The organism is Mycobacterium sp. IDUB_21, assembly GCF_055419425.1.
In genome coordinates this window covers 10,615-112,739 of record NZ_JBVAXQ010000016.1, presented here as the reverse complement: position 1 = coordinate 112,739, position 102,125 = coordinate 10,615, and the positions used below count along the sequence as shown (strand labels likewise).

At 68.7% G+C, this 102,125-nt stretch carries 94 protein-coding genes, 4 tRNA genes and 1 other RNA gene; 56 read left to right on the top strand and 43 right to left on the bottom strand.

What is annotated here, in order from left to right; genetic code table 11:
- Positions 1–68: 68 nt before the first annotated feature.
- The 3 genes from ACZYY4_RS20550 to cynR form a co-directional block, all read right to left on the bottom strand.
- The gene (locus ACZYY4_RS20550; protein ID WP_463811892.1) at positions 69–542 is read right to left on the bottom strand and encodes a hypothetical protein; all 474 of its coding nucleotides are present in this window, start codon (positions 540–542) and stop codon (positions 69–71) included.
- Positions 539–796, bottom strand: a complete 258-nt coding sequence (locus ACZYY4_RS20545) for a hypothetical protein (RefSeq protein ID WP_463811891.1) — start codon at positions 794–796, stop codon at positions 539–541. The genes ACZYY4_RS20550 and ACZYY4_RS20545 overlap by 4 nt, the downstream gene beginning before the upstream one ends.
- Positions 797–890: 94 nt before the next feature.
- Positions 891–1,808: a transcriptional regulator CynR gene (cynR, locus tag ACZYY4_RS20540; RefSeq protein WP_463811890.1), complete on the bottom strand. Its 918-nt coding sequence runs from the start codon at positions 1,806–1,808 to the stop codon at positions 891–893.
- Positions 1,809–1,891: 83 nt separating this feature from the next.
- Here cynR and ACZYY4_RS20535 point away from each other — a divergent pair, with 83 nt between their 5' ends.
- From ACZYY4_RS20535 to ACZYY4_RS20510, 6 genes are all read left to right on the top strand, one after another.
- Positions 1,892–2,563, top strand: a complete 672-nt coding sequence (locus ACZYY4_RS20535; protein WP_463811889.1) for a hypothetical protein — start codon at positions 1,892–1,894, stop codon at positions 2,561–2,563.
- 284 nt (positions 2,564–2,847) lie between these two features.
- Positions 2,848–3,387 carry a MarR family winged helix-turn-helix transcriptional regulator gene (locus ACZYY4_RS20530; protein WP_463811888.1) on the top strand — a complete coding sequence of 180 codons (540 nt, stop codon included), beginning with the start codon at positions 2,848–2,850 and terminating at the stop codon, positions 3,385–3,387.
- Positions 3,388–3,973: 586 nt separating this feature from the next.
- A complete protein-coding gene (locus ACZYY4_RS20525) occupies positions 3,974–4,477 on the top strand; it encodes a MarR family winged helix-turn-helix transcriptional regulator (protein ID WP_463811900.1) in 504 nt (167 codons plus the stop codon).
- Positions 4,478–4,533: 56 nt separating this feature from the next.
- Entirely contained in the window at positions 4,534–5,061 is a 528-nt protein-coding gene (locus ACZYY4_RS20520; RefSeq protein WP_463811887.1) for a MarR family winged helix-turn-helix transcriptional regulator, read from the top strand.
- A gap of 530 nt (positions 5,062–5,591) precedes the next feature.
- Positions 5,592–6,734 carry an outer membrane porin GjpA gene (gene gjpA, locus ACZYY4_RS20515; protein ID WP_463811886.1) on the top strand — a complete coding sequence of 381 codons (1,143 nt, stop codon included), beginning with the start codon at positions 5,592–5,594 and terminating at the stop codon, positions 6,732–6,734.
- A 58-nt stretch (positions 6,735–6,792) separates the two neighbouring features.
- Positions 6,793–9,921: a PGRS repeat-containing protein gene (locus tag ACZYY4_RS20510; RefSeq protein ID WP_463811885.1), complete on the top strand. Its 3,129-nt coding sequence runs from the start codon at positions 6,793–6,795 to the stop codon at positions 9,919–9,921.
- Between the two features lie 109 nt (positions 9,922–10,030).
- Here the strand turns inward: ACZYY4_RS20510 and lipE are convergent, their stop codons facing one another.
- Genes lipE through ACZYY4_RS20490 form a run of 4 tightly spaced genes read right to left on the bottom strand, consistent with a single transcriptional unit; the run spans position 10,031 to position 13,342 of the window.
- On the bottom strand, positions 10,031–11,275 hold the full coding sequence (gene lipE, locus ACZYY4_RS20505; protein WP_463811899.1) for a lipase LipE: 1,245 nt from the start codon (positions 11,273–11,275) through the stop codon (positions 10,031–10,033).
- A 44-nt stretch (positions 11,276–11,319) separates the two neighbouring features.
- The gene (locus ACZYY4_RS20500; protein ID WP_463811884.1) at positions 11,320–12,198 is read right to left on the bottom strand and encodes an acyl-CoA thioesterase; all 879 of its coding nucleotides are present in this window, start codon (positions 12,196–12,198) and stop codon (positions 11,320–11,322) included.
- Positions 12,195–12,518 carry a DMT family transporter gene (locus tag ACZYY4_RS20495; RefSeq protein WP_463811882.1) on the bottom strand — a complete coding sequence of 108 codons (324 nt, stop codon included), beginning with the start codon at positions 12,516–12,518 and terminating at the stop codon, positions 12,195–12,197. Before ACZYY4_RS20495 ends, ACZYY4_RS20500 begins: the two co-directional genes overlap by 4 nt.
- Positions 12,518–13,342, bottom strand: coding sequence for a crotonase/enoyl-CoA hydratase family protein (locus ACZYY4_RS20490; protein WP_463811880.1), 825 nt, complete (start codon positions 13,340–13,342; stop codon positions 12,518–12,520). The genes ACZYY4_RS20495 and ACZYY4_RS20490 overlap by 1 nt, the downstream gene beginning before the upstream one ends.
- Before the next feature lie 127 nt (positions 13,343–13,469).
- Between ACZYY4_RS20490 and ACZYY4_RS20485 the strand changes: the two genes are divergently transcribed.
- Positions 13,470–14,675, top strand: coding sequence for a TerC family protein (locus ACZYY4_RS20485; protein ID WP_463811879.1), 1,206 nt, complete (start codon positions 13,470–13,472; stop codon positions 14,673–14,675).
- Here ACZYY4_RS20485 and ACZYY4_RS20480 read toward each other — a convergent pair.
- From ACZYY4_RS20480 to hisC, 3 genes are read right to left on the bottom strand one after another with little or no spacing between them, the layout of a single operon-like run.
- On the bottom strand, positions 14,657–15,124 hold the full coding sequence (locus tag ACZYY4_RS20480; protein ID WP_463811878.1) for a DUF4334 domain-containing protein: 468 nt from the start codon (positions 15,122–15,124) through the stop codon (positions 14,657–14,659). The genes ACZYY4_RS20485 and ACZYY4_RS20480 overlap by 19 nt on opposite strands.
- Before the next feature lie 12 nt (positions 15,125–15,136).
- The gene (locus ACZYY4_RS20475) at positions 15,137–15,550 is read right to left on the bottom strand and encodes an SRPBCC family protein (protein ID WP_463811877.1); all 414 of its coding nucleotides are present in this window, start codon (positions 15,548–15,550) and stop codon (positions 15,137–15,139) included.
- Positions 15,551–15,561: 11 nt separating this feature from the next.
- Entirely contained in the window at positions 15,562–16,608 is a 1,047-nt protein-coding gene (hisC, locus tag ACZYY4_RS20470) for a histidinol-phosphate transaminase (protein WP_463811876.1), read from the bottom strand.
- A 143-nt stretch (positions 16,609–16,751) separates the two neighbouring features.
- On the opposite strand from hisC, the gene ACZYY4_RS20465 reads away from it, so the two are divergent.
- Positions 16,752–16,840 (top strand) — tRNA-Ser (locus tag ACZYY4_RS20465).
- A gap of 37 nt (positions 16,841–16,877) precedes the next feature.
- Positions 16,878–16,950 (top strand) — tRNA-Arg (locus ACZYY4_RS20460).
- 87 nt (positions 16,951–17,037) lie between these two features.
- Here the strand turns inward: ACZYY4_RS20460 and ACZYY4_RS20455 are convergent.
- The 7 genes from ACZYY4_RS20455 to ACZYY4_RS20425 form a co-directional block, all read right to left on the bottom strand.
- Positions 17,038–17,763, bottom strand: coding sequence for a hypothetical protein (locus ACZYY4_RS20455; protein ID WP_463811875.1), 726 nt, complete (start codon positions 17,761–17,763; stop codon positions 17,038–17,040).
- A complete protein-coding gene (locus tag ACZYY4_RS20450; RefSeq protein ID WP_463811874.1) occupies positions 17,760–18,497 on the bottom strand; it encodes a hypothetical protein in 738 nt (245 codons plus the stop codon). Before ACZYY4_RS20450 ends, ACZYY4_RS20455 begins: the two co-directional genes overlap by 4 nt.
- A 7-nt stretch (positions 18,498–18,504) precedes the next feature.
- A complete protein-coding gene (locus tag ACZYY4_RS20445) occupies positions 18,505–19,260 on the bottom strand; it encodes a hypothetical protein (protein WP_463811873.1) in 756 nt (251 codons plus the stop codon).
- A gap of 28 nt (positions 19,261–19,288) precedes the next feature.
- On the bottom strand, positions 19,289–19,597 hold the full coding sequence (locus tag ACZYY4_RS20440; protein WP_463811872.1) for a hypothetical protein: 309 nt from the start codon (positions 19,595–19,597) through the stop codon (positions 19,289–19,291).
- Positions 19,598–19,675: 78 nt separating this feature from the next.
- Positions 19,676–20,914, bottom strand: coding sequence for an amidohydrolase (locus ACZYY4_RS20435; protein WP_463811871.1), 1,239 nt, complete (start codon positions 20,912–20,914; stop codon positions 19,676–19,678).
- Positions 20,911–21,936 carry a phosphotransferase family protein gene (locus ACZYY4_RS20430; protein ID WP_463811870.1) on the bottom strand — a complete coding sequence of 342 codons (1,026 nt, stop codon included), beginning with the start codon at positions 21,934–21,936 and terminating at the stop codon, positions 20,911–20,913. Before ACZYY4_RS20430 ends, ACZYY4_RS20435 begins: the two co-directional genes overlap by 4 nt.
- A 7-nt stretch (positions 21,937–21,943) precedes the next feature.
- Positions 21,944–22,288, bottom strand: a complete 345-nt coding sequence (locus ACZYY4_RS20425) for a nuclear transport factor 2 family protein (RefSeq protein WP_463811869.1) — start codon at positions 22,286–22,288, stop codon at positions 21,944–21,946.
- Positions 22,289–22,404: 116 nt separating this feature from the next.
- Between ACZYY4_RS20425 and ACZYY4_RS20420 the strand changes: the two genes are divergently transcribed.
- From ACZYY4_RS20420 to ACZYY4_RS20395, 6 genes are all read left to right on the top strand, one after another.
- Complete coding sequence (locus tag ACZYY4_RS20420; protein ID WP_463811898.1) at positions 22,405–23,109, top strand: response regulator transcription factor; 705 nt, start codon at positions 22,405–22,407, stop codon at positions 23,107–23,109.
- Positions 23,087–24,601, top strand: coding sequence for a sensor histidine kinase (locus ACZYY4_RS20415; RefSeq protein WP_463811868.1), 1,515 nt, complete (start codon positions 23,087–23,089; stop codon positions 24,599–24,601). Before ACZYY4_RS20420 ends, ACZYY4_RS20415 begins: the two co-directional genes overlap by 23 nt.
- A gap of 102 nt (positions 24,602–24,703) precedes the next feature.
- Complete coding sequence (locus tag ACZYY4_RS20410) at positions 24,704–24,877, top strand: hypothetical protein (RefSeq protein WP_463811867.1); 174 nt, start codon at positions 24,704–24,706, stop codon at positions 24,875–24,877.
- A 6-nt stretch (positions 24,878–24,883) separates the two neighbouring features.
- The gene (locus tag ACZYY4_RS20405; protein WP_463811866.1) at positions 24,884–25,018 is read left to right on the top strand and encodes a hypothetical protein; all 135 of its coding nucleotides are present in this window, start codon (positions 24,884–24,886) and stop codon (positions 25,016–25,018) included.
- A 37-nt stretch (positions 25,019–25,055) separates the two neighbouring features.
- Complete coding sequence (locus ACZYY4_RS20400) at positions 25,056–26,927, top strand: alkyl/aryl-sulfatase (RefSeq protein ID WP_463811865.1); 1,872 nt, start codon at positions 25,056–25,058, stop codon at positions 26,925–26,927.
- Positions 26,928–26,960: 33 nt separating this feature from the next.
- On the top strand, positions 26,961–27,602 hold the full coding sequence (locus tag ACZYY4_RS20395) for a histidine phosphatase family protein (protein WP_463811864.1): 642 nt from the start codon (positions 26,961–26,963) through the stop codon (positions 27,600–27,602).
- A 16-nt stretch (positions 27,603–27,618) separates the two neighbouring features.
- On the opposite strand, the gene ACZYY4_RS20390 is transcribed toward ACZYY4_RS20395, so the two are convergent.
- Complete coding sequence (locus ACZYY4_RS20390; RefSeq protein WP_463811863.1) at positions 27,619–27,942, bottom strand: LapA family protein; 324 nt, start codon at positions 27,940–27,942, stop codon at positions 27,619–27,621.
- A gap of 101 nt (positions 27,943–28,043) precedes the next feature.
- Here ACZYY4_RS20390 and ACZYY4_RS20385 point away from each other — a divergent pair, with 101 nt between their 5' ends.
- Positions 28,044–28,634, top strand: a complete 591-nt coding sequence (locus ACZYY4_RS20385; protein ID WP_463811862.1) for a putative glycolipid-binding domain-containing protein — start codon at positions 28,044–28,046, stop codon at positions 28,632–28,634.
- Here the strand turns inward: ACZYY4_RS20385 and ACZYY4_RS20380 are convergent.
- Complete coding sequence (locus ACZYY4_RS20380) at positions 28,600–29,541, bottom strand: prephenate dehydrogenase (protein ID WP_463811897.1); 942 nt, start codon at positions 29,539–29,541, stop codon at positions 28,600–28,602. The genes ACZYY4_RS20385 and ACZYY4_RS20380 overlap by 35 nt on opposite strands.
- Positions 29,542–29,625: 84 nt before the next feature.
- On the opposite strand from ACZYY4_RS20380, the gene ACZYY4_RS20375 reads away from it, so the two are divergent.
- From ACZYY4_RS20375 to ACZYY4_RS20365, 3 genes are all read left to right on the top strand, one after another.
- A complete protein-coding gene (locus ACZYY4_RS20375) occupies positions 29,626–30,147 on the top strand; it encodes a tRNA adenosine deaminase-associated protein (RefSeq protein ID WP_463811861.1) in 522 nt (173 codons plus the stop codon).
- Positions 30,144–30,611, top strand: coding sequence for a nucleoside deaminase (locus tag ACZYY4_RS20370; protein WP_463811860.1), 468 nt, complete (start codon positions 30,144–30,146; stop codon positions 30,609–30,611). The genes ACZYY4_RS20375 and ACZYY4_RS20370 overlap by 4 nt, the downstream gene beginning before the upstream one ends.
- Before the next feature lie 29 nt (positions 30,612–30,640).
- A tRNA-Ser gene (locus ACZYY4_RS20365) sits at positions 30,641–30,731 on the top strand.
- Positions 30,732–30,813: 82 nt separating this feature from the next.
- Here the strand turns inward: ACZYY4_RS20365 and ACZYY4_RS20360 are convergent.
- From ACZYY4_RS20360 to ACZYY4_RS20350, 3 genes are all read right to left on the bottom strand, one after another.
- Positions 30,814–31,140 carry a DUF4333 domain-containing protein gene (locus ACZYY4_RS20360; protein ID WP_463811859.1) on the bottom strand — a complete coding sequence of 109 codons (327 nt, stop codon included), beginning with the start codon at positions 31,138–31,140 and terminating at the stop codon, positions 30,814–30,816.
- A gap of 278 nt (positions 31,141–31,418) precedes the next feature.
- Positions 31,419–32,879 carry a neutral zinc metallopeptidase gene (locus ACZYY4_RS20355; RefSeq protein WP_463811858.1) on the bottom strand — a complete coding sequence of 487 codons (1,461 nt, stop codon included), beginning with the start codon at positions 32,877–32,879 and terminating at the stop codon, positions 31,419–31,421.
- Between the two features lie 2 nt (positions 32,880–32,881).
- Positions 32,882–33,577 carry an Rv3717 family N-acetylmuramoyl-L-alanine amidase gene (locus tag ACZYY4_RS20350; protein ID WP_463811857.1) on the bottom strand — a complete coding sequence of 232 codons (696 nt, stop codon included), beginning with the start codon at positions 33,575–33,577 and terminating at the stop codon, positions 32,882–32,884.
- A 94-nt stretch (positions 33,578–33,671) separates the two neighbouring features.
- On the opposite strand from ACZYY4_RS20350, the gene ACZYY4_RS20345 reads away from it, so the two are divergent.
- On the top strand, positions 33,672–35,030 hold the full coding sequence (locus ACZYY4_RS20345; protein WP_463811856.1) for a WS/DGAT/MGAT family O-acyltransferase: 1,359 nt from the start codon (positions 33,672–33,674) through the stop codon (positions 35,028–35,030).
- Here the strand turns inward: ACZYY4_RS20345 and ACZYY4_RS20340 are convergent, their stop codons facing one another.
- Positions 35,031–35,186, bottom strand: coding sequence for a hypothetical protein (locus ACZYY4_RS20340; protein ID WP_463811855.1), 156 nt, complete (start codon positions 35,184–35,186; stop codon positions 35,031–35,033).
- A gap of 28 nt (positions 35,187–35,214) precedes the next feature.
- On the bottom strand, positions 35,215–35,631 hold the full coding sequence (locus ACZYY4_RS20335; protein WP_463811854.1) for a DUF302 domain-containing protein: 417 nt from the start codon (positions 35,629–35,631) through the stop codon (positions 35,215–35,217).
- Between the two features lie 76 nt (positions 35,632–35,707).
- Here ACZYY4_RS20335 and ACZYY4_RS20330 point away from each other — a divergent pair, with 76 nt between their 5' ends.
- The 3 genes from ACZYY4_RS20330 (at position 35,708) to ACZYY4_RS20320 (ending at position 38,822) form a co-directional block, all read left to right on the top strand.
- Positions 35,708–36,613, top strand: a complete 906-nt coding sequence (locus tag ACZYY4_RS20330) for a haloalkane dehalogenase (protein WP_463811853.1) — start codon at positions 35,708–35,710, stop codon at positions 36,611–36,613.
- Positions 36,614–36,739: 126 nt separating this feature from the next.
- Entirely contained in the window at positions 36,740–37,783 is a 1,044-nt protein-coding gene (locus ACZYY4_RS20325; protein WP_463811896.1) for an ATP-dependent DNA ligase, read from the top strand.
- A 1-nt stretch (position 37,784) separates the two neighbouring features.
- Positions 37,785–38,822, top strand: a complete 1,038-nt coding sequence (locus tag ACZYY4_RS20320; RefSeq protein ID WP_463811852.1) for a DNA polymerase domain-containing protein — start codon at positions 37,785–37,787, stop codon at positions 38,820–38,822.
- 1 nt (position 38,823) lies between these two features.
- Here ACZYY4_RS20320 and ACZYY4_RS20315 read toward each other — a convergent pair whose 3' ends face one another.
- Entirely contained in the window at positions 38,824–39,507 is a 684-nt protein-coding gene (locus ACZYY4_RS20315; RefSeq protein WP_463811851.1) for a TetR/AcrR family transcriptional regulator, read from the bottom strand.
- A 109-nt stretch (positions 39,508–39,616) separates the two neighbouring features.
- Here ACZYY4_RS20315 and ACZYY4_RS20310 point away from each other — a divergent pair, with 109 nt between their 5' ends.
- The 4 genes from ACZYY4_RS20310 (at position 39,617) to ACZYY4_RS20295 (ending at position 44,156) form a co-directional block, all read left to right on the top strand.
- Complete coding sequence (locus ACZYY4_RS20310) at positions 39,617–40,039, top strand: MmpS family transport accessory protein (RefSeq protein ID WP_463811895.1); 423 nt, start codon at positions 39,617–39,619, stop codon at positions 40,037–40,039.
- Entirely contained in the window at positions 40,036–42,948 is a 2,913-nt protein-coding gene (locus tag ACZYY4_RS20305) for an MMPL/RND family transporter (RefSeq protein WP_463811850.1), read from the top strand. Before ACZYY4_RS20310 ends, ACZYY4_RS20305 begins: the two co-directional genes overlap by 4 nt.
- A gap of 157 nt (positions 42,949–43,105) precedes the next feature.
- Positions 43,106–43,579, top strand: coding sequence for a DUF5078 domain-containing protein (locus tag ACZYY4_RS20300; protein WP_463811849.1), 474 nt, complete (start codon positions 43,106–43,108; stop codon positions 43,577–43,579).
- Between the two features lie 13 nt (positions 43,580–43,592).
- The gene (locus tag ACZYY4_RS20295) at positions 43,593–44,156 is read left to right on the top strand and encodes a hypothetical protein (RefSeq protein WP_463811848.1); all 564 of its coding nucleotides are present in this window, start codon (positions 43,593–43,595) and stop codon (positions 44,154–44,156) included.
- Positions 44,157–44,174: 18 nt separating this feature from the next.
- Here ACZYY4_RS20295 and ACZYY4_RS20290 read toward each other — a convergent pair whose 3' ends face one another.
- The 3 genes from ACZYY4_RS20290 to ACZYY4_RS20280 all read right to left on the bottom strand — a co-directional run bounded on the left by ACZYY4_RS20290 (position 44,175) and on the right by ACZYY4_RS20280 (position 46,430).
- Positions 44,175–45,506: a DUF4226 domain-containing protein gene (locus ACZYY4_RS20290; protein WP_463811847.1), complete on the bottom strand. Its 1,332-nt coding sequence runs from the start codon at positions 45,504–45,506 to the stop codon at positions 44,175–44,177.
- Positions 45,507–45,535: 29 nt separating this feature from the next.
- Positions 45,536–46,264, bottom strand: a complete 729-nt coding sequence (locus ACZYY4_RS20285) for a DUF485 domain-containing protein (protein ID WP_463811846.1) — start codon at positions 46,262–46,264, stop codon at positions 45,536–45,538.
- An 80-nt stretch (positions 46,265–46,344) separates the two neighbouring features.
- A tRNA-Ser gene (locus ACZYY4_RS20280) sits at positions 46,345–46,430 on the bottom strand.
- Between the two features lie 192 nt (positions 46,431–46,622).
- Between ACZYY4_RS20280 and ffs the strand changes: the two genes are divergently transcribed.
- The 4 genes from ffs (at position 46,623) to ACZYY4_RS20260 (ending at position 50,713) form a co-directional block, all read left to right on the top strand.
- Positions 46,623–46,717: signal recognition particle sRNA small type (ffs, locus tag ACZYY4_RS20275), an RNA gene on the top strand.
- A 32-nt stretch (positions 46,718–46,749) separates the two neighbouring features.
- Entirely contained in the window at positions 46,750–48,024 is a 1,275-nt protein-coding gene (locus tag ACZYY4_RS20270; RefSeq protein WP_463811845.1) for an aspartate aminotransferase type Ic, read from the top strand.
- A 97-nt stretch (positions 48,025–48,121) separates the two neighbouring features.
- Positions 48,122–48,715: a CHAP domain-containing protein gene (locus ACZYY4_RS20265; protein ID WP_463811844.1), complete on the top strand. Its 594-nt coding sequence runs from the start codon at positions 48,122–48,124 to the stop codon at positions 48,713–48,715.
- A gap of 54 nt (positions 48,716–48,769) precedes the next feature.
- Positions 48,770–50,713 (top strand): DNA polymerase III subunits gamma/tau, encoded by a 1,944-nt coding sequence (locus ACZYY4_RS20260; RefSeq protein ID WP_463811843.1) that lies wholly within the window; start codon positions 48,770–48,772, stop codon positions 50,711–50,713.
- Between the two features lie 4 nt (positions 50,714–50,717).
- Here ACZYY4_RS20260 and ACZYY4_RS20255 read toward each other — a convergent pair whose 3' ends face one another.
- Entirely contained in the window at positions 50,718–52,034 is a 1,317-nt protein-coding gene (locus tag ACZYY4_RS20255) for a class I SAM-dependent methyltransferase (protein ID WP_463811842.1), read from the bottom strand.
- Between the two features lie 143 nt (positions 52,035–52,177).
- On the bottom strand, positions 52,178–53,485 hold the full coding sequence (locus ACZYY4_RS20250) for a class I SAM-dependent methyltransferase (protein ID WP_463811841.1): 1,308 nt from the start codon (positions 53,483–53,485) through the stop codon (positions 52,178–52,180).
- Between the two features lie 219 nt (positions 53,486–53,704).
- On the opposite strand from ACZYY4_RS20250, the gene ACZYY4_RS20245 reads away from it, so the two are divergent.
- Positions 53,705–54,868 (top strand): FAD-dependent oxidoreductase, encoded by a 1,164-nt coding sequence (locus tag ACZYY4_RS20245; protein WP_463811894.1) that lies wholly within the window; start codon positions 53,705–53,707, stop codon positions 54,866–54,868.
- Between the two features lie 16 nt (positions 54,869–54,884).
- Here the strand turns inward: ACZYY4_RS20245 and ACZYY4_RS20240 are convergent, their stop codons facing one another.
- The 3 genes from ACZYY4_RS20240 to ACZYY4_RS20230 are packed head-to-tail and all read right to left on the bottom strand — an operon-like array spanning position 54,885 to position 58,406.
- Entirely contained in the window at positions 54,885–56,192 is a 1,308-nt protein-coding gene (locus tag ACZYY4_RS20240; RefSeq protein WP_463811840.1) for a class I SAM-dependent methyltransferase, read from the bottom strand.
- On the bottom strand, positions 56,189–57,580 hold the full coding sequence (locus ACZYY4_RS20235; protein WP_463811839.1) for an FAD-binding oxidoreductase: 1,392 nt from the start codon (positions 57,578–57,580) through the stop codon (positions 56,189–56,191). The genes ACZYY4_RS20240 and ACZYY4_RS20235 overlap by 4 nt, the downstream gene beginning before the upstream one ends.
- 52 nt (positions 57,581–57,632) lie before the next feature.
- Positions 57,633–58,406, bottom strand: coding sequence for an Rv3717 family N-acetylmuramoyl-L-alanine amidase (locus ACZYY4_RS20230; protein ID WP_463811838.1), 774 nt, complete (start codon positions 58,404–58,406; stop codon positions 57,633–57,635).
- A gap of 116 nt (positions 58,407–58,522) precedes the next feature.
- On the opposite strand from ACZYY4_RS20230, the gene ACZYY4_RS20225 reads away from it, so the two are divergent.
- The 3 genes from ACZYY4_RS20225 (at position 58,523) to ACZYY4_RS20215 (ending at position 60,444) form a co-directional block, all read left to right on the top strand.
- Positions 58,523–58,858 carry a YbaB/EbfC family nucleoid-associated protein gene (locus tag ACZYY4_RS20225; RefSeq protein WP_463811837.1) on the top strand — a complete coding sequence of 112 codons (336 nt, stop codon included), beginning with the start codon at positions 58,523–58,525 and terminating at the stop codon, positions 58,856–58,858.
- Positions 58,859–59,470, top strand: a complete 612-nt coding sequence (gene recR / locus ACZYY4_RS20220; protein WP_463811836.1) for a recombination mediator RecR — start codon at positions 58,859–58,861, stop codon at positions 59,468–59,470.
- Positions 59,471–59,586: 116 nt separating this feature from the next.
- Positions 59,587–60,444, top strand: coding sequence for a hypothetical protein (locus ACZYY4_RS20215; RefSeq protein ID WP_463811835.1), 858 nt, complete (start codon positions 59,587–59,589; stop codon positions 60,442–60,444).
- Positions 60,445–60,450: 6 nt separating this feature from the next.
- Here the strand turns inward: ACZYY4_RS20215 and ACZYY4_RS20210 are convergent, their stop codons facing one another.
- The 6 genes from ACZYY4_RS20210 to ACZYY4_RS20185 form a co-directional block, all read right to left on the bottom strand.
- On the bottom strand, positions 60,451–61,659 hold the full coding sequence (locus tag ACZYY4_RS20210) for an NAD(P)/FAD-dependent oxidoreductase (RefSeq protein WP_463811834.1): 1,209 nt from the start codon (positions 61,657–61,659) through the stop codon (positions 60,451–60,453).
- Entirely contained in the window at positions 61,656–61,838 is a 183-nt protein-coding gene (locus ACZYY4_RS20205) for a rubredoxin (RefSeq protein ID WP_463811833.1), read from the bottom strand. Before ACZYY4_RS20205 ends, ACZYY4_RS20210 begins: the two co-directional genes overlap by 4 nt.
- A gap of 43 nt (positions 61,839–61,881) precedes the next feature.
- Positions 61,882–63,105, bottom strand: a complete 1,224-nt coding sequence (locus ACZYY4_RS20200; protein WP_463811832.1) for an alkane 1-monooxygenase — start codon at positions 63,103–63,105, stop codon at positions 61,882–61,884.
- 115 nt (positions 63,106–63,220) lie between these two features.
- On the bottom strand, positions 63,221–64,474 hold the full coding sequence (locus ACZYY4_RS20195; RefSeq protein WP_463811831.1) for a PucR family transcriptional regulator: 1,254 nt from the start codon (positions 64,472–64,474) through the stop codon (positions 63,221–63,223).
- Positions 64,475–64,494: 20 nt separating this feature from the next.
- Positions 64,495–65,202, bottom strand: a complete 708-nt coding sequence (locus tag ACZYY4_RS20190) for a type 1 glutamine amidotransferase (protein ID WP_463811830.1) — start codon at positions 65,200–65,202, stop codon at positions 64,495–64,497.
- Complete coding sequence (locus ACZYY4_RS20185) at positions 65,199–66,419, bottom strand: MurT ligase domain-containing protein (RefSeq protein ID WP_463811829.1); 1,221 nt, start codon at positions 66,417–66,419, stop codon at positions 65,199–65,201. Before ACZYY4_RS20185 ends, ACZYY4_RS20190 begins: the two co-directional genes overlap by 4 nt.
- A 121-nt stretch (positions 66,420–66,540) precedes the next feature.
- On the opposite strand from ACZYY4_RS20185, the gene ACZYY4_RS20180 reads away from it, so the two are divergent.
- Complete coding sequence (locus ACZYY4_RS20180) at positions 66,541–67,539, top strand: DEDDh family exonuclease (RefSeq protein WP_463811828.1); 999 nt, start codon at positions 66,541–66,543, stop codon at positions 67,537–67,539.
- 8 nt (positions 67,540–67,547) lie between these two features.
- On the opposite strand, the gene leuA is transcribed toward ACZYY4_RS20180, so the two are convergent.
- Complete coding sequence (gene leuA / locus ACZYY4_RS20175; RefSeq protein ID WP_463811827.1) at positions 67,548–69,380, bottom strand: 2-isopropylmalate synthase; 1,833 nt, start codon at positions 69,378–69,380, stop codon at positions 67,548–67,550.
- A gap of 198 nt (positions 69,381–69,578) precedes the next feature.
- On the opposite strand from leuA, the gene ACZYY4_RS20170 reads away from it, so the two are divergent.
- The 18 genes from ACZYY4_RS20170 (at position 69,579) to egtE (ending at position 95,360) form a co-directional block, all read left to right on the top strand.
- Entirely contained in the window at positions 69,579–69,800 is a 222-nt protein-coding gene (locus ACZYY4_RS20170) for an antitoxin (protein WP_463811826.1), read from the top strand.
- The gene (locus ACZYY4_RS20165; protein WP_463811825.1) at positions 69,797–70,246 is read left to right on the top strand and encodes a type II toxin-antitoxin system VapC family toxin; all 450 of its coding nucleotides are present in this window, start codon (positions 69,797–69,799) and stop codon (positions 70,244–70,246) included. The genes ACZYY4_RS20170 and ACZYY4_RS20165 overlap by 4 nt, the downstream gene beginning before the upstream one ends.
- A 65-nt stretch (positions 70,247–70,311) precedes the next feature.
- On the top strand, positions 70,312–71,577 hold the full coding sequence (locus tag ACZYY4_RS20160; RefSeq protein WP_463811824.1) for an aspartate kinase: 1,266 nt from the start codon (positions 70,312–70,314) through the stop codon (positions 71,575–71,577).
- A 3-nt stretch (positions 71,578–71,580) separates the two neighbouring features.
- On the top strand, positions 71,581–72,630 hold the full coding sequence (locus ACZYY4_RS20155; RefSeq protein WP_463811823.1) for an aspartate-semialdehyde dehydrogenase: 1,050 nt from the start codon (positions 71,581–71,583) through the stop codon (positions 72,628–72,630).
- Positions 72,631–72,698: 68 nt separating this feature from the next.
- The gene (locus ACZYY4_RS20150; protein ID WP_463811822.1) at positions 72,699–73,811 is read left to right on the top strand and encodes a DUF4185 domain-containing protein; all 1,113 of its coding nucleotides are present in this window, start codon (positions 72,699–72,701) and stop codon (positions 73,809–73,811) included.
- 180 nt (positions 73,812–73,991) lie between these two features.
- Complete coding sequence (locus ACZYY4_RS20145) at positions 73,992–77,282, top strand: PGRS repeat-containing protein (RefSeq protein ID WP_463811821.1); 3,291 nt, start codon at positions 73,992–73,994, stop codon at positions 77,280–77,282.
- 446 nt (positions 77,283–77,728) lie between these two features.
- On the top strand, positions 77,729–83,428 hold the full coding sequence (locus ACZYY4_RS20140) for a PGRS repeat-containing protein (RefSeq protein ID WP_463811820.1): 5,700 nt from the start codon (positions 77,729–77,731) through the stop codon (positions 83,426–83,428).
- Positions 83,412–86,357 carry a PGRS repeat-containing protein gene (locus ACZYY4_RS20135; RefSeq protein ID WP_463811819.1) on the top strand — a complete coding sequence of 982 codons (2,946 nt, stop codon included), beginning with the start codon at positions 83,412–83,414 and terminating at the stop codon, positions 86,355–86,357. The genes ACZYY4_RS20140 and ACZYY4_RS20135 overlap by 17 nt, the downstream gene beginning before the upstream one ends.
- A gap of 87 nt (positions 86,358–86,444) precedes the next feature.
- A complete protein-coding gene (locus ACZYY4_RS20130; RefSeq protein WP_463811818.1) occupies positions 86,445–86,792 on the top strand; it encodes a hypothetical protein in 348 nt (115 codons plus the stop codon).
- Positions 86,793–86,871: 79 nt separating this feature from the next.
- Positions 86,872–87,240: a hypothetical protein gene (locus tag ACZYY4_RS20125; protein ID WP_463811817.1), complete on the top strand. Its 369-nt coding sequence runs from the start codon at positions 86,872–86,874 to the stop codon at positions 87,238–87,240.
- A gap of 144 nt (positions 87,241–87,384) precedes the next feature.
- On the top strand, positions 87,385–88,833 hold the full coding sequence (locus ACZYY4_RS20120; protein WP_463811816.1) for a catalase: 1,449 nt from the start codon (positions 87,385–87,387) through the stop codon (positions 88,831–88,833).
- A gap of 33 nt (positions 88,834–88,866) precedes the next feature.
- Positions 88,867–89,298, top strand: coding sequence for an organic hydroperoxide resistance protein (locus ACZYY4_RS20115; protein ID WP_463811815.1), 432 nt, complete (start codon positions 88,867–88,869; stop codon positions 89,296–89,298).
- Between the two features lies 1 nt (position 89,299).
- Positions 89,300–89,953, top strand: a complete 654-nt coding sequence (locus ACZYY4_RS20110) for a sensor domain-containing protein (protein WP_463811814.1) — start codon at positions 89,300–89,302, stop codon at positions 89,951–89,953.
- Positions 89,954–90,020: 67 nt separating this feature from the next.
- Positions 90,021–91,307, top strand: coding sequence for an ergothioneine biosynthesis glutamate--cysteine ligase EgtA (egtA, locus tag ACZYY4_RS20105; protein ID WP_463811813.1), 1,287 nt, complete (start codon positions 90,021–90,023; stop codon positions 91,305–91,307).
- Positions 91,304–92,584 (top strand): ergothioneine biosynthesis protein EgtB, encoded by a 1,281-nt coding sequence (gene egtB / locus ACZYY4_RS20100; protein WP_463811812.1) that lies wholly within the window; start codon positions 91,304–91,306, stop codon positions 92,582–92,584. The genes egtA and egtB overlap by 4 nt, the downstream gene beginning before the upstream one ends.
- Positions 92,585–93,283 carry an ergothioneine biosynthesis protein EgtC gene (egtC, locus tag ACZYY4_RS20095; protein ID WP_463811811.1) on the top strand — a complete coding sequence of 233 codons (699 nt, stop codon included), beginning with the start codon at positions 92,585–92,587 and terminating at the stop codon, positions 93,281–93,283. It begins immediately after the preceding gene.
- Entirely contained in the window at positions 93,283–94,281 is a 999-nt protein-coding gene (gene egtD / locus ACZYY4_RS20090; RefSeq protein ID WP_463811810.1) for an L-histidine N(alpha)-methyltransferase, read from the top strand. The genes egtC and egtD overlap by 1 nt, the downstream gene beginning before the upstream one ends.
- A complete protein-coding gene (gene egtE / locus ACZYY4_RS20085; protein WP_463811809.1) occupies positions 94,278–95,360 on the top strand; it encodes an ergothioneine biosynthesis PLP-dependent enzyme EgtE in 1,083 nt (360 codons plus the stop codon). Before egtD ends, egtE begins: the two co-directional genes overlap by 4 nt.
- Here egtE and ACZYY4_RS20080 read toward each other — a convergent pair.
- Positions 95,354–97,612: a DUF7159 family protein gene (locus tag ACZYY4_RS20080; RefSeq protein WP_463811808.1), complete on the bottom strand. Its 2,259-nt coding sequence runs from the start codon at positions 97,610–97,612 to the stop codon at positions 95,354–95,356. The genes egtE and ACZYY4_RS20080 overlap by 7 nt on opposite strands.
- A gap of 287 nt (positions 97,613–97,899) precedes the next feature.
- Here ACZYY4_RS20080 and glpK point away from each other — a divergent pair, with 287 nt between their 5' ends.
- Together glpK and ACZYY4_RS20070 are read left to right on the top strand one after the other, a co-directional pair.
- Positions 97,900–99,417: a glycerol kinase GlpK gene (gene glpK, locus ACZYY4_RS20075; protein WP_463811807.1), complete on the top strand. Its 1,518-nt coding sequence runs from the start codon at positions 97,900–97,902 to the stop codon at positions 99,415–99,417.
- Between the two features lie 2 nt (positions 99,418–99,419).
- Entirely contained in the window at positions 99,420–100,133 is a 714-nt protein-coding gene (locus ACZYY4_RS20070; protein WP_463811806.1) for an HNH endonuclease family protein, read from the top strand.
- A gap of 3 nt (positions 100,134–100,136) precedes the next feature.
- Here the strand turns inward: ACZYY4_RS20070 and ACZYY4_RS20065 are convergent, their stop codons facing one another.
- Positions 100,137–100,940 (bottom strand): PadR family transcriptional regulator, encoded by an 804-nt coding sequence (locus ACZYY4_RS20065; protein WP_463811805.1) that lies wholly within the window; start codon positions 100,938–100,940, stop codon positions 100,137–100,139.
- 102 nt (positions 100,941–101,042) lie between these two features.
- Positions 101,043–101,891 carry an RDD family protein gene (locus ACZYY4_RS20060; RefSeq protein ID WP_463811804.1) on the bottom strand — a complete coding sequence of 283 codons (849 nt, stop codon included), beginning with the start codon at positions 101,889–101,891 and terminating at the stop codon, positions 101,043–101,045.
- Between the last annotated feature and the right edge of the window lie 234 nt (positions 101,892–102,125).

Here is a 102,125-nt window from a genome sequence, read left to right as displayed (position 1 = left end):
CGCGACTCATCGACCATCCCTACTGGTGTCACCCATGACGCGACTCACCTGTCACCTATGTCGTGAACTCACACACCTCCGCCACCGCCATGGTGATCCGGTTCAGGCGCCCGACGGCCCACCAGCACCAGGTCCGGGTCCTCTCTTCCGATCCGCTGCAACAGCACCGCCTCCCAGCCGCCCTCGAGCGAAACGTGCTGTGCCGCGTCAACGCCGTATTGGCGCAGCGCAGCCAGGAACCACTCCCAACGCAGATCGGTCCCGGGCCGGCCCGGCTCCGGGTAGACGATCCAAGCCGGCCGGCCCGCGGACGCCGCGCTGTAGGCCGCCCGCAGCAACGCCAGTTCCCTTCGGCGCGTTGCGAACGCGATGACCACCTTGGAGTCGTACGGGTTCGCGCGACTGATGGCCAACAGCCGCAGCCCCGATTCGAGGGGTGCATTGATCACCGCGACGCTGTGGCCCCGGGGGATCGGCAATCGCTGCTCAAGCTGGGCCAGGCCGGGAGCGCTTGCGGTCTCGTCGTACAGGGCGGTCGTCATCGTATGGTTACCCAACCTTCTTCGCCTTCGACGGCCAGCCGCAGCATCTCGGCGATCTCGTCGGTGTGTTGTGAGACATGGTGCTTGTCACCAGTCTTGGTCGTGATGATCGAGCCGACCTCGTGGTGCGACAGGATGTGGTCGGTGTGGATGAACGAGCGCACCGACTCGATCTCGGAGGCGTTGATCACCACCTCGCCGCGTTGGTCGGACACTCCGTGCTTGTTGATCAGGTTGAACTTCAAATATTGCATCGCACGTTCCAACTGTTCGAAAAGTGTTCTTTCAGACGACATTCAGCATGGAATTTCGGATACTGTCTTGTCCAATACGAAGAACCACGCGGAGCTATTGGTAAGCCCAATACCTGCCCGACGGGCACCGTCGCGCGGCTACCACCGTGTCGAGGGTCTCGGTGAACGCCCGCGCCGCCGCGGACCGGTAGACACCGGCACGCTGGAGCAGCTGTGCGGTGCGGGTCGGAAGCGGTGGATCCAGCGGCACCGGGTGCAGGTCGGGGCGTTCGGCGGTGATCGCATCCGGCAGCACTGTAGCGACGACGTCACGCCGCACCAGCTCCAACAACGCGCTGATCGAGTTTGACTCGATCGCAATATTCTGCGGCACGCGACATTTACTGAAATAGGCGTCCACATGCAATCGGGTGGCGAAATCCGAACTGAGCAGGCCGAGCGGTTCGCCGGACAGCTCGGAAATCGCCACCCGGGCCGTGGCCGTCCCGAGCGGATGACCGGACCCGACCACCAGGCCCAGCGTCTCGGTGAACAACGTCCGCGCCTCGATCCCGGCCGCGTGCGGGCCGGCGAAGCCGATCCCGAGGTCGAGTCGATCGGCCAGCAGGTCGGCTTCGATCCGATCCTGGTTGGTCTCCAGGACCGTCAGCCTGATCCCCGGGTAGGCCTCCCGGAAACTCTGTATCAGCGGGCCGATCAGATACGCGGTGAAGGTAGGTGTCATCGCGATCCGCAGGTTGCCGCGCGAGAGATCCCGGACGTCGTGCACGGCCCGCTCGGCGGCCTGCAGATCCCGTAACGCGAGCCGGGCATGGTGCACGTAGGCCGAACCGGCGTCGGTGAGCCGGACGGTGCGACCCGATCGGTCGAACAGCTCGACCCCCAGCGTGTGCTCGAGTTGTTTGATCTGTTGGGACAGCGTCGGTTGGGAGACGTGCAGCGCTTCGGCGGCCCGAGTGAAATTCTGGTGGTCGGCGACCGCCAGCAGATACTTGATGTGCCGCAGCTCCATCGACCAACTATAGGAATCCGCGGCCGCCGATGGTGCGATACCGTGTCCACGCCCACCGAAACCGAGCAGAACAGGGAACCGTGTTGCCCGACACGCTCTTCGCCGACGTTTCCGAATTCCAAGTGCCGGTTAACGATTCCTATCCATACCGGGTGCTTTCGATCCGGGTCTGCGACGGCACCTACCGTGACCACAATTTCGCCCGCAACTACGCATGGATGCGTACCGCACTCGACGACGGCCGGCTGACGTTCGGGATCGTCTACACCTATGTGCGGCCGGCGACCTGGCAGTCCAACGCCGACACGGTGCAGGCCATGTTCGCCGCGAACGGCGGACTGCACCCGCGGGTGTCGGTGATGCTCGACGTCGAATCCGGTGGCAACCCCGGCGGCAACCAGTCCGATGCGATCAACCGGCTGTACTGGAACCTTGCCGGTTGGTGCGGCAATCGGGCGAGGATCATCGGCTACGGCAACGTCGGCGACCTCAACCGGCTGTGGCCCACCAAGCCCGACGGGATCCGCCTGATCGTCGCCGCCTACGGCGCCAACCCGCCGTATCCGGGCAAAGTGGCCCACCAGTACACCGACGGGCGGGGCTACGGCGGCGGGCTGCCGGAAGGCTGCCCGCCATTCGGACGCTGCGACATGAACTCCGCCGACGGGCTGACTCCGCAGCAGTTCGCGTCGGCCTGCGGTATCGCGCCGGCCCAGGGGCCGCCGACCGCGCCGGACCCGCGGATCAAGCTGTAAGGGTTCAGCGGCACCCGATCGTCTTCGTGCGGTGTCGATGTGCGGCCGGGATCCATCTTGTATCCGAAATATGGATGGGCTTTATCCAGGCATATGCTGCACCGGGAGCTGTCCATCAGGGAATTTCGAATTGATCCAGTCCAGGGCCCTGAGCCGGTGCAACTGAACTCGACTATTTTACATGCATTATCTACGGAGCGGACCGCGTAGATGAAATATGCACCAGTGCACTGACGCGGAATCTCGTTGACCATTTCTAGCTAAGCCTCGACTAACATGACGACATGCAGCGTCCTTATCGCCGTCGTACCGCCAGTGACCTGCCCGGATTGGATATCGCCGAACAGAAGTCATGGCAGAACTACCTGCATGCCGCACTACGGTTTCACACTGCGATGGACCGACTGCTGACCGATGCGCACCAACTTTCGGTGATCGACTTGCGAGTGTTGGGCATCCTGGACAAGTCGCTTGACGGGGCCGTTCGGATGGGTGATCTCGCTGATGCGCTGGCGGCGAATCCGCACCACATGACCAAGCGTATCCGCCGACTGGAGGAGCGCGGACTGGTGAAACGCGAGCCCAATTCCGACGACCGGCGTGGGGTGTTGGCCAGGATCACCGACGACGGCCGGCGGGTGGCAGGGCATGCCGGCCGCAACTACGCCCAGGGAGTTCAGACTCACCTCATCGGGCCGCTGTCCGGTCGGCAATTGGCGACCCTTGAGGAGAATTGTCGACGGATCAACTCCGGCTTGAAGTCGGGCGGATCCGCGATCCAGGCCTCCCGGGCCGCCGTCGAGCGCCCGCTCCAGCAAACCTGATTGCTCCTGCACGGCGAGTAATCTTTTGGTGGCTGGAAACCGCTGCTGTTGGGGCTTGGATTCGTCAATTACCTCGCACGTGCGGAGCCTCTCAAATGCGCCCGTACGGCACGTTCCACGTGGACTACTCGTCGGCTGACTATTGGTTCGTTGGTTTTGGAGGTAGCGACTGTTCTTCGCATCGACGCCATACCTTTGCTCAGTATGCCGGACCGGTTCATCGATATCGAGGGGTTACGGTACGACGGCCGATCGCTCTCTGGAGCTTGCAGCAAATTGCGCTTCCACCCGTAGCGATTCCTGGCCAGCCGTGACCCAAGGTGGTGGAGGTGACAGCTATGATCGAGACGTACTAGAACACGTTCCTATTGTTACCCGCGAGTTATTTTCCGATTGAATCAACGAGTGCGTCTCGTATCATTTGCCGGCATCCGGTTCGAAGCGTCTCGGAGCAGCGCGGATGCCGTACCGGTAAAGGTTGCGGGCCACCGCTGGGCGTCACACATCTGTGGGCAGTATTGAATCCCTGAACATTTCCGCGGTCATTTCAGGGTCTGGTTCGATACCGTCGCCCGCTGTGGACGAGATGGGCGCTGGTATACCGGCGATTCGCCTGCCGGGGCTCGAGGGCATCGAGCAACTCGCCTGGCAGCAGTTCGTGGCGTCATCGCTAGGCCTGGTGGTCGCGCTGAACCGGAGTCTGATGGATAGGCACCGGCTCGCTCTGTCCGAGTTCAGGCTGCTGCACTTTCTCGCCAAGTCCGACAACGGTTCGGCGCGAATGAGCGAGTTGGCTGAGGCGCTGATGCTGTTGCGCAGCCGGGTGACTTGGCTGACCAATCGTCTGGAGGCTGGAGGGCTCGTCCGCCGCGCCCGTATTACCGGCGATGGGCGCGGGATCCGGGCCGAAATCACCCGCGATGGCCGGATGCGGGTGAGCGAAGCCCTCAAGACCTACTCCCATCTGATTCGGACGCTCTACGTGAACCCGATGTCCCGTCAGCAAATGCTTGCGTTGGGGGCGAGTTGCGAACGGATCAACGCTTCGTTGGAAGCGGCAGACCTCCCGGCAAAGCCCACCTGCGCCTAGGGGAACTTATCGATTTCCCACTGCCCGGGGCTGTTGCTCATTTACCATCGCCCGTCATGAAGCGCCGGATGGCCCGTGAGCAGCCGCCAGGCAATTTTGCGGGACTCGACGCCGACGCGGCCAGGTGCGCGCAACAGTTCACGATCTCATCGTTACGCCTCATCTCCAGATTGAGCGAAAGCCTGGTATGCGCACACGGGTTGACGCTGTTCGACGTCCTGGTGCTGGACTTGCTGGCCAGATCGGAGCACGCCTCGGCCCGGATGTGTGACCTGGCTGCAGCATTTGCGCTGACACCCAGTCGGGTGACTCAACTCGTCGGACGCCTGGAAGCGCAGGGCCTGGTCGACCGGCATCGCCATCCCGTCGACCGGCGCGCCGTGCTCGCCACCATCACTTGCCAGGGCCGGACCCGGCTCGAGCCCGCTGTTGCGACCTATGCCCGAGAGATCCGCACCCACTACCTCAATCAGCTCACGCGCCAACAAGCAATTGCCTTAGGCGACATCTGCCGCCGGACCGGCCTGGCGCCACAGCTGGCCCGGCCTGGCGCCACTGCCGGTCGGACGCTGACTGCCGGCTGAGATGCACTCAGTTAGAAGACCAATTCATTCTCAGGTACGGCCCGGTCCAGTCGAGGCGCGTACTAAGCTGGCAACTTCCCATCCGCTTCGTCTAGGGCCGAGGAATCGCCCGCTACCAGCGCCGATAGGTTGTCCGCATCTGCATCGCTCGAAAGTTTGCCCTCGTCGAGCAGCGTGCCTGGCATGCCCAACTTGACACGTGTTTCTACATTGTCAACACCGATTTAATCCGTGGGCGCGTATGCCGCAGGTGAGCGCGGGTTATAGCGCGCAACCGGGCCGCAATCGGGTCGGGTGAACACGTTTCAGTTCCTACTCATCGGTAATTTCCAGTTGAACGATGTAGATGCCGTTGAATGTTTGCTAGACATCGGGCCGATTGCTCGTACCTGCCGTTTTGGGCTGCCGGATGGATTGCCAGGCCAGTGGTCGGCGGGGTGGCTTTGTCGATTTGCCAGTGGAGGCTGGTGTTTTTCAGCTAAACCTCAGTTACGTTTCGGGTGCTGAGTCACATGACCTAAGGAGTCCCCTTGCACGCCATCCTTCGCCCCTACGCTACGGCCGGTGTCGTCATCGCCGGGTCCGGCCTGATCGCCGCGACGCCGGTGTCGGTTCCGGCACCCATGGTGCGCACGGTCATCGACGTCGCGCTCACCGCAGGCGAGGGCCTCCCCGGTCTCGTGGACCCGTGGCAGGACGTGTTCAACACCGCCTCCGCCAACGCCTCGACACTGCTGAACAACTACATGCTGGCTCCCGGGGTGGCCTGGCAGCAGCTGTTCGCCAACTGGATGGGCTACACCCAGCAGTTCCTGGACGACCCGAGCAGCAGCACGCTGGCCGACATCAACACGCAGATCCAGGAGCACCTGGCGGCGGTGCAGGGCGGTTTCGCGGTGCAGGACATGCTGGCCGCCACGAAGGGGCTCGTTACTCAACACACCCTCGACGGCGCGGGCCTCTCCGGCCATGCCTTCCTGTACAACCAGTTGCCGAGCTTCTTGCCGGCCGACGTCGACTCCAGTCAGGTGATACCGATTGTCGACTTCCTGACCTCACCGATGAGTGCCGTCATCATCGGCTCGCTCGGTCCCGGCATCAGCCCGTTGGTCGCCATGATGAACAGCATCAACGACGGTGACAGCTTCAACGAGATCATGGCCAACACCTGGGGCGGTTTCCTCAACGGCGCCACCCTCAATCTCGATTTCGCGCTGCCGATGATCAATGACGCGGGATTTCTCCCAGTGGGTATGAGCCTGGATCACTTGGAGTTCGCGTTCGGCGGGTTGCTCACCCCCGGCTCGGTTTCGGTCGGCCCATACGAGGTGCTGGGTACCGGCGGCGAAGTGGTGGCGTCTGTTCCGGCGGTCGGCGGCTCGATTTTCAACGGCATCGGGCTGGAAATGGTCGGTGTCCCACTGCTCAACAAAATCGCAATGGACGGCCAAGGGATCGGCCCCATCGCGGCCTGGGAGGCATGGGGTCAGATCGTCGGGTCGCTGCTGGGCTCCGGTTGGAGCGGGAAGGGCGCCGTCGTGGTGACGCCCCCCCTGGCGGGCGCCGAACTGCCCATCCTCCCGAACGACTTCTTCGATGACGGCGGCGCCAGTGCCGAAGCTACGAACGTCTTCAGTGGGTTACAAGAGCTGCTCGACGGCATCTTCGCCTGATCTGCCCAACCAAACTTCAACTACCCCAGCGTTTTACATCTTAGAAAGGTGTTCCTCAATGAGCCGTCGCCACAGCAGCAGCCGACGTCGTGAACAGCAGGAGGCCGGCCGGTCGCGTCGCCAGCGGATGATCGGAGCCGGTGGTGCGGCCGGTGCGTTCCTGGCATTCGGGATGGCGCCCCTGGCGACCCCGCCGTCGGCGCAGGCCGATGGATTGGACTTCGGCTGGGATTGGTTCGACCCGTCGGCGGCAGCCGACGCCCCGCTCGGCGCCGACGCGGGCGTGTTCGACATGAGCACGATCATCGACCAGTGGTTCTACCAGCCGCTGCACTTCGGCATGGAGGCCTGGATCAACAGCGATCTCGGTGAGATGGTCAACGGCTGGGTCAACGACTCCTCCGGATTGTTCTTGATCGGCGACGGCGCCGACGGCACCGCCCTCAACCCCGATGGCGGCGACGCCGGGCTGTTGTTCGGTGACGGCGGCGACGGCTGGGACAGCAATGCGGCAGGTGTGGCCGGCGGCGACGGAGGTGCGGCCGGCTGGTTCGGCAACGGTGGTGCCGGGGGTGACGGTTTCGAGAGCAGCGACGCCGGTGCCGGCGGTTACGGCGGTTCCTTCATGGGCATCGGCGGTAACGGCGGTAATGGTGGTGACGGCGTCGGCATCGGCGCGTTCGGTGGTACTGGTGGTGCCGGCGGCGACGCCGTGGGTTGGCTGTTCGGCAACGGCGGCAATGGTGGCCACGGCGGCAAGGGCACCGACGGCGCCGCCGGCAGCTACGCCGACAGCGGCACGGGCCAGGGCGACGCCGGCGGCTACGGCGGCAGTGGCGGTGCCGGCGGCCGCAGCGGCTACTCCTTCGGCAACGGAGGCGAAGGCGGCTACGGTGGCACCGCCGGTAACGGCGGAGCCGCCGCGAACGGCGTGGATGACGGCACGGCAGGTCACCTCAACGGCGCCAACGGCGGTGCCGGCGGGCAGGGCGGCAGCGGCGGAATCGGCGGCGTGAAGTTCAACGGCTCGTACGGGCAGGTCGGCCAGAGCGGGGTCGGCGCCGACGGCGGTACCGCGGCGAACGGCGGTGAGGGCTACAAGGATCCGCTCAGCGGCGACTACGTCGGAAAGGGCGGCAACGGCGGCACCGGAGGCACGGGCGGCGGCGGCCTCGTCGGCGGTGACGCCGGCCTGTCTGGAAACGGCGGCGACGGCTCGACCGGCGGTAACGGCGGCAACGGTGGAAACGGTGGCGCATCCGAGGGCGCCAACACCGGCGGCGGCGGCAGCGCCGGTGGCGACGGCGGGCTCGGTACCGGCAAGGGCGGCAACGGTGGTATCGGCGGCTCCGGCGGCAACAGCATTGACGGGCTCGGCGGCGTCGGCGGTCACGGTGGTGCTGGTGGCAACGCGACCACCGATGACGCGACGGTCCAAACCACGGGCGGAAACGGCGGCATCGGCGGCCGCGGCGGTGCGACCAGCACCGGTACCGGCGGCGTCGGCGGTGACGGCGGCACGGCCGGCACCGGAACCTACCTCGGCGGCAACGGCGGCGCCGGTGGTGTCGGCGGTGGCGTGACCTCCGGTAACGCCGGGGTCGGCGGTAACGGCGGCGATGGTGCCGACGGTGCGAAGAGCACCGGGTGGACCTCGGGCAGCGGCACCATCTTCAGCAAGGGCGGCAACGGCGGGAACGGCGGTGCCGGAGGTGCAGGAGCGTCCGGTACCGGTGGTAGTGGCGGAGACGCGGGTAACGGCGCCGACGGCGCCATCGGTGCCAATGTCGCCAGCACCGGTGGCAACGGCGGTGCCGGCGGTGCCGGCGGTGCCGCCGCGGCAGCGCTGACCGGTGGTGGAGGCAACGCCGGTGACGGCGGTAACGGCGGGACCGGTGGTAACGGCACCGCGTCCGGCGGTAATGGCGGGTCGGGCGGTACCGGCGCAGCCGGGCTGCTGTCCGGTGGCGACGGTGGCAACGGCGGCGCCGGCGGTAACAGCGGCGGCGTATCGGTCGCCGGGAACCCGTTCGGCGCCAGCCATGCGGGCACCGGCGGTGCCGGCGGCGTGGGCGGCCTCAGTGCAATCTTTAACAACGGTAGCGGTGAGCCCGGGCCGGGCGGTCACGGCGGAAACGGCGGCAACGGTGGCACCGGTGCCGGTGCGGTCAACGGCGGCAACGCTGGCGACGGCGGCAACGGTGGTGTCGGCCTGAACGGCGGCGACGCGGGTAACGGCGGAGTCGGCGGTGCGGCGACAGGCACCGGCAACGGCGGTAACGGCGGCGATGCCGGTAACGGCGGGAGCGGTGCGCCTGGGCACAAGGGGATCGCGCACCCGGCCGGCGTCGGCGGCGACGGCTGGGACGGCGGCGTTGGCGGCAACGGCGCCAGCGGCGGGGCCGGCGGCACGGCGGTCACCGGTAACGGCGGTACCGGTGGCAATGCCGGCAACGGTGGCGTCGGTGGCACCGGTGGCGCCGGTGGCGCCGGCGGTGTCGACTCGAACGGCAACGGGCTGGACGGTGGTAACGGCGGTACCGGCGGGGCCGGCGGCCTCGCCAGCGGCACCGCGGGCGCCGGGGGCGTCAGCACCAGCGGGACCAACGGCACCGCCGGGAATGCTGGAACCGACGGCAACGGTGGCGCCGGTGGCGCCGGTGGCAAAGGCGGTGTCGGGACAGCTGGAACGGCCGGAACCAGCCCAGTCAATGGGGCCGGCGGCAATGGCACCGCGGGCGGGTCCGCCGGCAACGGTGGCACCGGTGGTACGGGCGGCACCTCGCAAGGCGGCACCGGTGGCGCCGGCGGCGTCGGTGGCGCCGGCGGCCTGGGCGGCGTCGGCGGCGCCGGCGGTAACGGCGGTGTCGATGCCAGCGGCAACGGCCTGGCCGGTGGTGACGGCGGCAGCGGCGGTGCCAGCGGTGACGGTGGCAAGGGCGGTGTCGGCGGGACCAGTGTCAGCGGCGACGACGGCAACGGCGGCAACGGCGGGGCCGGTGCAAACGGCGGGACGGGCGGAAATGCCGGTAACGGCGGTGTCCCGACCGGCAGCGGTACGGGCGGCGCGGCGGGCGACCCCGGCACCGGGGGCAGCGGTGGCACCGGTGGTCCGGGCGGCCCCGGCGGCAACCCCGGTGCAGACGGCAATACCGGCGCAGACGGTCAGCCCGGTACCCCCGGCTGACGCCGAGAGATCGCGTATCGCGGCCGTCGGGTCCCACACGGGACTCGGCGGGGGCGGTCGCGTTTCAGGCTGTCCCGTGCACTGCCCAACCCGTTCACACTGAGCGGAGTTAACGCGGCAGAACCGGGATCTCCGCGGCGATCCGGTCCATCAGCGCGCTGTAGCGCTTGGCCTCGGGATCCTGGCCGGGCTTGCCGCTCGAGATCAGCCCGGCGGCCAGTTCACGCGCCGGGTCCGCCCAGATCGCGACGTTGACCAGGCCCAGATGCCCGAACGCCGACGGTGCTCCGCGGCCGAACGGGCCGAACCGGTTCGAGCCCAGCATGTAGCCGGTGCCCCAGCGCAGCGGCACCAGCCCGGTCGCCACATCGGGGCGCAGTCGCCGGCACTGGGCCGTCGCCGCGGCCATCGTCTCCGGTGAGACCACTCGCACACCGTCGAGTTCGCCTCCGCGGCGCCAGATCTCGGCGAAGCGAGACAGTTCGAACGCCGTCGAGATGGTGTTCGACGACGGGATCACGCTGGTCAGATACAGCGGGGTGTTGGTGAACGGGATGATCTCGTGCATGGAGCCGCCGATCACCTTGCGGAACACCGCGGCCACCGGCGCGGGGAGCGGCCGGCCGGTGGCGTGACTGAGCGCCACCAAGGGAACATCTTCTTGCGCCACACCGAAATTCGTCCACCGAAAACCCAGCGGGTCGAGGATCTCCTCGGCGAGGATGTCGCGGATGTGGCGACCGGTGGCCGCCGAGACGATCTCGCGCACCAGCGGACCCCAGGTCAGTGCGTGATACATGTGCGCCCACCCCGGCGGATAGATGGCGCGCAGGTTCGCCAGTTGCTGGCGGGTGTAGTCGCTGTCGTCGACGCGGTGCACGTCGGGGCGCGGCCCAGTGGCGAACGGCACCCCGGCACTGTGCGTCAACACCTGGCGGATCGTGGTGCGGCCCTTGCCGTGTCGGCCGTAGTCGGGCAGATAGTCGGTCACCCGGTCGTCGAGCGAGAAGCAACCGCGCTCGACGAGCATGTGCACCACGGTCGAGCTGATCGCCTTGGCCGCCGAGTACGCGCAGAACGGGGTGTCGGTGCGCACGGTCACCTTGTCGGCGTCGGCAGGATCGGTGGGCGCGTTACCCCGGCTGTGTCCGATCGCGCGGTTGAGCACGACGCGGCCGTTGTGGCGCAGGCACAGCTGGATCGCCGGGTGCATGCCGGCGGTGTACCAGTGCCGCGCAGCCTGCCAGATCCGCTCCACCGCCGCCGGATCGATCCCGGAGTGGTCTTCTTCGCCGACCGTGGTCACGGCATCGAGGTCGGCTGGGACCCGGATCCGCCCGTCGGGCGTCGTCATCTCGGGAATCTCGGGTCTTTCCGGAGTCCCGGGAGGCTGGGAAGTCACTGCCGCTGCTCCTTGCGTCGTCCGAAATAGAGTTCCTGGGTCGCGACACAGACCAGCTGGCCCGCCCGGTTGTACATCGTCGAGGTCGCCAGGCCGCGCCCGGCGACGCCGCTGGGCGAGAACTGATCCGACAGCACCCAATCCGAGAGGTCGACGGGCCGCTGAAACCACAGCGCATGGTCGATCAGCGCGTTGAAGGTGCTGGCCGGGGTGGCCCGCCGCATCGCCACCGCCGTCTCGACCATCTTGGTGCCGGACAGGTAGGTCAACAGGGCGCTGTGCAGCGCCGCGTCGGCCGGCACCGGCTCGACGGGCTTCCACCACAACCGGATTCGCGGGGACGGTTCGGCCAAGTCGACGGCCACGCGCGGCGGCGGGTCGATGTAGCGCTGGTCGAACGGGTGCGGCTGGACCCAGTAGCCGCCCAGCTCCTCGGCGTAGTCGGCGAGCTGCTGCTGCGACGACGGCAGCGACTCCGGTTCGGGCACCTCGGGCATCGCCTGCTGGTAGTCGGGTGCGTCGACGGCACTGGTGAACGACGACAGCACCTCCAGCAGGATCTGGCCGTCCTGGCGGGCGGTGACCTGTCGCGTCGACAGCGTTCCCCCGTCGCGGGCCACCTCCACGTGCAGGTCCACCGGCCGTCGGGCATCCCCGGCCCGCACGTAGTAGGCGTGCATGCTGTGCGGTACCCGGCCGGGGGCGGTGCGGGCGGCCGCCATCAGCGCCTGAGCCGCGATATGGCCGCCGACGATGTGGTGGGCCGGGTTGTCGAGCTGGGTGGCGGCGAAGTGCTCATCGTCGACGCGGTCGACGTCGAGGGTGGCGATGATGTCGGCCAGGGACGGCTGGAGGTGCGGTACGTCGTCGCTCACGCGTGCGCCCCGATCTCCATCAGGTACACCCCGGCGCCGATCAGCACCACACCGCCGGCCATCACCGCCGTGAACGGGTCGTCGAACAAGAACTTGGCCAGCACCGCGGTCAGGGCCACCCCGATCCCCGACCAGACCCCGTACGCCACCCCGACCGGGATGCCCCGTTTGAGCACCATCGCCAGCAACACGAACGACACCAGGTAGCCGATCGCCACCGGAATCGTCCACTGCCACCGGCTGAAGCCGTCGGAGGCACGCATCGACAGCGTTCCGGCGACCTCGAAACCGATCGCCCCCAGCAGCAGGAGCCAGGCCATCACTCGCCGGTGAACTCGGGCTTGCGCTTGCCCATGATGGCGCCGATACCCTCCATCAGGTCTTTGGACGCCAGGAACGCCGAGTTCCAGGCCGCGACGTAGCGCAGGCTGGCCGCCACCCGGTCGGTGCGCTGCTCGTCGAGCACGTCTTTGACACCGGCAACGGTCAGCGGCGGATTCTCAGCGATCTCGGCCGCGGTGGCATGCGCGGCGGCCAGGCAGGCCTCGCCATCGGCGTAGACGTCGTTGACCAGGCCGATCTTCTCCGCCCGGGCGGCGTCGATGTCCTTGCCCGTCAGCGCCAGCTCACGCAGGTGCCCGTCGGACAGGATCAGCGGCAACCGGGCCAGGCTGCCGACGTCGGCGACGATGGCCAGCTTGACCTCGCGCACGCTGAACTTGGCGTCGGCGGCCGCGTAGCGGATGTCGACCGCGGAGATCAGGTCCACCCCGCCGCCGATGCACCAGCCATGAATCGCCGCGATCGTCGGGGTGCGGCAGTCGGCGACCGCGGTGATCGCGCCCTGCATGCGTTGCAGTTCGCGATGGAAGTCCGCCCGCGGCCCGGCCAGCGCCCCCTCTGCCAGCATCGGCGTCATGGTGCCGCCCATCGCGGCCAGATCCAGCCCGTAGCTGAAGTTCTTGCCGGAGCCGGTCAGCACGATCGCCCGCACGTCGCGGTCGGCGTCGAGCGCGGCGAAGACCTGCGGGAGCTCCGCCCAGAACGCCGGGCCCATCGCGTTGCCCTTACCCGGCCCGATCAGGGTGACCTGGGCGACGTGGTCTTTGGTGTCGACGGTGACGGATTCATAGGACTCGGTCATACCCAGACCGTAGCGTGCGCCCTCCCGGATGGGCCGATCGCATTCACCGGCCAGTCATAGCCTCGCCACCTGCACGCCAGTCAGGCTTCAAACCGGCTTCGTCGACGCCGCCTATCCTGGGTGGCGCATGGACATTGCCGGTTGGGTGTGGGGGCTGACGATCGTCGGCCTCGTCGGTTTGCTGGCATTCGACTTCTTCTTCCATGTCCGCCAGGCGCACGTTCCGACGTTGAAGGAAGCCGCGATCTGGTCGGCCGGCTACGTCGGCGTCGCCGTGTTGTTCGGGGTCGGCATGCTGGTGTTCGGCGGCGTGGATCCCGGCTCGGAGTACTTCGCCGGTTATCTCACCGAAAAGGCGCTGTCCGTCGACAACCTGTTCGTGTTCCTGGTCATCATGGCGAGCTTCCAGGTGCCCCGCGAAGACCAGCAGAAGGTGCTGCTGTTCGGGATCATCTTCGCGCTGATCGCCCGGACCGGCTTCATCTTCCTCGGCGCCGCGTTCATCCACACCTTCGCGTGGGCCTTCTACTTCCTGGGGCTGATCCTGCTGCTGACGGCGGGCAGCATGCTGCGTTCGGCCAGCGGTGAAGAGGCCCTGAAAGCCGACAACATGGCCATCCGGCTGGCGCGGAAGATCATTCACACCACCGAGCACTACGACGGCGACAAGCTGTTCACGACGGTTGAGGGCCGCCGGGCGATGACCCCGATGCTGTTGGTGATGATCGCCATCGCCGGCACCGACGTGATCTTCGCGCTCGACTCACTGCCGGCGATCTTCGGCCTCACCCGCGACACCTACATCGTGTTCACCGCGACCGCGTTCTCCCTGCTGGGACTGCGACAGCTGTACTTCCTGATCGAGGGCCTGCTGGATCGTCTCGTCTATCTGTCCTACGGGCTGGCGGTGATCCTCGGATTCATCGGCGTGAAGCTGGTACTGCACGGCCTGCACGAGAACAACGTGCCGTTCATCAACTCCGCAGAACCGGTTGACGTCGCCGAGATAGGCACCGGCTTGTCGCTGGTGGTGATCGTGGGGGTGCTCGCGGTCACGGTCGCCGTCTCGCTGCTGAGTCGCCGTGGCAGGACCCAGACGGCGATTGCCAACGCCCGGCGGTACGCCACGGCCTACCTGGACGGCGGCGCCGACCACAGCACCGCTGATCGCGAGCGGCTCTTCGGGAGACTGGTCGACGAGTGCGGTCAGATCGTGGAGCTCGATCCCGGCGACGGGCAGGTGGTTCGCGAGGATCCGGAGCTGGTCGATCTACTCGACCGCGCCACCGCCGACCATCAGACAAACGGGGACGATCAGATCCGCTCCAGGTAGAAGTAGAAGTACCGGCCGTCATCCAGCACGCCCTTGCCGTTCATGATGCCCACCACGGTGTCGTCGTCGACGCGCTTGAAGTGATCGTGGGTCGGCTGGCCGTCGTAGACCATGGTGGCCACCACCTCGCCGCGGAACTCTTCGGCCCACAGGCTGGCCTCGCCCTTGCCGAGCTTGATGTTGGAGAACTTGTTGCCGTCCTCGTCGAGGCAGACCAGCGGCTGCACGTCGGTGACCGAGTTGAATGTCTTGCCGAACCAGCGGGCCTTGTCGAGCAGGCCGTTCATCTTGTGGCCGGTGACGAACTCTCCGCCGCGCCACTCGCCGATCATCTGCTCGACGGTGGCCGGCTGCAGCGTCGCCCAGAACTCGTCGATCTCGGCGTCGGGGATCTCACCGCTGCGTTCCTTGAGTTCGAAGAACGTTTTGCGGGCCACTTCGTCGCTCATCGCGTAGCTCCCTTATCCAGCCTTCTTGACGGCGCGCTTGAGGCCGAACAGCAGCCCGTGCGCCAGCATCGCGGCCACTCCGGGCAGCCGGTTGTCGGCGCTGATGGTGTAGCTGATCTCGGTGCCCGACCCCGCCGGCCGCAGCGCCACCTCGCCGACGTAGTTGCGGAACGGGATGCCCGAGACGCCCCGGTAGCTCAACCGCTGATCCGGCTCGAACGCGATGATCTCCTCCACCAGGGGCGCCATTCCCGGCACCGCCTGGATGCGGCGCTGGGCGCCGACACCGTTGGGCTCGGGCGCGCCGGGCCGGGTCAGGGTGATCTTCAGGCCGGGGGCCCAGTCGGACATGCCCTCGTAGTCGGAGAGCACCGCCCACACTCGGGCCGCGGGCGCGGCGACGGTGGCGGTAGCGGTCGCGTGCATAGCGTTCCTCCTCAGATCCAGCCTTGAGCGAACCGTAACAGCGCGTCGTTCTCCTCCGGCGCGCCGATGGTCACCCGGACCCCGTCCTGGCCATACGGCCGGACCACGATGCGGGACTGCGCGGCAGCGGTCACGAAGTCCGCGGTGCGCTCCGCCAGCGGCAGCCACACGAAGTTGGCCTGCGAATCCGGCAGCTCGAACCCGGCGGCACGCAGCGCCGCGGAGACCCGGCTCCGTTCGGCTACCACCGCGTCGGTGCGGGCCAGCAGTTCGTCGGCGGCGTCCATCGAGGCGATCCCGGCGACCTGCGCCACGCTGGACACCGTGAAGGGCACGTAGACCTTGCCCAGCGCCGTGATGATCTCCGGATCGCCGACCGCATAGCCCAGCCGCAGCCCGGCCAGCCCGTAGGCCTTCGAAAACGTGCGTAGCACAACCACATTCGGGTATTCGCGGACCAGTGCCAGGCTGTCGGGTGTCATGGGTTCGCGGATGTACTCCACGTATGCCTCGTCGATGGCGACCAGGATGTGCGGTGGCACCGCGGCCACGAACCGCGCCAGCGCGTCGGGGTGCACGACGGTGGAGGTGGGATTGTTCGGGTTGCAGACGAAGATCAGCCGGGTGGCGTCGGTGATGGCGGCGAGCATCGCGTCCAGGTCGTAGGTGTGCTCGCGCAGCGGCACCTGCACCGGGACCGCGCCGGCGGTGCGCACCTGCAGCGGGTAGATCTCGAAGCTGCGCCAGCCGAACACCACCTCGTCACCGGCGCCGGTGCTGATCTGGATGAGCTGCTGGCACAGGCTCACCGACCCGGCGCCCGCCGCAACCTGCTCGGGGGCGAACCCGACGTGCTCGGCCAGTCGGGAGCGCAGCGCGGCGTAGCCGTTGTCCGGGTAGCGGTTGGTGCCGGCCAGGGCGGCTTCGACGGCCTTGACCACGCTGGGCAGCGGGGGCAGCACGGTCTCGTTGCTGGCCAGTTTGATCGAGCCCGGCACCGTCTTGCCCTCGACGTAGGCCGGTAGGGCGGCGATCTCCGGGCGCAGGCGGGCGGTCACGAACCACAGCATATGTGCGCCAGGACGCCGCATGAACCGGCGGTTTAGCGAGGCTCGACGGAGGAGAGCCGAAGCTGGAGCCGCCGCATGAACCGAGCGGTTTCGAAGCCTGGGCATCGATCCGGTACCCTCAACGAGTTCGAGGAGGCGTGCCAGAGCGGCCGAATGGGACTCACTGCTAATGAGTTGTCCCCTTTACGGGGGACCGGAGGTTCAAATCCTCTCGCCTCCGCAACGGCCGGGCTTGCTCGACCGACAACTGAAGACAGGCGCCCGTAGCTCAACGGATAGAGCATCTGACTACGGATCAGAAGGTTGGGGGTTCGAATCCCTTCGGGCGCACTCAAAATTCCCATTCACTCTGCGTGTACCAAGCAGAAGTGCGAGTAGCCCGCCTGGTGGACGCAGAGTCAACCACCCGGGCACGCATCACCGCGGCGCTGAAGCGTCCGGCGAGAACCATGCCGTCTTGGCCTGCCAGGACCGCGCCAGCCCGTAGGCGAAGATCATCACCGACAGGCAGATGCAGGCCCAGATCGCCGGGCCGGCGTACCAGCCGGCCCAGATCGAGGCGATCGCGACCAGGCAAGCCGCCACCGTCAACAACATCGACGCCAGATACAGGTTGACTGTGGTCCTGGCCCGCGGATCGTGCCGCAGCAACAGCATCAGCCGGCTGATGTAGCCGCTCAGGAAGAGCACGATCCAGCAGGCAGCCACCTCGTAGGCGGTCAACCACGCATTGCCGGTCAGGCCGGCGAACATGTCCGGCTGGTGGCCCCGCTCGATGTTGACGAAGCTGACCAGCAGCAGCGCGACGCCCAGCCCCAGTGGCACCTGCAGATGCTTGCGCATGAGTGGCCGCACCTGATCGGGATCGGCCAGTCGCACCAGCATGTGGTAGATGTTCGCGATCACTGCCACGATCAGGGCGAGGCCGCCGACCACATGCTGGACATTCCACAGCCCCAGACAGTGGTGCAACAGCGGACTCAGCTCGGCGGCGGCCCACGGCGAGAGCAACACCAGCGAGCAGCCCTCCAACGCGATCGCGAAGGTGGCGGCCGATTCCCAGCGAGACCACCAGGTGTGGCGGCGTACCCACAGGCTGTATCCGATCACCGCGAGGGTGGCGGTGATGAATACCGAGATCATTGTGCGCCGATCGCCGTGCCGCCCCCAGCGGTGAACCATGCGCTCTTCGCCAGCCAGGATCGCGCCGACCCGTAGGCGAAGGTTCCCACCGACAGACAGATGCAGACCCAGATCGCCGGGCTGGCATCGTCACCGTCAACCCAAGCCGAGCCGACCACGATCAGGCATGCCACGGCAGCGAAGGTCATCGAGACCAGATAGAGGTCGATGGTGGACTTGGCCCGCGGGTCTTTCCGCAGGGTCAGCATCAGCCGGCTGACGTAGGCGCTGAGGTAGAGCACCACGGCACAGCCCACCAGTTCGTAGACGATCAGCCAGGAATCGGTGTTCTTGGCGGCGAACATGTCCGGGTGGTATTCCTGGTCGGCGAGCAGGTAGGAGGGCACCATCAGCGCGATGCCGAGACCTATCGGGACCATCAGCTGGCGGCGCATGATCGAGCGCACCTGATCGGGGTCGGCCAGCCGCACCAACATGTGATGGATGTTCGCGGTGATCGCCACGATCAGGCACAGGTGCCCGAGCATCTGTTGTACGTTCCACACCCCCAGACCGCGGTGCAGCACCGAGCCGATCGCGGTGGCGCCCCACGGCGACATCAACAGCAGCGCACAGCCTTCCAGCACCAGTGCAAGCGAAGCGGCGACCTCCCAGCGTGTCCACCAGGTGTCGCGACGAATCCACGAGCTGTAGATGATGATCGCCAGGGTGGCGACGATGAATCCCGACGTCATTGCACACTCAAGACAGCGCTTGCGGCGGGTTGGGCTCCTTGATCGGTCTACGGCCGGAGGCGAACCATGCCGCCTTCGCCTTCCACGAGCGGGCTGAGCCGTAAGCGAAGATAATTATGGCAATGCATACGCACAACCAAACCAGCTGGCTCACATCGGTTTTGGTCCAGGTGGTGCTCAACAGCGCCACCAGGGCCGCCAGCGCGAACGCCGACGAAGCGGTGTAGAGCTCGACGGTCTCCTTGGCGCGCGGATCGGACCGCACCAGCAGCAGCAGCCGCGTCGCGTAGCCGGAGAGGTAGATCAGAAGGCCGCAGAACAACACCCAGTACACCTTGGCCCAGGCGCCGGTGTCGTTACCGGTCGAGAATCCGTGCGGACGGTAGCCCGCGTCGGCGACGATGAACACCGCCACCAGTGCGACCACACCGATCCGTACCGGCCACTCCACCTGCCTGCGGAGCAGTGGTCTGGCCCGGTCGAAGTCAGTCAGGCGTGGCAATACATGAAAGATATTGGCCGCGATCGCGACAACGAAGCAGATGTGGCCGACCAGTTGCTGCAGGTTCCACATCCGCGCGGCGCTGTGCACCCACGGTCCGAGGGTTTCGGCCGCCCACGGCGACATCAGCACCAGCGCGCAGATCTCCAGCGCGATCGCCAGAGTGACGCCGATCTCCCATCGCGACCACCAGGTGTCGCGGCGCACCCACAGGCTGTAGAGCGCCACCAGCACGGTGGCGCCGATGAAGGCCGAACTCATTCGTCGACGGTACTTGCCGGAGGTCCGCTTAGACCGGCGGTTTGTCCAGATCCGCCTTGAGATCGCCGAGGCGCAGTGGCCGTGACGACGCGTCCAGGTATTCCGCGACGGCGTCGTGCTCGATCAATCCGAAGCGGACCTGCAGGTCGACGGGGTTCAACCCGAAGTACCTGGCGACTCGAATCAGATTGTCCGCGCTGATCAGCCGGCCCTCGTGGGCGGCCTTGTAATAGGCCGACTTGCGGTAGCCGAATGCCTCGTAGACCTCGGTCGCGCCGAGCGGCCTGCCGACGAGGTATGGCAACACCACGGTTGGGTCTTTGTGACGATCGTCCACAGCAATCAACCTTAGCTCGCCTTCGTAGACCGCACAACCGTCAAAGCATAACGGGGGTATCAATATTGCCCGGTAAACCTACCCGACGGCCAATAGTTCCAGCATCGCGTGACCGGCGATTCGGGCCCCCAACGGGATCGCGGCGAGGTCGACGACATAGTCGGGGGAGTGCGGAGAGTAGGGGAACATCTGCCCTCGTGCGGCGGCGTCGGCGAACACCTGCGCGTCGGCCACGCCGACCATCAGATAGGCCAGCGGTACGTCGTGGTGCGGGCCTTTGAGAAGGTGGCAGTCCTCCGACGCGGTGACCGCGGGCAGTTCGGTGACGACGTTGGGCTCGCCGAGCAATCCGCGCAGCGTGGCGGCCAGACGGGCGGTGAGGTCGGCGTCGTTGATCAGCGGGGTGGAACCGCCGCCCATCGTGATGACGGGCATCAGGTCCTCGGGCATCCCGGCACTGCGGGCAATGCCCTCGCTGATCGCCCGGATCCCGGTGAGCAGTTGTTCGCGTACCTGCGGGTTGTACCAGCGCAGGTTGGCCAACAGCCGGGCCCGGTCCGGGATGACGTTGTAGGTGGTGCCGGCCTGCACCGAGCCGACCGTCAGCACCGCGCTCTCGTGCGGGGCGATGGTGCGGCTGATGATGGTCTGGAAACCCACGACGGCCTGGGCGGCCATCGGCACCGGGTCCTTGGCCAGTTGCGGCAGCGATCCGTGCCCGCCGACGCCGTGGAACATGATCTCGAGCTGGTCGGTGCCGGCCATCCGCTCACCGCCCGCGGCGGCCACCATGCCCACCGGGACCGGCGCGGTGTGCATGGCGACGAACGAGTCCGGCTGCGGGGCAACGTCGTAGAGGCCGTCGTCAACCATGGCCTGGGCGCCGGAGATCAACTCTTCGGCCGGTTGGCCGATCAGCACCGCGGTGCCCGACCAGGAGTCGGTGGTCTCAGCGAGCACCTTGGCCATTCCCAACATCCAGGTGACGTGTGCGTCGTGGCCGCACATGTGCCCGAGTGCCGGGTCGCTGCTGGCGTAATCCAGGCCGGTGGCCTCCGGTACCCGCAGCGCATCCATGTCGGCGCGATACATCACCACCGGGCCCGGGCCGTTGGCCAGGACCGCCACCACTCCGGTCCGGCCGATACCGGTGGTCACCGTGAACCCGAGGTTGCTCAGCGCCTGCGAGACGATCCGCGCGGTACGCACCTCGTGGAAGCCCACCTCGGGGTTGCGGTGCAGATCCTTGAACACCTCGATCAGCCGGTGCGTGTCGGCCGCAACGATCTCGTCGATCCTGTCGAGGTGTTCGGTCATGTCTTGCTCGCTATCAGGGTTCGTGCCCGTTCGAACAGCCACACCGCGGCCTCGTGCAATTGGTCGCCGACTTCTTTCTGCGCCTTGCCGGCTGACGCCCGGGCCAGCGTTCCCTCGATCACGATGGCCAGCTTGAAACTGGCCATCACCTCATACCAGCCGATGTGCGACAGGTCGCGGGAGCTGCCCTTGGCGTACCGCTGCACCAGATCGTCGGTGGAGGCCAGCCCGTCCATGCCGGTCAGGGTGTGGCCGAACACGCTGGACCCGTCGTCCTGGCGCCAGGTGGCCAGCAGCCAGCCCAGGTCCAGCAGCGGATCCCCGATCGTCGACATCTCCCAGTCCACGATCGCCGCGACCTCCGGCCCGGTGGGGGAGAACAGCACGTTAGCCGCGTGGTAGTCGCCGTGCAAGATTCCCGGCTGCCACGACGCCGGCACATTGCGCTGCAGCCAGTCGGCCACCTCGTTCAGGCCGGGCAGCTCGGGCCCCGGGTAGTTCTCGAACTGGCGGTAGGAGTCCAGCTCCGAAAGCCACCGCGGCACTTGACGTTCCAGGAAGCCGTCCGGCTTCCCGTAGTCCGCCAATCCGACCGCGACATGGTCGACGGCGCCGAGCTTGGCCAGTGCGTCGGCCATCGACAGCCCCATCTCGTACCGCACCGCGGGGTCGTTGGCGTGCAGCTCGGGCAGCTCACCGCCGGCGTTGAACCCGTCGATCGGCTCCATCAGGTAGAACACCGCGTCACCGAGCACCGCGGGGTCGTCGCAGACCGCGATCAACCCCGGGTGCGGCACGTCGCTGCCGGCCAGTGCGGCCAGCACCCGGGTCTCCCGCAACATCACGTCATTGCTGCGCGGGCGCAGGTGCAGTGGGCCGCGGCGCAGCACATAGCTGCAGCCCGACCGGGTGAACCGCAACATGACGTTCTGCGTCCCGCCGGACAGTTCCGTGACGTCTTCCAGCGGGCCCTCGCCCAGCCCCCGGCCAGACATCCACTGCGCTACCGGTTCGGTGTCCATACTGTGCTCAGCCCTTGGGGCGTACCAGCTGGGAGATGGTCTGCACCCGGATCGAGTCGTCGCCGAACACGAAGGTGTCCACGCCGTCGGCCTGGAAACCCGGCGAGTCGAGCGTCCACTCCAGCAGCAGGATCTCGCCGTGGTAGGTCTTCGACTTGATGTCGAAGACGGCGGAAGCCAGTGCGTCGGACAGCTGGCTGAACCCCGCCTTGATGCCGTCGCGGCCCTGTGCCACGCCGGCCGGGGTGATCAGCACGGAATCGTCGGTGTAGTCGACGAGCAGCTCGTCGACGTCGCGGGCAACCAGTGCGTGGAGGTGGTGGTCGAAGATCTCCTGCGGTGTGCGGGCCATGACTGAAACGATATCGGTTCACAGCGCGGCCATAGTGTCGATACAGGCAAGACCCATCGCCGGCGACATACTGGAACGCGATGACTGCGTCACGTGGATCGGTGGAACGTGTCGTGATGGCACGTGCCGACGGCAAACCGATCACCGTGCTGGTGGTCGACGACGAGACGGTGCTGGCCGAGATGGTGTCGATGGCACTGCGCTACGAGGGCTGGACCACCGCGACCGCGGGTGACGGCGCCTCGGCGATCGCCGCCGCCAAAGCTGAACGCCCCGACGTGGTGGTGCTCGACGTGATGCTTCCGGACATGAGCGGGCTGGACGTGCTGCGCAAGCTGCGCGAGGTCAACCCGCGGCTGCCGGTGCTGTTCTTGACCGCCAAGGACGCGCTGGAGGACCGCATCGCCGGATTGACCGCCGGCGGCGATGACTACGTCACCAAACCGTTCAGCATCGAAGAGGTGGTTTTGCGGCTGCGCGCGTTGTTGCGCCGCACCGGGGTGAGCACCGCCGAGGCCGGCGCCCAGATCGTGGTGGGTGACCTGGTTCTCGACGAGGATTCCCACGAGGTGACGCGCGGCGGTGACCCGATCACGTTGACCTCCACCGAATTCGAGCTGCTGCGCTACCTGATGCACAACGCCAGGCGGGTGCTGTCCAAGGCGCAGATCCTGGATCGGGTCTGGGACTACGACTTCGGCGGCAGGGCCAACATCGTCGAGCTCTACATCTCCTACCTGCGCAAGAAGATCGACAACGGCCGAGAACCGATGATCCACACGTTGCGCGGCGCCGGCTATGTGCTCAAGCCGACTCACTGACATACGGCGGCCGTGGTCGCTGCGGGCGCGGTTGCTGGCCGGCCAGATCGCCCTGCTCACCGTGGCCTGCCTCGGCATCGGCGCGGTGACGGAGTTGGCGCTCTATCAGTACCTGGTAAGCCAGCTCGACCACCAACTGTCTGACGCCTCACGCCGTTCGGCGCGGTTGCACGGCCAGCCGCTCCCACCGTCGTGGCACCGACATCATCGACCCCGGCCGGGGCCCGGGCCGGATTTCCTCGACGCCCCCGGCCAGCCGGTCGGCATGGTCGGCGCGGTGGTGGGCCCGGCGGACGGCGCGGTGGACGGTGAAGTTCGGGTCGTCGACGCGGGCTGCCTGAGCACCTCGGGCCTGCGCGAGGATCTGAGTCCTTCGGCCACAACGCTATTGGCCGGTGTCGCCGCCGAGCCCGGGCCGGTCACCCGGCGGCTCGACGGGGTCGGCCGGTACCGGCTGGTCGCGACGACGGCCCGCCGTGGTGACGAGATCATCGTCATCGGGCTGCCGCTGGCAGCGGTGGACGCCACCATGGTGCGGGTGTTGCTCATCTTCGGGTTGGTCACCCTGGTCGCGGTGGCGGCCGCGGCCACGGCCGGCAGCGTGGTCACCCGGCGGGCGCTGGCCCCGCTGCGCCGGGTGGCGCAGACCGCCGGCGAAGTCGCCGATCTGCCGCTGGATCGCGGCGACGCGACATTGCCGGTGCGGGTCGCCGAATCCGACACCAGCTCGCACACCGAGGTCGGACAGCTGGGCGCCGCCGTCAACCGCATGCTCGATCACATCGCCACCGCACTGTCGACACGGCAGGCCAGTGAAACCCGGGTGCGTCAGTTCGTCGCGGACGCCAGCCATGAGTTGCGCACCCCGCTGACCGCGATCCGCGGTTACACCGAACTGGCGCAACGTATTCCGGTAACCGACGGCGTGGACTCCGAATCGCTGGCGCACGCCCTGAGCCGGGTGCAGTCCGAAACCGAGCGGATGACCCGGCTGGTCGAAGACCTGTTGCTACTGGCCCGGCTGGACTCGGGCCGCTCGCTGGAGCACGAGCCGGTGGACCTGTCGCGGCTGGCCGTCGACGCGGTCAGCGACGCGCACGTCGGCGGCCCGGACCACCAGTGGCGCCTTGAGCTGCCCGAGGAGCCGGTGATGGTGCCCGGCGATGCCGCCCGACTGCACCAGGTGCTGACCAACCTGCTCGCCAACGCACGCGTGCACACCGGCGCGGGAACCGTGGTCACCGTCCGACTGGGTGTCGACGCCGCCTCGGCGGTGCTCAGCGTGACCGACGACGGCCCCGGCATTCCGGATGAGTTCCAGCCGGAGATCTTCGAGCGGTTCGCCCGCGGCGACACCTCCCGGTCCCGCAAGGGCGGCAGCACCGGGCTGGGGTTGGCGATCGCTTCGGCGGTGGTCCGAGCCCATCGCGGAACCATCGGAGTTACCAGCAAGCCCGGCCACACCGAGTTCACCGTCCACCTACCCCTTTAGCGCGAGCGCGCGTGTCCCCGGCCCGACACTCCGTGCCGAGGCCGGATTCACGCACGCTCGCCCCGGGGTTTGCCCCCGCCGCGTGACGGGTAGGCGACCCGGATGAATCCCGAAATGCCACCTGAGCCGGGAACACCCAAGGAACCGCCGCACAGGCGTGTTCCCGAGGAGCCGCCGGAACGACTGGTGCCCGCGGACCCGCCCGAACGCCTGGCGCCCGAAGAAGTGCCGGAGCGGCTGGTACCCGAAGACCCGCCCGAGGAGCCCGAGGAGTGAGTGCCCATGCGCGCTGAAGAAGGCGACGAAACCATTCAGGATTACGCCCACGAGGCGCAGGAGACGCAAGACAGGGTCGCCCGCCGATCCTGGTGGACGCGGTTGCGCGCCGTGCTGAGCGCGTTCACGCGGCGCCGCTGACACGCGCGGGGACCAGATCAGTGGCAATCTAGTCGCCATGGAGCACCGGCCGGTCAGCGCGGCGGTCGAGGCCGCGCACCGTGAACACCTGAGCACGCTGCCCTTCGGGGACACAACCGATTTCGCGGACGCCGACCGCGGCTTCATCGCTGCGCTGAGTCCGTGCGTCATCACCGCCGCCGACGGCCGGGTGGTATGGGACAACGACAGCTACGGCTTCCTGGCCGGGGATGCGCCGACGTCGGTGCATCCGGCCCTGTGGCGCCAGTCCCAACTGGCGGCCAAGCAAGGGCTCTACGAGGTCACCGAGGGTATCTACCAGGTCCGTGGCTTCGACCTCTCGAACATCACCTTCGTCGAGGGCGATACGGGTGTCATCGTCATCGATCCGCTGATCTCCACCGAGGTCGCCGCCGCCGCGCTGGGGCTCTACCGCGAACACCGCGGCGGTGACCGGCCCGTCACCGCGGTTATTTACACGCACAGTCACGTCGACCATTTCGGTGGCGTGCTGGGCGTCACCTCGCAAGCCGAGGTCGACGCCGGCCGGGTCGCCGTCATCGCCCCGCAGGGCTTCATCGAGCATGCCGTGCAGGAGAACGTCTACGCCGGAACCGCGATGTCGCGGCGGGCCTCCTACATGTACGGCACCCAGTTGGCGCGCGGTCCGCTCGGACAGGTCGGCTGTGGACTGGGGCAGAACACCTCAACCGGGGAGGTGGCCGTGATCGTTCCGACCGTCACCATCGCCGACACCGGTGAGACCCACGCCGTCGACGGCGTGCAGATCGAGTTCCAGTTGGCACCGGGCACCGAGGCGCCGGCCGAGATGCACTTCTACTTCCCAAAATCCAGGGCACTGTGCATGGCCGAGAACGCCACCCACACCCAGCACAATCTGCTGACGCTGCGCGGTGCGCTGGTACGTGACCCGCACGCGTGGGCGGGGTACCTCACCGAGGCCATCGACACCTTCGCCGGGCGGGCTGACGTCGTGTTCGCCTCGCACCACTGGCCGACCTGGGGCGCCGAGCGGATAGCGGAATACCTGGCGCTGCAACGGGATATGTATGCCTACTTGCACGACCAGACGTTGCGGCTGCTGAACCGGGGCCACACCGGGGCCGAGATCGCCGAACAGTTCCGACTGCCCCCTGCGCTGGAACGCGCCTGGCATGCCCGCGGCTACTACGGCTCGGTGAGCCACAACGTCAAGGCCGTCTATCAGCGTTACATGGGCTGGTTCGACGGCAACCCGGCGCGGCTGTGGCCGCACCCGCCCGAGGCATTGGCCACCCGCTACACCGCAGCCCTGGGTGGGGTGGAGCGAGTCGTCGAGCTGGCCGCCGAAGCGTTCGACAACGGTGATTTCCGTTGGGCGGCGACACTGCTCGACCACGCAGTATTCGCCGATGCCGATCATGCCGGTGCGCGCCGCCTCTACGCAGACACCTGCGAGCAGCTGGCCTACGGTGCGGAGAATGCGACGTGGCGCAACTTCTTCCTGTCCGGTGCCACCGAATTGCGAACCGGGGTATTCGGTACTGCCGTGCAGGTCACCTCGACGACGCTGTTGTCCCAGCTGAGCCCCGAGCAGCTGTTCGACAGCCTGGCGATCCGGGTGGACGCGCCGCGGGCCTGGGAGCTTGAACTGGCCCTCGACATCACCTTCGCCGACACCGGCGCCAACTATCGGCTCACGCTGCGCAACGGCGTGCTGGTCTACCGGAAGGTCCCCCCGGACCCGGACACCGCGGATGCCACCATCACCCCGGCCGGCAAGTCGGCGTTACTCGCGGCCCTGCTGGGGCAGGGAACACTGGAAGTCGCCGGCGACCAGTCGGCGCTGCCGAGACTGCTGGGCGTGCTCGACAGCGCAGACCCCGGATTCAACATCGTCACCCCCTGACGCGGGGTCGAACCGGCACCTTAGGGTGGCAGCGTGCAGTTGCTGCTTATCCGCCACGCGCTCCCGCTGCGCAGCGAGTACGGCCAGGGTTCGGACCCTGAGCTTTCCGAGACCGGACTCGAGCAGGCTCTGCGCCTGCCCGCTGCGTTGCAGCGCTACCCGATCACCCGGTTGGTCAGCAGCCCGCAGCGCCGGGCGGTGCAGACCGCCGAACCATTGGCCCGCGAGCGCGCGCTGACCATCGACATCGATGAGCGGTTCGCCGAGTACGACCGGGAGATGGCCGGGTATCTGCCCATCGAGCAGCTGCGCACCGAGCGGCCGCAGGACTGGGCCCGGATGTCGCAGGGCCACCTGCCCGGCGACGTCGACGAGGTCGCGTTCTGCGCGCGGGTGGCTGCCGCCGTCGCCGACGTGGTGGCCGCCGCCGGCGTCGATGACACGGTGGCGGTGTTCAGCCACGGTGGCGTGATCAATGTGGTGCTGCACCAGATCCTGGGCACACCGCGGTTGTTGTCGTTTCCCATCGACTACGTGTCGGTCACGCGGCTGCTCTATTCGCGGTCCGGGCAGGCCGCAGTGGCGTCGACGAACGGTACTGAGCACGTCTGGGATCTGCTGCCGCGCAATCAACCCCGGCTACCCGGGAATGACGCCGCCGACGCGGCGGGCTAGACGCCTACCCGGCCGGCTACCGCCGGGCGAGCGTCTTCTTGGCGGCGCGCCGCAGCTGGAAGATCCGCGCGGTGCCGGCCAGCGCGGTGACCAGCCCGCCGCAGACCGCCGCCAGCAGGATCGCCACACCCAGCGGCAGGCTCCACGTCCACGCCAGGAACGTCAGGTCGACCGGACCGGTGTTCTGGGTGACGAACACCAGCAGCACGATGAGAATCAGAAAACCGGCGATCAGCGCGCTCCACAGCGCGCCGGCGCGGGTCAACGGCATTGCGGCCGGTGGCGGCGGTGTGGTTTCGCCCCGCGACGGGTCGGCTGGCACGGTGGGATCGCTGCTCATGGGTGCCATCTTGCCGCTTCCGACGCGGAAATGAACGACTTCCCGTCAGTTTCCGCCTCCAGGGCACTGCGGATCGCCGATCGGTCGCCTACGGTGGTCCGGTGAGCGCAGCCCCGTCCGGCTCGTGGCCGGCGATCCTTACCTGGCGGGCGCCCGACGCCACGCGGATGGAGTCGGTGCGGGTGCAATTGTCCGGCAACCGGATCAGGGCCAACGGCCGGATCGTGGCGGCGGCCACCGACACCCACCCGGCGTTCAGCGCCTACTACGACCTGCAGACCGACGAGTCCGGGGCCACCAAGCGGCTGGGGCTGACCGTCACGGTGGCCGAACGGGACCGCCAGCTGGTGATCGCCCGCGACGAAGAGAACATGTGGCTGATCACCGACGCCCGTGGGCAGTCACGTGCGGGCTACGACGGGGCGTTGGACCTCGACGTCGTGCTCAGCCCGTTCTTCAACGCGTTGCCGATCCGGCGGGCCCGGCTGCATCAGCGGGTGGCTGCGGTCACCCTGCCGACGGTCTACCTGTGGCTTCCGGAGATGTCGGTGGTCGCGGCGGAGGCCAGCTACAGCAGCACCGAGACCGGAATCACGGTCCTGACTCCGGGCACCGATCCCGGCGGCACCACCATCACCGTCGATGACGACGGGTTCGTCATCGACTATCCCGGGTTGGCAGCGCGGATCTGATCACCCCACCCGCCCGGCCGGCGGCGGCCAGCTCCCGGCGCCAGTCGTCCGCGCCGACGACGACGGCGAAGATCTCGGTGCGCGGGAAACTGTCGTAGCGGGTCCGGGCGGCATGGCCGTGGTTGACCAGGTCGGCCACCGAGTCGGCGGCCGACAGTGAATCCCGAGCCTCGCCCAGCAGTTCGATGGCCCGGTCCAGCGCCGGCAGCAGGTGCAGCCAGTTCGCCTCACACATGGCCCGCACCAGGTCCGGGGCGGTGCCCGCCACCCGGGTGCCGTCCCGGAACGACCCCGCTGCCAGCCCGAACGCCAGCGGCACGTCGGCGGCTATGACGGCCAGCGCCTCGGCCAGCAGGTGCGGCAGATGTGAGATCGCGGCCGCGGCCGCGTCGTGCTCCTCGGAGCGGGCCGGCACCGCCACCGAGCCGCAGTCCAGGATCAGGTCCAATACCGTCGAGAACACCGTGGGGTCCACGTGGTCGTCGACGCTGATCACCCACGGTGCCCCCTCGAACAGCCCGGCGTGCCCGGCCGGCCAGCCGGAGTGGGCGGTGCCGGCCATCGGGTGGCCGCCGACGAAGCGGTCCCGCAGTCCAGCGGCCGTGACAGCGTCGAGCACCGCACTCTTGACGCTGGTGACGTCGGTCAGCGGGCACTCGGGCGCCAGCCGGCGGATCTGGTCGAGTAGCGCCGCCAGCGCCGGCACCGGGACGGCGATCACGATCAGCGCGTGGGTTTCGGCGGCCCGTGCCAGTGCCGAATCCAGTTCGGTGGTGGCGTCGAACCCGTCGGCGACCGCGGCGTTCACACCCCCCGCCGAGCGGTTGTAGCCGAACGTCACCCGGCCGGCCGCGGCGGCGGCGCGCAGCACCGAACCGCCGATCAGACCGAGCCCCAGCACACACACCGGTGTTTTCGTTGCGCTTACCACCACCTCTCCAGGTTGGCACACGCTGGTCAAGGGCGTAAACGGCGACTACCGTTGGCGGCCATGGGAGCACAGGGCGCGTCCACACAGGGCCGGCCGGCGGACACGCTGGACGGCTTCGGGGTGGCTGTTGTGCGCGAAGACGGCAAGTGGCGTTGCACGGCGATGCGTGCCGCGACGCTGACCAGTCTGTCGATGGCAGAGACGGAGCTGCGTGAATTACGCAGTGCAGGAGCGGTTTTCGGACTCCTCAATGTCGACGATGAATTCTTCGTGATCGTCCGCCCCGGTCCGGCCGGAACCCGCTTGCTGCTCTCGGATGCGACGGCCGCACTGGACTACGACCTCGCTGACGAGGTGCTCGAGCAGTTGGACGCCGACATCGACGCCGATGACCTGGAGGACTCCGAACCGTTCGAAGAGGGCGATCTGGGCCTGTTGTCCGATATCGGACTGCCTGCCGCGGTGCTCGGCGTCATCCTCGACGAGTCCGACCAGCCCGTCGATGAGCAACTGCACCGGATCGCCAGCGAGATGGGCTTCGACGAGCAGCTCACCGCGGCGCTGCCGCGACGCGGTCGGTGACCGGCCCGCCCGCCGACGAGGACCTGATCCGTGCCGCACTGGCGGCTGCCGGCCAGGCCGGCCCCCGCGATGTTCCGGTGGGTGCGGTGGTGCTCGGCGCCGACGGCACCGTGCTGGCCCGGGCGGCCAACGCCCGCGAAGCCCTCGGCGACCCGACCGCGCACGCCGAGCTGCTGGCCCTCCGCGAGGCGGCCGCGGTACTCGGCGACGGCTGGCGGCTGACCGGCGCGACGCTGGCCGTCACCCTGGAGCCGTGCACCATGTGCGCGGGGGCGCTGGTGGCCGCCCGGGTCGCGCGGCTGGTGTTCGGGGCCTTCGAACCCAAGACCGGGGCGGTCGGCTCACTGTGGGACGTGGTGCGCGATCGCCGGCTCAATCACCGCCCGCAGGTCCGCGGTGGGGTGCTGGCTCAGGAGTGTGCTGCACCACTGGAGGCGTTCTTCGCCCGGCAGCGATTGGGCTGACGGCACCGTCGTTGGGTACGCTGTCCCGCGGTGGCGTGTCCGAGCGGCCTAAGGAGCACGCCTCGAAAGCGTGTGACGGGTAACCCCCGTCCGAGGGTTCAAATCCCTCCGCCACCGCCATGTGAATGCGTGCGAGTGTGCGGTTTGGTACCCGATCCACCAGGGTCGGCGTGCGAAACCGCACACTCGCCGCGAATAACTCTCACCGCGGCCGGTCCACCTCATAAGTTCCCGCGTCGTCGGAGAACTCCGCCAGCACCTGACGCTGGTCGCCGTCGACGGTGACCAGGCACGTGAAACTGCTGCCCTTCCGCACCCTCGGGTTGACCCCGTTGTTGCACCGGACGGCGGTCACGTCCTCGCGCCCGTAGCCGTTGATCGGGTCGGTGAGCACCTGGCGGACACCGTCTTGGGCGTGGGTGACGTCGAGTTCCACCGGCCCGGAGCCGCCGACGACGCCACGCAGGACCAACGTCAGCAGCACCGCCAGCGCGAGCGTGCCGGTGACGGCCGCCCCGACCAGCAGCATCCCCCGATTCGACTGGTGTTGGGGGTCAACCCGTTTCGGCGGAGTCGACGCGGGAGGCGGCGGCGGTGCCGGCGGCCGGGGGCCCGGAGGGGGCGGCCGGTGTGACCGCGGCGGCGGGACCCGCGGCGGCTGGGCCGGGGGCCGCCGGAACTCCAGATACCAGGGCTGAGCTGGAGGTTGCGCCGGCCGGCCCGGTGGCGGCCCGGGTGGGCGCCGGGGCAGGCGCGGTATCGGCGTGGTCCGCCGCTCCGGCGGGTCCGGCGGCTCGGGTCGACGGTTCACGGGAACCGCTCGAAGCATCCGTCGATATCGCCGTGCAGCCCGGAGCGAAAAGCGAGGATCCGGGTGAAACCGGCCGGCACGGTGTGGTCGTCGACGTCACTGGCCACCACGCCGTTCATCAGCAGTCCGGTGACCGCCTCGTCGAGGTCGCCGCCGGCCAGCGTCAAGCCCGGGCCCGACGACAGCGTCATCGGCTCGGCCATCCGGCGCTGGGCCACCCCGGTCAGACACGCGGTCCGCAGCGCCGCCGTCGCAGACTCCAAACCGACCTCGCGTTCACGTTGCACTGCAAGCGCATACCGCGACGTGACGGCCGACAATCCGGTGTTGTCGCCCTGCGGCATACCCAGTGTCGATTGATCCGTCGGTGCGCTCATGTCCTGCAAGCCGGCCATGTCGATGACGACGGTATTGGTCTCCGGGCAGTAGGCAACCGGGTTGGGCTCGTGGCCGCTCGGGCACTTGCCCGACGTAGAGAGGCTCGGCGGCCGGGACAAGCCGAAGATCTGGCCCAGCTGCTCCATCAGCGTCGACAGGACGGACTCGTCGATCGTGAGGTCGCTCTGCGGGTTCTCTGAATCGAACAGCGAGCGCGGCAGGTTGCCGCGGCGCTTGCGGATCTCGCCCATGTCGATCTCGGCGCACATCTGTGCGCCGCCGTCGAAGCCGGTCTGGAAGGCGCCGACCCGGTCCAGCGCGGTGCCGTGCTCGTCGGAGATCGACACCGGGTTGTCCAACGTCGAGACCGGGTCGCGGATCACGATCAGCCCGGCCAGCACGTGGTTGAGCCCGTCGCCAGTGCTCAACGCCGCGCGCGACGAACTGCCCGCGGCCACCCACTGCATGTACACCCCGGCGAAGCAGTCGGCCTGCTGTTCGCGCACCAGGGTTCGGGTCAGCGGGCCCACGATGTCGGACATGTTCTGCAGGGCGTGCCCGTATTCGTGGGCCAGCGTCCCGTTGATCGCCATGTCGCCGAAGTACTTTCGGGCCGTCGGCATGAACTTGGCCCGATCCCAGGCCATCGTGTCGGCCTTGCGGCAGTACATCGCGTTGGGCAGGTGGTAGACATCGCCGCCGCACACCGAAGGGGTATTGGGGTCGGTGGAGTCGTAGGACATCAGCGTCGATACCGGCTGGAAGCGTCCGCTCAGGGATTGGGCGTAGTGCTGCGTCCAGAACTCTTCGATGTCGTCGATCGCGAACAGCGACAGCCGGTCGATCTGCCCGCCGTCGCTGTTGTTCACCCTGGGGGTGACGGGCGGTACGTCGCCGCGCGGGCCACTGGGCCCCTCGGTGGTGGGCAAGCCGCCGACCTTGCCCGGGTTGTACAGCATCGACACCGCTCGTCCGGTCACCACGGTGGGCGTGGTGTCCGCGCAACCCGCCAACGCCAGCATCACGCAGGCCACGCCGAAAAGTGTTCTGGCGGTCTTGCCGACGGCCCGTCCTGACATCATCACCCGCTGAGGAACGCGACGATCCCGCTGGTGACAGCCGCGGCGTACCGCGCCCGCCCATCAGCGCTCTCCAGCAACGCCGCGTCGTCGGCGTTGCGCATGTTGCCCAGTTCGACCAGCACCGCGGGGTACTCGGCCAGGTTCAGCCCGGCCAGATCCGGCCGACCGTAGAGTCCGTCGGCGCCGAGGTAGCTGGACTCGGGGATGCCCGCGGCCGCCAGAGAGTCCCGGATGTCACCGGCCAGCCGCACGGCCGGGCCGGCCTGGGCGTCGTTGAGCGGTGGGCTGGAGTAGTTGACGTGAAATCCGCGGCCGGAGGCCGGTCCGCCGTCGGCGTGGATGGACACGATCGCGTCCGGGTGCGCGCCGTTGGCCGCGGCGGCACGGGCGTCGATGCACGGCGCGGGCGAGGTGTCGTCGGCACGGGAGAGTTCGGTGTGTACGCCCATCTGGTCGAGGGCTGCCCGGATCCGGTTGGTCACATCCCAGTTGAGGCTGTGCTCGGGGTAACCGTCGTCGGCGGCGGTCCCGCTGGTCTGACACGGCTTGGTGCCACCGCGTCCGTTGGGTACCTGCCGGGCGATCGAGGCGTCGTTGGAACCGCTGTGCCCCGCATCCAGAAACACCGTCTTGCCGGCGACGGTGGGGCTGGCGGGGTCTGCGCCCCCAGCGGGCGCACCGGCGGTTGCCGCCATCAAGCACGCAGCCGAGGCGACACAGACAACAGTCCGGCGACGCACCGGGCAAGACTAGCAAGCGCCCGGTGGCCGGCCGGGGTTGAATGGATCGATGCAGCTGATGTCACCGACTGATTCGATGTTCCTGCTGACCGAAACGCGAGAGCATCCCATGCATGTCGGCGGCCTGATGTTGTTCGAACCGCCGCCGGGAGCCGGCCCGGAGTTCGTCGGCGAGATCTATCAGGGTCTGCTGGGCGCCCGTGACCTGCAGCCCGCGTTTCGTAAACGTCCGGCGACCCTGCTCGGCGGGATCGCGAACGTGGGCTGGGCTTTCGACGACGAGATCGACATCGAGTACCACATCCGGCGTTCGGCGCTGCCGGTTCCGGGCCGGGTGCGCGACCTGCTGGAGCTGACCTCGCTACTGCACGGCAGCCTGCTGGACCGGCACCGCCCGCTGTGGGAGGCGCATCTGGTCGAAGGTCTCAACGACGGGCGGTTCGCCGTCTACGTCAAGATCCACCACGCGCTGATCGACGGTGTCTCACTGCTGCGGCTGCTGCACCGAACCCTGTCGGTCGATCCGCGCGAGGAGGAACTGCGCACCCCGTGGTCCATCTCGCCGCCGTCGCGGCCGCACCCCGAGGCGCCGTCCCGGCTGCGTCAGCTGACCGGAGTTGTCAAAGGCGTTGCGGCCCTGGGTCCGTCGACGGTGAAGCTGGCACGTGCGGCACTGTTCGAGCAGCAGCTGACCCTGCCGTTCGAAGCGCCGCGCACCATGCTCAACGTCAAGATCGGTGGGGCGCGCCGGTGCGCGGCGCAGTCCTGGCCGGTGGCGCGCGTCATTGCGATCAAGCGGGCCGCCGGGGTGACCGTCAACGATGTGGTGCTGGCGATGTGCGCCGGGGCGCTGCGGGCCTACCTGGACGAACAGCAGGCCCTGCCGGAACATCCGCTGGTGGCGATGGTTCCGGTGAACCTGCGCAGCGAGGCCGACGCAGACTCCGGCGGCAACATGGTCGGCACCATCCTGTGCAATCTGGCCACCGATCTGACGGACCCGGCGCAGCGACTGGAGGCCATCAGCGAGTCGATGCGCCGTAACAAGAAGGTGTTCAGCGAGTTGCCGCGCACTCAGGCGCTGGCACTGTCGGCGGCCAACATGGCGCCGCTGGCACTGGCGGCCGTCCCCGGCTTCATCTCGGCGGCGCCGCCGCCTTTCAACATCGTCATCTCCAACGTGCCCGGGCCGGCCGAGCCGATGTACTGGCGGGGCGCCCGACTGGACGGCAACTATCCGCTGTCGATCGCCCTGGACGGACAGGCGCTGAACATGACCGTGGTCAGCAACGCCGGCAACCTCGACTTCGGGTTGGTCGGCTGCCGTCGCGCGGTTCCCCACCTGCAGCGCCTGCTCGGGCACCTGGACACCGCGCTGGAAGACCTGGAACGCGCGGTGGGTCTGTAGCTAGCGCTGCCACCAGGATCGCCGGGGGGCCTGCTGTTCGGGGTGCCCCTCGCACCACTGCTCGGGCGGCACCTGAGCGCGGACGTCGGCGATGTGATCGCCGCAGCCGTCCCAGGTGGTCTTGCCGCAGACCCGACAGGGCACGGGGTAGCACATCAGCGGTTCCTTTCAGGCGGTGCGCAACTCAGGCGGTGCGCAACGCAACAGCCAGGGTATCGATGACGTTGCGGATCTTCTCGGTCACCTCGTCGGCGATCGGCACCAGGGCCGGATTGTCGACGACTTGGGCCATCAGTTGCGGATTCATCGCCTCGACGAGCACCGTCTCGGGGTGTTGCGGGTCCTCGCGGACCACGACGTTGCACGGCAGCAGCACCCCGATGCGCTTTTCGGCGGTGACGGCGCGGTGCGCCAACGGCGGGTTGCAGGCGCCCAGGATCAGGTAACGCTCCATCTCCTCGCCGAGCTTGGCCTTAAGCGTTGCCTGCATATCGATTTCGGTGAGTACACCGAAACCGTTGTCCTTCAGTATTTCTCGCGTCTTGGCGGTAACGGTGTCGAAATCGACGCCGGACACCGCGGTGCTCATCGCGACGGACATGAGACCTCCTTTGTCGTCGTGGCCATAATTTATCGTACACCCCGGGGGGTATATACCGTCACGGTATCGTCAGCTCATGCAGACCCTGCGCACCCCCGACGACAGGTTCGTCGACCTCCCCGATTTCGGTTACCCGCCCCAGTTCTGCGACCTCGACGATGATGACGGCGGCACCCTGCGGGTGGCCTGGGTGCAAGACGGGCCCGAAGAGGCCGACCCGATCCTGATGCTGCACGGCGAGCCGTCGTGGTCGTATCTGTACCGCAAGATGATGCCGATCCTGGCCGAGGCCGGCCACCGGGTCATCTGTCCGGACCTGGTCGGGTTCGGGCGCTCGGACAAGCCGACTCAAGCGGAAGACCACACCTACGCCCGCCACGTCGAGTGGATGCGGGCGCTGGCATTCGACGTCCTCGACCTGCAGAACGTGACCCTGGTGGGCCAGGACTGGGGCGGCCTGATCGGGCTGCGGCTGCTCGCCGAGAATCCGGATCGGTTCAGCCGGGTGGTCGTGGCCAACACCGGTCTGCCCACCGGGGACATCCCGATGCCGGAGATCTGGTGGCGTTTTCGCGAGTCGATCCAGACCGCGCCGACGATCGACGTCGGATGGTTCGTGCAGTCCGGGTGCCGTAAGCCCATGGGCGAGGCCGTTCGGGCCGGCTACGACGCGCCGTTCCCCGACGACAGCTACTGCATCGGGCCGCGGACCATGCCGTCACTGATCCCGACCACGCCTGAGGACCCGGCCGCCCCGGCCAACCGGTCGGCGTGGGCCGCGCTGTGCGACTCGGAGACCCCGATGCTGGTGGCGTTCAGTGACGGTGACCCGATCACCGGGGCGATGGCGCCGATCTTCCAGCGCGAGATGCGCGGTGCGCGCGGCCGTGCGCACCCGGTGATCCACGACGCCGGCCACTTTTTGCAGGAGGACGCCGGCGAGGAGTTGGCCCGCCACATCGTGGAGTTCCTGCGCCGCTAGCGCCGGTCGTGAAGTTGCGCCGAGTGTGCGGTTTGGGTGGCATATCGGCCTTTTGCGACCCAAACCGCACACTCGGCGGACAGGTGCGCCGTGACTTCTGTGACAGACGGGGGCGCAGCATCCATGATGGACACCATGGACCTGCCCGTGGCGCCGCCGGTGGATCCGATGCTCGCCAAGGCCGCGGCCAAGGTTCCCGGTGCGGGCGAGGAGCCGGGATCCTGGTCCTATGAGCCGAAGTGGGACGGTTTCCGTGCCATCGTGTTTCGCGACGGCGACGAGGTGTTGCTGCAGTCGCGCAACGGAAAACCGCTGGGCCGCTACTTCCCGGAGCTGCTGGACGCCTTGCGTGCCGAGGTCGCGCCGCGCTGTGTGCTCGACGGGGAGGTGGTGGTACCCCGGCAGATCGGCGGACGGACTCGGCTGGACTGGGAGTCGTTGAGCCAGCGGATCCATCCCGCCCAGAGCCGGGTGCGGATGCTGGCCGAGCAGACCCCGGCGCAGTTCATCGGCTTCGATGCGTTGGCCACCGGGGAGGCATCGCTGCTCAGCGAGCCGTTCCGAGTACGGCGGGAGGCGCTGGCGGAGTTGGTGGGCGGCGGGCCCAGTTGCCATGTCACCCGCGCCACCGCGGATCCAGAGCAGGCCACCCGCTGGCTCACCACGTTCGAAGGGGCCGGGCTGGATGGGGTGGTCGCCAAACGGACTGACGGGCCCTACCTGCCCGGCAAGCGCGACATGGTCAAGGTCAAACACCGTCGCGACGCCGACTGCGTGGTCATGGGCTACCGCATCCACAAGAGCGGCGCGGGAATCGGCTCGCTGCTGTTGGGCCTGTACCGCGCCGACGGCGAGCTGGCGATGGTCGGCGGGGCCGCGTCGTTCACCGACGCCGACCGGCTGGCCCTGCTGACCGAGTTGGAGCCGCTGCGCCTCGGTGACGTCCGCGAGGGTGAACCGAGCAGGTGGAACTCCGCGGCCGACAAGCAGTGGGTCCCGATCCGGCCCGAGCGGGTCGCCGAGGTCGCCTATGACCAGATGGAAGGGGACCGGTTCCGCCACACCGTGAAGCTGTTGCGGTGGCGTTCCGACCGGGACCCCGCCAGTTGCACGTTCGACCAGCTCGACGTGCCGCTGAACTACGAACTCGACGATGTGTTGGAGACCTGAGGTGTCCGGCAAAGGCCAAGCCGAGGAATTGGAGGTCGACGGCGTCGCCGTCCGATTCACCAGCGGTGACAAGATGTACTTCCCCCGGCTCGGCGCAGCCGGGACCAAACGCGCGCTGGCCGACTACTACCTGGCGGTGGCCGGTGGGCCGCTGCTGCACGCATTGCGGGACCGGCCCACCCATCTGCAGCGGTTCCCAAACGGTGCGGTGGGCGCTGAAGGCACTGCGGTCTACCAGAAGCGGCTGCCGCGCGGGCATCCCGACTATCTGGAGTCCTGCCGGGTGACCTTCCCCTCCGGCCGTACCGCCGACGCGCTCAAGGTCATCCGGCCCGCGGACATCCTGTGGGCGGTGCAGATGAGCACCGTGACGCTGCACCCGTGGCCGGTGCGTTGCCCCGACACCGACCACCCCGACGAGCTGCGCATCGACCTGGACCCGCAGCCCGGCACCGGCTTCGCGCAGGCCCGCGCGGTCGCGCTGGAGGTGTTGCACCCGCTGCTCGACGAGCTCGGCCTCGTCGGCTACGTCAAGACGTCCGGTGGCCGCGGTCTGCACGTCTACCTGCGGATCAAGGCCGATTGGGACTTCATCGAGGTCCGCCGGGCCGGAATCGCGCTGGCCCGCGAGATCGAGCGGCGCGCCCCGGAGGCGGCCACCGCCTCGTGGTGGAAGGAGGAGCGGGGTGCGCGGATCTTCGTCGACTTCAACCAGAACGCCCGCGACCGCACCATGGCGTCGGCCTATTCGGTGCGGGCCACCCCGATCGCCACTGTTTCCACACCGTTGACCTGGGACGAGTTGGCCGACGGCGCCGACCCCGACGACTACACCATCGCCACCGTGCCCGATCTCATCGCGCGGCGCGGCGATCCGTGGCGCAGCATCGACGACCTCGAACAATCCCTCGAGCCGCTGCGCGAAATGGTGGTGGCCGACGAAGCCCTCGGCCTGGGTGACCTGCCCTACCCGCCGAATTATCCGAAGATGCCCGGCGAACCCAAACGGGTGCAGCCCAGCCGGGAGAAATCAGACTGAGTCAGTTTGGGGGCTCCAGCAGTCCGACACAGGTGGCGGTGAGCAGCCGGGTCAGCGCCGCGGTGAAGTCCAGGTTCCAGTCCGGCGACAGCTCCGGTTCGTCGGCGTAGGCGTTGGTCAGCGTCTGCGGTGGATGAGCGACCTGCCAGAGCACCGAGCCCAGCGAATAGGCCGCCAACAGCAGATCCAGTGCCCCCCTCGGCTTGAGCCCGGGCAGCGCCCGCTCGATCGCGCCGGCACTGGCCATCACCGCGGCAGTGCTGACCCGCCTCACCTCGATCACCCGCTCGGCGTCCACCTCATGTTCTAGGTGCAGGTGCAGGTTGGACAGTAAGTCGCAGAACAGCGGGTCGGCGGCGAGTCCATTGACCAGGATCTCGACCACCCGGTCCGGCGACATCGGCCCGGGTTGGTCCAATCCCACGCAGACCGACTCCGACCATCGCTCCCAGCTCTCAGCCGCCAGACGCAGCAGCACCTCTTTATAGGAGCTGAAATAGCGGCGGACGGCCGAGTGGTGCACCCCGGCCCGTCCGGCCACCGCGGTCAGCGTCACCGACGCGACGCCCGCCTCGAGCGCCACCGAGCGCGCGGCTTCGACCAGCGCTTCTGCCCGCTGGCGCTTCTTCTCGTCGCTGCGAGCGCGTTGAAATGAGACCTGCGGCACGGCGCGATGATAACGCACATGACGTGCGTTGCGACAGTTCCGGGCAGTGCTGTAGCGTGCGTTTACGCACGTGGACTTGGGTTAGGGTACCCAAAGGTGCTAGGTGAAGGGGACTCCGATTTTCAAGGTGCTGAGCCGGGTGTGGATACCCCTGGTGATTCTGGCCGTGGTCGGTGTCGCCGGGTTCACGGTGACGCGCATCCATGGCCTGTTCGGATCTGAGAAGCGCCCGTCGTACTCCGACGGTCAGGTCGACGAGACCAAGCCGTTCAACCCCAAGCGGCTGACCTATGAGATCTTCGGCCCCCCGGGCACGGTGGCCGACATCAGCTACTTCGACGTCAACTCCGAACCCCAACGTGTCCAAGGCGCCCAACTGCCATGGCAGCTCGAGATCGTCACGACTTTGCCGGCAGTGGTGGGAAGCATTATGGCGCAAGGTGATAGCAACAGCATCGGTTGCCGGATCACCGTGGATGGGGAGGTGAAGGCCGAACGCATCTCCAATGAGGTGAACGCCTACACCTTCTGTCTGCTGAAGGCGGCATGAGTCCGCCGATAACCGGTAAGGCGGACGGGCCTCCTCAGCGGACGTTCGTCGCGCACACCATCCGGCGGCTGTCGGTGCCGATCATCCTTTTCTGGGTCGGCCTGATCGTGCTGCTCGGCGCCACCGTGCCGTCGCTGGAGCAGATCGGCAAAGAGAACGCCGTGTCGGCGAGCCCGGCGTCCGCGCCGGCTACGCAGGCCATAGCCGAGATGGGCAGGGTCTTCCAGGAGTCGGACTATGACAGCACCGCCATGGTGGTGCTGGAGGCCGACCACGAACTCGGCGACGCCGAGCATGAGTACTACGCGGAGATGGTTAAGCGGTTCGAAGCCGACACCGCTCACGTGCAGCACGTCCAGGACTTCTGGGGTGATCCACTCACCGCGGTCGGCGCCCAGAGTGCCGACGGCAGAGCGACTTACGTGCAGCTGAACCTGGTCGGCAATATCGGCCAGGCCTCCGCCAACGACTCCGTCGAGTCGGTCCGCAACATCGTCGACTCGATCCAGAAACCGCCCGGGCTGACGGTCTACGTCACCGGCACCGCCGCGCTGGCCAACGACATGAACCACGCCGGCGACAAGTCCATGCTCAGGATGATGGCCGTCACCATCCTGGTGATCCTGACCATGCTGCTGGCGCTCTACCGGTCGGTCACCACCATGGTGCTACTGCTGGCCATGGTCGGTCTGGAGCTGTCCGCGGCGCGCGGGGTGGTCGCATTCATCGGCCATCACCACCTGGTCGGATTGACGACGTTCGCCGTCAACCTGCTGGTCTCGCTGGCGATCGCCGCCGGCACCGACTACGCGATCTTCCTCATCGGCCGCTACCACGAGGCCCGTCACGACGGCCAGGATCGGGAAACGGCCTACTACACGGCGTTCAACGGCGTCGCCCACGTCATCCTGGGCTCCGGGCTGACCATCGCGGGCGCACTGTTCTGTCTGCACTTCACCCACATGCCCTACTTCGCCTCGCTGGGCATCCCGTGCGCGGTGGGCATGGTCGTCTCGGTGATGGCCGCGTTGACCCTGGGGCCGGCGATCATCACGGTCGGCAGCCGGTTCGGACTGTTCGAGCCCAAACGTAAGATGAGCACCCGCGGCTGGCGGCAACTCGGGACGGCGATCGTCCGTTGGCCCGGGCCGATTCTGGTTGCCTCACTGGCCATTGCGGCTGTCGGCCTGCTGGCGCTGCCGGGCTATCAACCGGCCTACGACGACCGCAAGTACATTCCCACCGACATCCCGGCCAATGAGGGCTTCAACGCGGCCGACCGGCATTTCTCGCAGTCCCGGATGATGCCGGAAATGCTGATGATCGAAACCGATCACGACCTGCGCAACCCGGCAGACTTCTTGGTCATCGACAAACTGGCCAAGGCGGTGTTCAAGGTCGTCGGCATCTCCCGGGTCCAGGCGATCACCCGGCCGCAGGGAACCCCGCTGGAACACACCTCGATTCCGTTTCAGATGAGCATGCAGAACGCCGGTCAGATGCAGACCATGCAGTTCCAGAAGAAGCGCATGGACGACATGCTCACCCAGGCCGACGCGATGGGCGAGACCATCGCCACCATGCGCCAGATGCTCGGCTACATGGGCCAATTGGCCGCCACCACCCACGAGATGGTGGCCGACATGGACGTCCTACAGGCTCAGATCTACGACATCCGGGACCACATCGCCGATTTCGAGGATTTCTGGCGGCCCATCCGCAGCTACTTCTACTGGGAACCGCACTGCTACGACATCCCGATCTGCTTCTCGCTGCGCTCGGCGTTCGACATGGTCGACAGTGTCGACCCGATGAGCGAGAGCATGGACAGGATGATCATGCACATGGGCGACATGGACAAGCTCATGCCGCAGATGCTGACCACCTTCCCACCGATGATCGAGACCATGGCGACCATGCAGACCATGATGCTGACGATGCACAGCACCATGTCCGGCATCTTCAACCAGATGGAAGAGATGGGCGACAACGCCACCGCGATGGGTAAGGCGTTCGACGACTCAAAGAACGACGACTCGTTCTATCTGCCGCCGGAGGTCTTCGAGAACCCGGACTTCAAGCGTGCGATGAAGATGTTCGTCTCCCCTGATGGCAAGGCCGTCCGGATGATCATCGCGCACCGCGGCAATCCCGCCACCGCAGAAGGTATCTCGCATATCGACAAGATTCGCACTGCTGCCGAAGAGGCGCTCAAGGGAACACCGCTGGAGGACTCCAAGATCTATCTCGGCGGGACCGCAGCGCTGTTCAAGGACATGCACGACGGCTCCAACTACGACCTGCTGATCGCCGGAATCGCCTCGCTGTGCCTGATTTTCGTCATCATGCTGCTGATCACGCGTGCGCTGATCGCCGCATTGGTGATCGTCGGCACCGTCGCACTGTCACTGGGCGCGTCCTTCGGGCTGTCGGTGCTGGTCTGGCAGTACCTCATCGGTATGCAACTGCACTGGCTGGTGATGGTGATGTCGGTGATCGTTCTGCTGGCGGTGGGGTCGGACTACAACCTGATGCTGGTCTCTCGATTCAAAGAGGAGATCCATGCCGGATTGCACACCGGCATCATCCGGGCGATGGGCGGCACCGGGAAGGTGGTGACGGCGGCCGGCCTGGTGTTCGCCTTCACCATGGCTTCGATGGTGGTCAGCGACCTGCGCATCATCGGGCAGGTTGGCACCACCATCGGCTTGGGGCTGCTGTTCGACACCTTGATCGTGCGGGCGTTCATGACGCCGTCGATCGCGGCCTTGCTGGGCCGCTGGTTCTGGTGGCCCATCAACGTGCTGCCGCACGTCGGCGGCAAAGCCGCCCGGCACCGGGAAGTCGCCGCCGCCGCGCGGGAGTCCGACGTGGATGCGACCGAGGAGTTCGCCCCTCCGCAGCGCTGAGGGCTGCCGTAAGCGACACAATCGGTGGCCGGCTGTGAGCGATCCCATGCGCCGAGCGACGACAACTAATTAGGTAGCACGGCTAAAGTTCTGTAGCATTCAAAGGTCGGAAAACTGACATAGGGAAAGGTCCGGGGTAGTGGTTAGAGTGGATTCCATGCGTACGCACCGCCCGATTCGCTCGATGCTCCGGGTGGCCGTCCTGGCCACCGTCGCCGGGATCGCCGCCGCGTTGCTCCCCGCAACCGCCGCCGCCGACGCCACCGATGACTTCCCGATCCCGCGCCGGGTGATCCGCACCGACTGCAGCGCCGAGCAGATGCTGGCCGCCAGCCGCGACCTGTCGCCGGTCTACTACGAGCGCTACATGATCGACATGCACAACAAGCCGGTGCAGGTGCAGCAGGCGGCCATCGACAAGATGCACTGGTTCTTCTCGCTGAACCCCGAGCAGCGCCGGGCCTACTCCGAGGAGTTGGCGACGAACTTCGCCGACCCGATGACGGTGTCCTGGCCCAACCACGCCAAGATCTTCTTCAACAACAAGGGCGTCGTCGCCAAGTCGACCGAAGCCTGCAGTCAATACCCGCGCGACGACATGTCGGTGTGGGACTGGGCTCCCAAGCCGTAACCGGAGACGGGCGATGAACGGTTCCATCCGTCGAGTCACGCGGGCGCTGGCCGTCGCCGGGATGGCGGGCGGCCTGCTCATCGGGACTCCGGGATCACCCGCAGGGGCGCAACCCGCGGGGTTTCCCAATCTCGACGACTTCACGGCGGCCCCGGCAGACGCCTACATCACCACCGGGCCGAAGGGCCCCGGGCGCTGGGTGAATTTCTCCACGCCCTATAACATCGCGTGCCAATTCGACGCCACGGACCCACCGGCGGGATCGTCGCAGGCCATCATGTGCGACGGCGACATGCCGGGCTTGGCAACCGCGCCGCTCAGCTCGGGTGCTCCGGTGCCCGGCGGCTGTGTGATCGGGACCGTCCGCTCCCAGGGCGCGGCGGGCCTGCGTCTGAACCGTGAATCGACCGGTTGCGGCCGCCAATTCTCCAATGGTGCCTTCCTGGGCGTCGGGCAGAAGGTGTCCTACGGCAACGTGACGTGCGCGGTCGGCGCCGACCAACTGGTCGCCTGCCTGGACACCTCGCTCGGGCATCACGGGTTCGTGCTGAGCCCGTCCGGGAGCACGGCGTTCTAAAGGTTCCAGGCCCCGGCGCTACGGGTTGACGTTGAACGTCGTGGTGTAGGTCCTCGGGTGATACGGCACCGGCGGGGCGTTCTCTCCCACCGGCCAGCCCTGCGGGGTCGGCCAGGTACTGACCCGCATGGTGACCTGCTCTTGGCCGTTCGGAAGCGTCTCGATGTTGACGATGCTCGGGCCGTAGGGAACGGCCGGCTGATTGCCCGGACTGGGAATGAAGCCCGGCCCGGTGAGATCCTGCGACGGCGCCTGCAGCAAGCCCTGCGGGCTGCCCGCGGTGACGCCCACGACCTGCCCGCCGTCGCTGGCGCTGGTCATCAGGTAGCCGCCCTGGGGCAGCGCCACGATCTGATTCTCCCGGTTGGCCGCACCCAGATTGTCGAACGTGCCGACCTCGTGCAGGCTGTTCATCCAGGCGTTGGGCGGGTCACCTGCGGTCACGGGAGCCGACTGCCACATGGCGCGCTGACCGTCCTGGCCGACGTTCCCGACGATGACCATGGTTCCCGACGCCGGGTCGTAGACCCCGCTGGCCTGGGATATGCCCACCTTGGCGTCCGACCCGATCGTGGTGCCCATCAGCGGTCCCAAATCCGTTGCCGGATCGGCCAGATTCTGTACCCGTGATTCCGGCGCGATGAAATTGTCCGGAGATGTGCCGGGCCCGTAGGGGCGCACGCTGTAGAAGGCGTACTGCTGGCCGTCCGGACCGATCGCGGTGCCGGTCGGGAGCGCCCGGAAACCGTCGTCGACGGGAAAGGGGTTGTCGACGTCGGGTTGCCCGGGGATGTGCAGTCGCGGGTGGCCCGTTTCGGGGTCTCCGGTGATGACGATTCCGGTTCCCGGGATGGTGGCACCCAGGTCGTAGGGAGAGCCGTCCTGCTTCTCCGGCACCGGTTCGCTGCCCGGCCCGGCGATGGTGGGATCGTGTGGCTCCGGGGCATCAGCCGGTATCTCGTTGTCCACCAACCGGATGTGCGGGTCGCCGTCGTCGGCACCGCCGAGTTCGTAGCGATTGGTCAGCGTCCGTACCAGGCTCGCCTTGTGGTCGTTGTCCGCGGAGGCGTCGGTGACGACCTTGTGGATCTCGCGGGTCTTGGCGTTCAGGAACTGCTGGAACTGGCGGGAGCCGGCGGGGGTGTCCAGGCCCGGCCACCTGCTCGCGGACTGCCGGATCTCGGCCTCGATGGAGTCGAGGCGCTGCCGCGAAGCCGCGTTGTTCGCGACGGCCTCGTGCAGGATCGCCTGGAACTGTTCGTCGGCCGCCACGGACGCCGCCAGCCGGTTCGCCAGCTCTTCTTCTTGCGCCCGTGCCGCATCGGCGAAAGCACCGAGGTTCTCGGTCATAGAGCAAAGATTAGCCGGGCGGGTTTGGCCTACTTGTCCTTTTTCGCCCGGCGTTTGCCGGAGGGGCGCAGCTTTTCCTCGGCTCCGGTCGGCTCCAGTTCCGGGGCTTCTTCGCCCGCCGACTCGGTGATCTCCTCGGACCCGGCTTCGACTGTCTCGTCGTCCGGCTCGGCTTCATCACTTGCCGAGTCGTCGTCCGCGCCCTCGGATTCCTCGGTCTCGTCCTCGGATGCGTCGGACTCCTCGTCGGCGGCCGCGCCGGGCTTCTTCTCCCACCAGCGCCGTTGCTTCGGCTGCTTCTCGGTCTTGGGCTTGATGGGTTTGGGCGGGGGCGGCGGCATTTCGGCGACGAACGACAGGTAGAACGCGCCGATCCCGAGCAGTGCGATCGCGGCGGCGGCCCCGTAAATGCCGAACAACCACACCCCGGCGTTGTCCAGCGACAGCCAGATCTCGCTGATCGCGGTGCCCGCGATCAGGGTCCCGGCCACCACGTGGGCGACGATCGAGCCGGTCAACAGCGTCAGCGCCAGCTGCGGAGTCCCGTACTCCGGCTTGCGGGTGCGCTTAAGGGTGGCCGCCACCGGCAGCGCGGTCACCGCGACCAGCACCCCGAGGACGATCCGCAGCACGGTGCCCAGCATGTGCGGGGCGAAGCCGGTCAGCTCCCACCATCGGGGCAGTACGAATAGGAAGTACAACAACGCGGCGAAGGCCGAAAGCGACGCGTGCCAAACCGTGGCGACGGTGCGACTCACGCCACCTCCCATGCTCGTCAGTAGTGATTCAGGTGCGACCGGATCGCGGTGTTGCGATCCGGTCGCACCTGCATCGGGTGCGGAGGATAGGGGATTTGAACCCCTGAGGGCTATTAACCCAACCCGCGTTCCAGGCGAGCGCCATAGGCCACTAGGCGAATCCTCCGTCGGCAATGGTAGCGGTCCCCGCCGTAGGCCGCCGCTGCGCCCGGCTCCGCCGCGCTGGCGACCACCGCTGTGCCCGTTGGCGGCGGCCCGCTGCGCCCGGCTCCGCCGCGCTGGCGACCACCGCTGTGCCCGATGGCGGCGGCCCGCTGCGCCCGGCTCCGCCGCGCTGGCGACCACCGCTAGACTCGCCCGTGGACCCCGCGCGGCGTCTATCCTGTGAACTCCCCCAGGGCCGGAAGGCAGCAAGGGTCAATGGGCTCTGGCGGGTGCGCGGGGTCCCCTTACGTTTCAGGCCTTCGACCGCGAAAGGCGCACCCGTGTCGCTGCAGAACCTCAACCGTGCCGACCTGGCAGCTCAACACGAGCGCTACCAGCGGGACTACACCGAGCTGCAGGCCAAGAAGCTCACCCTGGACCTCACCCGCGGTAAGCCGGCGCCCGAGCAACTCGACCTGGCCAACGGCCTGCTGGCCTTGCCCGGCGCTGACGACTACCGCGACGACGGCGGCACCGACACCCGCAACTACGGTGGCCTGCACGGTCTGCCGGAGTTGCGGGCCATCTTCGGTGAGCTGCTGGGCATCGCGGTGCCCAACCTGATCGCCGGCAACAACGCCAGCCTGGAGTTCATGCACGACGCCGTCGTCTACTCGATGGTGCACGGCGGCGTCGACTCACCGCGGCCTTGGAAAGATGAGCCTGCGGTCAAGTTCTTGTGCCCGGTTCCCGGCTACGACCGGCACTTCGCGATCACCGAGACCATGGGCATCGAGATGATCCCGATCCCGATGCGCGAGGACGGTCCGGACGTCGACCTGATCGAGGAACTGGTCGCCGCCGACCCCGCGATCAAGGGCATGTGGACGGTGCCGGTGTTCGGCAACCCGACCGGCATCACCTACTCGTGGGAGACGGTGCGCCGGCTGGTACAGATGCAGACCGCCGCGCCCGACTTCCGGCTGTTCTGGGACAACGCCTACGCGGTGCACACGCTGACCACCGAGTTCCCGCACCAGGTCGACGTGCTCGGGCTGGCCGCCGCCGCCGGGAACCCGAACCGGCCGTATGTGTTCGCGTCCACCTCGAAGATCACCTTCGCCGGCGCCGGGGTCAGTTTCTTCGGCGGCTCGCTGGGCAACATCGCCTGGTATCTGCAATACGCCGGCAAGAAGTCGATCGGCCCGGACAAGGTCAACCAGCTGCGGCACCTGCGGTTCTTCGGCGACGCCGACGGCGTGCGGCTGCACATGCGCCGCCACCAGCAGATCCTGGCGCCCAAGTTCGAGCTGGCCGCCGAGATCCTGCAGGACCGGCTCGGCGAATCCAAGATCGCATCGTGGACCGACCCCAAGGGCGGCTACTTCATCAGCCTCGACGTGCTGCCCGGCACCGCACGGCGCACCGTCGCGCTGGCCAAGGACGCCGGGATCGCGGTCACCGAGGCCGGCGCGTCGTTCCCGTACCGCAAGGACCCCGAAGACAAGAACATCCGGATCGCCCCCTCGTTCCCGTCGGCCGAGGATCTGCGCAACGCCGTCGACGGCCTGGCCACCTGCGCGCTGCTGGCCGCCGCCGAGCATCTGCTGAGCTGACATGGCGTCGAATTAGGCATCCGTGCGGACGCCGCCGCATAAAATCTGCAAAGTGCGTCACGGAGCCCGATTTTGAAATGCGGGGGAGGCCCGAAGAATGACGATCAAGGTCGGTGTCTGGGGCTGTGCGGCGGTGGCGGCGATAGGCCTCTTTGGTCTGGGCCAGGTTCCGGCGGCGTACACCCCCAGCCGGGCGAATCCGCCGGTCGGATCCGAGGAGACCGGTTCGTTGCCGCCGCGGGCTGCCGATGAACTCGACGTCTTCAGGGCCGCAGCCGCCGATGCCGCGCTGGGGCATCCCGTGGTGTACGGCGACGGGCAGTGCTATCCGCTTATCCTGCAATACATACGGGCGCTGGGTTATCCATGGCGAAATAGAGACGCCAGTGGCAATGCCTTCGATCTCTACGAACATTTCCCCACCAATGGCCTGGGTCAATTCTTCGAACAAATCCCGTTCGACGGCGGCCTGAACCAGCCGCACGTCGGCGACATCGTCGTCTACGGGCCCGGTGGGTACGTCAGCGAACACGGGCATGCCGCAGTTGTCACGGCCGTCCGTGAAAGCGGCCCCTTATTCCAGTACGAGACGGCCGACCAGAACTCCGGCGGCCGGCTGTTCGTGACGTTGAACTGGCGTGACTTCAGCCCCATGTGGAACACGTTGGGGTATCTGCGACCCAAGGTGTAGCGCTCTGCCTGCCGGGCCTGCACCGTCGTCGGTCCGAGCAAGTAACCTGCTGGCGTGGCGCTCTACCGCAAATACCGGCCGGCAACCTTCGCCGAAGTGGTGGGGCAGGAGCACGTCACCGAACCGCTGTGCACCGCGTTGTCGGCGGGCCGGATCAACCACGCCTACCTGTTCTCCGGGCCGCGCGGCTGCGGCAAGACGTCGTCGGCGCGCATTCTGGCCCGGTCGCTGAACTGTGCCGACGGCCCCACGCCCACGCCGTGCGGGACTTGCGATTCGTGCGTGGCGCTGGCCCCCAACGGGCCGGGCAGCATCGACGTCGTCGAACTCGACGCCGCCAGCCACGGTGGGGTCGACGACACCCGAGACCTTCGCGACCGCGCCTTCTACGCTCCCGCCCAGTCGCGCTACCGAATCTTCATCATCGACGAAGCGCACATGGTGACCACCGCGGGATTCAACGCGCTGCTCAAGATCGTCGAGGAGCCACCCGACCACCTGATCTTCGTGTTCGCCACCACCGAACCCGAGAAGGTGCTGCCGACCATCCGGTCACGCACCCACCACTATCCGTTCCGGCTGCTCGCGCCGCGGACCATGCGTGAGCTGATCGGGCGCATCTGCGAGCAGGAGCACGTCGCCGTCGACGACGCGGTGTACCCCTTGGTGATCCGCGCCGGTGGGGGCTCGCCGCGCGACACCCTGTCGGTGCTCGACCAGCTGCTGGCCGGCTCGGAGCAGGACGCCGAGGGCATCAATCACGTCCACTACCAGCGGGCGCTGGGCCTGCTGGGCGCCACTGACGTCGCCCTGATCGACGACGCGGTCGACGCTCTTGCCGCCGGGGATGCCGCGTCGGTTTTCGGAGCCGTGGAGGCAGTGGTCGATGCCGGCCACGACCCGCGCCGGTTCGCCATCGACCTGCTGGAACGGTTCCGCGACCTGATCGTGCTGCAAGCAGTCCCCGACGCGGTGGCAAAAGGCGTGGTCGACGCTCCGGAAGACATCCTGGAACGGATGCACGAGCAGGCCGCCCGGCTCGGCTCGGCCACCTTGGCCCGCTACGCCGAGGTGGTTCACGCCGGGCTCGGCGAGATGCGCGGCGCAACGGCCCCGCGGCTGCTGCTGGAGGTGGTGTGCGCCCGGCTGCTGCTGCCGTCGGCCGCCGACACCGAAGCCGCGCTGCTGCAGCGGCTGGAGCGCATCGAAAGCCGGCTGGACATGTCGATCCCGGGTGCCGTCGCGCCGACGGGCGCCGTAGCGGCTGGGTCTGCTGAGCCGGGTCTCTCTTCGCGCGAGCGCTCATCGCCCCCGGCTGGGTCTGCTGAGCCGGGTCTCTCTTCGCGCGAGCGCTCATCGCCCCCGGCTGGCAAGCAGTTCGCCCGGCGGTCCCAGGCCTCCGAGCCGCCCCCCGAAACGGCATCTGCGCCGGATCCGGAACCCGTCTCCGCGCCGGAAGCCATATCCACGCCGGAACCCGATCCTGTGCCGGCAGCCCCGCCTCCGCCGTCTCCGCCGGCACCCGCCTTGGCGGCCCCGGGAGAACCCGACGCCGCCGCCGTGCGTGCGATGTGGACGACGGTGCGCGACAAGGTGCGTCAGCGCAGCCGCACCACCGAGGTGATGCTGGCCGGCGCAACCGTGCGCGCCGTGGACGGCAACACCCTGGTGCTGATCCATGAGTCGGCTCCGCTGGCCAAGCGGCTCTGTGAACAGCGCAACGCCGACGTCATCGTCGAGGCGCTCAAGGACGCCCTCGGAGTGAACTGGCGGGTGCGCTGTGAAACCGGGGCACCGTCGGCGGAGGCCGCGTCGCCCGCCGCGTCCGCCGCACCCGCACCGGTCGCGGCGGACGTGGAACGGCGAGCCGATGAGGAAGCCATGCTGGCCGAGGCGGAAGCCGAACGCTCCGACCCCGCGCCGCGCCGCGACCCCGAAGAGGCGGCCCTGGAGCTGCTGCAGAACGAGCTGGGCGCCCGTCGCATCGCTGGTGACTGACGGTCTAGGGAGTCCACCAGGGCCGCATCGGCAGGTCGTCCTCGCCGCGCTCGTCGACATTGCTGGCCAGCACGTGGTGCAGCTGACACAAGTTGCGCTCGAAGCCGAGTACCGCCGCCGCCATGTACAGACCCCACACCTTGGCGCGGCCCAGCCCGACCTCGGTGACGGCCTCGTCCCAGTGGTCGACCAGGTTCTGACACCAGCCGCGCAGCGTCTTGGCGTAGTGGAGCCGGAAGTCCTCCTCGTGCAGCACCTCGAAACCAGTCTGCTGGATCTCGGCGATGACGCTCCCCACGCCGGTGAGCTCCCCGTCGGGAAAGACGTACCGGTCGGAGAAGGCGTCACCCTTGTATGTCGAGTTGTCCGCCGTTGTGATGCAGTGGTTGAGCAACAGCCCGCCGGTGCGCAGTTTCGACTTGAGGAAACCGAAGTAGGACGGGTAATTCTTCACGCCGATGTGCTCGGTCATTCCGATCGACGAGACGGCATCAAACCCGGTCTCGGGCACGTCGCGGTAGTCGCAGTGCCGGACTTCGGCGAGCTCGGAGAGTCCTTCGTCGGCGATCGCCTGCTGCGCCCAGGCGACCTGCTCTGCCGACAGGGTGGCGCCGACCGCCCGCACCCCGCGGCGGGCGGCGTAGCGCACCATGCCGCCCCAGCCGCAACCCACGTCGAGCAGCCGGTCACCCGGTTGCAGCCGGAGCTTGTCGAAGATCAGCCGGTACTTGTTGTCCTGGGCTTCTTCCAGCGTCGCGTCCGCGTGCGGAAAGATCGCGCAGGTGTAGGTCATCGACGGACCCAGCACCCACTCGTAGAAGGTGTTCGACACGTCGTAGTGGTGGTGGATGGCGTCGGCGTCCCGGGCTTTCGAGTGGCGCAGGCCAGCCGAGATGCGGCGGCGCCATTTGGCCGGCGCTTCCTCGGCGGGCGGCGCGATCGGCCTCAGGTGCTTCAAGCCGATCGAGCGGACGATGCGGAGGAGATCCTGCGGTGATGGCTGTTTGAACTCCAGATCCTCCAGGGCCTTGAGCACCTCGTAGGGGTTGCCCGGGTGCACCCCGCGCAGTTCCAGATCGCCGGCGATGTAGGACCGCGCGATCCCCAGTTGACCCAGCGAGGTGGCCAGGTAGGTGGTGGCGCGCGGCGTGAGCAGATCCACACCCAGCGCGGTGTCGTCGGGACCGGCGCTGCTGCCGTCATAGGCGGTGACCTTGACCGGCGGTTGCCCCCCGCCGGAGAGCAATACCAGAATCTCGGCCAACCCCAGCTTGCCGTTCGTGGTGGTCGGTGCTTCGTTGCCCAGCATTTTTATCGTCATCGTTCGCCCCTCAATTGAGCAGATCCAAATGTGCAGTCGTTGCAGCTGCAGGACATGCGAATAGCCGTTCGGACGGCATTTCGAACACGCGTAACCCTGCGCCGCGATAAGCAATAGCCCGAGCCGGTGCCCGGCCCGTCACCCTAGGGCTGCCACCAGGGCCGCAGCGGTAGGTTGTCGTCGCCGCGGCCGTCGACGTTGGCGGCCAGCACATGATGCAACTGGAACAGGTTGCGCTCGAAGCCCAGCACCGACGCCGCCATGTACAGACCCCACACCTTGGCGCGGCCCAACCCGACCTCGGCGACGGCCTCGTCCCAGTGCGAGACCAGGTTGCGGCTCCATTGCCGCAGGGTCATCGCGTAGTGGTGGCGGAAGTCCTCCTCATGCAGCACCTCGAAACCGGCTTGCTGGACCTCGGTGATGATGCGGCCCGCGCCGGTGACCTCGCCGTCGGGGAAGACGTAGCGATCGGTGAAGGCGTCACCTTTATAGGTCGAGTTGTCCGGCAGCGTGATGCAGTGGTTGAGCAGCAGACCGCCGGTGCGCAACTTCGACTTGAGGAAGCCGAAGTAGGACGGGTAGTTCTTCACACCGATGTGCTCGGTGAGCCCGATCGAGGAGACGGCGTCGAAGTCGATCTCGCGGACATCGCGGTAGTCGCAGTGCCGCACCTCGGCCAGCTCGGAGAGCCCCTCGGCTTCGATCGCCCGCTGCCCCCAGGCGACCTGTTCGGCCGACAGTGTCGCGCCGACCACGCGCACGCCGCGCCGGGCCGCGTAGCGCACCATGCCGCCCCAGCCGCAACCGACGTCGAGCAGTCGGTCACCCGGTTGCAGGCGCAGCTTGTCGAAGATCAGCCGGTACTTGTTCTCCTGGGCCTCTTCCAGCGTGGCCTCGGGGCTCGGGTAGATCGCGCAGGTATAGGTCATCGATGGACCAAGCACCCACTCGTAGAACGTGTTCGACACATCGTAGTGGTGGTGGATGGCGGCGGCGTCGCGAGACTTGCTGTGCCGCAGTCCGCTGGCGGTGCGGCGCCATTTCGCCGGTGCCTCTTCCGGTGGCGGCGCGATCGGCCGCAGATTTCGCAAGCCGACCGAGCGGACGATGTTGAGCAGCGTGCGCGGTGACGGCTGCTTGAATTCGAGATCCGCCAGCGCATTGAGCACCTCGTAGGGATTCCCCGGATGGACTCCGCGCAGCTCCAGGTCCCCCGAGATGTAGGACCGGGCTATCCCGAGCTGCCCCAGCGAGGTGGCCAGGTACGTGGTGGCCCGCGGGGTCAGCAGAGCCACCCCCAGGTCGGCATCGTCAGGCCCGACGCTGCTGCCGTCGTAGGCGGTGATCTTGATCGGCGGGTCCCCGCCGCCGGCGAGAAGTTTCAGAACCTGGGCCAATCCCAGCTTGCCGTTCGTACTGAGATCGTGTTTTACCTGCGTGGTTGTCATTCGGCTCAAAAGCCCCCCGGCGACGCTAGATGGGACCGCCGTTTCCTCGACGGGTGGTTTAGGCGTCGCCTTGGCCAACCCTAGGCACGTTTTTCCAGGAGAAACAGGCCTATGGGTATAAGGATTCATAACTCGACCTACGCTGGCTCGCCTGTCTCCCGTAGCGTTGCTGACGTGACTGACACCAGGTGCGCGATCATCGGCGGTGGGCCCGCCGGAATGGTGCTGGGGTTGCTGCTGGCCCGCGCCGGTGTGGAGGTGACGCTGCTGGAGAAACACGCCGATTTCCTACGCGACTTCCGCGGGGACACAGTGCATCCCACCACGCTGCGACTACTCGACGAGCTCGGATTGTGGGAGCGTTTCGCGACGCTGTCACACAGTGAGATCCACCAGGTCGTCCTCGACGTGGCCGGACAGGGCGTCACGGTGGTTGACTTCGGGCGGCTGCGGGGTCAGCCGCACCCCTATGTCGCGATGGTGCCGCAGTGGGACCTGCTCAACCTGCTCGCCGAGTCCGCCCAGACCGAGCCAACTTTCACTCTGCGGATGCAGACGGAGGTCACCGGACTGCTGCATGAGAACGGACGGGTTGTCGGGGTGCGCTATCAGGGCCCCGACGGCCCGGGCGAACTTCGAGCCGAGCTCACGGTGGCCTGCGACGGGCGGTGGTCGGTGGCGCGGCAAGAAGCCGGCCTGAATTCACGCGAGTTTCCAGTGAATTTCGATGTGTGGTGGTTCCGCCTGCCGAACGACGGCGGTGCGCAGCCGACGCTGCTGCCTCGACTCGGGCCGGGCAGGGCCGCGATCATGATTCCGCGTGAGGGTTATTTCCAGGTTGCCTACCTGGGGAGCAAAGACGAGGCGGCGGCACTGCGGGCGCGCGGCATCGATGCCTTCCGGCGTGATGTCGTCGAACTCATCCCGGAGGCCGACGTGTCGACGCTACGTTCGATGGACGATGTCAAACACCTTGACGTCAAAGTGAATCGGCTGCGCGGCCACTGGCATGTCGACGGGTTGCTGTGCATCGGCGACGCCGCCCACGCCATGTCACCGGTGGGTGGCGTCGGCATCAACCTGGCGGTGCAGGACGCGGTGGCCACGGCTAGGATCCTGGCGGAGCCGCTGCGGCGGGGCCACGTCACCAACCGCGACCTGGCCGCGGTGCATCGGCGCCGGATCCTGCCCACTGTCGTCACCCAGTCCGTTCAGCGCGTGCTGCACCGCGGGCTCACACCGATTCTGCGTGGTAAGAACCTCAGCCCCCCGGCGGCTTTCGGCGCCGTGATCGCCAAACTGCCTTGGCTTTCTGCCATTCCGGCTTACCTGGTGGGCGTGGGGGTACGCCCGGAGCGGGCGCCCTCGTTTGCCCGCCGCTAGTCAATGACCCGCTAGCTCAGGGCTGCCACCACTGGCGCAACGGCAGACCGTCGTCGTCGCCGCGGTCGCCGAGCTTGGTAGCCAGCACGTGATGCAGCTGAATGGCGTTGTGTTCGAAGCCCAATCGTGAGCCGGCCATGTACAGGCCCCACACCTTCGCGGTGGCCGGGCCGACCTCGGCGACGGCCTCGTCCCAGTGCGCGACCAGGTTGGCGCACCAGTCCCGCAGCGTCAGCTCGTAGTGGTGCCGGATGTTCTCGGCGTGCAACACCTCCAGCCCGGCGTCCTGGATCTCGCTGACGATCCGGCCCGACCCGGCCAACTCACCGTCCGGAAACACGTAGCGGTCGATGAAGCTGCCGGCCGTCGGGTTCGACAGGTTGTCCCGCCGGGTGATGCAGTGGTTGAGCAGCAGGCCCCCGGTGCGCAGCCTGGACTTGAGGAAGCCGAAGTAGCCGGGGTAGTTCGCGACCCCGATGTGCTCGGTCATCCCGATCGAGGAGACCGCGTCGAATTCGGACTCGCGCACGTCGCGGTAGTCGCAATGGCGGATTTCCGCCAGGCCGGCTAACCCCTCGGAGGCGATCGCGCGCTGCGCCCATCGGGCCTGCTCCGCCGACAGCGTCGCACCGATGGCGCGCACGCCATGCCGCGCTGCGTAACGCACCATTCCGCCCCAGCCGCAGCCCACATCGAGCAGCAGGTCGCCGGGGCGCAGCCGCAGTTTGTCGAAGATCAGCCGGTACTTGTTCTCCTGAGCCTCCTCGAGCGTCGCGTCCGGGCTCGGGTAGACCGCGCAGGTATAGGTCATCGACGGCCCGAGCACGCAGGCGTAGAAGTCGTTGGACACGTCGTAGTGGCGGTGGATCGCGTCGGCGTCCCGGGACTTGCTGTGCCGCAACCCCTCCGCGACACGCCGCCACCGCGGGCGGGCCTCCTGCGGCGGCGGCGCGATCGGCACCAGGTGTTCGACCCCGATCGAGCGGACGATGTTGGCCAGCACCCTCGGTGACGGCCGCTTGAAGTGCAGTTCGTCGGCGAGTGCCTTGAGCAGCCGGTACGGATCGCCGGGATGCACGCCGTGCAATTCCAGATCCCCGGCGACGTAGGCGCGGGCCATGCCCAAGTCGCCCGGCGCGGTGGCCAGATAGGTGGTGCCACGCGGGGTCAGCAGGCTCAGGCCCAGGGGGGCGTCGTCGGGTCCGGTGCTGCTGCCGTCGTACGCGGTGAAACGCAGCGGGAGGTGGCCGTCGGTGGCCAGGGTCTCCAGCACCTCCGCGAGGCTCAGCCGGCCGGTGTGCGTCTGCTCTTTGTAGGTGGTCATCGCCGTCGCACCGCCTTGTCGTAGAGGTCCAGCAGCCGCGAGTCGGGGTCGTAGGTCTGCTTGGTCTTCCGGTAGGTTTCACCGCCGTAGAGCTCGTCAAACTCCGCGGCGGTGTAGTACGCGTCGGAATACAGCGATTTGTGGCCCTCGAGTTCGCTCACCTTCGCCTCGATCAGCCGATTCGTGGCGCCCTCGGTGGCGCCGGCCGGCACCGAGGACCAGAAGCCGACGTTGACGTAGGTGCGGTTCGGCCGGATCGGGTACAGCGGCCAGTTCTCGCCGTCACGCAGCCGCACCGGGCACAGCCACACCGGCTCGATCGGCACGTGGGCGAAGAACCAGTCCAAGAACTCCCCGCAGCGCTCCAGGGGTACCTCGATGTCCTGCACCACCCGTTCGCGTGAGGGGGCGGTCTTCGGGTGGAGGACACTGCGTTTCTCGATCCGGTCGGCGATGGAGAACCGCTGGTCGTAGGCGATCAGTTTCGAGTAGAAACTGCTGCGTCGGTAGCGCCGCGGCCAGGCGCGCCGCATCAGCGGGTGCTGCGCCCCGAACGCCCGCGAGCACCAGAACCAGTCGGTGTCCCAGCGCCACAGGTAGTCGTGGATTCTCAGCCGGTCGTCTTTGATCCCTTGCGCGTGCTGGATCGAGCGGTAGTAGACCTGCTGACCGGTGTAGTCGCTGACGGCGCCGGGGACGTCGGTCTCGATGCCGATGCACAGGTAGCTCTCGGCGGGGGAGAACACCACCCCGTCGAGGTAGTCCACCGCGACACCGTCGAACCCTCCGGTGTCGATGATCCGGTCCATCGTCGCCACCAGGTCACCCAGGGAATCGAACCGGATGTGCCGCAACGCCACGAACGGCTTGACCGCCTCCAACTCGATCCGCAGCCGAGTCGAATAGCCCAGCGTGCCATACGAATTCGGAAACGCCCGGAACAGATCTTCATGCTTGTCCCGCGACACCGTCAACAGTTCGCCGGCGCCGGTGAGGACGTCCATCTCCAGCACCGATTCGTGGGGCAGTCCGTTGCGAAAAGACGTCGACTCGATCCCCAGGCCGGACACCGCGCCGCCGACTGTGATCGTCTTCAACTGCGGAACCACCAGCGGTGCGAAGCCGTACGGGAGAGTGGCGGCGACCAGGTCCTCGTAGGTGCACATGCCTTCGACGTCGGCGGTCCGGTTCTCCAGGTCGACGCCGATGACACTCACCAGGCCCGAGGTGTCCAGGCCCGGCGCATCACGTTTGGTGCGCGCCCGGAACAAATTCGAGGTGGGCTTGGCCAACCGGACCGACGCGGAGGCGGGAATCGCCCGGTAGCTGTCCAGCAGGCGTTGCACCCCCCGCGTGTGGGATGTCGGTGCATCGACCGGGACGGACATCACCTCCCACGCTAGCGGCGGATCGTCGGACGTGCACCCGACGCGGCCGGGACTACTGGGCTTGTTGAGGCAGAGCCTGACTGCTGAGGTAGCCGGCGATGCCGCGGGCGACGGCGTCGGCGTAACGCTGGCGGCCCGCCGGACTTTCCATCAGGGCCGCGTCCGCGGGGTTCTTCATGTTGCCCAGCTCGACGAGGATCGCCGGGTATTCGGCCAGGTTCAGCCCGGCCAGATCGGCGCGTCCCTTCAAGCCGTCGGTACCGATGTAGCTGGCCGGCGGAATGCCCGCGGCCTGCAGTTGGCCGCGCATCACCTGGGCGAACCGGACCGCCGGGCCCTCCTGCGCGGGGTTGAGCGGCGGTGCGGAGTAGTTGACGTGGAACCCCCGACCGCCCGCCGGACCGCCGTCGGCGTGGATGGACACAATCGCGCTGGGGTGCAGCGCGTTGGCCATCGCGGCGCGCGCGTCGACGCACGGCGCCGGCCCGTTGTCGTCGCCGCGGGACATCGCGGTGCGAACCCCCGCGGAGTTGAGGGCCTGGCGGATCCGCAGCGTGGTGTCCCAGGCGAAGCTGTGCTCGGGATAGCCGGTGTTGCTGGCGGTGCCGCTGGTCTGGCAGTTCTTGGTGCCGCCCCGGCCATTGTTCACCTGGCGGCTGATGGCGGCGGGATCGGCCGTGCCGCTGTGCCCGGGATCGAGGAACACGATCATCCCGGAGATGTTGCCGGGGGCCGCCGAGGACAACGGGGCGCTCGGCACCGCGGCGGCCACCACCAGGCCGGTGGTGATCGCGACGCCGACACGCAAGAGAACAGGTACGCGCACGCCGCCAACGTAGGCCGGTGCCGACTACGCTGGGTGTTTCACACGCGCCGGGTCTTGGAGCTGAAACCAAGCCGCAACCAAGTCGAGACCGCGCACGACAACGCAAGGGGAGTGTCATGCAACCAGGAGGCCCGCCCGACATGTCGGCGCTGCTGGCCCAGGCTCAGCAGATGCAGCAACGCCTGCTGGCCGCGCAGCAGGAGCTGGCCGCCACCGAGGTGCAAGGCGAAGCCGGCGGCGGCCTGGTCAAGGTCACCTCCAATGGCAGCGGCGAGGTGCTGGCCGTGCAGATCGACCCGAAGGTCGTCGACGCTGACGACATCGACACCCTGCAGGACCTGATCGTCGGCGCGCTCGCGGATGCGTCGAAGAAGGCGCACACCCTGGCCCAGGAGAGGCTCTCCCCGCTGGCCGGCGGCATGGGCAGCGCGCTCGGCATGCCGGGGGCGTAGGTGTTTGAGGGTCCGGTTCAGGACCTGATCGACGAGCTGGGCAAGCTGCCGGGCATCGGTCCCAAGAGTGCGCAGCGGATCGCCTTTCACCTGCTGTCGGTGGAGCCGTCAGAGATCGACCGGCTCACCGCGGTGTTGACGAGGGTCCGCGAAGGGGTGCGGTTCTGCGAGGTGTGCGGCAACGTCTCGGATAACGAACGCTGCCGGATCTGTTCTGATGCGCGCCGCGACTTCGCCCAGATCTGCGTCGTCGAGGAACCCAAGGACGTCGCCGCCATCGAGCGCACCCGGGAGTTCCACGGCCGCTACCACATCCTCGGCGGCGCGTTGGATCCGCTGTCGGGGATCGGCCCTGAGCAGCTGCGGGTGCGCGAACTGCTGAACCGGGTCGGGGAACGGATCGACGGGGTCGATGTCAACGAGGTGATCATCGCCACCGACCCCAACACCGAGGGCGAGGCGACCGCCACGTACCTGGTGCGAATGCTGCGCGACATCCCGGGGTTGAGCGTGACACGCCTGGCGTCCGGGCTGCCGATGGGCGGTGACCTGGAATTCGCCGACGAGTTGACGCTGGGCCGGGCCTTCACCGGCCGCCGCGCCCTGGCCTAGCCCATCTCTTGCCCTCCATCTCCCGCGAGCCTGTAGTTAGCGTGCTGACTACTCGCACTTTTTCGCGCTAACTACAGGCTCGCGACCATGTCAGTCCCCGTTGGCAGCATCTGGCCATGGGTCAGGTGTTCATCGGCAGCGAAGCGCTGGCGCAAGAGCGCCTCACCGAGTACGAGCTCCGCCGCTGGCACCGGGCCATCTACCGCGATGTGTACGTGCCGACGAGGCATGAGCCGACCCTCCGCGACCGGATCGAGGGGGCGTGGCTGCGGTCCGGACGCCGAGGAGTGATCGCTGGGGTAGCCGCCTCGGCCTTGCATGGCGCCGAGTGGGTGGACTCCGATATCCCGATAGAGCTGGTCTGGTCGAATACCCGGCCACCACGAGGCCTGATCGTCCGCGACGAAACTCTGGCCGACGAGGAGATCACCCGTAGCGGTCGATTGCCGGTCACCACCTCGGCCCGCACGGCCTACGACCTGGGCCGGCATCTGCCGCGGGGCAAGGCGATCGCCCGGATGGACGCCCTGGCGCGGGCCACGTCGTTCAGCGCCGAGGATGTGCTGCTGATCGCCAAGCGCCACCACGGTGCACGCGGTTCACGACGGCTGCGCGCGGCGCTTCCTCTAGTGGACGCAGGCGCGGCCTCGCCCAAGGAGTCCTGGCTGCGGCTACTTCTGATCGACGCGGGCTTGCCCGCCCCGACCACCCAGATCCCGGTGCGCTCGCACGTTAATGGCCGCTACTGGCCCTTCGCGTTCCTCGACATGGGGTGGGAGGACTACCGGGTTTCAGCTGAGTACGACGGGGATCAACACCGCACCGACCGCCCGCAGTACGTCAGAGACCACCGGCGCCAGCGCAAGCTGGAACGCCTGGGCTGGATCAACATCCGGGTGATCAACGAGGACGCCCCCGCCGACGTGATCGACCGGGCGCGCACGGCGCTGTTGTCCCGCGGCTGGCGACCCTAACCCGCCCTAAACCGGTTGCAGCACTTCGGAGATCGCGGCGCCGGCGGCGATCTTGGCGCGAGCCGCCCGGATCTGCTCCGGGATGCCTGCGCCCACCACGCCGACGAGCACACCGTCGCGTTCGTAGTAGGCGAGGAATCTGGGGCCCTGGTCGTCGAAGTCCTGCACCAGGTGCACGATGTCGCTGGTCCGCGGGTGGCCGAGGCACTGGATCTTGATGCCGTACTGGTCGCTCCAGAAGTACGGCACTCCCGGCCGGGCCACCGCCGAACCCAGCATCGCCGCTACCAGAATTTTCGCTTGCTCGGCGACGTTGCTCCAGTGCTCGACGCGGGCCTGGGCGCCGGTCGCGTCCCGCCAGGACGCCACGTCGCCGATCGCCCAGACGCCCGGGGCGCTGGTGCGCCCGGCCTCGTCGCACACCACGCCGCCGTCGTTGCCGTCCACGGCGACATCGCTGCCGGCCAGCCAATCGCAGGCGGGCCGTGACCCGATGCCGACAACCACCAGATCCGCCGCCACGACCGAGCCGTCGGAGAGCGTCACCGACTCGACGCCGGCGGTCCCGGAGACCGAGACCACCCGCAGGCCCGTGCGCACGTCGACACCTTCATCGCGGTGCAGCCGGGTGATCAATGCGCCGACCTGCTCGCCCAGCACCGTTGCCAGCGGGGTGGGTTGGGGCTCGACCAGCACCACCTCGATGCCGGTTCCGCGCAGACTGGCCGAGACCTCACAGCCGATGAAGCCTGCCCCGATGACCACGGCGCGGTGCGCACCCGCCGCCCGCCGGCGTAGTGCCAGACAGTCATCGAACGACCGCAGCACGCAGACACCGTCCAGTTCGCCAAACGTCGGGATGCGGTTGGGCACCAGGCCGGTGGCGATCACCAGCTGGTCGTAGCCGAGGACATCCCCGTCGGCCAGCGTCACGGTGTGGGCTGCCGTGTCGACGCTGCGGGCGGGGCAGCCGAGCCGCAAGGTGATGCGGTTGTCCCGGTAGAAGCCGGCAGATTTGAGGGCGACATCCTCGGCGCTGATGAGCGCGCGCAGCAGCATCTCCTTGGACAGCGGGGGCCGGTCATACGGTGGGTGGGCCTCGGCGCCGACGATGGTGATCGGGTCGGTGTAGTCGTTGCGGCGGAGCTGTTCGGCGGTGCGGACGGCGGCCAGACCGCCGCCGACGATCACCGTGCCATGGACGTTCCCGCTCACGGCCGCGCCATCTCCACCATCTCGAAGTCGGCTTTCGCTGCTCCGCAGTCGGGGCAGCTCCAGTCCTCATCGATGTCGGCCCAGCGGGTGCCGGGTGCGATGCCGTCTTCGGGCCAGCCCAGCGCCTCGTCGTACTCGAAGCCGCACTGCAGGCAGCGGAAGAGTTTGTAGTCGTTCATGTCGTCATCTCCAGTGATTCAAAGGTGGGTTCGAAGTGGGAAGTCAGGCCGCTACCTGGTAGCGGGCCAGGATCTTCTCCCGGCGGCGCGGAGAGATGTTGGCCCGGGTGATGTCACCGGCGTAGTGCTCCAGCACCCGGTGGTCCATCAGCTTTCGCCACACCGGCGGGAAGTAGGTCACCCCTATGAGCGCTCCATATCCGGCAGGCAGGTTCGGCGAGTCGTCGAAGCTGCGCAGCGTCTGGTAGCGCCGGGTGGGGTTGGCGTGGTGGTCGCTGTGCCGCTGCAGGTGGTACAGGAACAGGTTGGTGACCATGTGGTCGGAGTTCCAACTGTGCTGCGGTGTGCAGCGCTCGTAGCGGCCGCCGGCCTGCTTCTGGCGTACCAGCCCGTAGTGCTCGAGGTAGTTCACCGATTCCAGCAGTGACGACCCGTACACGGCGTTGATCAGCGCATAGGGGATCAGTGCGACGCCGAACACCGCGATCATCACGCCCCAGAACAGCACCGACATCGCCGATGCGTTGATGACGTCGTTGCCCGGCCAGGTCCGCGGGTCCCAGGGGTTCTTGCCGGTGCGACGGACCCGTTGCGCCTCCAGCTCCCACGCCGAGCGGATGCCGCCCCACGCGCTGCGCGGCAGGAACTCCCAGAACGTCTCACCGAAGCGGGCCGACGCCGGGTCTTCGGGGGTGGCCACCCGGACGTGGTGGCCGCGGTTGTGCTCGACGTAGAAGTGCCCGTAGCAGACCTGGGCCAGGGTGATCTTGGACAGCCACCGCTCCAGGGTGTCGCGCTTGTGGCCCAGTTCGTGGGCGGTGTTGATCCCCACCCCGGCCACCGTTGCCGCTGACAGCGCCACACCGATGCGGCCCAGCCAGCCCAGCGACCCGTCGTAGCCCAGCCAGCCCAGATCCGACGCGGTGAACAGGTAGGCGCCCAGGATGGCGCTGGCGTACTGGAACGGAATGTAGGCGTAGGTGGCGTAGCGGTAGTACTTGTCGTTTTCCAGGGTGGCCATCAACTCGTCCGGCGGGTTCTGTCCGTCGGCCCCCACCCACAGGTCCAGCGCCGGCAGCAGCAGGTAGATCAGGAACGGCCCGATCCACAGCAGCGCTTGGGAGGCGGTCTGCAGGCCGGCCTGATTCATCGCCCAGACCAGGGGCAGCATCAGGAACAACATGGTGGGCACGAACAGGCCCAACAGCCACAGGTGCCGCTTCTTGTCCTGCCAGATCGTCGGCCCGCCGGCCACCTCGGTGCTCATCGAATTAAACCTTTCGCCTGGTCATCTCACTGATGACCTCGACGTTAGGTGGGGCCGCCCGGTCGCCGCTCGTCCCGCGAAACCGGAATCCGGCCGGCTATTCGTCCTCAGGAGACTAGGGGGCCAACACGCTCGCGCCGTACCACTGGCAGAGCAGCAGCGCGATCTCGACGTCGAGGCGGTCCTCGGCGATCGGGCGGCCGCGGCGTTCGATCGCCCGCTGGATGCGGTACTTCATCGTGTTGACGTGAAAATGCAGTTGCTCGCCGGCCGCTTTGAAGCTGGAACCGGTCCGCAGGAACACCCGCAGGGTGTCCCGGAGCCGCTCGTCGGCGTCGGTCGCGCGAGCCAGGGGGCCGAGTACCTCGGCGACCCAGACCCGGGCGGCGGCCAGGTTGTCGCCGCCGAGCAGTGCCGCCGCGGACAGCCCCGGATCGCTTGCCGCGCTGACCCGAGCCGTCCCGGACGCGACCGCCAGCGTGTGTACCGCCAGCGCCTGCTGGTGTGACCGGCGGAAGCCTTCGACTCCGGGCAGCGGATCACCGATCGTCACCCACGGTTCGCCGGTCGCGGTCAGCGCGCAATCGCGGATCTGTGCCACCACATCCGCCCCGGCCGTCGACGACAGTGGAATCCACGCCCACCCGGTGGTGCTGTCGGCCGGGACGAACAGCGGCGCACCTTGGGCTGCAATCGATTCGGTAAGATTTTTGATGAAACCTTCGGCGGCGGCCAGCTTGTCGCCACCGCTCTCCGGGTACCACACGACGAGCGCCACGTGGGTACGCCGCAGCGGATAGCGAATCGCGGTTGTCATCGCGTCGACATCCAGGCTCTCGTCGGAGAGGATCTCGCGGACCCGCAACGCGCGCACCGCATTTCGGCTCTCCAGCCATCGCTCACGCTCGGCCTGGTAGACCGCGGACACCTGTTGGGACATCTCGTCGATGTAGCCGAACATGAGCGTCGACATCTCGCCCAGCACATCCAGGCGCAGGTCGGGATCCAGTTCGGCGGAACGGATCTCCTGTAACACCAGCTGCAGCGCCACCGAGTGGCCGAGCCGGTAGCCGCGCACCAAGGCGTTCACCGGAATCCCGCGCTGGGCCAGTCGGCGGGCATGTTCCAGGGCAACGGCCGGCGCGGCGATCTCCGCCGCCGGGATGTTGTGGCGGATCGCCGAGAAGTACGCATCGACATTGGCCGCCACGGTCTCATGCAGCAACTGCAGCAGCGGTGAATCCCCGGTCAGCTCCGGCGACTCCTTGGCGACCAGATCCTCGATCACCCGGATCGTCTCGACCAGGTGATCGTAGAGCCGCTCCGAGATCAGGATCGCTGCCTGTGCAACGGTGCTCTGATCCGTCATAGCCAGACCGTAGTCCGCCGCTAGGCCCGCCGGGGCGCGACCAGCCGCTCGCGGCGCAGCATCTCCACTTCGGGGAGTTCCAGCGGTGCCAGGTCGCCGACCACCTTCGACAGCAGCAGGTCGGCCAGTTCCGGGTTGCGGGCCAGGCACGGCCCGTGCAGATAGGTGGCGACGACGCTGCCCTGCACCGCGCCGTCGTGCCCGTCGCCGGCTTTGTTGCCGGCGCCTTTGGTCACTGCCGACAGTGGTGTCGCCGACGGACCCAGCACGGTGCCGCCGCGATGGTTCTCGAACCCGGTCAGCGGATCCGTCAGTCCCGCCAGCAGCGGGGTGCCGACCACCTCGCCGATGGTGCGCGTCTCCTGCGGTGAGGTGGTGACATCGAGCAGGCCGACCCCGTCGACGCGTTCCCCGGCGGAGGTCTCGTACCAGGCCCCGAGCACCTGGATAGCCGCGCAGATCGCCAGGATCGGCGCCCCGCGCGCCGCGGCGCGCTGTAGTCCCGGGTGGGCGATCAGATGCCGGGTGGCCAGCCGCTGCGCGTAGTCCTCGGCGCCGCCGAGGGTGTAGAGGTCCAACGACTCCGGTACCGGGTCGGCCAGGGTGATCTCGACGATCTCGGCGGCGATGCCCCGCAGCAGCAGTCGCTGTCGCAGCACCACCGCGTTGCCGCCGTCGCCGTAGGTGCCCATCACGTCGGGTAGCACCAGCCCGATCCGCACCGTCATGCCAACCTCCGCTGCAGCTGCAAAAACGCGGTGTAGTTGGCGACGACGTCGACCCGCCCGGGCGGGCAGGCGGCGATGGCGGCGCAGGTGTCGTGCACGAGGCTGTGCTGCACGCCGGCGTAGCCCAGCCGGACCGCCAGGTCGGTGCCGCGCTCCCCGGCGGCCACCACCGCAGTGCCTTCGAAGTGCTCGAAGCGCACGTCCCACAACCAGGACAGATCTTCGCCGTCGGGCACCTGGCCGTTGACGGCGATCACCACCCCGGCGGCGTGGTGGTCGACCATCGACAGCGCTTCCTGCCAGCCGGCCGGGTTCTTGGCCAGCAGCATCCGCACGGTGTGTTCGCCGACCTGCACGCTGCGGTAGCGGCCGGCCACCTCGTCGACGGCCGACACCGCGGCCACCGCCCGGATCGGATCGGCGCCCAAAGCAACCGCGGCGGCGACGGCCTGGGCGGCGTTGCCGCGGTTGACGGTGCCGGGCAGCGCGAGCCGCATCGGCAACACCAGCCCGTCGGGTCCGTACAGCGAGTCGTCGTCGAACCACCACTGGGGGGTGGGCCGGGCGAAGTCGGTCCCGGTGGAGCGCCAGTGCCCGTCGCGGCGGTCGATCAGCTCGCCGCTGCGTGGACAGCTGACCGAGTCACCCGCCCAGCCGCCGCCCGCGGCGACCCACACCACGTTGGGACAGTCGTAGGCGGCCGAGGTCATCAGCACGTCGTCGCAGTTGGCGATCACCACCGTCTGCGGATGCCTGGCCAACCCGGTGCGCAGAGCGCGCTCCACGGCGTTGATCTCACCGACCCGGTCCAGCTGGTCGCGGGACAGGTTGAGCAGAACGACCACCGCCGGTGAGACCGCATCGGCCACGTGCGGCACGTGCATCTCGTCGACCTCGAGGGCCGCCAGTCCGGCGGTGCGGTCGGCGGCCAGCGCCGCCACCAGCCCCGCGTCCATGTTGGCGCCTTCGGTGTTGGTGGCCACCGAGCCCAGGTCGCGCAGCGCGGCCGCGACCATGCGCGTGGTGGTCGACTTGCCGTTGGTGCCGGTGACGACGACGCTGCGCCGTCCGGTGCCGAGCTGACCCAGGATCGAGCGGTCCAGCGTCATCGCGACCAGGCCGCCGATCATCGCGCCGGCGCCGCGCCCGGTCACCCGCGACGCCCATCGGGCGCTCGCTCCGGCGGCCAGCGCGAGGCGTCCACGGGCGGTGATCACTCGGTGAGTTTAGGGCGACCCGCTGCGCGCTGCGCGGGACGATCGCCCTGGTGAGTTTAAATTGCCCCGACACGGGCCCCGGCCGGCCGCCATCGTCGGACCGGCATGCCATTCTCATGGCATGAGTGCGCTGTGGGGGCGCCCCGCCCGCGAACCCGGCGACGGCTGGGTCGTCGTCGACGTCGAGACGTCGGGATTCCGGCCCGGGCAGGCCCGCGTGCTCAGCGTCGCCGCCCTGGCACTCGACGCCGACGGCCGGGTGGAGCGATCGGTGTCGCACCTGGTCAACCCGGGCACCGACCCGGGCCCCACCCATGTGCACGGGCTGACCGCCGAGATGCTGGCGGGCCAGCCGCAGTTCGCCGACGTGGTCGACGAGGTCGCCGCGCTGCTGGCCGGTCGCACCCTGGTGGCGCACAACGTGGCGTTCGATTACACGTTCCTGGCCGTCGAAGCCGAGATGGCCGGCGCCGAACTGCCCGTCGACTCGGTGATGTGCACGTTGGAGTTGGCTCGGCGGTTGAACCTGGGTCTGGCCAACCTGCGGTTGGAGACCCTCGCCGCACACTGGGGCGTCGTGCAAACCCGGGCCCATGACGCGCTCGACGACGCCCGGGTGCTGGCCGGGGTGCTGCAGCCGGCGCTGCAGCGGGCCCGGGAACGCGACGTGTGGTTGCCGGTGCGGCCGGTGACCCGGCGCCGGTGGCCCAACGGCCGGATCACCCATGAGGAGCTGCGGCCGCTGAAGGCGCTGGCGTCGCGGATGCCGTGCGCCTACCTGAACCCGGGCCGCTATGTGCGGGGGCGGCCGCTGGTTCAGGGCATGCGGGTGGCGCTGGCGGCGGAATGCACCCGCACCCACGAGGAACTCGTCGAACGCATCCTGCACGCCGGACTGGCCTACAGCGACGTCGTCGACGCCAACACCTCGCTGGTGATCTGCAACCACGACCGCCCCGAGCAGGGCAAGGGCTACCAGGCGCGGGAACTCGGCGTGCCGACGGTCTCCGACGAGCACTTCATGGCGAGTGTCGGCTGCGTGGGCGGGGTCGTCCAAGGCACCGACATCGAGCAGTTCGTCGACGCCGGGCCGGCCGGCGAGCAGATCTCGCTGTTCTAGACCCGGGTTCAGCCGAGCCGGGCCGCCCGGTTCACCGCCGAGACCACCGCCCGCAGCGACGCGGTGGTAATCGACGGCGCGATGCCGACACCCCACACCGTCTTACCGCCAATAGAAGCCTCCACATACGCCGCGGCCTGAGCTTCCTCGCCGGCGCTCATCGCATGCTCGGAGTAGTCCAGCACCTGGACGTGCACACCGACGTGGCTCAGCGCGTCGACGAACGCGGCCAGCGGACCGTTGCCGGCGCCGGTGATCTCGGTCTCCACCTCGTCGACCTTGACGATGGCCTCGATCCGGTCGGTGCCGTCGTCGGTCTCGGCGGCGATCACTCGCTGCCGCATCCGCTCCAGCGGCCGCACCGGGTTCAGGTACTCCTCGGCGAACGCGTCCCACATCTCCTTCGGCGTGACCTCGCCGCCTTCGCCGTCGGTCAATTGCTGAATGACCTTGGAGAACTCGATCTGCAGCCGCCGCGGCAGCGCCAGCCCGTGGTCGGTCTTCATCACGTAGGCCACGCCGCCCTTGCCGGACTGCGAGTTGACCCGGATCACCGCCTCGTAGGTGCGGCCCACATCGCGCGGGTCGATCGGCAGGTACGGCACCTGCCAGAGCATGTCGTCGACGTCGGAGTCGGCGGCATCCGCGTCGATCTTCATCTGGTCCAGGCCCTTGTTGATGGCGTCCTGGTGGCTACCGGAGAACGCCGTATAGACCAGGTCGCCGCCGTAGGGGTGGCGTTCGGGCACGTTGAGCTGATTGCAGTACTCCACGGTGCGGCGGATCTCGTCGATGTCGGAGAAGTCGATCTGCGGGTCCACCCCGCGGGAGAACATGTTCAGCCCCAGCGTCACCAGGCAGACGTTGCCGGTGCGCTCGCCGTTGCCGAACAGGCAGCCCTCGATCCGGTCCGCGCCGGCCTGGTACCCCAATTCCGCCGCGGCGACCGCGGTGCCGCGGTCGTTGTGCGGATGCAGGCTCAGGATCACCGAGTCGCGTCTCTTCAGATTGCGGTGCATCCACTCGATCGAGTCGGCGTAGACGTTCGGGGTGGCCATCTCCACGGTGGCAGGCAGGTTGAAGATGATCGGGTTGTTCGGCGTCGGCTCGATGACGTCGCCGACGGCGTCGCAGACCTGCTTGGCGTACTCCAACTCGGTTCCGGTGTAGGACTCCGGCGAGTACTCGTAGCGCCACCGGGTGCCCGGATGCTTGGCCTGTTCCTCGAGGCACTTGCGCGCCCCGGCGACGGCGATCTCCTGTACCGCGGCGCGGTCGGCGCGGAATACCACCCGGCGCTGCAGGATCGACGTGGAGTTGTAGAAGTGCACGATCACGTTCTTCGCGCCCGAGCAGGCTTCGAAGGTGCGCTCGATCAGCTCGTCGCGGCACTGGGTCAGCACCTGCAGCGTGACGTCATCCGGGACGGCGCCGTCGGTGATGATCTCGCGGACGAAGTCGAAGTCGGTTTGGCTGGCCGATGGGAACCCGACCTCGATCTCCTTGTAGCCCATGGCCACCAGCAGGTCGAACATCCGCCGCTTGCGAGCGGGGCTCATCGGGTCGATCAGCGCCTGATTGCCGTCCCGCAGATCGACCGCGGACCACATCGGGGCACGGTCGATGACGCGGTCCGGCCAGGTGCGGTCGAACGGAACCGCCGCTGTGCCCGATGTCGGGCTGCCGCCCGGAACCTCGTCGGCGAAGCTGCGGTAGCGGTGGACCGGCATCGCCGAGCCGCGCTGGGTATTCCAGGCGGGCTGGCCGGGATTCGGCGGGCCGCCGGGTTTGGTGATGGCGCGCGCGGACGTAAAGGCGTCCGGGCTGGAAAAGGTACTCACGATGGTCGCTCCGGCTTGTCAGATGGACTGCAGACCGGCGCATCGGCGAAACCCGCGACGGGGAGCCGGTCCTGGTCAGACCCCGTCGCGGCGTCCGAGCAGGAGCGCGCGCAGCACGTCGGCGAGTCTACCGCGTCGCCGCTCGCGGCAAAAATGACCCGTTGCGCATCAGATGCGATATATGAAAGCATCTGATGCATGCGTACCACGATCGATCTCGACGACGACATTCTGCGCACGTTGAAGCGCCGCCAGCGTGCGGAGCAAAAAACGTTGGGGCAGCTGGTCTCCGAACTGCTCGCGCAGGCACTCGCGGCCGATCCTCGCCCGAGGGTCGACATCCGTTGGGCAACCGCCGACTTGCGTCCCCGGGTCGACCTCGACGACAGGGATGCGGTCTGGGCGGTCCTGGACCGATGAGTGAAACGTTCGACGTCAACATCCTCGTCTACGCGACGCATCGCGCCAGTCCATTTCATGACCAGGCGAAAGCACTCGTCGAACGATTCCTGACAGGGCCGGGCCTGGTTTACCTGCTGTGGCCGGTTGCGCTCGGCTATTTGCGCATCGTCACCCATCCGAGTTTGCTCGAGGCCCCGCTGGCGCCGGATGTCGCCGCCGCCAACATCGACCAATTCGTCGCGCAACCGCACGTGCGCCTAGTCGGTGAGAGAGACGGATTCTGGCCCGTCTATCGGCGGGTAGCCGACGGGGTCAAGCCGAAGGGCAATCTGGTGCCGGACGCCCATCTGGTCGCGCTCATGCACCAGCACGGCATCGCCACGATCTGGACCCACGATCGCGACTTCCGCAAGTTCGACGGGATCACCGTGCGGGATCCGTTCGACGACGGCAAGAGTAAGTAGTACTTGTCCACCCACTATCCTTGGCAGGGTCTTTCAGGTACTCGCCGGATCGGAAAGGGACATCCGTGGCGCTCGTCGTGCAGAAATACGGTGGATCATCGGTGGCCGACGCCGACCGGGTCCGCCGGGTCGCCGAGCGCATCGTCGAGACCAAGAACGACGGCGACGACGTCGTGGTGGTCTGCTCGGCCATGGGCGACACCACCGACGACCTACTGGACTTGGCCCAGCAGGTGTCGTCGGCGCCACCGGCCCGGGAACTGGACATGCTGCTCACCGCCGGCGAGCGGATCTCCAACGCGCTGGTGGCGATGGCCGTCGAGGAGTTGGGCTGTAAAGCCCGCTCTTTCACCGGGTCTCAGGCCGGGGTGATCACCACCGGCGTGCACGGTAAGGCCAAGATCATCGAGGTCACCCCGGGCCGGCTTCAGGCCGCCCTGGCGGAGAACCAGGTGGTGCTGGTGGCCGGATTCCAGGGTGTCAGTCAGGACACCAAGGACGTCACCACGCTGGGTCGCGGCGGCTCGGACACCACCGCGGTGGCGCTGGCCGCCGCCCTGAACGCCGACGTCTGCGAGATCTACACCGACGTCGACGGCATCTACAGCGCCGACCCGCGCATCGTGCCCAACGCCAAGAAGTTGGACACCGTCTCCTTCGAGGAGATGCTGGAGCTGGCCGCGTGCGGAGCCAAGGTGCTGATGCTGCGCTGCGTGGAGTACGCCCGCCGCTACCACTTGCCGATTCATGTGCGCTCGTCGTACTCGGACAAACCCGGCACCATCGTTACCGGATCGATTGAGGACATCCCCATGGAAGACGCCCTGCTCACCGGAGTCGCCCACGACAAGAGCGAAGCCAAGGTGACCGTCGTCGGCATCCCCGACCTGCCCGGATACGCGGCCAAGATCTTCCGCGCGGTCGCCGACGCGGACATCAACATCGACATGGTGTTGCAGAACGTCTCCAAACTCGAGGACGCCAAGACCGACATCACGTTCACCTGTCCGCACGACAACGGGCCGGCTGCGGTCGCCAAGCTGGATTCGCTCAAGGCCGAGATCGGCTTCACCGAGGTGCGCTACGACGAGAAGGTCGGCAAGGTATCGCTGGTCGGGGCGGGCATGCGCAGCCATCCCGGGGTCACCGCCACGTTCTGCGAGACGCTGGCCGACAACGGCATCAACATCGACTTGATCTCCACCTCCGAGATCCGGATCTCGGTGCTGGTGGCCGAGGACGACCTGGACAAGGCTGTCGTCGCGCTGCATCAGGCGTTCGATCTCGGCAGCGACGAGCAGGCCACGGTCTACGGCGGGACGGGGCGCTGACGTATGAGCCGCGTTCGGTTATCGATAGGCGTAGTCGGCGCCACCGGCCAGGTGGGCCAGGTGATGCGCGCGCTGCTGGAAGAACGCAATTTCCCCGCGGACACCGTGCGGTTCTTCGCCTCGGCGCGCTCGGCCGGGCGCAAACTGCCGTTCCGCGGTGTCGAGATCGAGGTTGAAGACGCCGAGACCGCCGATCCGACGGGTCTGGACATCGCGTTGTTCTCCGCCGGTGGGGCGATGTCGAAGGTGCAGGCGCCGCGCTTCGCCGCCGCCGGGGTGACGGTGATCGACAACTCGTCGGCGTGGCGCAAGGACCCCGACGTGCCGCTGGTGGTCTCGGAAGTGAATTTCGACCGGGACGTGCGCGGGGTGACCCTGAAGAAGGGCATCATCGCCAACCCGAACTGCACCACGATGGCGGCGATGCCGGTGCTCAAGCCATTGCACGATGAGGCCGGTCTGACCCGCCTGATCGTCTCGACCTACCAGGCGGTCTCGGGTAGCGGGCTGGCCGGGGTGCAGGAGTTGGCGACGCAGGTCCGTGCGGTCGCCGACGGTGCCGAGCAACTGGTGCACGACGGCGGTGCGCTCGAATTCCCGCCGCCGAACCAGTACGTCGCGCCGATCGCGTTCAACGTGGTGGCGCTGGCGGGTTCGCTGGTCGACGACGGCTCGGGCGAGACCGACGAGGATCAGAAGCTGCGCTCCGAGAGCCGCAAGATCCTGGGTGTCCCGGACCTTTTGGTGAGTGGCACCTGTGTTCGGGTGCCGGTGTTCACCGGGCACTCGCTGTCGATCAACGCCGAGTTCGCCCGGCCGCTCTCCCCGGAGCGCGCCACCGAATTGCTCAAGGCCGCACCGGGAGTGACGCTGGCCGACGTGCCGACCCCGCTGGCCGCCGCCGGCGCCGACGACTCCTTGGTGGGCCGGATCCGGGTCGACCCCGGGGTGCCCGACGGGCGCGGCCTCGCGCTGTTCGTCTCCGGAGACAACCTGCGTAAGGGTGCCGCGCTCAACACGATTCAGATCGCCGAGCTGCTGGCTGAGCTTTAGCGCCGAACGTGCATCGTCTGCGAAAGATCGCCGATAGTTGCGCAGCGGTTGCACGCTCGGTGGGGTGTGTGGCGACGGTGGCACTATTGACCGGTTCGTTGGTCGCGCACGCCGAACCGCCCGCTCCGATTCCACGTCCGGTGTTGTGGCCGCTGGCCGAAGGGCAGGTGGTCCGGATCGGGCCGAGTGCTGGAACCGGCACGCTCACAGGTGATTACGGTATCGGTGCCACCGACCTGTGCGAGTTCATGGAGTTCCCCAGCGCGGTGCTGCAGATCTGCGGGGACAGCTTCGCCGGGCAGGGCGTCGGCTACGGCGGCTGGTATTCGCCGATTGCGCTGCGGCTGGATCCCGATTCGGTCGACGACTCCGCCGGGGTGCGCTACACCGGCGTGCTCGGGGCGGACAGGCCGCTGCTGGCCGACCCGGCACCGCCCGGCTGCACGCAACTGCCGGCCGGCGTCATCTCGATCAATCGGACCAACTACTTGATGGTGACCACCGCCAAGATGTTGGCGCCTCAGACGTCACGGCTGGTGAAAGCCGATCCGGCGCAACCGGGTTGGCAGACCGTGCCCGGGTCGGTGCGGGCGTCCTCCTATCAGGATTTCGGTCAGTCCCAGATCAGCGGTTACTACGATCCGGTTCCGACGCCGGACTCGGTCACCGGCTGGGTGTACATCGTCGCCAACAACTTCGACCGCAGCGCGGCGGTGACGCTGTACCGGGTCACCCCGGGCAAGTTCACCGACCGGTCGGCCTGGCAGGGCTGGGCTGCCGGAGCGGGCTGGGGACATAAGCCCACGCCGCTGTGGAACGACCAGATCGGCGAGCTCAGCTTGCGCCAGATCGACGGCAAACCGGTGCTGTCCTACTTCAACGGCACCACTTTGAACATGGAAGTGCGGGTGGCCTACGACCCGACCGGATTGGGGACCGCTCCGGTGACCACGGTGGTGCAGCACGCCGAGTGGCCGGACTGGCCCGAGCCCGTCGAGACCCTGCCGTCGCCGTTCGACAACCGGCTGGCCCAGCCCTACGGCGGCTATATCTCTCCGGGGTCGACGCTGGACGAGCTGCGAGTGTTCATCAGCCAGTGGAATACCGAGCCGCGTCATCGGGCGCCGTATCGGGTGATCCAGTTCGCGGTCAACCCGTTCAAGCCCTGGTCAAACAGCTGAACACGTCGTCACTTGGCTTCACTGCCCCGGCGTATGCCACACCCGAATCGCCGGCGCGGAGGCCCAGTTGAGTCGCCCGTTCATTTTGGTGGATTCCGCTCCGCTGAAACGTACGCTTAACGGCAGGTAAGAAATCGCTTACTGTGTATCACCTGCACTTGCGGATTTGAGGTAACCGAGATGACTCGTGGTCGGCGTCGTCGGGTGGGTGTGGGTTCGGTGGTGAGTGCGTTTTTGGCGTTCGGGCTGGGGCCGTTGGCGGTGCCGGTTCGGGCGGATATCGGTGACGTGGATTGGTTGTCGGATCTGTGGGCGCCGGTGGGGTCGGCGGTGGATTCATCGGGTGGCTGGGATGTGGAGGCCCTGGATTGGGGGGTGTGGTTTGAGCAGTTCGTGTATGCCCCGGTCCATGCCGATGTCGAGGGGTGGATCAGCTCGTCACTGGGGATGCAGGTCGGTGGGGCGATCAATACGTTGTTGGGGTCGTTTGCGATTGGTGATGGTGCGGCCGGAACGGTGGATTCTCCCGATGGCGGCGCCGCCGGCTGGTTGCTGGGTGACGGTGGGGCGGGTTATGACGGGTCGTTGAGCGGGGTCGCCGGTGGCGACGGTGGCGATGCGGGGTGGTTCGGCGATGGAGGTGCCGGCGGGGCTGGTGGCGCCGGTTTCGCCGGTGGTGATGGTGGTGTGGGTGGCTCGTTCATGGGCATGGGCGGTGCTGGTGGTGCCGGGGGTGTTGGTGATGTCGATACGGCCGGCGGCGCCGGTGGTGATGGTGGTGCCGGGGTGGGGTGGCTGTTCAGTGGTGGCGGCGACGGCGGCGTGGGGGCTGCCGGCGGTGTTGGGGCGATGGGTGCCGCTGGGTTAACGGGATCTGTTGGGGCCGCGGGTGATTCGGGCGGAAACGGTGGTGCTGGAGGCGTGGGTGGGGCCAGTACCTCGCGGTTGTTCGGTGTTGGTGGGGCTGGTGGCGATGGCGGTGTGGGCGGTTCCGGTGGCGGTGGGGGTGTCGGCGGTGATGGTGTTGCCGCAGACGGCAACTTTGCGGTCGATGGTGGGGATGCGGGACTGGGCGGCAATGGTGGTTCCGGTGGCAATGGTGGTGCCGGCGGTGCCGGTGGCCAGGTGGCTGGTTGGGGTAGCGCAGGGGTCAATGGTGTCGGCGGCGCCGGCGGTGATGGTGGTCGGTCCGGTGCTGGGGGCAATGGTGGTGATGGTGCTTCCGGCGTTGCTTGGCGAGTTGATGGTGGTGTCGGTGGCGATGGCGCCAATCCGGGGCTGGGTGGTCAGGGCGGTGTTGGCGGTGCGGCCGGTGTTGGTGGTCTGAGCGCGACCGGCCACACCGGAACCAACGGCGCCACCGGCGAACTCGACCTCGGCGGCGGCAACGGCGGCAACGGCGGGGCGGGATTCAGCTACGGCGGCACGCTCACGGGCATGTCGGGAGTTGCACCGCAAACCGATGCCCTTAACGGGGACACAGTGACTGCGGGTGCGTTCGCGGCTGGGTCCGACGGCGGCCAGGGTGGCGCAGGCGGTAACGCCGCAGCTCTCAACGGTGTCGGCGGTAACGGGGGTGTCGGCGGCAACGGCGGATCCGGCGGGAACGGCGGGAACGGCGGCTTCGCCGGCGGCAAGGGCGGCGACGGCGGTGACGGCGGTGCCGGGGGCGTCGGCGGTATGGGCAGTCAGACCGGGGCCGGGGGTGTCGGCGGCGCAGGTGGCCACGGCGGTCTGGGCGGCAACGGTGGCAACGGCACCGGCAACGGCACTCCGCAATCGCCCGGCACAGCCGGCAACGGTGGCCTGGGCGGCCAGGGCGGTTCCGGCGGGCAGGGTGGCGCGGGCTACGTCGGGCAGGCCGGCGTGTCCGGACTCAGCCGCGGAGACGGCGAGGCGGGCGGGGCCGCGGGCGACGGTGGACAGGGTGGTGCCGGCGGTGGCGGCGGTAATGCGGGCACCGGTTTCAACAGCACGGTCGGGATCAACGGCGCCGGTGGTGGCGGTGGTGACGGTGGTGGCGGCGGCAATGGCGGTACCGGGGGCAACGGTGCGTTCGGGACGTCCGGGGTGGCCGGTGGCTCCGACGCCGGGAGCAGCCTCGGTGGCGGCGGCAACGGTGGGGAGGCCGGCGCGGCGGGCAACGGCGGCAACGGTGGCGTCGGCGGGGGAGGCGGCACCACGGCCGGCGGTACGGGTGGCGCGCACGGCGTCGGCGGGGACGGCGGTAACGGTGGCGCCGGGGCGGCCGGTGGTACCGGCTTTCGCGGCGCGGCGGGGGTGACCGGGGTGGTCGGATCCGGCGGCAGCCTCGGTGCCGGCGGCAATGGCGGCAACGGCGGCAATTCGACCTTCGGCGGCAACGGTGGGCAACCCGGGGGCAGTGGTTCTGACGCCGGTTCGGCAGGACAGTCCGGGGCCAGCCCGACCGGTTCGGTCGGCAACGGCGGTGGCGGCGGTCAAGGGGTCGCGGCCACCACCGCCGCCGGCACCGGCGGTAAGGGGGGCAACGGCGGCGCCGGCGGCAACATCGGTGACGGCGGTGCCGGGGGCAACGGCGGTCAAGGCGGCACCGGGACCACCGGGACGCAACCTGCGCCGGCCGGGCAGGCGGCGCCCGGTGCCAACGGGGCCAATCAAAGCTGCGCGGTTACCGCGTTCGGTCTCTGCGTGCTCGGCCAGAAGGACGCCACCAACGGCTCCGCTCCCACGTCGACGGCCACGTCCGGGCAGGTGGGCGGCAAAGGCGGTGCCGGGGGCGGTGCCAGCGGCTTGATCACCGCGGTCTCCAGCGCCAATGCGGCCGGCAACGGCGGAGCCGGCGGCACCGGCGGTATCGGCGCCGCAGGCGGAGCCGGTGGCGCCGGGGGGAATGCCACCAACGGACTGCTCGGGCTTGTGGGCTCGGCGACCGGCGGCAACGGCAACATCGGGGGCGCCGGTGGGGCGCCCGGACCGGCCGCGGTCGGCGGGACCGGCGGACTCGGCGGCACCGGCGGAGCCGGGGGCGCCGGCGGCTCGATCTCCGGTAACGGCGGGACCGGCGGGACCGGCGGTGCCGGGGGTACCGGTGGCACCGGTGCTGCCGGCGCGGCGGGCGGCGCCGGCGGGAACGGCGGCAACGCCACCGCGACGATATCCGTTGCGGGCACGCTGACCGCTGGGAGCGGCGGTAATGGTGGCATCGGCGGTCAGGGTGGCGCCGGGGGCACCGGCGGTAACGGCGGGACGGGCGGCGCGCCCGGTGCCGCCGCGCACGGGACATCCGGCCAAGTTGGCAGTGGCGGTGCCGCCGGCATCGGTGGAGACGGCGGCGCGGCCGGCGCGGGTGGCACTGGCGGTGTGGCCGGTGTGCCGGGCGGGCCCGTCGGGCTGCTGCAGAACCTCGTCTATGGCCACGACGGTGAGGCCGGCGGAACTCTCGGCGCCGGCGCCGGCGGCGGCCCCGGCAAAGCCGGCGCACCGGGCTGATCGCGGCCGCCATTGGCGGTCCTCCGCTGATACCCCACCGTGCCAAGCCTGGGGTAAACCTGAATTCACACCGGGCTTCGGGGAGTCGCGGAACCCCTGACGGAGCGCCCTCTGCCGCCGCTACCCACCATCTGACCTGCGGAAATCGATGACCTGGGCAGTCCGCGAACACGCGCGCGGAAAATTGTCCGAAAATAAGTGACGAACTTCATAAAATTCCCCCCGTGGTCGGCTAGCTTGACGTTTATTAAGGGTCATTTCAGTGACTTTTCAGCTCGAAGCAGGAGGCAATCGCGATGGCTCGTGGGCGGCGTGTGGGTCAGGGTCGGGGTCGGGGTTGTCGGCGGGTGGTTGGTGCGGGTTCGGTGGTGGGTGCGTTTTTGGCGTTGGGGTTGGGGCCGTTGGGTGGTGTGGCTCGTGCGGATGGGGGTGATGTGGATTGGTTGATGGATTTGTTCGCGCCGGTGGGGTCGGCGGTGGAGTCCTCGGATTGGGGGTCGGCTGATTGGGGACCGTGGTTTGAGGAGTCTGTGTATGTGCCGTGGCATGAGGGTGTTGAGGGGTGGATCAACTCGTCGTTGGGGTTGGAGGTCAATGGGGTCATCAATGCGCTGCTGGGGTCCTATGCGATTGGTGATGGTGCGGTTGGGACGGCGGAGTCTCCTGATGGTGGTGCCGCCGGCTGGTTGTTGGGTGATGGCGGGTCGGGTTATGCCGGTTCGTTGAGTGGTGTCGCTGGTGGTGATGGTGGCGCTGCGGGGTGGTTCGGCGATGGTGGTGCCGGCGGGGCTGGTGGTGCGGGTCTAGCTGGTGGTGATGGTGGTGTGGGTGGCTCGTTTATGGGTTCCGGTGGTGCTGGGGGTGCTGGGGGTGTCGGTGATGTCGATGTCACCGGCGGTGCTGGGGGTGCCGGTGGTGCCGGGGTGGGCTGGTTGTTTGCCGGTGGTGGCGACGGTGGTGTGGGTGGTGATGGCGGCGTGGGGGCCGTGGGTGCGGTTGGTGTGGCCGGTGGTGTCGGGGGCTTGGGTGATTCGGGTGGCCATGGTGGTGCTGGGGGTGCTGGGGGTAGCAGTACGTCGCGGTTGTTCGGTGTTGGTGGCAGTGGGGCCGCTGGTGGCAACGGTGGTGTGGGTGGTGCTGGGGGTGTCGGGGGTGATGGTGTCGCCGGGGATGCGTCGTTTGCGGTCGGTGGTGGTGCCGGTGGTGATGCGGGGTTGGGCGGCAATGGTGGTTCCGGTGGCAATGGCGGTGCCGGTGGTGCCGGGGGCCAGGTGGCTGGTTGGGGCAGCGCAGGGGTCAATGGTGACGGCGGCGCCGGCGGTGATGGTGGGCGGTCCGGTGCTGGGGGCAATGGTGGTGATGGTGCTGCGGGGATCGGTTCGAATGTTGATGGTGGTGCCGGTGGTGGTGGCGCCAATCCGGGGCTGGGTGGTCAGGGCGGTGTTGGGGGTGCGGCCGGTGTTGGTGGTCTGAGCGCGACCGGCCACACCGGGTCCGACGGCGCCACAGGCGAACTCGACCTCGGCGGCGGCAACGGCGGCAACGGCGGCCATGGTTACAACTTCGGTCAGGGAACTCCGGGCAACGCGGGCGGGGCGGGGATCCAGATGTTCGCGGCCGGACTCACCTCTGGTGCGCCCACCGGCGGAAGCGGCGGGATGGGCGGCGCTGCCGCTGAATTGGCCGGTGACGGTGGGGATGGCGGCGCCGGTGGCAGCGGTGGGTCCGGCGGCAACGGCGGCAACGGCGGTTGGGCGGCCGGTGATGGCGCCGTCGGCGGCTACGGCGGCAATGGTGGCGCCGGTGGTACCGGCAGCCTCACCGGTGTCGGCGGCAATGGTGGTGCCGGCGGCGGCGGGGGGCAGGGCGGTAATGGCGGCAACTGGACCGGCAACCAGCAAAGCCTCGATGCGGGCGCGCCCGGGACGGCCGGCAATGCCGGTGGCGGCGGTCTCGGCGGCAACGGCGGTGCGGGTGGCTCCGGCTTCGCCGGCTTGGCGGGCGCAACCGCCGGTGCGGACGGGCAGGTCGGCGGCCAGGGCGGGACCGGTGGTGAGGGCGGTTCCGGCGGCGCCGGAGGCAACGCGGGCACCGGCGCCCACAGCACGGTCGGCGCCAACGGAAACGGCGGCAACGGCGGTGAGGGAGGTGGCGGTGGCACGGCCGGAGCCGGCGGCGACGGCGCTCAGGGCGATACGACGTTCGCATTCCAGAACGGGGCAGGCGGCAACGGCGGCGCGGCGGGCAACGCCGGGGGCGGCGGCCACGGCGGTGCCGGCGGCGGCGGTGGCAGCACCGCCGGCGGTTCCGGTGGCAACAACGGGTCCGGCGGTGCCGGCGGTGATGGCGGCAACGGGGCCAAGGGCGGTACCGGTGGTGCGGGAGCGGCCGGAGTAGCCGGGGTGGCCGGGTCCGGTGGTGCGCTCGGTGCCGGCGGCAATGGCGGTAACGGTGGGGATTCCGGTGTCAGCGGAGGCGGCGCCGGCGGCGGCGGTGCGGCCGGTACCGGTGGCACGGGCACCGCGGGATCGGCAGGCGGCACCGGTAACTCTGGTGCGGGTGTGTCGGGTCCGGCGGGCAATGGTGGTGTTGGTGGTGCTGGTTATGACCCGTCGGCGGCCAATTCTGGTGCTGGGGCTGGTGTTTCGGGTGGCAACGGTGGCAGTGGTGGTAATGGCGGCAATATCGGCCAGGGCGGCGCGGGCGGTGTGGGTGGTTCGGGCACTGCGGGTGCGGCTGGTGTTGCGGCGACGGTGGCCGGTGATGCCGGCACGTCGGGTACCGGTGGCGGGTCGGGTGGCAACGGTGGTGCTGGTGGTCTGGGTGGTTCGACTTCCGGTAATGGCGGCGTCGGTGGTGCCGGCGGTTCGGGTGCCGATGGTGGGGCTGCCGGTGCGGGTGCGGCCGGTTTGGCCGGTTCGTTCGCCAATAGCGGCAGCGGTGATGGTGGCAATGGTGGTAGCGCGGGTGCGGCCGGCGCTGGTGGTGGCGGGGGCAACGGCGGTGCCGGGGGTGGGGTGGCTTCCGGTGGCGGTGGCATTGCCGGGGGTAATGGTATTGGCGGCAATGGCGGTGATGGTGGTGCTGGGGCCACCGGTGGTGATGGTGGCGCGGGCGCGCAGGGTCTGGCCGGTCAGCTCAACAGTTCGGGTAATTCCGGTGGTGGTGGTGATGGTGGCAACGGTGGTGATTCGTCGCAGGGTGGTGCTGCGGGTGCGGCCGGCGGTAATGGCGGCAGTGCCGGTAATTCTGGTGCGGGTGTGTCGGGTCCGGCGGGCAATGGTGGTGGCGGTGGTGCTGGGTATGACCCGTCGACTAGTGGTGCTGCGCCTGGTGTTTCGGGTGGTAACGGTGGCAGTGGTGGTGATGGCGGCAATATCGGTAAGGGCGGCAACGGTGGTGCGGGTGGTTCGGGTACCGCGGGTGTCGACAATGCCGGGGTGGTGGCGGCTTCCGGTGATGGTGCTGCCGGGGGCAGTGGTGGTTCCGGGGGCAACGGTGGTTCCGGCGGTAATGGTGGTTCCACCTCGGGTGCTGCCGGTTCCGGCGGTCTCGGTGGCAACGGCGCCACCGGTGGCGGCGGCGGCATAGGCGCCGCCGGCACCGACAATTCGGCACTGACCAATGGTGCGTCCGGTGGTAATGGCGGCACCGGCGGCGCGGGCGGATCCGGTGGTACGGGTGGCAACGGTGGGGCCGCGGGTACGGTCACATCCGGTGCCGCAGGAACGGTGGGCGCCAACGGAAATGGTGCTTCCGGTGGTGCCGGCGGTGGCGGCGGCAACGCCGGTGGCGGTGCCGCGGGTACCGGTGGAGTCTCGGGCGTGGCGGGTGGTTCGGACACCGGCGGCAGCCTGGGCGGTGGCGGCAACGGTGGTGGTGCCGGTTCGGCCGGTTCCGGTGGCCAGGGCGGGGCCGGCGGCGCCGGCGGGTCGACGTCGGGAGCAGCGGCCGGAACCGATGGATCCGGTGGAGTCGGTGGTGACGGTGGTGATGCGGCCAAGGGCGGCAACGGCGGTGCCGGAGCGGCCGGCGCCGCGGGAGTCGCCGGTTCCGAAGGCGCATCGGGTGCCGGCGGCAACGGCGGCAATGGTGGTGATTCGTCTCAGGGAGGCACCGGTGGCAGCGGCGGCGCCAACGGTGACGGCAGCGGGTCGGCGAACACCGGTAACTCTGGTGCGGGTGTGTCGGGTCCGGCGGGCAATGGTGGTGTTGGTGGTGCTGGTTATGACCCGTCGGCGGCTAATTCTGGTGCTGGGGCTGGTGTTTCGGGTGGCAACGGTGGCAGTGGTGGTAATGGCGGCAATATCGGCCAGGGCGGCGCGGGCGGTGTGGGTGGTTCGGGCACTGCGGGTGCGGCTGGTGTTGCGGCGACGGTGGCCGGTGATGCCGGCACGTCGGGTACCGGTGGCGGGTCGGGTGGCAACGGTGGTGCCGGTGGCCTGGGTGGTTCGACTTCCGGTAATGGCGGCGTCGGTGGTGCCGGGGGCTCGGGTGCCGATGGTGGGGCTGCCGGTGCGGGTGCGGCCGGTTTGGCCGGTTCGTTCGCCAATAGCGGCAGCGGTGATGGTGGCAATGGTGGTAGCGCGGGTGCGGCCGGTAACGGTGGCGCCGGGGGCAACGGCGGTGCCGGGGGTGGGGTGGCCGCCGGTGGGAGCGGCAACACCGGTGGGGTCGGTCTTGGTGGTCATGGCGGTGATGGCGGGGCTGGGGCCACCGGTGGTGATGGTGGCGCGGGCGCGCAGGGTCTGGCCGGTCAGCTCAACAGTTCGGGTAATTCCGGTGGTGGTGGTGATGGTGGCAACGGTGGTGATTCGTCGCAGGGTGGTGCTGCGGGTGCGGCCGGCGGTAATGGCGGCACGGTGGGCAATGCCGGTGCGGGTGTGTCGGGTCCGGCGGGCAATGGTGGTGGCGGTGGTGCTGGGTATGACCCGTCGACTAGTGGTGCTGCGCCTGGTGTTTCGGGTGGTAACGGTGGCAGTGGTGGTGATGGCGGCAATATCGGTAAGGGCGGCAACGGTGGTGCGGGTGGTTCGGGTACCGCGGGTGTCGACAATGCCGGGGTGGTGGCGGCTTCCGGTGATGGTGCTGCCGGGGGCAGTGGTGGTTCCGGGGGCAACGGTGGTTCCGGCGGTAATGGTGGTTCCACCTCGGGTGCTGCCGGTTCCGGCGGTCTCGGTGGCAACGGCGCCACCGGTGGCGGCGGCGGCATAGGCGCCAATGGCGCGGCCGGCACCTCCAGCACGGTCGCCGGCACAGGCGGCGGCAATGGCGGGCAGGGTGGTTCCGGCGGCACGGGCGGCAACGGCGGCGTGGGTGGCAAGGAACTCGCCGGCACCGGCGCCCAGGCCGCGACGGGTACCGGTGGCAATGCCGGCTCCGGTGGCAGCGGCGGTCTGGGTGGCGACGGCGGAGCGGGCTACAACGGCACCGCGGGAACTTCGGGAATCGCCTCCGGCGCCGGTCAAGGCGGCAGTGCCGGCGGGTCCGGTGGGCTTGGTGGCTCAGGTGGCATCGGTGGAAATGCCGGAACCGGAAGCACCGTCGGCAGCAACGGCAACGGCGGTTCCGGCGGTCAGGGCGGCATCGGCGGCAATGCCGGTTCCGGCGGCGACGGTGCGACCGGGGTGACCGGTGTGGCCGGCTCGAACGGCGGGCTCGGCGCCGGCGGCGACGGCGGTAGCGCGGGCGCGGCTGGCCAGGGTGGCAACGGCGGCAATGGCGCCGCCGGCGGCTCCACCGCGGGCAGCACCGCGGGTACCCAGGGCTCCGGCAGCACCGGCGGTAAGGGCGGCGCCGGGGCCATCGGTGGCGACGGCGGCGACGGCGCCGCCGGCACGTTCACCGGCAGTAACGGCAATGGCGGCAATGGCGGCGACGGTGGCAACGGTGTTCTCGGCGGAGCCGGCGGCACCGGTGGTACCGGTCTCACCCCCGGCGGCAACGGCGGTAACGGTGCATTGCCGGCGCCGCTGCCGTCCGGCAACGGCGGGCAGGGCGGCGCGGGCGCCACCAATACGGCTTCCGGCGGCGTCGGCGGCAACGGCGGCAATGGCGGTAACGGCGGTGTCTTCGGGCTCGGCGGCGACGGCGGTAGCGGCGGTAACGGTGCCGGGGGTCAGGGACAGGATGGTTCACCCGGCTAACCGGACAGAACTCATCGACTGGGCGGTGCTGACCTCGGTTGCCCCGGTCACCACGCAGATACGGGGTAACGAGATGACCGGTAGGCGCCGTACCCGGGAACACCGCGGCCGTCTGCTCGGAATGGGAACGGCGGTGGGCGCTTTCCTGGCTTTCGGTATGACGCAGCCGGTTTCGCTGCTCGTCGCGCCGACAGTGCGGGCCGACGAGTTCGGCTGGCTGGTGGACCTGGTGGGCCCCGCCGGTCTCGACGACGCGGCGAACACCGGCCTGGCCGCCGCGGATCCCGGGTCGATGGCCGCCTCCGGCGACTGGTTCGCCGAGGCGTGGCAGACCTACTTCTACCTGCCGCTGCACACGACGCTGGAGAACTGGATCAACAGCCCGTTCGGTATGCAGGTTGACGCCCAGATCAACCAGTGGTTCGCCCCGCTGACCGCGCCGATGGGTGCGTGCGGCCTGATCTGTGACGGCACCGACGGGACGTCTGCGGATGACCCCGACGGCGAAATGGGCGGCCTGTTCTTCGGTGACGGTGGCGCCGGCTGGAACTCCGACCTCCCGGGTGTGGCCGGTGGAAACGGTGGCAACACCGGCGGGATCGGCAACGGCGGCGACGGAGGTTCCGGCGGTGCCGGCGCTGCCGGCGGCAACGGTGGCCACGGCGGTGAGTGGTGGGGCAATGGCGGCGACGGCGGCGCCGGCGGTAACGGCATCCTCACCGTCAACGGCGGTGTGGGCGGCAATGGTGGGGCCGGTGGCAACAGTGCCAGCAATCCCCCCGTCGACCTGTTCGCCATCGGTGCGTCGGGCAACGGCGGCAACGGTGGTGTCGGCGGGAACGGCGCAGCCGGTGCTGCCGGGAACCCGGCCGCCACGGCGGGCGGGATCGGCGGCGACGGGAGCGCAGGTGGTCGAGCCGGCAACGGTGGCCCCGGTGGTAACGGCGGCATCCTCTTCGGGGTGGGCGGCGCCGGCGGAGCGGGTGGCGTCGGCGGCCTCGGGGGCGCCGGTGGAGCCGGCGGGACGGGACTGACCGGCCAGAGCGGCGTCGACGACGGAACCGGCACCGCGGGCGGCAACGGCGGCAATGGTGCTGCCGGTGGGCTCGGCGGTACCGGCGGTGCCGGTGGAGCCGGCGGCAGCATCTCCGGCCGGGCGGGTGGCAACGGCGACGGCGGAACCGGTGGCGCCGGTGGCCGCGCAGGTGTGGGTGGCGACGGTGGGGACGGCGCCGGTGGCAACGCTGCCACCCTGACCGGCGGCACCGGTGGTGACGGTGGTGACTCGGGCGCGATCGGCGCCGGTGGCGGCGGCGGTGCTGCGGGCACCGGCGGGCTGGCCGGAACCGGCATCGCCGGCGAGACCGGGAGCAGCGGCACCTCGCCGTTGGGCGGCAACGGCGGCATCGGCGGGACCGGATACCACGCCACGGCCGTGAACGCTTCGGGCGGCACGGGTGGCAACGGGGGCAACGGCGGAGACCACGGCAACGGCGGCGCGGGCGGGACGGGCGGCAACGGCGGGCCGGGGGCTGATGGAGCCGACACCACCACCGCAGGTGGCGCCGGCGAGGCGGGGTCGATCGGGAGCACCGGCGGAACAGGAGGGACCGGCGGCCTCGGTGGCTCCGTTGCCGGCGACGGCGGTGCCGGCGGTACGGGCGGTGCCGGCGGAACCGGCGGTGGCGGCGGGGCCGGCGCGGACGGGGCGAACGCGACCGTTCCGGGCGGACAAGGTCAGGACGGCGGGTCCGGCGGTACGGGCGGCCGCGGTGGAACCGGCGGCACAGGCGGGGCCGGCGGCGCGGTCGCCGCGGGTGGCTCCGGGAATTCTGGCTTGAGCGGGGACGGCGGCACCGGCGGGACCGGTGGCGTGGGGGGCACCCCGGGCAACGGCGGTGACGGCGCCGACGGCGATTACGACGTGGCCGGTTCCGGCGGCGGCCTCGGCGCCGGCGGGGATGGCGGTTCCGGCGGCAACGTGGGCGCGGGCGGGGCGGGCGGCGCCGGAGGAGCCAGCGGGGACGGGACGACTGTCGCGGCCGGCGGGGCTGCCGGCTCGGCACCCACCCCGACAACCGCGGTCGGCAACGGTGGCGACGGCGGCGACGGCTATGACGCGTCGACGGACCCGGCCGCACCGCCCGGTACCAACGGCGGTGCCGGTGGCAACGGTGGCAGCGGCGGCGCCTACGGCGACGGCGGTGTCGGTGGTGACGGCGGGAGCGGTACCGCCGGATCAGACGGCGCGCCGGCGACTCCGGGCGACAACGGCGGCAACGGCGGCGCCGGGGGCAACGGTGGCTCCGGCGGTGCGAACCTCGGCAACGGTGGCGATGCCGGCAGCGGCGGCGACGGCGCCCAGGGTGGAAACGCCGGTGCTGGAATCGATGGTGCGGACGGTGTAGCGGGGACCGACGAGGGTGCAGGACAAGCCGGCACCGATGCCGGCGCGGCGGGCGTCGGGGGCGATGGTGGCCGCGGTGGCGCCGGCGGCTCGGCTACCGCACCGGGAGCCACGACCGGCGTGGATGGAATCGGCGGCAGTGGTGGCCTCGGTGGCGGCGGCGCCCTGGGCGGCGATGGCGGCGACGGTGCCGGCGGTGTCGTCGGGGTGGCCGGTTCCGGCGGGATGGTGGGTGCCGGTGGCGACGGTGGCGCCGGTGGCGACTCGAGCTTCGGTGGGGCCGGCGGATCGGCAGGCGCCAACGGAGATGGCACCGTCACGTCCCCCGACGGCAGCCCGGGGGCTGACCCGTACGGGCCTGGCGGCGATGGCGGCAACGGTGGCGCCGGGGCCGACAACCCGACCGGAGGCGGCGGAAACGGTGGCAACGGCGGCGCGGGCGGCAACCTGGGCCGCGGCGGCAACGGTGGCCCCGGCGGTGACGGGGCCACCGGGGCGGGGGCCGACGGCTCCGGGCCCTGACCCGGCAGATTCCCGCGCCGTGGCTCATAGCCGACGCATAGCCAAGACCTAGCGGTGTCGGGAGTTTGGCTGCGCACCATGTCAACCATGAGCGAAACACCTGAAACCACCACCACCTCGGCGCCGCCCGGCCCGGTCGAGCCCAAGCCGTACTGGGTCTACCGATTCGCCGCCTGGGTCGCCATCGTCGCCGGGATCGTCTTCATCGTCTCGTCGATCTTCTTCGCCGGCGTCTGGGCCGGCAAGGGAGGCCCGCGCGGGCATCACTGCCATCACGGGCATCACGGCCACCACGCGATGTTCCAGAACGGGTTCCACCAGGGTCCCCAGCGCGGGCCCGGCCCGATGGCTCCTCCGCCGGGTGCGGAAAGCCCGGGACCCAGCGAGGTTCCGCCGTCGGTCAGCCAGCTCCCGGCGCCCAAGCCGGGCCGATAACCAGTCCGGTCACGAGCAACCAGTCGCCGCCCTCGGAGAAGGGCGGCGGCTGGCGTGGTTCTCAGGCATGATTGGGCGAATGACCGAAACACCAGTACCCCAGCCGACGTCACCGCCGCCGCCACCGCCGCAGGCCAAGCCGAATCGGCTGTACCAGGCCGCCGCGTGGGTGGTGATCGTCGCCGGAACCGTCTTCATCGCCGCGGTGCTCTTCTGCGCAGGCGCCTACCTCAAGGATGGCGGTTGGCACGGGCACCATCACGGGCCGTGCATGATGCATCACGGTCCGGCGATGGGCCCGGGCTTCGGGCCTGCCGGTCCGGGCAACGAACCGGGTTGGCCCGGTTTCCGGCCCGCCGGTCCGGGTAACGGTCCGGGTGGCCCGGGCGGGCCGCCACCACCGGCCCCGGCGCATCCGGCGCCGCCGGCCGCCCCGCCGCACCGGTAATCCGCGAGAGCCGTCGAGTGTGCGGTTTCATACGGGTTCTGCCGCTGACGCGAATGAAACCGCACACTCGCGGGCGCTCTGAGTCAACCGCTCTGAGCCCAAAGGCTTTGAGCCAAGCGCTTCGAGTCAAAAGGAGACAGACCGATGACCGAACACCACACCACCACCGATGCCGGCATTCCGGCGCCCAGTGACGACAAGTCGCTGACGGTCGGCCCGGATGGCCCCATCCTGCTGCAGGACCACTACCTGATCGAGCAGATGGCGATGTTCAACCGGGAGCGCACCCCGGAACGTCAGCCGCATGCCAAGGGCGGCGGGGCATTCGGGCATTTCGAGGTCACCGCGGACGTCAGCAGGTACACCAGGGCCGCGGTATTTGCGCCGGGCGCCAAAACCGAGACGCTGACCAGGTTCTCCACCGTCGCCGGCGAACGGGGCAGTCCAGACACCTGGCGGGACCCGCGCGGCTTCGCGACGAAGTTCTACACGTCTGAAGGCAACTTCGACATGGTCGGCAACAACACCCCGGTCTTCTTCATGCGCGACCCGATGAAATTCCAGCATTTCATCCGCTCCCAGAAGCGCCTCGCGGCCAGCAACCTGCGCGACCACAACATGCAGTGGGACTTCTGGAGCCTCTCGCCGGAGTCGGCCCACCAGGTCACCTGGTTGATGGGGGATCGGGGCATCCCGAAGAACTGGCGCCACATGAACGGCTACTCCAGCCACACCTACAGCTGGATCAACGCCGCCGGTGAGATCTTCTGGGTCAAATACCACTTCATCACCGATCAAGGTAACGACTTCCTCCCCCAGGAGGAGGCCGACCGGTTGGCCGGCGCCGACGCCGACTACCACCAGCGGGACCTGTATGAGGCGATCGAGCGCGGTGAGTATCCGAGTTGGACGCTGAAGATGCAGATCATGCCGTTCGAGGAGGCGAAGACCTACCGGTACAACCCATTTGATCTGACCAAGGTGTGGCCGCATGGCGACTACCCGCTGATCGATGTCGGCAAGCTGACGCTGGACCGCAACGTCAGCGACTACCACGCCGAGATCGAGCAGTCTGCGTTCCAGCCCAACAACATGGTGCCCGGCACCGGCCTGAGCCCGGACAAGATGCTGCTGGCCCGCGGGTTCGCCTACGCCGATGCCCACCGCGCCCGGATCGGGACGAACTACAGCCAACTGCCGGTCAACACACCCAAGGTTGACGTGCACAGCTACTCCAAGGACGGCGCCATGCGATTCCGCAACACGACGGACCCGGTGTATGCGCCGAACTCGGAGGGCGGTCCCAAAGCCGACCCGGCCCGCGCGGCCGAAGTGCGCTGGCACGCCGACGGAGACATGGTGCGCGCGGCATACACGCTGCGCGAGGACGACGACGACTTCGGCCAAGCCGGAACTCTGGTCCGTCACGTCCTCGGTGAAGATGAGCGGGAACGACTGGCCGCCAACATCATTGGGCACGTCTCGGCGGGCGTACGCGAGCCGGTGCTGTCGCGGGTGTTCGAGTACTGGCACAACGTCGACCCGGATCTGGGGCGCGCCGTGGAGGCCGGGGTGCGGGCCAACCTTGCCTGACGGTCGGGCCGCCGGCCTGGCATGATCGAGTCCATGAGTATCAACATCGTTTTCGCCACCGAGTCGACCGCGACCGGCGGTGGCCGGGACGGCCACGTCCGCTCCGCGACCGGCCGCATCGACATGGACACCCGCCCGCCCCGTGAGCTGGGCGGCACCGGTGAGGGCACCAACCCCGAGGAACTGTTCTCCGCCGGTTACGCCGCGTGTTTCCTGGGCGCGCTGCGGCTGGTGGCGCGCCGGTCCGCCGTCGCGCTCGACGATGCCACCGACGTCACCATCCAGGTTGCTCTGGGCAAGGACGTCGCCACCGAAGAGTTCGGCCTGACCGGAACCATCATCGGGCATCTGCCGGGTGTGTCACAGGCCATCGCCGACGATCTCATGGCGCAGGCCCACGAGGTGTGCCCGTACTCGAGAGCCACCCGCGGCAACACCGACTTCACCGTTTCGGCGAAGGTTTAACGTGCGGGCCGCCGCGGCGTTGGTGGCGGCGGGCCTGGGTCTGGCCGCCGGGGGCACTGCGGTCGCCCCGGCCGTCGCGGCACGGCCCTCCGAACCGGGCGTGGTGTCCTACGCGGTGCTGCCGAAAGGGTCGGTCGGCAACATCGTCGGAGCGCCGATGGGCTTCGAGGCGGTGTCCGGCCAGCCGTTCCAGGCGTTCTGGGTCGATGACCCGGCCTGCAACAACTGGGCCGACATCGGCCTGCCCGAGGTCTACAACGATCCCGACCTGGCTTCGTTCAACAGTGCCGTCACCCAGACCTCGGCCGCCGACCAGACGCACTTCGTCAAACAGGCGGTGGGGGTGTTCGCCACCGACGACGCTGCCGCTGCGGCCTTCCACCGGATCACCGACCGCACCGCCGGGTGCTCGGGGCGCACCACCGCGATGCACCTGGACGACGGCACCACGCAGGTGTGGGCGTTCGAGGGCGGGCCGGCCGCCGCAGCCGACGCCGCCTGGACCAAACAGGAGGCCGGCACCGACCGGCGCTGTTTCAACCAGACGCGGCTGCGGGCGAACGTGTTGTTGCAGGCCAAGGCCTGCCAGTCCGGCAATGCCGGGCCGGCGGTGAATGTGCTGGCCGGGGCGATGCAGAACTCCCTGGGCCAGTAAACGGGAGTCATTTTGTCGGAGGACTCCGGTAGCGTCGAGAAGATCGATTAGGCGGAGGGGTTGATCTATGGCGCTCGCCGCGGCGACACAACTGTCCCGCGCCGATGAGCCTTGCCCCGGCGACGTTGAACTGTCCGGCGCCCTGGACGCCGCCGAATACATCGCCGACCGCTGCCTGACCGACGCGCCGCTGGGCCGGGTGGGCCTGGAGATCGAGGCGCACTGCTTCGATCCGGCCGATCCGCTCCGCCGCCCGAGTTGGGCCGAGATCGGCGACGTGCTGCAGTCCCCGCCGGCGTTGCCGGGCGGCAGCAGGGTCACCGTGGAACCCGGCGGTGCGGTGGAGCTATCCAGCCCACCTGTGATGGGTGCGGTCGCCGCGATCGAGGCGATGGCCGCCGATCAAGCGGTGCTGCGGTCGGCGTTCGCCGAGGCGGGGTTGGGCCTGGTGCTGCTGGGCGCCGATCCGCTGCGTCCGGCGAATCGGGTCAATCCCGGCGCGCGCTACGCCGCGATGGAGCAGTTCTTCGCCGCCAGTCACACCGGCTCGGCCGGTGCGGCGATGATGACGTCGACGGCGTCGGTCCAACTCAACCTGGACGCCGGTCCGCGGTCCGGCTGGGCGGAGCGGGTGTGGCTGGCACATGCGCTGGGCCCGACGATGGTCGCGATCGCCGCCAACTCCCCGCTGTTGGGCGGGGAATTCTCCGGCTGGCGTTCCACCCGGCAACGGGTGTGGAGCCGGTTGGACTCCGCGCGCTGCGGCCCCGTTCTCGGCCTTGACGGCACCGACCCCGCTTCGGACTGGGCGCGGTACGCGCTGAAGGCGCCGGTGATGCTGGTACAGGCCCCGGAGGCCATCCCGGTCAGCCGCTACGTGCCGTTCGCCGACTGGGCCGACGGGCGGGTGTTGCTGGGCGGCCGCCGCGCCGGGGTCGGCGATCTCGACTACCACCTGACCACGTTGTTCCCGCCGGTACGCCCACGCGGGTGGCTGGAGATCCGCTACCTCGACAGTGTCGGCGACGCGCTCTGGCCGGCGATCGTCTTCACCCTGGTGACCCTGCTCGACGACCCGGCCACCGCCGGCGCCGCCGCCGAAGCCGTCGAACCCGTCGCGACCGCCTGGGACGTCGCCGCCCGGACCGGCCTGGCCGACCCGCGCCTGCACACGGCCGCCCGTCGGTGCGTGGGGTTGGTGGCCGATCAGGCGCCGGCGTCCTTGCGCGACGGGATGGACCGGCTGGTCGGGATGGTCGAACAGGCGCGCTGCCCGGCCGACGATGTCGCCGACGAGGCGGCGAAGACCGGTGTCGCCGCGATGGTGGCCCGGCTGGCGCGAAGGCAGTCGTGAGCAGAGCCGACACGCTGTCCCGCGACTTGGCCCGGGCACGGGACCGCACCCTGGCGCTGGTCGACTTCGACGACAGCGAACTGCACCGCCAATATGACCCGCTGATGAGTCCCTTGGTGTGGGACCTGGCCCACATCGGTCAGCAGGAGGAGCTGTGGCTGCTGCGGGGCGGGGATCCGGCCCGGCCGTCGATGCTTCCGGCGGATGTCGAGGGCCTCTACGACGCCTTCATCCATCCGCGGGCCAACCGCGCCGAACTGCCGCTGCTGGCACCGGAGCAAGCCCGGAAATATTGCGCCACAGTGCGTTCCAAGGTGCTCGACGAACTGGACGCGCTGCCCGACGATGCTGCGGCCGGTTTCGTGTTCGGACTGGTGCTCAGTCATGAACACCAGCACGACGAGACCATGCTGCAGGCGCTGAACCTGCGCACCGGCGCACCCCTGCTCGATGCGGGGCACCCGCTGCCGGCCGGTCGGCCCGAACTGGCCGGAACCTCCGTGCTGGTGCCCGGCGGGGAATTCGTGCTCGGCGTCGACATCATGGATGAGCCGTTCGCGCTCGACAACGAGCGGCCGGCGCACCGCGCCGAGGTAGCGGCATTCCGGATCGGTCGGGTGCCGGTGACCAACCGCGAATGGCGGGCGTTCATCGACGACGGCGGCTACCGCCAACCCCGGTGGTGGAGCGAGCGCGGATGGAACCACCGGGTGCAGGCCGAGTTGACCGCACCGCAGTTCTGGAGCCCAGACCACTTCTCCCGGACCCGGTTCGGCCGCGAGGAGGACCTTCCCGACCACGAACCGGTGCAACACGTCAGCTACTTCGAGGCGCAGGCGTACGCGGCCTGGGCGGGTGCTCGGCTGCCCACCGAGATCGAATGGGAGAAGGCCTGCGCGTGGGACCCGGTCGCCGGTAGGCGACGCCGCCAACCGTGGGGCTGTGCGGAGCCATCAGCCGAGCTGGCCAACCTCGGCGGAGCGGCACTGCGTCCGGCTCCGATCGGGGCGTACCCCAACGGCGCGTCGGCGTACGGGGCCGAACAGCTGCTCGGCGACGTCTGGGAGTGGACGAGTTCACCGCTGCGACCGTGGCCGGGCTTCGCGCCGATGATCTACCAACGCTATTCGGAACCATTCTTCGGCGGCGACTACCGGGTGCTGCGCGGCGGATCGTGGGCGGTCGCGCCCGAGATCCTGCGGCCGAGCTTTCGCAACTGGGACCACCCCTACCGGCGGCAGATCTTCGCCGGTGTCCGACTGGCCTGGGACGTCTGAATGTGCCGGCACCTGGGCTGGCTGGGCAGGCCGCGTTCGCTGGCCGAGTTGATCCTGGAACCGCCGAGCGGTCTGCTGGTGCAGTCCTATGCTCCGCGCCGACAGCGGCACGGGCTGCTCAACGCCGACGGTTGGGGCGCCGGGTTTTTCGACGTCTCGGGAGGTGATGTTCCACGGCGCTGGCGCAGTGCCTCGCCACTGTGGGGCGACACCTCGTTCGCGTCGGTGGCGCCGGCGTTGTCGAGTCATTGTGTGGTGGCCGCGGTGCGCTCGGCAACGGTCGGCATGCCGATCGAGGCGAGCGCCACCGCGCCGTTCACCGACGGAGACTGGCTACTGTCACACAACGGCGTGGTGAACGTCGAGGTGCTGCCCACGTGCGCGGGGGCCGAATCCATATGCGACAGCGCGATTCTGGCCTCGACCATCTTCGAACGAGGGGTGGAGTCGCTCGGTGACGTGATCGCCGAGGTCGGCTCGGCTGATCGGCAAGCGCGGCTGAACATTGTGGCCGCCAACGGTTCCCGAATGCTGGCCACCACCTGGGGGGACACCCTGTCGATGCTGCACGGCGCCGACGGCGTGGTGCTGGCCAGCGAACCCTACGACGACGACCCCCGCTGGGTGGACATACCCGACCGGCACCTGGTCGACGTCCATGACGGCGAGGTCAGTGTCACCGCATTGGAAGGAAGTTGATGATGGGGTTCGATACGGTCGGTGCTGCATCCGGCACGGTCTCGCTGTCCAACCACCTGGCGGCCGACGCTGCCCGCACCGCGCTGTGCGACGACGTCAGATACGGCCTGCGGCAGCATCCGAAATCGTTGCCGCCCAAATGGTTCTACGACGACACCGGCAGCAAGCTGTTCGATCAGATCACCCGGCTGCCCGAGTACTATCCGACCCGCGCCGAGGCGGAGATCCTGCGTGACCACTCTGCGGAGGTGGCGGCGCTGTCCGGCGCGGACACCCTGGTCGAGTTGGGCAGCGGCACCTCGGCCAAGACCCGGATGTTGCTGGACGCTCTGCAGGGCACGGGTACGCTGCACCGATTCGTCCCGTTCGACGTCGACGCCGGGGTGTTGGAGATGGCGGGGGAGGCCGTCGCGCAGGACTACCCCGGGGTGCAGGTGCATGCCGTCTGCGGGGATTTCGAGCACCATCTTGCTGAGATCCCCGCGGGGGGCAGACGGCTGTTCGTGTTCCTCGGTTCCACGATCGGCAACCTGACCGGCGCGCCGCGCGCTGAGTTCCTGGCGAGCCTTGCCGCGGTGATGGGCGATGGTGACGGCCTGTTGCTGGGCACCGATCTGGTCAAGGACACCGCACGGCTGGTACGTGCTTACGACGACGCCGCAGGCGTCACAGCCGCTTTCAATCGCAACGTGCTCGCCGTGGTCAACCGGGAGCTGGGGGCGAACTTCGACCTGGACGCGTTTGCCCATGTGGCGCGCTGGAACGCGACGGATCAGCGCATCGAGATGTGGCTGCGGGCCAGTCACGCTCAGCACGTCGTGATCGGGGCGCTGGACCTGGCTGTCGACTTCGCGGCCGGGGAGGAGATGCTCACCGAGGTATCCTGCAAGTTCCGGCCGGAGCAGGTGGCCGCCGAGTTGGCCGCCGCAGGGCTGCGCCGGCGGCGGTGGTGGACGGACGCGGCTGGTGATTTCGGCGTGTCCCTCGCCATCAAATGAGCCTCGCCGACGCCTGGCGCGCGGCGCGTCCGCCGGTCGCCGGGCTGCATTTGGACAGCGCCGCCTGCTCGCGGCAGAGCTACGCCGCCATGGACGCCGCCGCCCGGCACGCCCGCCACGAAGCCGAAGTCGGCGGCTACGTCGCCGCCGAGGCCGCCGCGCCGGTGCTCGACGCCGCCCGAGCGGCGTTCGCGGTCCTCACCGGCATGGCCGCCGCCGACGTGGCATTCACCACCGGGTCGCGGAATGCGCTGGATCTGCTGCTGTCCCGGTGGCCCGCCGCCGACCGCACGCTGGCCTGCCTGCCCGGGGAGTACGGGCCCAACCTGGCGGTCATGGCGGCGCACGGCTTCACCCGGCGGATGCTGCCGGTCGACGGAACCGGGCGGCTGGTCCTCGAGGTGGCGGCGGCCACGCTCGCCGCCGACCCGCCGGGCCTGGTGCACCTGACCCCGGTCAGCAGCCACCGGGGACTGGTGCAGCCGCTGGCCGGCATGGCCCGGGTGTGCGCGGCAGCCGGCGTCCCGCTGGTGGTCGACGCCGCCCAGGCGCTGGGCCAGATCGACTGCGCCGTCGGCGCCGACGCCGTCTATTCATCCTCACGCAAGTGGCTGGCCGGTCCGCGTGGCGTGGGGACACTGGCGGTACGGCCTGAGCTGGCTAGCGGACTAGCGCCTGAACCGGACCCGGGTGACGTGAATGTCGCTGCACAGGTGGGTTTGTCCGTCGCTTTGGGTGAGTATCTGGCGGCCGGGCCGACGGCGGTGCGGGCCCGATTGGTCGACGTGGGCTCGCTGAGCCGACGGGCGCTGGCGGGATTGCCGGGCTGGCGGGTGGTCGAGCCGGTCGACGAGCCGAGCGCCATCACCACCCTGGCGCCGGTGGCCGGTGCGGACCCGGTGGCGGTGCGCTTCGGCTTGATCTGGAAGCACCGGATTGTCACGACCGCGGCCGGTGTCGAGCGCGCACCGCTGGAGCTGACCGCGCCCGTGCTGCGGATATCACCGCACGCCGACACCACCGAGACGGACTTGACGGCCTTCGCCGAGGCATTGGTGGCCGTGACCGCCGCTCAGTGACCGAACAGCCCCCCGCCGCCACCCCCGAGCAGGCCTCCGCCGCCGCCACCGCCGAACAGGCCCCCGCCGCTGTGACCTCCGCCGAAGAGACCGCCGCCCGGATTGCCGCCGAAGATCCCGCCGCCGGGCTTGCCGCCGAAGATGCCGCCACCCGGATTGCCGCCGAAGATGCCGCCGCCGGGTTTGCCGCCGAAGATCCCGCCCCCGGAGCCGCCCCCGAGGTTGGGCATGGCCGGCCCACTGGGAGCCGGAAATGACGGGAGTGCCGGTGTCTTGGGTGCCGGAAGCGATGGCAGTGCAGGAGAATTGGGCGTCGGCAGGCTCGGCAGGCCGGGCGGGTTGAACACCGGGATCGTTGGCGCCTTGGGGGCCGGCAGCGACGGGATCGCCGGCGCATTGGGGGCCGGCAGTGACGGGATTACCGGCGCCTGCGGAAGAACGGCCGGCGGAGCCGAATTCGGCGGCGAGATCGGCAGACCCGGCAGCTGGAACGGCGGATTGGGGCTGACGGCCGGTGGGTCGGGCAGCTTGATCGGAGCGTCGGGGAGCTGGATCGGCGGATCCGGCTTGACCACCGGCAAGGTCGGGATCTGCACCGGCGGATTCGGCTTGATCACTGGAGGGTTGGGCTTGACGACCGGCGGAATCGGCTTGATCACCGGCGGGCTGGGATTGACGACCGGTGGCTGCGGCTTGACCACCGGCAGGGCCGGGATCTCCACAGGTGGGTTGGGTTTGACGATCGGGGGGATCGGTTTGATCACCGGTGGTTGCGGCTTGACCACGGGTGGGGTCGGAATCTCCACCGGTGGCTGCGGTTTGACGATCGGCGGATCCGGCTTGACCACCGGCGGGGTCGGAATCTCCAGCGGCGGCGCAGGCATCGTGCTGGGCGGTGGGGGCACGGCCGGCAGCTTCGCAGGCAGCCCGAGCAGGAATGACAGATCGGGCAGACCCGATGCGACCGGCCGACTGATCGCGGGCGCCGAGCGGTGCACCGGAAGCGGAGCCGGGGTGAAGATGAACGGGGTTGCGACGGGCGCCGCCGGCGCCGGCATATGCAACGGCGGGCCGAACACCGGGCGCACCGACACGTCGGGCGGCGGCGGAATCGGAACCGACACAGGCGCCGCCGGCGGGACTTCCAGCGGAGGCAGCGGCAGGATGTCCGGCTGACTCATCGCCGGCGGTGGGTCGACGTACGGCTGCAAGGCCGGTTCCTGCAGCTTCGGCGGTGTGAGTGGAAAACTCAGCACCCGACCGATTTCCGGCCGCAACGCGATCAGATTGGGCGTGATATCCAGCGCCATCGACACCATCAGCGCCGAGGCCGCGGCGAACGTGGCGGACGCCAAAACCGCACCGGCAACCAGCAGCGGACGCCGGGCCGGCGGGCCCGCAGGGTGGATGAGTTCGGTTGCGGTGTCGGCCTCGTCGTCGGGAACCGCACTGTAAGCCAGATCGCCGTCATCGAAGGCGGGGATGTCGTAGTAGCCGGGGGAGATGGCACCGGAGTCGGCTTCCTGGGCGTAGGCCAGCGCTGCGGTCGAAGACTCGACAGCCCTCGTCACCCGGGTCGAGGCCATGGCAGCGCCGCGGGCCAAGGCCACCGGTGGCTCCGCGGGCTCACACACCTCGGACCCGAACGTCGCCTCCAGTCGCGGCCTGATCGTGCTCGAGTTGGCCGCGGTGCAGACCAGAAACAGGCCGTCGGGGCAGGTCTCGGGGGTGTTGAGCTGCTGGGCCACGGAGTCGAGAGCGGCGGTGGCATCGCCGTGGTCCAGAACCTGACGGAAAATCCGGGTGATCGAGCCGTCGACGCAGTCGACCACGGCAAGTGTCGCGTCTGCCGCCCCGACCGACAGCAGGCCCATACGTTCACAACCGATTGTCTGGCCCAGGTTGCGGGCCAGGCTCGCGGCCGCCAGATCGGGGGAGACCAAGACGATGTCGTTGAGGTCATCGCGGCCGCCGGCCGCCAGCCGCGAACTCACCGCGGCGGCATCAAGCGGGTCGGTCACGGTCAACCCGGTTGAAACCAGGTGATACCCGGCGGTGCCGGCAGCGTCGCGAGCCTGCAGGATCGCCGCGATCAGCGCGTCGACGGAGGTGAAATCGGTGGTGTTGCCGGTCGGCACATCGAAGCTGTGCGTTTCCAGGATGACGCCGTCCCCGCTCTCACCGCCCACCAGCACGGTGTGGATGGTGGCGGGCGGGCTTGAGGCAAGTGCCACACCGAGAACGACGTCCATTGCTTCTCCGATTCAGTTTTGACCTGCACGTGCCGACTACGGCGACGAGGGCGTCAGACGGCTTCGACGATCCGACCGACACCGTTTGTTCACCAATACGACATCTACCGGTGACACATGGAAATATGCGATTGTGCGAATAAATACTGACTGATGGCTTCGTGAAGACTGTCTAATTTTCTGGATGCGCCTCGATCACAATGCAGTCGCTCCGCGGCGTAGCGCCGCCCGATCCGGGCCGGGTGGGCCATGATGGACGCTGCACCGACCGTGGACAGGAGTCAGACTTGGGCGATTTCGTCGCGTCGATCGACCAGGGCACCACCAGCACCCGCTGCATCATCTTCGATCACGACGGCGCCGCAGTGGGCCGTCACCAGCTCGAACACGAACAGATCCTGCCGCGGGCCGGCTGGGTGGAACATGACCCGTTCGAACTGTGGAACCACACCGCGGCGGTGCTGGTATCAGCGCTGAACACCACCAAGCTGCACGCCTCCGACCTGGCGGCCATGGGCATCGCCAACCAGCGCGAGACGACGGTGGTGTGGAACAAGAACACCGGTCAGCCGTATCACAATGCGATCGTCTGGCAGGACACCCGGACCGACCACATCGCCGCCGCCCTGGAGCGGGACGGCCACGGCGAGGTGATCCGGCGCAAGGCGGGACTGCCGCCTGCCACGTACTTCTCCGGCGGCAAGCTGCAGTGGATTCTGGACAACGTCGACGGCGTGCGCGCTGACGCCGAACGCGGCGATGCCTTGTTCGGCACCTGCGATAGCTGGGTGCTGTGGAACCTGACCGGCGGCCCGCGCGGCGGGGAGCACCTGACCGACGTCACCAACGCCAGCCGCACCATGTTGATGAACCTGGAGACCCTGGACTGGGACGACGAACTGCTGGCGCTGTTCTCGATCCCGCGGGCGATGCTGCCGCGCATCACCTCGTCGTCGTCGCGACGGCGACATGCGGTCACCGTCAGCACCGGGCCGGTGCGCGGCGAAGTGCCGATCGCCGGCATTCTGGGTGACCAGCAGAGTGCCATGGTCGGGCAGGTCTGCCTGTCGGCGGGGGAGGCCAAGAACACCTACGGCACCGGAAACTTCTTGCTGCTCAACACCGGTGAGCAGATCGTCCGCTCTGACAACGGGCTGCTGACCACGGTCTGCTACCAGTTCGGTGATGCCAAACCCGTCTACGCACTGGAGGGCTCGATCGCGGTCACCGGTTCGGCGGTGCAGTGGCTGCGCGACCAACTGGGCATCATCAGCGGCGCCACGCAGGTGGAGTCGCTGGCCCGTCAGGTCGCCGACAACGGCGGAATGTATTTCGTGCCGGCCTTCTCCGGGCTGTTCGCTCCGTACTGGCGTTCGGATGCGCGGGGAGCGATCGTGGGGCTGTCGCGATTCAACACCAACGCGCACCTGGCTCGGGCGACGCTGGAGGCGATCTGTTATCAGAGCCGGGATGTGGCTGAGGCCATGGAGGCTGATTCCGGTGTGCACCTTGGGGTTTTGAAGGTCGACGGTGGTATCACCGCCAACGACCTGTGCATGCAGATCCAGGCCGATGTGCTCGGCGTCGACGTGGTCAAGCCGGTGGTTGCCGAAACCACCGCGCTGGGTGCGGCGTACGCCGCCGGGCTGGGCGTCGGGTTCTGGAAGAGCCCCGCCGACCTTCGCGCCAACTGGCGGGAGGATAAGCGCTGGACCCCGAACTGGTCCGATGATCAGCGCGCCGAAGGTTACGCCGGGTGGCGAAAAGCCGTGCAGCGCACGCTGGACTGGGTCGAGTTGCCCTGAGAATGGCCGCACGCAGGCGGGCGGTGCCCGGCACGCTGGTGGTGCTGGTCGTGGCGGCAGCAATCGGCTGGGCGTGGTGGCACAACGAGTTACCGCCTGCGCCGAGCGCAGTGCCGAACAGTGCGCCGAGCGCCGCGCCGTTGAATCCGGGCTACGACGCCGCCCGCCTGATGCTCGACGCACTGCCGGTTAAAGGGTGGGATCGGTTGCAGGACTTCAAGCGCTTCCGGTTCGGTGAGCGCTGGAGTGACGACGTCGATGTCGAGTTCGGCCACAACGGCTGCAATACCCGTGATGACATCCTGCGCCGAGACCTGATGCAGATCGAACTGCGCCGGGGTACCTGCCTGGTGCAGCGCGGTGTGCTGCACGACCCGTACTCGGGGAAGACCATCGAATTCTCCCGGGGCCCGGAGACTTCCGCGGCCGTGCAGGTTGATCACCTGGTCTCGCTGGCTGACGCCTGGTACAAGGGCGCGCGAGCCTGGGACGACGGGCGTCGCCGCGACTTCGCCAACGACCCGCGCAACCTGCTGGCCGTGAGCGCGCAGGCCAACTTCGACAAGGCATTCCGCGACGCCGCCGGCTGGCTGCCGGCGAACGCCGCGTTCGAATGCGAGTTCGTGGCCCGTCAGGTCACGATCAAAACCGAGTACGGACTCTGGGTTTCGGCGAAGGAGAAGACCGCGATGCATCGGGTCCTTCGCCGCTGTTGAGCCCTACTCGGTCTCCCCGAGGATGCCGTAGACCTCCTTGCGGGCACTGTTGATGATGTCGACGATGCGCTGCTGCTGTTCGGGCGTGGCGGCCTGGCCGGCCTGCGCGACCGCGCCGAAAAGCTGGCCTATCGAGTTGCGCAGGTTCACCTGTCCGGGGTCGGCGCCTTCGGTGATCTCCTCCCACGGCGGGGTCTCGATCTTCTCGGCGACCGAGCGACCGCCCTCGGTCAGCTCGAAAAGCCGTTTCTTGCCGTCGGTTTCGCTACCGCTGATCAATCCCTCGTCGACCAGCATCTGCAGGGTCGGGTAGACCGATCCCGGGCTGGGACGCCAGAGCTGCTGGCTGCGCTCGGCGATCTGCTGGATGATCTCGTAGCCGTGCATCGGACGCTCGGCCAGTAGCGCCAGGATGGCGACCCGTACGTCGCCGCGCCGGCTGCGATTGCCGCGCCGGTGCCCGCGGTGTCCACCCGGGCCGAAGCCGAACCCGGGACCGCCTGGGCCGAAGCCGAACCCGGGACCACCGGGACCGAAGCCCGGACCGAAACCGTGCCGGAAGTCGGGGCCGAAACCGGGCCCGAACTCGGAATCGCCGGGTCCGTGGCCGGGATGCAAGCCGAGTGGCCCGCAGTTATCGGCGGCATGGTCGCGCAGCTGCCTGCGGAACTCACGCCGCGCCTGTCGGCGAGCGATGTGCGCGGCTCGGCGATGATGCGGCGGTGTCGCGGGACCGAACCCGAAACCACCGCGCTGCTCAGGGTCGTCCTCGAAGGGTCCACCGGGTGGACCGAAGGGGAAATTCATTGTCACCTCTTGCTCTCGAACGGAAGCGTCGATCGCTCCCGATACGCTAACGATATATCGAGATCTATCGGTCGGCAAGGGCGGACTGGTGATCAGCGCCGTTCAGCCCGGCGGCGCGAACCTGTTCGAGTTCGACGACGAGTCTCCCGACGGCGGCCAGGGCGTGACGTAGGGCGGACCCGCAGCCGGGTAAAAAGGCCCGGCCTGCAGCCGTGCCAGCTCGCGTTGATGACGCTCGGCGAGCACCGCCGCCAGCACCACTTCCGGCGGGGCATCCGGTGGCGGCGGCGGTGAGATATGCGCCAGCACCTCACCGGAGATCCGGTACGCCATCATCTGCCGGGTGTGGGGGTCGAGCTGCGCCGCGCGGCCGAGGAATTGCCTTGCCAGTTCGGCTGATTCGGGCCGCAGCCCCGACAGTTGCAGCGCGGACGCCCACCAGGCCAGCCCGGGCGGCATCAGCGGGGGCGGCGCCGACGCGGGTCCGCGTTCACTGATCACCACCGTGCCGGCGAAGATGTCGCCGAGGCGCTTCCCGCTCGGCGACAGCAGGCTCGAGATCACCGCCGGGCTGCCGGTCAGCGCCCAGATCTCCACCACCGCCGCCAGTGCCCGAAACAGCGCCTGCCGGAAGCGTTCCGGGCCACCGTCGTCGGACACCACCCGCAGCCCCATCGCCATCTTGCCCAGCGACCGGCCCCGGGTGATGGTCTCGATGGTGACCGGATAGCCGACCAGGAGCAGCACCGCGAAGATGATCATGATCGCAGCGGTCAGGGCGTCATCGAACCGGCCCAGGGTCATCGCCCACAGCACGATCGAACACAGGTAAGCCACCATCACGACGGTGATGTCGATCAGTGCACTGACCGCTCGCACCGGCAGCTGCGCGATCGCAATGTCGAGGACGACGGCGTCACCGGTCACCAGCGCGTGGCTGCGGTTCGGCATAGAGCAGACGCTACCCGCCGATCCGGTGGCGTCGAGGAACTCGTGGCCGTGCTCGCAGTCCTCGCTGTGTCTGATGGCGCGGACCTGCGTCGCCCGGCTCCGCCGTGCTCGCAGTCCTCGCTGTGTCTGATGGCGCGGACCTGCTTCGCCCGGCTCCGCCGTGCTCGCAGTCCTCGCTGTGTCTGATGGCGCGGACCTGCATCGCCCGGCTCCGCCGTGCTCGCAGTCCTCGCT

Coding starts and splice junctions, on each gene's coding strand:
- ACZYY4_RS20550 (WP_463811892.1), bottom strand. CDS start 542: ATGACGACCGCCCTGTACGACGAGACCGCAAGCGCTCCCGGCCTGGCC.
- ACZYY4_RS20545 (WP_463811891.1), bottom strand. CDS start 796: ATGCAATATTTGAAGTTCAACCTGATCAACAAGCACGGAGTGTCCGAC.
- cynR (WP_463811890.1), bottom strand. CDS start 1,808: ATGGAGCTGCGGCACATCAAGTATCTGCTGGCGGTCGCCGACCACCAG.
- ACZYY4_RS20530 (WP_463811888.1), top strand. CDS start 2,848: ATGCAGCGTCCTTATCGCCGTCGTACCGCCAGTGACCTGCCCGGATTG.
- ACZYY4_RS20525 (WP_463811900.1), top strand. CDS start 3,974: ATGGGCGCTGGTATACCGGCGATTCGCCTGCCGGGGCTCGAGGGCATC.
- ACZYY4_RS20520 (WP_463811887.1), top strand. CDS start 4,534: ATGAAGCGCCGGATGGCCCGTGAGCAGCCGCCAGGCAATTTTGCGGGA.
- ACZYY4_RS20510 (WP_463811885.1), top strand. CDS start 6,793: ATGAGCCGTCGCCACAGCAGCAGCCGACGTCGTGAACAGCAGGAGGCC.
- lipE (WP_463811899.1), bottom strand. CDS start 11,275: ATGACGACGCCCGACGGGCGGATCCGGGTCCCAGCCGACCTCGATGCC.
- ACZYY4_RS20495 (WP_463811882.1), bottom strand. CDS start 12,518: ATGGCCTGGCTCCTGCTGCTGGGGGCGATCGGTTTCGAGGTCGCCGGA.
- ACZYY4_RS20490 (WP_463811880.1), bottom strand. CDS start 13,342: ATGACCGAGTCCTATGAATCCGTCACCGTCGACACCAAAGACCACGTC.
- ACZYY4_RS20485 (WP_463811879.1), top strand. CDS start 13,470: ATGGACATTGCCGGTTGGGTGTGGGGGCTGACGATCGTCGGCCTCGTC.
- ACZYY4_RS20480 (WP_463811878.1), bottom strand. CDS start 15,124: ATGAGCGACGAAGTGGCCCGCAAAACGTTCTTCGAACTCAAGGAACGC.
- ACZYY4_RS20475 (WP_463811877.1), bottom strand. CDS start 15,550: ATGCACGCGACCGCTACCGCCACCGTCGCCGCGCCCGCGGCCCGAGTG.
- ACZYY4_RS20455 (WP_463811875.1), bottom strand. CDS start 17,763: ATGATCTCGGTATTCATCACCGCCACCCTCGCGGTGATCGGATACAGC.
- ACZYY4_RS20450 (WP_463811874.1), bottom strand. CDS start 18,497: ATGACGTCGGGATTCATCGTCGCCACCCTGGCGATCATCATCTACAGC.
- ACZYY4_RS20445 (WP_463811873.1), bottom strand. CDS start 19,260: ATGAGTTCGGCCTTCATCGGCGCCACCGTGCTGGTGGCGCTCTACAGC.
- ACZYY4_RS20435 (WP_463811871.1), bottom strand. CDS start 20,914: ATGACCGAACACCTCGACAGGATCGACGAGATCGTTGCGGCCGACACG.
- ACZYY4_RS20430 (WP_463811870.1), bottom strand. CDS start 21,936: ATGGACACCGAACCGGTAGCGCAGTGGATGTCTGGCCGGGGGCTGGGC.
- ACZYY4_RS20425 (WP_463811869.1), bottom strand. CDS start 22,288: ATGGCCCGCACACCGCAGGAGATCTTCGACCACCACCTCCACGCACTG.
- ACZYY4_RS20420 (WP_463811898.1), top strand. CDS start 22,405: ATGGCACGTGCCGACGGCAAACCGATCACCGTGCTGGTGGTCGACGAC.
- ACZYY4_RS20415 (WP_463811868.1), top strand. CDS start 23,087: ATGTGCTCAAGCCGACTCACTGACATACGGCGGCCGTGGTCGCTGCGG.
- ACZYY4_RS20410 (WP_463811867.1), top strand. CDS start 24,704: ATGAATCCCGAAATGCCACCTGAGCCGGGAACACCCAAGGAACCGCCG.
- ACZYY4_RS20405 (WP_463811866.1), top strand. CDS start 24,884: ATGCGCGCTGAAGAAGGCGACGAAACCATTCAGGATTACGCCCACGAG.
- ACZYY4_RS20400 (WP_463811865.1), top strand. CDS start 25,056: ATGGAGCACCGGCCGGTCAGCGCGGCGGTCGAGGCCGCGCACCGTGAA.
- ACZYY4_RS20390 (WP_463811863.1), bottom strand. CDS start 27,942: ATGAGCAGCGATCCCACCGTGCCAGCCGACCCGTCGCGGGGCGAAACC.
- ACZYY4_RS20375 (WP_463811861.1), top strand. CDS start 29,626: ATGGGAGCACAGGGCGCGTCCACACAGGGCCGGCCGGCGGACACGCTG.
- ACZYY4_RS20360 (WP_463811859.1), bottom strand. CDS start 31,140: ATGCTGCTGGTCGGGGCGGCCGTCACCGGCACGCTCGCGCTGGCGGTG.
- ACZYY4_RS20355 (WP_463811858.1), bottom strand. CDS start 32,879: ATGTCAGGACGGGCCGTCGGCAAGACCGCCAGAACACTTTTCGGCGTG.
- ACZYY4_RS20350 (WP_463811857.1), bottom strand. CDS start 33,577: ATGGCGGCAACCGCCGGTGCGCCCGCTGGGGGCGCAGACCCCGCCAGC.
- ACZYY4_RS20345 (WP_463811856.1), top strand. CDS start 33,672: ATGCAGCTGATGTCACCGACTGATTCGATGTTCCTGCTGACCGAAACG.
- ACZYY4_RS20340 (WP_463811855.1), bottom strand. CDS start 35,186: ATGTGCTACCCCGTGCCCTGTCGGGTCTGCGGCAAGACCACCTGGGAC.
- ACZYY4_RS20335 (WP_463811854.1), bottom strand. CDS start 35,631: ATGTCCGTCGCGATGAGCACCGCGGTGTCCGGCGTCGATTTCGACACC.
- ACZYY4_RS20330 (WP_463811853.1), top strand. CDS start 35,708: ATGCAGACCCTGCGCACCCCCGACGACAGGTTCGTCGACCTCCCCGAT.
- ACZYY4_RS20325 (WP_463811896.1), top strand. CDS start 36,740: ATGGACACCATGGACCTGCCCGTGGCGCCGCCGGTGGATCCGATGCTC.
- ACZYY4_RS20305 (WP_463811850.1), top strand. CDS start 40,036: ATGAGTCCGCCGATAACCGGTAAGGCGGACGGGCCTCCTCAGCGGACG.
- ACZYY4_RS20300 (WP_463811849.1), top strand. CDS start 43,106: ATGCGTACGCACCGCCCGATTCGCTCGATGCTCCGGGTGGCCGTCCTG.
- ACZYY4_RS20295 (WP_463811848.1), top strand. CDS start 43,593: ATGAACGGTTCCATCCGTCGAGTCACGCGGGCGCTGGCCGTCGCCGGG.
- ACZYY4_RS20290 (WP_463811847.1), bottom strand. CDS start 45,506: ATGACCGAGAACCTCGGTGCTTTCGCCGATGCGGCACGGGCGCAAGAA.
- ACZYY4_RS20265 (WP_463811844.1), top strand. CDS start 48,122: ATGACGATCAAGGTCGGTGTCTGGGGCTGTGCGGCGGTGGCGGCGATA.
- ACZYY4_RS20255 (WP_463811842.1), bottom strand. CDS start 52,034: ATGACGATAAAAATGCTGGGCAACGAAGCACCGACCACCACGAACGGC.
- ACZYY4_RS20250 (WP_463811841.1), bottom strand. CDS start 53,485: ATGACAACCACGCAGGTAAAACACGATCTCAGTACGAACGGCAAGCTG.
- ACZYY4_RS20245 (WP_463811894.1), top strand. CDS start 53,705: ATGGTGCTGGGGTTGCTGCTGGCCCGCGCCGGTGTGGAGGTGACGCTG.
- ACZYY4_RS20240 (WP_463811840.1), bottom strand. CDS start 56,192: ATGACCACCTACAAAGAGCAGACGCACACCGGCCGGCTGAGCCTCGCG.
- ACZYY4_RS20235 (WP_463811839.1), bottom strand. CDS start 57,580: ATGTCCGTCCCGGTCGATGCACCGACATCCCACACGCGGGGGGTGCAA.
- ACZYY4_RS20225 (WP_463811837.1), top strand. CDS start 58,523: ATGCAACCAGGAGGCCCGCCCGACATGTCGGCGCTGCTGGCCCAGGCT.
- ACZYY4_RS20215 (WP_463811835.1), top strand. CDS start 59,587: ATGGGTCAGGTGTTCATCGGCAGCGAAGCGCTGGCGCAAGAGCGCCTC.
- ACZYY4_RS20205 (WP_463811833.1), bottom strand. CDS start 61,838: ATGAACGACTACAAACTCTTCCGCTGCCTGCAGTGCGGCTTCGAGTAC.
- ACZYY4_RS20200 (WP_463811832.1), bottom strand. CDS start 63,105: ATGAGCACCGAGGTGGCCGGCGGGCCGACGATCTGGCAGGACAAGAAG.
- ACZYY4_RS20195 (WP_463811831.1), bottom strand. CDS start 64,474: ATGACGGATCAGAGCACCGTTGCACAGGCAGCGATCCTGATCTCGGAG.
- ACZYY4_RS20190 (WP_463811830.1), bottom strand. CDS start 65,202: ATGACGGTGCGGATCGGGCTGGTGCTACCCGACGTGATGGGCACCTAC.
- ACZYY4_RS20180 (WP_463811828.1), top strand. CDS start 66,541: ATGAGTGCGCTGTGGGGGCGCCCCGCCCGCGAACCCGGCGACGGCTGG.
- ACZYY4_RS20170 (WP_463811826.1), top strand. CDS start 69,579: ATGCGTACCACGATCGATCTCGACGACGACATTCTGCGCACGTTGAAG.
- ACZYY4_RS20165 (WP_463811825.1), top strand. CDS start 69,797: ATGAGTGAAACGTTCGACGTCAACATCCTCGTCTACGCGACGCATCGC.
- ACZYY4_RS20155 (WP_463811823.1), top strand. CDS start 71,581: ATGAGCCGCGTTCGGTTATCGATAGGCGTAGTCGGCGCCACCGGCCAG.
- ACZYY4_RS20145 (WP_463811821.1), top strand. CDS start 73,992: ATGACTCGTGGTCGGCGTCGTCGGGTGGGTGTGGGTTCGGTGGTGAGT.
- ACZYY4_RS20140 (WP_463811820.1), top strand. CDS start 77,729: ATGGATTTGTTCGCGCCGGTGGGGTCGGCGGTGGAGTCCTCGGATTGG.
- ACZYY4_RS20135 (WP_463811819.1), top strand. CDS start 83,412: ATGGTTCACCCGGCTAACCGGACAGAACTCATCGACTGGGCGGTGCTG.
- ACZYY4_RS20130 (WP_463811818.1), top strand. CDS start 86,445: ATGAGCGAAACACCTGAAACCACCACCACCTCGGCGCCGCCCGGCCCG.
- ACZYY4_RS20125 (WP_463811817.1), top strand. CDS start 86,872: ATGACCGAAACACCAGTACCCCAGCCGACGTCACCGCCGCCGCCACCG.
- ACZYY4_RS20120 (WP_463811816.1), top strand. CDS start 87,385: ATGACCGAACACCACACCACCACCGATGCCGGCATTCCGGCGCCCAGT.
- ACZYY4_RS20115 (WP_463811815.1), top strand. CDS start 88,867: ATGAGTATCAACATCGTTTTCGCCACCGAGTCGACCGCGACCGGCGGT.
- egtA (WP_463811813.1), top strand. CDS start 90,021: ATGGCGCTCGCCGCGGCGACACAACTGTCCCGCGCCGATGAGCCTTGC.
- egtC (WP_463811811.1), top strand. CDS start 92,585: ATGTGCCGGCACCTGGGCTGGCTGGGCAGGCCGCGTTCGCTGGCCGAG.
- egtD (WP_463811810.1), top strand. CDS start 93,283: ATGATGGGGTTCGATACGGTCGGTGCTGCATCCGGCACGGTCTCGCTG.
- egtE (WP_463811809.1), top strand. CDS start 94,278: ATGAGCCTCGCCGACGCCTGGCGCGCGGCGCGTCCGCCGGTCGCCGGG.
- ACZYY4_RS20080 (WP_463811808.1), bottom strand. CDS start 97,612: ATGGACGTCGTTCTCGGTGTGGCACTTGCCTCAAGCCCGCCCGCCACC.
- ACZYY4_RS20070 (WP_463811806.1), top strand. CDS start 99,420: ATGGCCGCACGCAGGCGGGCGGTGCCCGGCACGCTGGTGGTGCTGGTC.
- ACZYY4_RS20065 (WP_463811805.1), bottom strand. CDS start 100,940: ATGAATTTCCCCTTCGGTCCACCCGGTGGACCCTTCGAGGACGACCCT.
- ACZYY4_RS20060 (WP_463811804.1), bottom strand. CDS start 101,891: ATGCCGAACCGCAGCCACGCGCTGGTGACCGGTGACGCCGTCGTCCTC.